Source organism: Mycobacterium sp. E3305, assembly GCF_001666785.1.
In the GTDB taxonomy this organism is placed as follows: Bacteria; Actinomycetota; Actinomycetes; order Mycobacteriales; family Mycobacteriaceae; genus Mycobacterium.
Genome location: NZ_LZJA01000095.1, coordinates 1 through 87720, shown reverse-complemented (window position 1 = coordinate 87720; position 87720 = coordinate 1). Strand labels below are relative to the sequence as shown.

Annotated in this window: 99 protein-coding genes and 4 tRNA genes; 41 read left to right on the top strand and 62 right to left on the bottom strand. The window is 68.2% G+C overall.

Annotation, left to right across the window (positions count from 1 at the left end):
* Both A5701_RS09685 and ruvC read right to left on the bottom strand, forming a co-directional pair.
* Positions 1-124, bottom strand: a 124-nt coding sequence (locus A5701_RS09685; RefSeq protein WP_304528222.1) for an OB-fold domain-containing protein, incomplete at its 3' end; no start/stop codon positions are given.
* Positions 121-675 (bottom strand): crossover junction endodeoxyribonuclease RuvC, encoded by a 555-nt coding sequence (gene ruvC, locus A5701_RS09680; RefSeq protein ID WP_067751772.1) that lies wholly within the window; start codon positions 673-675, stop codon positions 121-123. The genes ruvC and A5701_RS09685, both read right to left, overlap by 4 nt.
* A 180-nt stretch (positions 676-855) precedes the next feature.
* On the opposite strand from ruvC, the gene A5701_RS09675 reads away from it, so the two are divergent.
* From A5701_RS09675 to A5701_RS09655, 5 genes are read left to right on the top strand one after another with little or no spacing between them, the layout of a single operon-like run.
* The gene (locus A5701_RS09675; RefSeq protein WP_067751769.1) at positions 856-1467 is read left to right on the top strand and encodes a DUF4178 domain-containing protein; all 612 of its coding nucleotides are present in this window, start codon (positions 856-858) and stop codon (positions 1465-1467) included.
* 10 nt (positions 1468-1477) lie between these two features.
* A complete protein-coding gene (locus tag A5701_RS09670) occupies positions 1478-1990 on the top strand; it encodes a DUF2617 family protein (protein WP_067751766.1) in 513 nt (170 codons plus the stop codon).
* Entirely contained in the window at positions 1987-2418 is a 432-nt protein-coding gene (locus tag A5701_RS09665; protein WP_067751798.1) for a DUF4247 domain-containing protein, read from the top strand. The genes A5701_RS09670 and A5701_RS09665 overlap by 4 nt, the downstream gene beginning before the upstream one ends.
* 31 nt (positions 2419-2449) lie before the next feature.
* Positions 2450-2905: a DUF350 domain-containing protein gene (locus A5701_RS09660; protein ID WP_067751764.1), complete on the top strand. Its 456-nt coding sequence runs from the start codon at positions 2450-2452 to the stop codon at positions 2903-2905.
* On the top strand, positions 2902-4488 hold the full coding sequence (locus A5701_RS09655) for a polyamine aminopropyltransferase (protein WP_067751761.1): 1587 nt from the start codon (positions 2902-2904) through the stop codon (positions 4486-4488). Before A5701_RS09660 ends, A5701_RS09655 begins: the two co-directional genes overlap by 4 nt.
* 29 nt (positions 4489-4517) lie before the next feature.
* On the opposite strand, the gene A5701_RS09650 is transcribed toward A5701_RS09655, so the two are convergent.
* From A5701_RS09650 to pdxS, 4 genes are all read right to left on the bottom strand, one after another.
* Positions 4518-5273: a YebC/PmpR family DNA-binding transcriptional regulator gene (locus A5701_RS09650; RefSeq protein WP_067751758.1), complete on the bottom strand. Its 756-nt coding sequence runs from the start codon at positions 5271-5273 to the stop codon at positions 4518-4520.
* A gap of 303 nt (positions 5274-5576) precedes the next feature.
* Complete coding sequence (pdxT, locus tag A5701_RS09645; RefSeq protein ID WP_067751755.1) at positions 5577-6173, bottom strand: pyridoxal 5'-phosphate synthase glutaminase subunit PdxT; 597 nt, start codon at positions 6171-6173, stop codon at positions 5577-5579.
* Positions 6170-7015: an acyl-CoA thioesterase II gene (gene tesB / locus A5701_RS09640; RefSeq protein WP_067751795.1), complete on the bottom strand. Its 846-nt coding sequence runs from the start codon at positions 7013-7015 to the stop codon at positions 6170-6172. The genes pdxT and tesB overlap by 4 nt, the downstream gene beginning before the upstream one ends.
* A gap of 14 nt (positions 7016-7029) precedes the next feature.
* Positions 7030-7941, bottom strand: a complete 912-nt coding sequence (gene pdxS, locus A5701_RS09635; RefSeq protein ID WP_156670025.1) for a pyridoxal 5'-phosphate synthase lyase subunit PdxS — start codon at positions 7939-7941, stop codon at positions 7030-7032.
* 220 nt (positions 7942-8161) lie between these two features.
* Here pdxS and A5701_RS09625 point away from each other — a divergent pair, with 220 nt between their 5' ends.
* Both A5701_RS09625 and A5701_RS09620 read left to right on the top strand, forming a co-directional pair.
* Positions 8162-9244, top strand: a complete 1083-nt coding sequence (locus A5701_RS09625) for a PPE family protein (RefSeq protein ID WP_082950104.1) — start codon at positions 8162-8164, stop codon at positions 9242-9244.
* 15 nt (positions 9245-9259) lie between these two features.
* Positions 9260-10459, top strand: coding sequence for a PE-PPE domain-containing protein (locus A5701_RS09620; RefSeq protein ID WP_067751745.1), 1200 nt, complete (start codon positions 9260-9262; stop codon positions 10457-10459).
* A 5-nt stretch (positions 10460-10464) separates the two neighbouring features.
* Here A5701_RS09620 and A5701_RS09615 read toward each other — a convergent pair whose 3' ends face one another.
* The 6 genes from A5701_RS09615 to thrS are packed head-to-tail and all read right to left on the bottom strand — an operon-like array spanning position 10465 to position 16815.
* Positions 10465-11502, bottom strand: coding sequence for an NUDIX domain-containing protein (locus A5701_RS09615; protein ID WP_067751742.1), 1038 nt, complete (start codon positions 11500-11502; stop codon positions 10465-10467).
* Positions 11502-12626, bottom strand: a complete 1125-nt coding sequence (locus A5701_RS09610) for a glycosyltransferase family 4 protein (RefSeq protein WP_067751739.1) — start codon at positions 12624-12626, stop codon at positions 11502-11504. The genes A5701_RS09615 and A5701_RS09610 overlap by 1 nt, the downstream gene beginning before the upstream one ends.
* Entirely contained in the window at positions 12626-13555 is a 930-nt protein-coding gene (locus A5701_RS09605; protein WP_067751792.1) for a phosphatidylinositol mannoside acyltransferase, read from the bottom strand. The genes A5701_RS09610 and A5701_RS09605 overlap by 1 nt, the downstream gene beginning before the upstream one ends.
* An 8-nt stretch (positions 13556-13563) precedes the next feature.
* On the bottom strand, positions 13564-14196 hold the full coding sequence (gene pgsA / locus A5701_RS09600) for a phosphatidylinositol phosphate synthase (RefSeq protein ID WP_067751736.1): 633 nt from the start codon (positions 14194-14196) through the stop codon (positions 13564-13566).
* Positions 14193-14768: an HIT domain-containing protein gene (locus tag A5701_RS09595; RefSeq protein ID WP_067751732.1), complete on the bottom strand. Its 576-nt coding sequence runs from the start codon at positions 14766-14768 to the stop codon at positions 14193-14195. Before A5701_RS09595 ends, pgsA begins: the two co-directional genes overlap by 4 nt.
* A complete protein-coding gene (thrS, locus tag A5701_RS09590; protein WP_067751729.1) occupies positions 14761-16815 on the bottom strand; it encodes a threonine--tRNA ligase in 2055 nt (684 codons plus the stop codon). The genes A5701_RS09595 and thrS overlap by 8 nt, the downstream gene beginning before the upstream one ends.
* A gap of 35 nt (positions 16816-16850) precedes the next feature.
* Here thrS and A5701_RS09585 point away from each other — a divergent pair, with 35 nt between their 5' ends.
* The gene (locus tag A5701_RS09585) at positions 16851-18626 is read left to right on the top strand and encodes a sodium:proton antiporter (protein ID WP_067751726.1); all 1776 of its coding nucleotides are present in this window, start codon (positions 16851-16853) and stop codon (positions 18624-18626) included.
* A gap of 46 nt (positions 18627-18672) precedes the next feature.
* Here the strand turns inward: A5701_RS09585 and A5701_RS09580 are convergent, their stop codons facing one another.
* The 4 genes from A5701_RS09580 to A5701_RS09565 all read right to left on the bottom strand — a co-directional run bounded on the left by A5701_RS09580 (position 18673) and on the right by A5701_RS09565 (position 22314).
* A complete protein-coding gene (locus tag A5701_RS09580; protein WP_197499168.1) occupies positions 18673-19911 on the bottom strand; it encodes an amidohydrolase in 1239 nt (412 codons plus the stop codon).
* Between the two features lie 16 nt (positions 19912-19927).
* Positions 19928-20653, bottom strand: coding sequence for a trimeric intracellular cation channel family protein (locus A5701_RS09575; protein WP_156670024.1), 726 nt, complete (start codon positions 20651-20653; stop codon positions 19928-19930).
* Positions 20654-20776: 123 nt separating this feature from the next.
* Positions 20777-21400, bottom strand: coding sequence for a PaaI family thioesterase (locus A5701_RS09570; protein WP_067751720.1), 624 nt, complete (start codon positions 21398-21400; stop codon positions 20777-20779).
* Positions 21401-21420: 20 nt separating this feature from the next.
* Positions 21421-22314: an aldo/keto reductase gene (locus A5701_RS09565; protein WP_067751717.1), complete on the bottom strand. Its 894-nt coding sequence runs from the start codon at positions 22312-22314 to the stop codon at positions 21421-21423.
* 55 nt (positions 22315-22369) lie between these two features.
* Between A5701_RS09565 and A5701_RS09560 the strand changes: the two genes are divergently transcribed.
* The gene (locus A5701_RS09560; RefSeq protein WP_067751713.1) at positions 22370-22870 is read left to right on the top strand and encodes a DUF1990 family protein; all 501 of its coding nucleotides are present in this window, start codon (positions 22370-22372) and stop codon (positions 22868-22870) included.
* Between the two features lie 137 nt (positions 22871-23007).
* Here the strand turns inward: A5701_RS09560 and A5701_RS09555 are convergent, their stop codons facing one another.
* From A5701_RS09555 to A5701_RS09530, 6 genes are all read right to left on the bottom strand, one after another.
* Complete coding sequence (locus A5701_RS09555; RefSeq protein WP_067751710.1) at positions 23008-23949, bottom strand: nitronate monooxygenase family protein; 942 nt, start codon at positions 23947-23949, stop codon at positions 23008-23010.
* Positions 23950-23953: 4 nt separating this feature from the next.
* On the bottom strand, positions 23954-24298 hold the full coding sequence (locus tag A5701_RS09550) for a cupin domain-containing protein (RefSeq protein WP_067751707.1): 345 nt from the start codon (positions 24296-24298) through the stop codon (positions 23954-23956).
* 31 nt (positions 24299-24329) lie between these two features.
* Entirely contained in the window at positions 24330-24755 is a 426-nt protein-coding gene (locus tag A5701_RS09545; RefSeq protein ID WP_067751704.1) for a hypothetical protein, read from the bottom strand.
* Positions 24752-25432 carry a metalloregulator ArsR/SmtB family transcription factor gene (locus A5701_RS09540; protein ID WP_067751701.1) on the bottom strand — a complete coding sequence of 227 codons (681 nt, stop codon included), beginning with the start codon at positions 25430-25432 and terminating at the stop codon, positions 24752-24754. Before A5701_RS09540 ends, A5701_RS09545 begins: the two co-directional genes overlap by 4 nt.
* A 7-nt stretch (positions 25433-25439) precedes the next feature.
* A complete protein-coding gene (gene fdxA, locus A5701_RS09535) occupies positions 25440-25796 on the bottom strand; it encodes a ferredoxin (protein WP_067751698.1) in 357 nt (118 codons plus the stop codon).
* A 228-nt stretch (positions 25797-26024) separates the two neighbouring features.
* Positions 26025-27185 carry a site-2 protease family protein gene (locus A5701_RS09530; protein WP_067751695.1) on the bottom strand — a complete coding sequence of 387 codons (1161 nt, stop codon included), beginning with the start codon at positions 27183-27185 and terminating at the stop codon, positions 26025-26027.
* 261 nt (positions 27186-27446) lie between these two features.
* Between A5701_RS09530 and A5701_RS09525 the strand changes: the two genes are divergently transcribed.
* Positions 27447-27662 carry a hypothetical protein gene (locus tag A5701_RS09525; protein WP_197499167.1) on the top strand — a complete coding sequence of 72 codons (216 nt, stop codon included), beginning with the start codon at positions 27447-27449 and terminating at the stop codon, positions 27660-27662.
* A gap of 99 nt (positions 27663-27761) precedes the next feature.
* Here the strand turns inward: A5701_RS09525 and A5701_RS09520 are convergent, their stop codons facing one another.
* The gene (locus A5701_RS09520; RefSeq protein ID WP_067751689.1) at positions 27762-29156 is read right to left on the bottom strand and encodes a wax ester/triacylglycerol synthase family O-acyltransferase; all 1395 of its coding nucleotides are present in this window, start codon (positions 29154-29156) and stop codon (positions 27762-27764) included.
* A 15-nt stretch (positions 29157-29171) separates the two neighbouring features.
* Positions 29172-30431, bottom strand: a complete 1260-nt coding sequence (locus tag A5701_RS09515) for a S9 family peptidase (RefSeq protein ID WP_067751686.1) — start codon at positions 30429-30431, stop codon at positions 29172-29174.
* Positions 30432-30643: 212 nt separating this feature from the next.
* On the opposite strand from A5701_RS09515, the gene A5701_RS09510 reads away from it, so the two are divergent.
* On the top strand, positions 30644-30913 hold the full coding sequence (locus A5701_RS09510; RefSeq protein WP_067751683.1) for a hypothetical protein: 270 nt from the start codon (positions 30644-30646) through the stop codon (positions 30911-30913).
* Positions 30914-30936: 23 nt separating this feature from the next.
* Here A5701_RS09510 and A5701_RS09505 read toward each other — a convergent pair whose 3' ends face one another.
* A complete protein-coding gene (locus tag A5701_RS09505) occupies positions 30937-31920 on the bottom strand; it encodes a GNAT family N-acetyltransferase (protein WP_067751680.1) in 984 nt (327 codons plus the stop codon).
* A gap of 329 nt (positions 31921-32249) precedes the next feature.
* Here A5701_RS09505 and A5701_RS09500 point away from each other — a divergent pair, with 329 nt between their 5' ends.
* The gene (locus tag A5701_RS09500; RefSeq protein ID WP_067751785.1) at positions 32250-32513 is read left to right on the top strand and encodes a hypothetical protein; all 264 of its coding nucleotides are present in this window, start codon (positions 32250-32252) and stop codon (positions 32511-32513) included.
* Positions 32514-32663: 150 nt separating this feature from the next.
* Complete coding sequence (locus tag A5701_RS09495; protein ID WP_067751677.1) at positions 32664-34505, top strand: long-chain fatty acid--CoA ligase; 1842 nt, start codon at positions 32664-32666, stop codon at positions 34503-34505.
* Between the two features lie 147 nt (positions 34506-34652).
* Here the strand turns inward: A5701_RS09495 and A5701_RS09490 are convergent, their stop codons facing one another.
* Together A5701_RS09490 and A5701_RS09485 are read right to left on the bottom strand one after the other, a co-directional pair.
* A complete protein-coding gene (locus A5701_RS09490; protein ID WP_067751674.1) occupies positions 34653-35456 on the bottom strand; it encodes an HPF/RaiA family ribosome-associated protein in 804 nt (267 codons plus the stop codon).
* Positions 35457-35468: 12 nt separating this feature from the next.
* Positions 35469-35750 (bottom strand): DUF1876 domain-containing protein, encoded by a 282-nt coding sequence (locus A5701_RS09485; RefSeq protein WP_067751671.1) that lies wholly within the window; start codon positions 35748-35750, stop codon positions 35469-35471.
* A gap of 216 nt (positions 35751-35966) precedes the next feature.
* Between A5701_RS09485 and A5701_RS09480 the strand changes: the two genes are divergently transcribed.
* Positions 35967-36614 carry a TetR/AcrR family transcriptional regulator gene (locus tag A5701_RS09480; RefSeq protein WP_067751668.1) on the top strand — a complete coding sequence of 216 codons (648 nt, stop codon included), beginning with the start codon at positions 35967-35969 and terminating at the stop codon, positions 36612-36614.
* Here A5701_RS09480 and A5701_RS09475 read toward each other — a convergent pair.
* The 5 genes from A5701_RS09475 to A5701_RS09455 are packed head-to-tail and all read right to left on the bottom strand — an operon-like array spanning position 36605 to position 40662.
* Entirely contained in the window at positions 36605-37831 is a 1227-nt protein-coding gene (locus tag A5701_RS09475) for a lyase family protein (RefSeq protein ID WP_067751665.1), read from the bottom strand. The two genes, A5701_RS09480 and A5701_RS09475, sit on opposite strands and share 10 nt — an antisense overlap.
* Positions 37828-38400, bottom strand: a complete 573-nt coding sequence (gene pcaG / locus A5701_RS09470; protein ID WP_067751662.1) for a protocatechuate 3,4-dioxygenase subunit alpha — start codon at positions 38398-38400, stop codon at positions 37828-37830. Before pcaG ends, A5701_RS09475 begins: the two co-directional genes overlap by 4 nt.
* The gene (gene pcaH, locus A5701_RS09465) at positions 38393-39148 is read right to left on the bottom strand and encodes a protocatechuate 3,4-dioxygenase subunit beta (protein WP_067751659.1); all 756 of its coding nucleotides are present in this window, start codon (positions 39146-39148) and stop codon (positions 38393-38395) included. The genes pcaG and pcaH overlap by 8 nt, the downstream gene beginning before the upstream one ends.
* 60 nt (positions 39149-39208) lie before the next feature.
* Positions 39209-39694: a hemerythrin domain-containing protein gene (locus A5701_RS09460; RefSeq protein WP_066950130.1), complete on the bottom strand. Its 486-nt coding sequence runs from the start codon at positions 39692-39694 to the stop codon at positions 39209-39211.
* Entirely contained in the window at positions 39691-40662 is a 972-nt protein-coding gene (locus A5701_RS09455; protein ID WP_067751656.1) for a Rieske 2Fe-2S domain-containing protein, read from the bottom strand. Before A5701_RS09455 ends, A5701_RS09460 begins: the two co-directional genes overlap by 4 nt.
* A gap of 365 nt (positions 40663-41027) precedes the next feature.
* Here A5701_RS09455 and A5701_RS09450 point away from each other — a divergent pair, with 365 nt between their 5' ends.
* Genes A5701_RS09450 through A5701_RS09420 form a run of 7 tightly spaced genes read left to right on the top strand, consistent with a single transcriptional unit; the run spans position 41028 to position 46494 of the window.
* Positions 41028-42326, top strand: a complete 1299-nt coding sequence (locus A5701_RS09450) for a Rieske 2Fe-2S domain-containing protein (protein ID WP_067751781.1) — start codon at positions 41028-41030, stop codon at positions 42324-42326.
* Complete coding sequence (locus tag A5701_RS09445) at positions 42323-42862, top strand: 3-phenylpropionate/cinnamic acid dioxygenase subunit beta (RefSeq protein WP_067751652.1); 540 nt, start codon at positions 42323-42325, stop codon at positions 42860-42862. The genes A5701_RS09450 and A5701_RS09445 overlap by 4 nt, the downstream gene beginning before the upstream one ends.
* Positions 42859-43137 (top strand): dihydrodiol dehydrogenase, encoded by a 279-nt coding sequence (locus tag A5701_RS09440; protein ID WP_067751649.1) that lies wholly within the window; start codon positions 42859-42861, stop codon positions 43135-43137. Before A5701_RS09445 ends, A5701_RS09440 begins: the two co-directional genes overlap by 4 nt.
* Entirely contained in the window at positions 43121-43915 is a 795-nt protein-coding gene (hcaB, locus tag A5701_RS09435) for a 3-(cis-5,6-dihydroxycyclohexa-1,3-dien-1-yl)propanoate dehydrogenase (protein WP_067751646.1), read from the top strand. The genes A5701_RS09440 and hcaB overlap by 17 nt, the downstream gene beginning before the upstream one ends.
* Complete coding sequence (locus A5701_RS09430; RefSeq protein ID WP_082954978.1) at positions 43912-44634, top strand: class II aldolase/adducin family protein; 723 nt, start codon at positions 43912-43914, stop codon at positions 44632-44634. The genes hcaB and A5701_RS09430 overlap by 4 nt, the downstream gene beginning before the upstream one ends.
* Before the next feature lie 47 nt (positions 44635-44681).
* Complete coding sequence (gene macS, locus A5701_RS09425; RefSeq protein ID WP_067751643.1) at positions 44682-45842, top strand: MacS family sensor histidine kinase; 1161 nt, start codon at positions 44682-44684, stop codon at positions 45840-45842.
* Positions 45832-46494: a response regulator transcription factor gene (locus A5701_RS09420; RefSeq protein ID WP_067751640.1), complete on the top strand. Its 663-nt coding sequence runs from the start codon at positions 45832-45834 to the stop codon at positions 46492-46494. Before macS ends, A5701_RS09420 begins: the two co-directional genes overlap by 11 nt.
* Positions 46495-46542: 48 nt before the next feature.
* Here A5701_RS09420 and A5701_RS09415 read toward each other — a convergent pair whose 3' ends face one another.
* Together A5701_RS09415 and A5701_RS09410 are read right to left on the bottom strand one after the other, a co-directional pair.
* Positions 46543-47859, bottom strand: coding sequence for an acyltransferase (locus A5701_RS09415; protein WP_067751638.1), 1317 nt, complete (start codon positions 47857-47859; stop codon positions 46543-46545).
* 158 nt (positions 47860-48017) lie between these two features.
* Positions 48018-48311, bottom strand: coding sequence for a YiaA/YiaB family inner membrane protein (locus A5701_RS09410; RefSeq protein ID WP_067751635.1), 294 nt, complete (start codon positions 48309-48311; stop codon positions 48018-48020).
* Between the two features lie 224 nt (positions 48312-48535).
* On the opposite strand from A5701_RS09410, the gene A5701_RS09405 reads away from it, so the two are divergent.
* Positions 48536-49309 carry a polysaccharide deacetylase family protein gene (locus A5701_RS09405; protein ID WP_082950112.1) on the top strand — a complete coding sequence of 258 codons (774 nt, stop codon included), beginning with the start codon at positions 48536-48538 and terminating at the stop codon, positions 49307-49309.
* A gap of 12 nt (positions 49310-49321) precedes the next feature.
* Here A5701_RS09405 and A5701_RS09400 read toward each other — a convergent pair whose 3' ends face one another.
* Together A5701_RS09400 and A5701_RS09395 are read right to left on the bottom strand one after the other, a co-directional pair.
* Positions 49322-50125, bottom strand: a complete 804-nt coding sequence (locus tag A5701_RS09400; RefSeq protein WP_067751629.1) for an IclR family transcriptional regulator — start codon at positions 50123-50125, stop codon at positions 49322-49324.
* Positions 50126-50155: 30 nt separating this feature from the next.
* Positions 50156-51247, bottom strand: a complete 1092-nt coding sequence (locus A5701_RS09395; protein WP_067751626.1) for a permease — start codon at positions 51245-51247, stop codon at positions 50156-50158.
* 76 nt (positions 51248-51323) lie between these two features.
* Between A5701_RS09395 and A5701_RS09390 the strand changes: the two genes are divergently transcribed.
* Positions 51324-52163: an SGNH/GDSL hydrolase family protein gene (locus A5701_RS09390; protein ID WP_369807403.1), complete on the top strand. Its 840-nt coding sequence runs from the start codon at positions 51324-51326 to the stop codon at positions 52161-52163.
* 36 nt (positions 52164-52199) lie between these two features.
* Complete coding sequence (locus A5701_RS09385) at positions 52200-52856, top strand: DedA family protein (RefSeq protein ID WP_067751620.1); 657 nt, start codon at positions 52200-52202, stop codon at positions 52854-52856.
* Between the two features lie 10 nt (positions 52857-52866).
* On the opposite strand, the gene A5701_RS09380 is transcribed toward A5701_RS09385, so the two are convergent.
* Complete coding sequence (locus A5701_RS09380; RefSeq protein WP_067751617.1) at positions 52867-53487, bottom strand: TetR/AcrR family transcriptional regulator; 621 nt, start codon at positions 53485-53487, stop codon at positions 52867-52869.
* A gap of 155 nt (positions 53488-53642) precedes the next feature.
* On the opposite strand from A5701_RS09380, the gene A5701_RS09375 reads away from it, so the two are divergent.
* Together A5701_RS09375 and A5701_RS09370 are read left to right on the top strand one after the other, a co-directional pair.
* Entirely contained in the window at positions 53643-54080 is a 438-nt protein-coding gene (locus tag A5701_RS09375; RefSeq protein ID WP_067751614.1) for an anti-sigma factor antagonist, read from the top strand.
* Positions 54081-54119: 39 nt separating this feature from the next.
* Entirely contained in the window at positions 54120-55202 is a 1083-nt protein-coding gene (locus A5701_RS09370) for a glutamate--cysteine ligase (RefSeq protein ID WP_067751612.1), read from the top strand.
* Positions 55203-55322: 120 nt separating this feature from the next.
* On the opposite strand, the gene A5701_RS09365 is transcribed toward A5701_RS09370, so the two are convergent.
* The 3 genes from A5701_RS09365 to A5701_RS09355 all read right to left on the bottom strand — a co-directional run bounded on the left by A5701_RS09365 (position 55323) and on the right by A5701_RS09355 (position 57912).
* Positions 55323-56108, bottom strand: a complete 786-nt coding sequence (locus A5701_RS09365) for a sulfite exporter TauE/SafE family protein (RefSeq protein ID WP_082954976.1) — start codon at positions 56106-56108, stop codon at positions 55323-55325.
* 65 nt (positions 56109-56173) lie between these two features.
* On the bottom strand, positions 56174-57106 hold the full coding sequence (locus A5701_RS09360) for a catalase family peroxidase (protein WP_067751606.1): 933 nt from the start codon (positions 57104-57106) through the stop codon (positions 56174-56176).
* Between the two features lie 17 nt (positions 57107-57123).
* Complete coding sequence (locus tag A5701_RS09355; protein WP_067751603.1) at positions 57124-57912, bottom strand: SDR family NAD(P)-dependent oxidoreductase; 789 nt, start codon at positions 57910-57912, stop codon at positions 57124-57126.
* A gap of 196 nt (positions 57913-58108) precedes the next feature.
* Between A5701_RS09355 and A5701_RS09350 the strand changes: the two genes are divergently transcribed.
* Entirely contained in the window at positions 58109-58684 is a 576-nt protein-coding gene (locus A5701_RS09350; RefSeq protein WP_067751599.1) for a hypothetical protein, read from the top strand.
* A 42-nt stretch (positions 58685-58726) separates the two neighbouring features.
* On the opposite strand, the gene A5701_RS09345 is transcribed toward A5701_RS09350, so the two are convergent.
* Entirely contained in the window at positions 58727-59317 is a 591-nt protein-coding gene (locus A5701_RS09345; protein WP_067751596.1) for a carboxymuconolactone decarboxylase family protein, read from the bottom strand.
* A 150-nt stretch (positions 59318-59467) separates the two neighbouring features.
* On the opposite strand from A5701_RS09345, the gene A5701_RS09340 reads away from it, so the two are divergent.
* Both A5701_RS09340 and A5701_RS09335 read left to right on the top strand, forming a co-directional pair.
* Positions 59468-61027: a long-chain-fatty-acid--CoA ligase gene (locus A5701_RS09340; RefSeq protein ID WP_067751593.1), complete on the top strand. Its 1560-nt coding sequence runs from the start codon at positions 59468-59470 to the stop codon at positions 61025-61027.
* The gene (locus A5701_RS09335; protein WP_067751591.1) at positions 61024-61812 is read left to right on the top strand and encodes an MBL fold metallo-hydrolase; all 789 of its coding nucleotides are present in this window, start codon (positions 61024-61026) and stop codon (positions 61810-61812) included. Before A5701_RS09340 ends, A5701_RS09335 begins: the two co-directional genes overlap by 4 nt.
* On the opposite strand, the gene A5701_RS09330 is transcribed toward A5701_RS09335, so the two are convergent.
* The 4 genes from A5701_RS09330 to A5701_RS09315 all read right to left on the bottom strand — a co-directional run bounded on the left by A5701_RS09330 (position 61807) and on the right by A5701_RS09315 (position 66470).
* Positions 61807-62646, bottom strand: coding sequence for an enoyl-CoA hydratase/isomerase family protein (locus A5701_RS09330; RefSeq protein WP_067751587.1), 840 nt, complete (start codon positions 62644-62646; stop codon positions 61807-61809). The two genes, A5701_RS09335 and A5701_RS09330, sit on opposite strands and share 6 nt — an antisense overlap.
* Before the next feature lie 51 nt (positions 62647-62697).
* Entirely contained in the window at positions 62698-62991 is a 294-nt protein-coding gene (locus A5701_RS09325; RefSeq protein WP_067751584.1) for a hypothetical protein, read from the bottom strand.
* 32 nt (positions 62992-63023) lie between these two features.
* Entirely contained in the window at positions 63024-66281 is a 3258-nt protein-coding gene (locus A5701_RS09320) for a serine/threonine-protein kinase (protein ID WP_067751581.1), read from the bottom strand.
* Between the two features lie 114 nt (positions 66282-66395).
* A tRNA-Val gene (locus A5701_RS09315) sits at positions 66396-66470 on the bottom strand.
* A gap of 178 nt (positions 66471-66648) precedes the next feature.
* On the opposite strand from A5701_RS09315, the gene A5701_RS09310 reads away from it, so the two are divergent.
* The 4 genes from A5701_RS09310 (at position 66649) to A5701_RS09295 (ending at position 67307) form a co-directional block, all read left to right on the top strand.
* Positions 66649-66721, top strand: a tRNA-Gly gene (locus tag A5701_RS09310).
* A 28-nt stretch (positions 66722-66749) separates the two neighbouring features.
* Positions 66750-66823, top strand: a tRNA-Cys gene (locus tag A5701_RS09305).
* Positions 66824-66836: 13 nt separating this feature from the next.
* A tRNA-Val gene (locus A5701_RS09300) sits at positions 66837-66911 on the top strand.
* A 108-nt stretch (positions 66912-67019) separates the two neighbouring features.
* On the top strand, positions 67020-67307 hold the full coding sequence (locus A5701_RS09295) for a hypothetical protein (RefSeq protein ID WP_067751578.1): 288 nt from the start codon (positions 67020-67022) through the stop codon (positions 67305-67307).
* 50 nt (positions 67308-67357) lie between these two features.
* On the opposite strand, the gene A5701_RS09290 is transcribed toward A5701_RS09295, so the two are convergent.
* The 3 genes from A5701_RS09290 to A5701_RS28090 form a co-directional block, all read right to left on the bottom strand.
* A complete protein-coding gene (locus A5701_RS09290; RefSeq protein ID WP_156670022.1) occupies positions 67358-67666 on the bottom strand; it encodes a hypothetical protein in 309 nt (102 codons plus the stop codon).
* 486 nt (positions 67667-68152) lie between these two features.
* On the bottom strand, positions 68153-68614 hold the full coding sequence (locus A5701_RS09285) for a hypothetical protein (protein ID WP_156670021.1): 462 nt from the start codon (positions 68612-68614) through the stop codon (positions 68153-68155).
* On the bottom strand, positions 68607-69086 hold the full coding sequence (locus tag A5701_RS28090) for a hypothetical protein (protein ID WP_156670020.1): 480 nt from the start codon (positions 69084-69086) through the stop codon (positions 68607-68609). The genes A5701_RS09285 and A5701_RS28090 overlap by 8 nt, the downstream gene beginning before the upstream one ends.
* Positions 69087-69789: 703 nt before the next feature.
* On the opposite strand from A5701_RS28090, the gene A5701_RS09280 reads away from it, so the two are divergent.
* Both A5701_RS09280 and A5701_RS09275 read left to right on the top strand, forming a co-directional pair.
* Positions 69790-70434: a hypothetical protein gene (locus A5701_RS09280; RefSeq protein ID WP_156670019.1), complete on the top strand. Its 645-nt coding sequence runs from the start codon at positions 69790-69792 to the stop codon at positions 70432-70434.
* Positions 70435-70437: 3 nt separating this feature from the next.
* Positions 70438-71607 carry a hypothetical protein gene (locus A5701_RS09275; protein WP_067751567.1) on the top strand — a complete coding sequence of 390 codons (1170 nt, stop codon included), beginning with the start codon at positions 70438-70440 and terminating at the stop codon, positions 71605-71607.
* Positions 71608-71676: 69 nt separating this feature from the next.
* Here the strand turns inward: A5701_RS09275 and A5701_RS09270 are convergent, their stop codons facing one another.
* Together A5701_RS09270 and A5701_RS27370 are read right to left on the bottom strand one after the other, a co-directional pair.
* Positions 71677-71898 carry a hypothetical protein gene (locus tag A5701_RS09270; protein WP_067751564.1) on the bottom strand — a complete coding sequence of 74 codons (222 nt, stop codon included), beginning with the start codon at positions 71896-71898 and terminating at the stop codon, positions 71677-71679.
* Between the two features lie 149 nt (positions 71899-72047).
* Complete coding sequence (locus A5701_RS27370) at positions 72048-72383, bottom strand: nucleoside 2-deoxyribosyltransferase (RefSeq protein WP_082969709.1); 336 nt, start codon at positions 72381-72383, stop codon at positions 72048-72050.
* A gap of 458 nt (positions 72384-72841) precedes the next feature.
* Here A5701_RS27370 and A5701_RS09260 point away from each other — a divergent pair, with 458 nt between their 5' ends.
* Positions 72842-73546: a hypothetical protein gene (locus A5701_RS09260; protein WP_067751558.1), complete on the top strand. Its 705-nt coding sequence runs from the start codon at positions 72842-72844 to the stop codon at positions 73544-73546.
* 164 nt (positions 73547-73710) lie between these two features.
* Positions 73711-74076, top strand: coding sequence for a hypothetical protein (locus tag A5701_RS09255; RefSeq protein ID WP_369807402.1), 366 nt, complete (start codon positions 73711-73713; stop codon positions 74074-74076).
* Between the two features lie 88 nt (positions 74077-74164).
* Here A5701_RS09255 and A5701_RS09250 read toward each other — a convergent pair whose 3' ends face one another.
* From A5701_RS09250 to A5701_RS09220, 7 genes are all read right to left on the bottom strand, one after another.
* Positions 74165-74449: a hypothetical protein gene (locus A5701_RS09250; RefSeq protein ID WP_156670018.1), complete on the bottom strand. Its 285-nt coding sequence runs from the start codon at positions 74447-74449 to the stop codon at positions 74165-74167.
* Between the two features lie 90 nt (positions 74450-74539).
* The gene (locus tag A5701_RS09245; protein WP_067751552.1) at positions 74540-75211 is read right to left on the bottom strand and encodes a hypothetical protein; all 672 of its coding nucleotides are present in this window, start codon (positions 75209-75211) and stop codon (positions 74540-74542) included.
* A gap of 464 nt (positions 75212-75675) precedes the next feature.
* Positions 75676-76176 carry a hypothetical protein gene (locus A5701_RS09240; RefSeq protein WP_067751549.1) on the bottom strand — a complete coding sequence of 167 codons (501 nt, stop codon included), beginning with the start codon at positions 76174-76176 and terminating at the stop codon, positions 75676-75678.
* Positions 76177-76277: 101 nt separating this feature from the next.
* Complete coding sequence (locus A5701_RS09235; protein ID WP_067751546.1) at positions 76278-77546, bottom strand: amidohydrolase family protein; 1269 nt, start codon at positions 77544-77546, stop codon at positions 76278-76280.
* Between the two features lie 16 nt (positions 77547-77562).
* Positions 77563-78777: an amidohydrolase family protein gene (locus A5701_RS09230; RefSeq protein WP_067751543.1), complete on the bottom strand. Its 1215-nt coding sequence runs from the start codon at positions 78775-78777 to the stop codon at positions 77563-77565.
* A 4-nt stretch (positions 78778-78781) separates the two neighbouring features.
* Positions 78782-79585 (bottom strand): acetoacetate decarboxylase family protein, encoded by an 804-nt coding sequence (locus tag A5701_RS09225; protein ID WP_067751540.1) that lies wholly within the window; start codon positions 79583-79585, stop codon positions 78782-78784.
* Positions 79582-80529: an SDR family NAD(P)-dependent oxidoreductase gene (locus A5701_RS09220; protein ID WP_067751537.1), complete on the bottom strand. Its 948-nt coding sequence runs from the start codon at positions 80527-80529 to the stop codon at positions 79582-79584. The genes A5701_RS09225 and A5701_RS09220 overlap by 4 nt, the downstream gene beginning before the upstream one ends.
* Before the next feature lie 65 nt (positions 80530-80594).
* Between A5701_RS09220 and A5701_RS09215 the strand changes: the two genes are divergently transcribed.
* Complete coding sequence (locus A5701_RS09215) at positions 80595-81494, top strand: helix-turn-helix domain-containing protein (RefSeq protein ID WP_067751534.1); 900 nt, start codon at positions 80595-80597, stop codon at positions 81492-81494.
* A gap of 47 nt (positions 81495-81541) precedes the next feature.
* Here the strand turns inward: A5701_RS09215 and A5701_RS09210 are convergent, their stop codons facing one another.
* The 4 genes from A5701_RS09210 to A5701_RS09195 form a co-directional block, all read right to left on the bottom strand.
* The gene (locus A5701_RS09210) at positions 81542-81967 is read right to left on the bottom strand and encodes a hypothetical protein (protein WP_067751531.1); all 426 of its coding nucleotides are present in this window, start codon (positions 81965-81967) and stop codon (positions 81542-81544) included.
* Between the two features lie 116 nt (positions 81968-82083).
* Positions 82084-82314, bottom strand: a complete 231-nt coding sequence (locus A5701_RS09205; protein ID WP_067751528.1) for a hypothetical protein — start codon at positions 82312-82314, stop codon at positions 82084-82086.
* A gap of 38 nt (positions 82315-82352) precedes the next feature.
* Entirely contained in the window at positions 82353-83096 is a 744-nt protein-coding gene (locus A5701_RS09200) for a hypothetical protein (protein WP_067751525.1), read from the bottom strand.
* 163 nt (positions 83097-83259) lie between these two features.
* Positions 83260-83607, bottom strand: coding sequence for a DUF732 domain-containing protein (locus A5701_RS09195; protein WP_067751522.1), 348 nt, complete (start codon positions 83605-83607; stop codon positions 83260-83262).
* 610 nt (positions 83608-84217) lie between these two features.
* On the opposite strand from A5701_RS09195, the gene A5701_RS09190 reads away from it, so the two are divergent.
* The 3 genes from A5701_RS09190 to A5701_RS09180 all read left to right on the top strand — a co-directional run bounded on the left by A5701_RS09190 (position 84218) and on the right by A5701_RS09180 (position 87019).
* A complete protein-coding gene (locus A5701_RS09190; protein WP_067751519.1) occupies positions 84218-86164 on the top strand; it encodes an alpha/beta hydrolase in 1947 nt (648 codons plus the stop codon).
* Positions 86145-86726 carry a hypothetical protein gene (locus A5701_RS09185; RefSeq protein WP_067751516.1) on the top strand — a complete coding sequence of 194 codons (582 nt, stop codon included), beginning with the start codon at positions 86145-86147 and terminating at the stop codon, positions 86724-86726. Before A5701_RS09190 ends, A5701_RS09185 begins: the two co-directional genes overlap by 20 nt.
* A 62-nt stretch (positions 86727-86788) precedes the next feature.
* Positions 86789-87019 (top strand): hypothetical protein, encoded by a 231-nt coding sequence (locus tag A5701_RS09180; protein WP_067751513.1) that lies wholly within the window; start codon positions 86789-86791, stop codon positions 87017-87019.
* On the opposite strand, the gene A5701_RS09175 is transcribed toward A5701_RS09180, so the two are convergent.
* Complete coding sequence (locus A5701_RS09175) at positions 87016-87351, bottom strand: DUF732 domain-containing protein (protein WP_067751509.1); 336 nt, start codon at positions 87349-87351, stop codon at positions 87016-87018. The two genes, A5701_RS09180 and A5701_RS09175, sit on opposite strands and share 4 nt — an antisense overlap.
* Positions 87352-87720: the final 369 nt, after the last annotated feature.

Below are 87720 nucleotides of genomic sequence, written 5' to 3'. Positions count from 1 at the left end.
TCCCGGAGCGCAGCGTCGCCAGCGTCGACGGCGTCGCGTTGACCCGGTAGCCGACGCCGGCGGCCTCGATCACCGCGTGGTCGAGCGCCACCTCGAGCACCTCACCGCGCACCGAGGCGATCATCGCGCGGCCTTCAGCTTGGCCAGGTACACGTGCCGCTGTTGCGCGGCCAGCGCTTCGGCCGCGGCCATCCGGGCCAGCATCGGCGCCCGCCAGCAGTGGCAGATGGCCAACGCCAGCGCGTCCGCGGCGTCCGCGGGAGTCGGCTTCGCTTGCAGCGCAAGGATTTTCGTGACCATCGCGGTCACCTGGGCCTTGTCCGCGGCACCGTTGCCCGTGACCGCGGCCTTGACCTCGCTCGGCGTGTGGAAGTGCACGTCGATGCCGCGCTTGGCCGCCGCCAGCGCGATCACCCCGCCGGCCTGCGCGGTGCCCATCACCGTCGACACGTTCAGCTGGGAGAACACCCGCTCGATGGCGACGACGTCCGGTTGGTGGGTGGCCAGCCAGTGCTCGACGGCATCGCTGATGGCCAGCAGCCTCTCGGCCAGCGGCGCGTCCGACGGGGTCCGCACCACGTCCACGTCCAGCGCGACCACGTTTCGTCCGCGCCCGCTTTCGACCACCGACAGCCCGCATCGGGTCAGCCCGGGGTCGACGCCCATCACGCGCATTGCCCGCTCCCACCTGTAGAACAGCTGTTCGATACCCTAGCGGCCGGGACCGACGGCTCCGCGGAGGACACGCGGCGGTACCGCCGATTCCGGCGCGCGACGTTACAGCGCCGAACTCGCGGAAAAGCTGTTAGCTTTACCCCACGTTCGCTCAAGACAGGTGGCAACGGAAGGGCTCGCGTGGGATCACTGCTGGTCGTTATCGCGATCGTGCTGTTCATCGCGTCCATCGTCGTACTCGTCATCGCTTTGCGACGCCCCAAGCAACCGAGTCCCCCACGCGGCCGCCAGGATCCGCTCTCGTTCAACGCGATGCCGGAATTCGGTCCGCGGCAACTCGGCCCCGGCGCGATCGTCAGCTACGGCGGCGTCGACTACGTCGTGCGCGGATCGGTGACCTACCGCGAGGGCCCCTTCGTGTGGTGGGAGCACCTGCTGGAGGGCGGCGACCAGCCGATCTGGTTCAGCGTCGAGGAGGACGACGGACGCCTCGAGCTGGCGATGTGGGTCAGCCGCAAGGACCTCACGCTGCAGCCGGGCGGCCAGTACGTCGTCGACGGGGTGACGTTTCACGAATCCGAACGCGGACGCGCCTCGTTCACCACCGAGGGCACCACCGGGCTGCCTGCGGGCGGCGAGATGGAGTTCATCGACTGCGCCAACTCCGATGAGTCCCTACTGCTCTCGTTCGAGCGCTGGGCGCCGGGCATGCCGTGGGAGGTCGCGACCGGCAAACCGGTGCTGACCGGCGAGCTGACCGTGTATCCGGCGCCCCCGCCCCCGTCCTCCTAGGAACGCGCCGGTGCCGCTTCATCAGCTCGCCGTAACTCCTTCGGACGTGTCCGGACAGAAGCTCGGACTCGCGCTCAACGCGCCCGCGCCGCCACCGCTGGCGACCAGCCTGCTGCACCACCCCGACGGCGGTGCGCTGCTGCTCGGGGTCCTCGGCGCGTCGCACGTCGTCACGGTCGAGCACGCCACGGGCCGCTTCTCCGAAGAGGTTTCGTGCACGGCGCGCGGCCTGGGCGTCGACCTGCCGGAACGCACGGCCGCGCCCGGCTACTCCCTGGAGTCGCGCACCGACACCTATGACGAGGGCGCCTTCCGCCGCCTGGCGCGCGACCTTCGTGACCGATGCGCGCGCGAAAAGGGTTGGCTCGGCGGCTCTTTCCCCGGAGACGACGCCGCGCTCACCGCCCTGGCCGCCGAACCCGACGCCGCGGGCTGGCGTTGGCGGACCTGGCACCTGTACCCGCGCAGCCTGGTCGGGTCCGGCGGACAGGTGGTCCACACGACCAGCCGGTGGCACCCGTGAGCCGCAACCGTCTGTTCGTGATAGCCGGCGTGCTCGCCGTCGCCGCCATCGTCTGCCTGGTCTTCGGAATCATCTTGTCGCAGAAGAACATTGCCTCCTACATCGCCGGCCACTATCACGAGTACGCCCACGACGCTAACGGGACGCGCTACGAATGCAGCGGCTCCGCCGACGACGTGGCCGACACGCTCGCCGAGCATCAGGCCCCCGAGGCGCGCGCCGCCAACGGCGACAACGAATACCTGCGCTACAGCAACAACATCGTGACCGTCGGCCCCGACGGCAACCACCCGTGCAGCATCCGCCTGGAAAGCCTGAACGCCGGATACAGCCACGGCGCCTTCATCTTTTTGGGCCCCGGCTTCACGCCCGGCTCCCCCTCGGGCGGCGCCGGCGGCAGCCCGGGTGGCCCGGGCGGAACCAAGTGACCTCTAGCCGGAAACGCAAAGGAGACAAACCATGTACCTCGCGATCGATTTCGGATCCACCAACCTCGGCACGATCACCCAGGGCGTGGTCGCCGTCGTCCTGTACTTCGCGGTCGGCGTCGTCGTCCTGATCGCCGGCTTCCTGATGGTGGACGTCCTCACCCCCGGCAACCTGCGTCAACTGGTGTTCATCGACAAGCGCCCGAACGCCGTCGTCCTCGCCTCGGCCATGTACATCGCGCTGGCCATCGTCATCATCAGCGCCATCGCCAGCAGCTACAGCCAGCTGGGGCAGGGACTCGTCGGCGTGGCGGTGTACGGGTTGGTGGGAGTCGTGCTGCAGGGCGGGGCGCTGCTGATCCTGCAGATCGCGGTGCCCGGTAAGTTTCGCGAGCACGTCGACGAGCCCGAGCTGCATCCGGCCGCTTTCGCCACGGCCACCATGCTGGTGGCCGTGGGAGGAGTGATCGCCGCCGCCATCTCATGACCTCGACGGAGAGCCGGCCACAGCCGTCGGTCGCCTCGACGCCGCTGCCCGGGCGGTGGCGGGCCGTCCTGCTGGCCGCCGTCGCGGCGTGCGCGGCGTCCGGCATCATCTACGAACTCGCTCTGCTGACGCTGGCGGCGAGCCTGAACGGCGGCGGCATCGTTGCCACCTCGTTGATCGTCGCGGGCTACATCGCCGCGCTCGGCGTGGGCGCCCTAGTGGTCAAGCCGCTCCTGGCGCACGCGGCGATCGCGTTCGTCGCGGTCGAGGTGCTGCTGAGCATCGTCGGCGGCCTGTCCGCCGCGGCGCTCTACACGGTGTTCGCGTTCATCGACGACGAGTCGATGTGGATGCTGGCGCTGGGCACGGCCCTGATCGGTGGGCTGGTCGGAGCCGAGGTGCCGCTGTTGATGACCATGCTGCAACGCGGCCGCAGCGGCGAGGCGCCCGACACCGGCCGGACGCTGGCCAACCTCAACGCGGCCGACTATCTCGGTGCGCTGCTCGGCGGCCTGGTGTGGCCGTTCCTGCTGCTGCCGCAGCTGGGCATGATCCGCGGCGCGGCGGCCACCGGCATCGTCAACCTGCTGGCCGCGGCCGTCGTGGCGATTTTCGTTCTGCGCCGGGTGGTTTCGGCCCGGCAGCTGGCGATGGCGCTGTGCGCGCTCGCCGCGGCGCTCGCGCTGCTGGCCACGCTGCTGGCGCGTTCGGCCGACATCGAGACGACGAGCAGACAACGGCTCTACGCCGACCCGATCATCGCCTACCAGCACTCGGCCTACCAGGAGATCGTGGTCACCCAACGCGGCAACGACATGCGGCTCTACCTGGACGGCGGCCTGCAGTTCTCCACCCGGGACGAGTACCGCTACACCGAAAGCCTGGTCTACCCCGCCCTGGGGGGAGGCGCCCGATCAGTCCTCGTGCTCGGCGGCGGCGACGGGTTGGTGGCCCGCGAACTGCTGCGGCAGCCGGGCATCACCAAGATCGTGCAGGTCGAGCTCGACCCCGCGGTGATCCAACTGGCGCGCACCACCATGCGCAGGGCCAACGGCGGCTCGCTGGACAGCCCGCGCGTCAAGGTGGTGATCGACGATGCGATGCGCTGGCTGCGCTCGCCGCACCCGGACGTCGTACCGCCCGGGGGTTTCGACGCGATCATCGTCGACCTTCCCGACCCGGACACCCCGGTTTTGGGCCGGCTCTATTCGACGGAGTTCTACGCGCTGGTCGGCCACGCGCTCGCCGCCGACGGGCTCATGGTCGTGCAGGCCGGCAGCCCGTTCTCGACGCAGACGGCGTTCTGGCGCACCACCTCGTCGATCCGCACGGCCGGCTATGCCCTGACGCCGTACCACGTCTATGTTCCGACGTTCGGCGACTGGGGATTCACGCTGGCGCGCCGCGGGTCCACGCCGCCGGCACCCACCGTGCCGCCCAACGCTCCCCCGCTGCGCTACCTCAATCAGCACGTGCTGGACGCCGCCACAGTGTTCCCCGACGACACCCGCCCACGCGCTTTGGACCCGTCAACGCTGGACAATCCGCGCATCGTCGAGGACATGCGGCACGGATACGACTAGGCCCGAGGGCGACGACCTGTGCCGGCCGGTCAGTCCTCGTCGAGCGCGGCCAGAACCTCGTCGGACAAGTCGACGTTGGTCCAGACGTTCTGCACGTCGTCGCTGTCCTCCAGGGCGTCGACGAGCTTGAACACCTTCCGGGCGCCGTCGACGTCCACCGGCACGCTGACCGAAGGTTGGAAGCTGGCCTCCGCGGACTCGTAGTCGATGCCGGCATCCTGCAGGGCGGTCCGCACGGCGACCAAATCTGTTGGCTCCGAGATGATTTCGAAGCTCTCACCCAGGTCGTTGACGTCCTCGGCGCCCGCGTCCAGCACGGCGGCCAGCAGGTCGTCCTCGGTCAGGCCGTTCTTCTCCAGCGTGACGACGCCCTTGCGGGTGAAGAGATAGGACACCGAGCCGGGGTCGGCCATCGTGCCGCCGTTGCGGGTCACCGCCACCCGGACCTCGCCGGCCGCGCGGTTCCGGTTGTCGGTCAGGCATTCGATCAGCACCGCCACGCCATTGGGCCCATAGCCCTCGTACATGATCGTCTGGTAGTCGGCGCCGCCGGCTTCCTCGCCGGCGCCGCGCTTGCGGGCGCGCTCGATGTTGTCGTTGGGCACCGACGTCTTCTTCGCCTTCTGGATGGCGTCATACAGCGTCGGGTTGCCCGCCGGGTCCCCGCCGCCGGTACGGGCGGCGACCTCAATGTTCTTGATCAGCCGGGCAAACTCCTTGCCCCGGCGCGCGTCCTTGACGGCCTTTTGGTGCTTGGTGGTGGCCCACTTGGAATGGCCGCTCATCGGTGTCTCTTACCTCTTCTGTGTTCGAAAGTTCGCCAGACGAGTCTACGTGCACGCTTGCTCGCGCCCGACCGGCCGCTGCCCTTGCGGCTCAGCCGCCCCAGCAGTCACAGGAACCCGGGCATATCCGCCTCCGCGAATGTGATATCGCCCGCGCTATCGATTTTTGGGGACCACCTCATCCCCGGGGAACCGCATCGGGTGTGCGCTCACGGCGCCAATCCCGCCGATTTCCCACCCTGGACGCACGCTGAGAGCCCTCGGCGCACACCCGACCCGCAATAGCGGCGACGGCCCGGTGCGTCAGGCGTGCCCGTTGACGACGTCCACGAAGAGCTGGTGGACGCGGCGATCGCCGGTCATCTCGGGGTGAAACGCCGTCGCCAGGTTTCTGCCCTGCCGCACCGCGACCGGGTGCCCCGACGCTTCGGCCAGCACCTGCACGCCCTCCCCGGCCCGCTCGACCCATGGGGCGCGGATGAACACCGCGCGCACCGGGCCGTCCAGACCGGCGAACGGTATGTCGCCCTCGAACGAATCGACCTGGCGGCCAAAAGCGTTGCGCCGCACGGTCATATCGATCGCCCGCAGTGGCAGCGCCTCGCGCCCGCCCGCGCCGGCGTCCAGGATCTCGCTGGCCAGCAGGATCATGCCCGCGCACGCGCCGTAAGCGGGCAGCCCGTCGGCCAGCAGCCCGCGCAGCGGTTCGAGCAGGTCCAGGTCGAGCAGCAGGTGGCTCATCGTGGTGGACTCCCCGCCGGGAATGACCAGGCCGTCGACCTTCTCCAGCTCGGCGCGGCGCCGCACCGGCATCGAATCCGCCCCGGCCTCGCCCAGCGCGGCCAGGTGCTCGCGGGTGTCGCCCTGCAGCGCCAGTACGCCGATGCGCGGCGCGTTCACTGCGCGGTCGGCTGAAACCCGCTCTGGAAGCGAGTCAGCCCCTCCTGCATGACCGCCGCCACCATCTCACCGGATTGGGTGAAGATCTTGCCTTGGCACAGCGAGCGCCCCCCGCTGGCCGACGGAGACGACTGGTCGTAGAGCAGCCACTCGTCGGCCCGGAACGCCCGCATGAACCACATCGCGTGGTCCAGGGACGCGACCTGCAGATGCTCGCGGACGTCGAGGTGGTTGACCTGCGCCGATCCCAGCAAGGTGAGGTCGCTCATGTAGGCCAGCGCGCAGATGTGCAGCACCGGGTCGTCGGGCAGCGGGTCGCGGTGGCGGAACCACACCTGCTGCTGGGAGGCCTTGCCGGGCAACAGCTGCAATTGGTCGCGCGGCACGATGCAGACGTCCCACTCCTCGAACTGCTTGAAGCCGGCGTCGTCGAACACCTTGATCGAGTCCAGGCCGGGCAGCCCGTCGGGAGGCGGCGCGGCCGGCATGACGTCCTGGTGGTGGATGCCCTCCTGGTCGGTCTGGAAGGACGCCCCCATGCTGAAGATGATTTCGCCGTGCTGAATGGCGTTGACGCGCCGGGTGGCGAACGAACCGCCGTCGCGGGTGCGTTCCACGATGAAGACCGTGGGCTCGTTGGCGTCCCCGGGCCGCAGGAAATAGCCGTGCAGCGAGTGCACCTGGTAGCGCGGGTCTACGGTGCGCACCGCCGAGACGAGCGACTGCCCGGCGACGTGGCCGCCGAACGTGCGCTGGAAATATCCCGACTCGGGGCTGAACACCCGGCCGCGGTAGATGTTGACCTCGAGTTGCTCCAGATCAAGGATCTCTTCGATCGCCACCAACAGCCCCCGGCTTACCAGCCGCGTTCGGCCAGCCGATGGGGCTGCGCGATCTGCTCGACGTTGATGCCCACCATGGCCTCGCCCAGCCCGCGCGACACCTTGGCCAGCACGTCCGGGTCGTCGTAGAAGGTGGTCGCCTTGACGATGGCGGCCGCGCGCTGCGCGGGATCCCCGGACTTGAAGATCCCAGAGCCGACGAACACCCCCTCGGCCCCGAGTTGCATCATCATCGCCGCGTCGGCCGGCGTGGCGATGCCGCCGGCGGTGAACAGGGTGACCGGCAGCTTGCCGGCCCGGGCCACCTCGACCACCAGCTCGTAGGGCGCCCGCAATTCCTTTGCGGCGACGAACAATTCGTCTTCCGACATCGAGGTCAGCCGGCGGATCTCGCCGCCGATGGCCCGCATGTGTGTGGTGGCGTTGGAGACGTCCCCGGTGCCGGCCTCGCCCTTGGACCGGATCATCGCCGCGCCCTCGCTGATGCGCCGCAGCGCCTCGCCCAGGTTGGTCGCGCCGCACACGAACGGCACGGTGAACTTCCACTTGTCGATGTGGTGGGTGTAGTCCGCGGGGGTGAGCACCTCGGATTCGTCGACGTAATCCACGCCGAGGCTCTGCAGGATCTGCGCCTCGACGAAGTGGCCGATGCGCGCCTTGGCCATCACCGGGATGGTCACAGCGGCGATGATGCCCTCGATCATGTCGGGGTCGCTCATCCGCGACACCCCGCCCTGGGCGCGGATGTCGGCGGGCACCCGTTCGAGCGCCATCACGGCGACGGCGCCGGCGGCCTCCGCGATGCGGGCCTGCTCCGGGGTGACGACGTCCATGATGACGCCGCCCTTGAGCATCTCGGCCATGCCGCGTTTGACCCGCGCCGTTCCCGTCTGATTGGCCTGGCTGGACTGTCCGCCGCTCTCCACTAGTTCCCGCTCTCCTTGAACCATCGGGCTTCCACTCTAGTGGTGGGAACAAACCGGTTTTGCCGCCGCTTCCATCAGTCACGCCAAGCGCCTGCGACGCGCGTCACATTGTGTTAAAAATTGCGTCAGCTATTTGCACAACCGCTGCTGCTGGTGCGAATCCCTGGGCGGGCAACCAAGGTCCCACCGGCCGAGGCGGTTGGCCGAGAAGAGGTCTCGGGTGTTGCCGGATTACGTGCTGTTGCCGCCGGAAATCAATTCGGCGCGGATGTACGCGGGGCCCCGCTCGGGGACGATGTGGGCGGCGGCGGCCGCCTGGGACGCGTTGTCCGCCCAGCTGGCGTCGGCCGCGAGTTCCTTCGAATTGACGGTCTCGACCCTGACCGGCGGCCCATGGCAGGGCCCCGCGTCGATGACGATGGCCACGGCCGCCGCCCCGTACGTGCAGTGGCTGACCGCGACGTCGGGGCAGGCCGAGCTGGTGGCCAACCAGACCCGGTTGTCGGCCGCGGCGTTCGAGGTGGCGTTCACCGCGACGGTGCCGCCGGAGGTCATTGCGGCCAACCGGGCGCTGCTGATGTCGCTGATCGCGACCAACATCCTGGGCCAGAACACCGCGGCGATCGCGGCGACCGAAGCGCAGTACGCCGAGATGTGGGCCCAGGACGTGGCCGCGATGACCGCCTACGACGCCAGCATCAAGTCGGCCGAGGCGACGTGGACGCCGTTCAGCAGCCCGCCCCTCACCCTGACCAGCCTGCCCACCCCGACGTTCACCTCCTTCGGCCAGGAACTCCTCCAGACGCTCAGCCAGTCGCTGACCCAGCAACTGATGAACCCGATGACGCAGCTGCAGATGCTTTCCACACCCGCCCAGTTCGCGATGGAACCGATGAACACGGTGATGGGCCAGCTGATGTCCAGCACCAATCCGCTGCTGGGCGGCGCCGGCAGTCTCCCCGCGATGGATCCGGTCCTGGCGTCCACGGCAAGTCCGGGCGCCGGCGGCCCCAGCCCCATCGCCGCCCAGCTCGCCGGGCGCCTCGTCTCGGTGAACGCGGGCCGGGCCGGCTCGATCGGGGCGCTGTCCGTGCCGTCGAGCTGGGCCGGCGCCGCGGCGCCGGCGACCGTCCCGACTCCGGCCGCCGTGGCTCCCGGCACCCCGATCACCCCCATTTCGGCGAGCCCGGCCACCGCGCCGCACCTGCCCTCCCCCGGCATTCCCGGGCGGGCGACGGCCGCCGTCACCCAGTCGATCGCCGGACCGCGCGAAAGTATCGCCGCGCGCCCGGCGCTGAGTTAGCAAGGCGGAGCGACCATGTCGTTCGTGATCACCGACCCCGACGCGATGGCGACGGCCGCCGACGAGTTGCAAGGGCTCGGCTCGTCCCTGCAGGCGACGAACGCGGCCGTGGCCGGACCGACGACGTCGGTGCTGCCGCCGGCCACGGATTCGGTGTCGGTGCGCGTGGCGACGATGCTCGACGCGCACGCCCAGCAGTACCAGGCGTTCAGCGCCCAGGCGGAGTTGTTCCACAACCAGTTCGTACAGACGCTGATCACCGCGAAGGACGCCTACGCCGAAACGGAAGCCACCAACGCCGCCGCCATGCAGTCGACGACGGGGACGCAGAAAATCGCGCTGATCATGGGCGGCACCGGGAATCCGTCGCCGGACCTGAAGTACATGACGTCCATCCAGCAGGCGTATCTCGCCACCAATTACTCCGACTACACCCTGGTGAGTTTGCGCACCCCCGAACAGTTTTGGCCGATCACCGGGCTCGGCAGCGAGACCTTCGGCAAGTCGGTCTATCAGGGCGTGGCGACGCTGAACTCCGCGATCCTGACTCAAACCGCGGCCGGCAATCACGTTGTGGTCGTTGGGTATTCGCAGAGCGCGACGATCGCCAGCCTGGAGATGCGGTACCTGCAGGCCCTGCCTGCCGCCCTACGTCCGAGTCAGGATCTGCTGAACTTCGTCCTGCTCGCCGACCCGAACAATCCGATGGGTGGCATTCTGACGCACTTCATTCCGGGCTTCGGCGCGTTCCACTTCGCCACCCCGCTCACCACGTCGTATGCGACGTCCATCTTCACGCTGCAATACGACGCGATCGCCAACTTCCCGGCGAACTGGTTGTGGCTTCCGTCGGACCTCAACGCCCTGTTCGGCTTCTTCGACCTGCACCACACGATGCCCTTCGTGTCCGCAGCGCAGGTCGCCGGCGCCATCCAGCAACACGTCGGCAATATGAGCTTCTACTTCATGCAGACCGCGCAGTTGCCGCTGCTGGATCCCATCCGGTGGGTCCCCATCCTCGGCAATCCGGTGGCTGATCTGCTGCAGCCGTTCATCAAACCGATCGTCGATTTCGGCTACTACGCGCCCGGGATTCTGCCCGGCCCGGTGAGCATCGCCGGATCCGTCGGCCAGGGCGTCACGTCCGGAATCGCCAGCCCGCTGGTGCTGGGGTTCCCCCCGCTGGCCTCCAACGGCTTGGCGAGCGGCTTCTAGCCGGGTCAGCGAATCGACACCAGCGGGCCCGGCGCCCGGCCGCCGGCCAGCGCGGCCGCGTCGACGAGCAGCTCGCCCAGCTGCCTCGGATACACCGTCTCCCCGGCGGCGGCCAGCCGGGCGATGTCAGCCGCGTCGCACCAGCGGTGGCCGTGAATGTAGCTGCGTTCCAAGTCGGTTCGGCCCGCACCGGACGGTTCGAACCGTTGGGTGCGGTAGACGAAGTAGAACTCTTCGCTGTCGATCAGCGAGCCGTTGAACTCGAAGACCTCGTCGCGCCGCCAGACCGGGCCCACCAGCTCTCCCGGTGCGGCCCTGAGTCCGGTCTCTTCGGCCAGCTCGCGGGCGGCCGCCTCGGCCAACCGCTCACCCCGCTGCACCTCCCCGCCGACGGTGATCCACCACTTCGGCGCGCTGCCGCGGCCGATCGCCGGATCGGAGCCGCGCAGCAGCAGCACCGCACCCGTCTCGTCGAGCAGCACCACGCGCGCCGACGTGCGGTGGCTGACCACCCCGTTGAAGGAGCCGACGTCGCCGTGGGCCAGCGCGTGGGGACGCTCGACGATCTCGAAATAGCTTGGCAGCGCGGCTGTCCCGCCGAGACGAAGGGTCCGCACCAGGAATCGCTCGCGCAGGGCAAGGGTGTCCCGGACCGCGTCGTTGTGGAAGCGGCGGGCCAGTAGCACCCGGGCCTCGGCATCGGCCAACTCGGCGATCAGCCCGGCCGGCAGCGAGGCCGGGTCGACGATCGCCAGCGCGGCCGAGAGCTCGTTCTCGCGCGACTCGCGCTCCTGCCGCGGCGCGGCCTCGGCGGCGTCGGCCAGCGCGGCCAACCGCCTGCCCTCCGAGGCACCGCCGTAGGCGTCGATGGCAACCGCACGGGCCACGACCGCGCGGCGCGCCAGAGCCCCGTCGAGCGCCTGCCATGACAGGTCGTAGCGGACGTGCAACCGGTCCAGGCGGTTGGCCGTCTGGTAGGCCCAGGCGCCCAGGACCGCCAGCAGCCCGACCAATACCGCGACGGCGACGGCGAGGCACGTCATCAGCTCGCCACCTGAACTTTGGCGCCGGTCGCCGCGACCGTCTCGTAGACGCGCATGATCTGGCTGGCCACCACCGACCAGTCGTAGCGCTTTACGGCGGCCGAACCGGCCGCCACATAGCGTTCGCGCAGCACATCGTTTTCTAGCACCGAGATGAGGGCGTCCGCCAGCGCAGCGCCGTCGCCGACCGGCACCAGGCACCCGACTTCGCCGTCGCGCAGCACCCGGCGGAAGGCGTCCAGGTCGCTGGCCACCACCGCGGTGCCCGCGGCCATGGCCTCGACCAGGACGATGCCGAAGCTCTCACCCCCCACGTGGGGCGCGCAGTACACATCGGCGCTGCGCATCGCCGACGCCTTCCCGGCGTCGTCGACCTGGCCGAGAAACCTTATGTGTTTCACCAATTCGCCCGCCTGCCCGCGCAATTCGGCCTCGTCGCCGCGGCCGACGATGAGCAGCTGGACGTCCGGAAAGTGCTGCACCACGCCGGGCAGCGCGTCGAGCAGGACCGACATGCCCTTGCGGGACTCGTCGTAGCGCCCCAGGAACAGCACCGTCTTGCCCGGCCGCGGGTAGCCGTCCAGCGGACGCGCCGAGGCGAAGGAGTCGACGTCGACGCCGTTGGGGATCTCGACCGCGTCGGTGCCCAGCGCCTCCATCTGCCAGCGACGGGCCAAGTCCGACACCGCGATCCGGCCGACGATCTTTTCGTGCATCGGTCGCAGGATGCCCTGAAAGACCGTCAGGGTCAGCGATTTGGTGGTCGAGGTGTGGAACGTCGCGACGATCGGCCCCTCGGCGATGTTCAGGGCCAGCATCGACAGGCTCGGCGCGTTGGGCTCGTGCAGGTGCAGCACGTCGAAATCGCCTTCGGCGAGCCATTTTTTGACCTTGCGATGGGTTGCCGGGCCGAACCGCAGCCGGGCCACCGAGCCGTTGTAGGGAATCGGGACGGCCTTGCCGGCGGAGACGACGTAGTCCGGCAGGGCCGCGTGCGGCGAGGCCGGCGCGAGGACGCTCACCTGTTGCCCGCGCTGACGCATCACCTCCGCCAGCTGCAAGACGTGCGACTGGACCCCGCCCGGGACGTCGAACGAGTAGGGGCAGACCATCCCGATGCGCATCAGGTCTCCCTGAGCCGCGCCTGCTTGGCTTCGGACAGGTCGGCCAGCCACTGCGGTTGCAGCATGTGCCAGTCCTCGGGGTGCGCGGCGATGTTCGCTGCGAAACGGTCGGCCAGCGCCTGGGTGATGGCGCCGACGTCGCCGCTGCTGCAGTCCAGTGGCGGGAACACGTGAAACCCCCACCCGTCGCCGTCGAACCAGCAGTGCACCGGAAGCAAGGCCGCCCCGGTCGCGACCGCCAGCTTCGCCGGTCCGGCCGGCATCCGGGTGGCCTCGCCGAAGAAGTCGACCTGCACACCGGTGCGGGTGAGGTCGCGATCGGCCATCAGGCAGACCAGTTGGTTCTCTCGCAGCCGATCGCACAGTACATCGAACGGCGGCCGCTCGCCTCCGGACAGCGGCAGCACCTCGAAGCCGAGGCTCTCGCGATAGCGGAGGAAACGCCGGTACAACGACTCCGGTTCCAGTCTCTCCGCGACGGTGATGAAGGTGCCGCGGGTCTGGGTGAACCACACCCCGGCCATGTCCCAGTTCCCGCTGTGCGGCAACGCGCAGATCGCGCCGCGGCCCGCCGCCAGCGCCGCGTCCAGGTTGCCGGCCCCCCGGAACGCGGCATCGAGTTCGCCGGACAGGGCGCGCAGGTCCATCGACGGCAGGCGAAACGCCTCCCTCCAGTAGCGGGCGTAGGAGGCCAGCGACGCCCGCATCAGGTCGTCGGGCACCTCTGCCGGCGCGACGCCGGTGACGCGGGCCAGGTTCTTGCGCAGCTGCGCCGGGCCGCCACGGCGCGCCGCGTAACGCGCCCCGGTCTCGAACACGGAGCGCGCCGCGAATTCCGGCATCGCCCGCACGGCCATCCAGCCGGCCGCGTACGTCCAATCGCTCGCGGTGCCGGACACCAGCCGCCGCGGCGCGGTGATCAAACCCATCCCCGGGATCACGGCATGCGCTCCGTCGCTCCGGGCGAGGTCCACACCGTGCGCAGCCGCTGCACGCAGGTCACCACGCTCGCCACCGCCAGCAGCCACATGGCCACCGGCAGGGCGGGCGGCCAGGCCACGAACGGGAAGTCCGCCACGCCGGCGCCGACCAGGACGATGATCAACCGTTCCGGGCGTTCGATGATGCCGCCGTCTCCGCGCAACCCGCTGGCCTCGGCCCGCGCCTTGATGTACGAGATGACCTGCGAGGTGACCAGGCAGATCATGGTCGCCACCGCGAGCGGCTTGTCGTGCATGCCGAAGGCCACCCACCACAGCAGGCCGCAGAACACCGCGCCGTCGCTGACGCGGTCGCAGGTGGCGTCCAGCACGGCGCCGAACCGGGTGCCGCCACCGCGCTCGCGGGCCATGGCGCCGTCGAGCATGTCGAACAGCACGAAGAACCACACCACGCAGGCACCGGCGAACAACTTGCCCATCGGGAACAGCGCGAGCGCCCCGGCCACGGACCCCGCGGTGCCCAGCACCGTCACCACGTCCGGGGTCAATCCCATCCGCAGGCACGCTTTGGCGGTCGGCGTGGTGAGCCGCGCGAACGCCGCCCGCGAGAGGAACGGCACCTTGCTCATGACTGGTTAGCCCACTCCGCGGCCAGCAGCCGGCGGGTTTCGCGCAGCAGCTGAGGGATCACCTTCGAGCCGCCGATGATGGTGATGAAGTTCGCGTCGCCGCCCCAACGCGGCACGACGTGCACATGCAGGTGCTCGGCCAGCGACCCACCCGCCGACGTGCCGAGGTTGAGGCCGACGTTGAAGCCGTGCGGCCGCGACACGTTCTTGATCACGCGAATGGCCTTCTGCATGAAGGCCATCAACTCCGCGCTCTCCTCGTCGGTGAGGTCCTCGAGCTCGGACACCCGTCGATACGGCACCACCATCAGGTGCCCCGGGTTGTACGGATAGAGGTTGAGGACCGCGTAGACGAGTTCACCGCGCGCGACCACCAGGCCTTCCTCGTCGGAGAGTTGCGGGATGTCGGTGAACGGCTGCTCGGTCTTGCCCGAAGAGTCGGGGTCGCGCTTCATCGGCGCTTCGGCCAGATAGGTCATCCGGTAGGGCGTCCACAGCCGCTGCAGGTGGTCACTCTCGCCGACGCCGGTGTCCAGGATGGTGTCCTCGGCGCGTTCCTTGGGCTCACTCACCGCCGGTCACCTTCACCAGTTCGGCTGTGGGGGCGGCATTCTCGCGTTCGGCGATCCAGGCCACGATGGCGTCGACGGCACTCTCGCGGGGCACACCGTTGATCTGCGTGCGGTCGCCGAAGCGGAAGCTCACCGCCTTCGCCTGGACGTCGCGGTCACCCGCCAGCAACATGAACGGCACCTTCTGGCCCGTGTGGTGCACGATCTTCTTGGCCATCCGGTCGTCGCTGCTGTCAACCTCCACCCGCACGCCGTGCGACTTCAGCTGCGCCGCAATGCTTTCCAGGTAGGCCACGTGTTCGTCTGCGACGGGAATCCCGACCACCTGAACCGGCGCGAGCCACGCCGGGAACGCCCCCGCGTAGTGCTCGGTGAGGATGCCGAAGAACCGCTCGATCGACCCGAACAGGGCGCGGTGGATCATCACCGGCCGCTGACGGGTCCCGTCCGGGGCCGTGTACTCCAGCTCGAAGCGCTCCGGGAAGTTGAAATCCACCTGGATGGTCGACATCTGCCAGCTGCGGCCCAGCGCGTCGCGGGCCTGCACGGAAATCTTCGGGCCGTAGAACGCCGCGCCGCCCGGGTCGGGAACCAGTTCCAGGCCCGACTCGGCCGCCACCTCCGCCAGTGAGTTGGTGGCCTGCTCCCACATCTCGTCGGAGCCGACGAACTTCTCCGGGTCCTTGGTGGACAGTTCCAGATAGAAGTCCTCCAGGCCGTAGTCGCCGAGCAGCTCGAGCACGAACCGCAGCAGCGACGCCAGTTCACCGTGCAACTGGTCGCGCGTGCAGAAGATGTGCGAGTCGTCCATGGTGAATCCGCGCGCCCGGGTCAGCCCGTGCACCACGCCGGACTTCTCATAGCGGTAGACGGTGCCGAACTCGAAGAGCCGCAACGGCAGTTCGCGATACGACCGGCCCCGGGACCGGAAGATCAGCGTGTGCATGGGGCAGTTCATCGGCTTGAGGTAGTAGTCCTGCCCGGGCTTGCGCACCGTTCCGTCGTCGTTCAATTCGGCGTCGAGGTGCATGGGCGGGAACATCCCGTCGGCGTACCAGTCCAGGTGGCCCGAGGTGTGGAACAGCTGCGCCTTGGTGATGTGCGGGGTGTTGACGAATTCGTACCCGGCCTCGATGTGCTTGCGTCGCGAGTACTCCTCCAGCTCCCTGCGCACCACCCCGCCTTTGGGGTGGAAAACCGCCAGCCCCGAACCGATTTCGTCGGGGAAGCTGAACAGATCCAGCTCGGTCCCCAGCTTGCGGTGGTCGCGCCGCTGGGCTTCGGCGAGCAGCTCGAGGTGGCGGTCCAGCGCCTCCTGCGACTCCCACGCGGTGCCGTAGATGCGCTGCAGGCTCGCGTTCTTCTGGTCCCCGCGCCAATACGCGGCGGAGCTGCGGGTCAGCTTGAACGCCGGGATGTGCTTGGTGGTCGGGATGTGCGGCCCCCGGCACAGGTCGCCCCAAACCCGTTCCCGGCTGCGGGGATTGAGGTTGTCATAGGCGGTGAGCTCGTCGCCGCCGACCTCCATGATGTCGGGATCGCCGGACTTGTCGTCGACCAGTTCCAGCTTGTAGGGCTCGTTGGCCAACTCGGAGCGTGCCTGGTCCTTGGACTCGTAGACGCGCCGCTCGAACAGCTGCCCCTCCTTGACGATCTGGCGCATCCGCTTTTCCAGCGCCGCCAGATCCTCCGGCGTGAACGGCTCGGCCACGTCGAAGTCGTAGTAGAAGCCGTCGGTGATGGGCGGCCCGATTCCGAGCTTCGCGTGCGGGAACATGCCCTGAACCGCCTGGGCGAGCACGTGCGCGGCCGAATGCCGGATGACGCTGCGCCCCTCGTCGGTGTCGGCCGCCACCGGCACCACCTCGGTATCGGAGTCGGGCACCCAGCTCAGGTCGCGCAGCTTTCCGTCCGCGTCGCGGACCACGACGATCGCGTCGGGCGCCCCGCGGCCCGGCAGCCCCGCCTCCCGCACCGCGGCCGCGGCGGTGGTCCCGGCGGGCACCCGGATCGGGGCTGCTGGGGACGGGTTTGCGGGGGCGCTCATCGCGTGGGTTCTCCTAGGTCGGTGGGTCGACGACCATGCTATCGGGGCGCCCCGCGGCCAAGCAGGGCCGTCGAGCAGTGCGGCAACGTCGCGCGGCGACGACGCCCGCAGCAAATTGTCGGCAGAATGGGACCGTGGGGGCGCAGACGGCTTTGGCATTGCTGCTCGCCGCCGTCGGCGCCATCGTGGTGATGAACTGGGTCAGCGACCGCACCGGACTCCCCAGCGCGGGCCTGCTCACCCTCGTCGGCATCGGTTACGGGTTGCTGCCCGGGCCGAATGTCGGCCTGCGGCCCGACATCGTGATGACCTGCATATTGCCGCCTTTGCTCTACAACGCGGCGCTGGAGTCGTCGCTGGTCGGGATACGCCGCAACTTGCGCACGGTCATCAGCCTGTCGGTCATCCTCGTTCTGCTGACCGCGGCATCGGTCGGCGCCGCCTTCGCCCTGCTGGTCACCGGTGCGACGCTCGCGGCGGGTGCGGTGCTGGGCGCGGCGGTGGCACCCACCGACCCCGTGGCCGCGCTCGCGGTCGCCCGCAAGGTCGGCCTGCCGCTCAACATCGTCACCCTCATCGAAGGTGAGGGGCTGCTCAACGACGCGACGGCCCTCACCACCTTGTCGGTGGCCATCACCGTGGCCAGGGGTGCGGACTTCTCGTTCCCGTTCGCGATCCGGGAGTTCGCCCTGGCCGCCGTGGGAGGCCTGGCGATCGGGCTGGTGTTCGCTTGGTGCCGCCGCCTGTTGCGGCGGGTGCCGCACGATGTGATGACGGCCAACGCGATCTCGCTGGCCACACCGTTCCTGGCCTATCTGGCGGCCGAGAAGGTGCACGCGTCGGGTGTGCTGGCGGTTGTGGTGTGCGGGTTGGTCGTCGGGCACGACTCGCCGCGGTCGGAGTCCGGGGCGAGCCGGTTGCAGACCCGGGCCGTGTGGCGGTTGGCCAACTTCCTCCTCGAGGGCCTCGTTTTCCTGCTGATCGGTCAGCAGTTCCCGGCCATCCTCGACGGCCTGCGCGGCTACCCGGTGTCGACCATCGTCGTGGCGACCACCGTGACCACCGCGGCGGTGCTGCTGGTGCGGCCGCTGTGGCTGATGCTCACGCAGTCACTGCCCCGGTCACTGCACACCAGGCTCGGGAACGTCACGGGGACCGCCGACGATGACGACGACCATGACGAGCCGGCCCAAGCCCCTCCCCGGCGCGACCGCAACGCCGAGAGACTCAGTGGCCGTGAGATTTTCGTACTGAGCTGGGCCGGCACCCGAGGCGTCGTCAGCCTCGCCGCGATCTTCGCCGTGCCCTTCGCCACCGACAGCGGCGCACGGTTTCCCGTCCGGGATCTGTTGCTGTTCTGCACGTTGGTGGTCGTGCTGGTGACGCTGATCGGGCAGGGCAGCACTTTCGGGCCGGTCGTGTGTGCCCTCGGCGTTCACGCGAAGGCCGTGGACGAAGTGCGCCTGCGTAATCGGGCGCGCACGGCCGCCGTGCGCGCCGCCCTCGAGACCCTCGACGAGCTGGGTCACAAAAGCGAAGCGGACGCCAGGGCGATCGACGTTGTGCGAAGGCAGTTGCGCGCCCGGCTCGAGCGGTATCAACGTCGGCTCGATCTGCTGTCGGATTCCGACGACGTACCGAACTATCCCGAATACGAGGCGGCCGTCGCGATCCGGCGGGTGGCCATCGATGCCGAGCGCGACGAACTCGTGCGCTGGCGTGACGCGGGCATGCTGCCCGATCGGAGCCTTCGGGTGCTCGAACGCGAACTCGATCACGAAGAGGTGACGTTGCCGACCACCCGGCTCTGAGACCGGCGCGGCCGGTGAAGATCCCAATGCGGTTGCCGCCCAACGGTTATGACGGCGCAAGCCAAACCAGCGCGGCGACCGTCAGCGCCTGGGTCCCGGTGTCGAGGGTGGGCTGGATAACCGGCGCGAACGCGGGCGAATGGTTGACCGGGATGTCCTCGCTGGCGCGACCCGCGCTCACCGCCTGGTGATAGGTGTCGGGATCGGCGCCGCCGATACCCCAATAGCAGTAGGGCGTCCCCAGCGCCGTCGGAATGTCGCTGAAGTCCTCGCTCGCGGCCTGAAGCGGCAGCTCGCATGATCGCTCGCGGAAGAAATCGTCGAACGCGGCCCGCACCCGCTCGGTGACCGTGGAATCGTTGACCGTCGCCGGATAGTGATCGAAAAGCTCGAAGTCGGGATCCATCGGGGATCCGGACGCCTGGCATTCGGCGGTCACGATGCGCCGGATCGCATCCAGGACCCTGCCGCGGGTCTGCTCGCTGAAGGCGCGCAGGTTCAGCTCCAGCACGGCGTGGTCGCCGATGATGTTGCTCTTGGTTCCCGCCTCGATCCGGCCGATGGTCAGCACGGCCGAATCGGTCGGCGCGACCTCGCGGGAGACTACGGTCTGCAGCCGGATCACGATCATGGCGGCGAGCACCACCGGATCGACGGTGGCCTGGGGCATCGAGCCGTGGCCGCCGCGGCCATACACGGTGATCCGCATGCTGTCCGCGGTGGAGAGGACGGGCCCGGGTCGTGTGCCCACCCGACCGGCCGGAAAAGGCAGGACGTGCTGGGCGAGGGCGACGTCGACACGGCCGACCAGCGTTGCGAGATCGTCGTCGAGCATGGCGCGGGCGCCGTCACCGACCTCCTCGGCGGGCTGGAACAAGGCGATCACGGTGCCCTTCCACTCACCGCGGGCACCGGCCAGCAGCGCGGCCGCCCCGAGCAGGCAGGTCACGTGCACGTCGTGGCCGCAGGCGTGCATCACCGATACCCGGTTGCCGTCCGCATCGGTGGCGGTGGCGGTGCTGGCATACGGGAGGCCGGTGTCTTCCTTGACGGGCAGCGCATCCATGTCGGCCCGCAACAACACGGCCGGGCCGTCGCCATTGCGCAGAATCCCGACGACGCCGGTGCCGCCGATGCCGTCGTGCACGTCGTAGCCGAAGCCACCCAGCCGCCGGGCCACGGCCGCAGCGGTCTCGCGCTCCTGGTGTGACAGCTCCGGGTGTTGGTGCAGATTGCGGTAGAACTCCTCCTGCCAGGCACGGGCGTCACGCAGCCCCGCGAGCACCCGCGTGAACACCGAGTTAGCGGCTGTCCCCATCGTTGAGGCCCTCCTCCGTCTGGTGGTCCCGGGGCGCCGGCGGGCGGGAGCGCCGCCGCGAGAAAAGCGTCGGCGGCGACCAGGCACCCACGGCGGGCAACATCCAGCCACGCCACTGAGCAAGCCAGCACAGCACCGTCCCGGTCAGTGTGCCCACCAACAGCCCGGGGGTTGGGTGGTCGCGGTAGTTGAAGAGCACGAGCACGCCGCTCGCCGCGAGGGCGCAGGTGGCGTACAGGGTGTTTCCGCCGAAGATCCCCGGGACGCGACGCATCACGATGTCCCGCGTCGCTCCGCCGCCGACCGCGGAGATCGTGCCCAGCAGCAGCGCCGCCAGCCAGCCGAGCCCCACGGCCAGCGTCTTGTGCGCACCGGTTGCCGCCCAACATCCCAATGCCAGCGCGTCCACGATCGGCCATACCCAGTTCCACACCCGGCCCTCGACCCGGAAGGCGAACGCGAACGCCGCCCCGGCGAGGGCGGTCAGCAGATAGGCGTAGTCGGTGAGCGCGACCGGGGTGCCACGCTGCAGCAGAGTGTCGCGGAGCATGCCACCCCCCAGACCCGACAACACGGCGAGGGCCGCGAACCCGACGGGGTCCAGCTTCTCCTTCCGCGCGATCACGCCGGCCAGCAGGGCGTTGCCGAACACCCCGGTCAGGTCGACCGCACGGAACAGGTCCGCCATTGTCAGGCCGGCGGGCGTCACACCGAAACCCCTTTCCCCGGCCGGGCCGGGTATCCGCGCAGACCGGACCGACGCACCTGGGCGCACGACCACCGGGTCTCACCGAAATTGCTGCGGTGCAACGGTGTTCGATGCAACATCGCGCTAGGGTTGGCCGGGTTTGAGCCGCACGAACAGGGCGTCGGCTTCGGTCAGCAGCGTGTCGCCGTCGGTCAGCCGGCCGGAGACGAAGATCTTGCGCCCGTCCACCCGGTCGACGCCGGCGTCAAACTGCAGCTCCTTTTCGATGGGCACGATGTTGCGGTAGTCGATCTTGAGGTAGGCCGTGCGCTGGCGCCGGCTCCCGGTGAGCAGAACCGCCGTCAGGCCGAGGACGGTGTCGAACAGCATGCCGAGCGAACCGCCGTGCACCGCGCCGTTGCGCCCCAGATGGAACCGGGCGAAACGCGCCCAGCCGTGCACGCGGCCGTCGTCACCCCTGCGGGCGGACATGGGAACCGTCAGGACGTTGCCGCGCATCGGCAGGTCCATGCGGCGGCCCGAGGGCGCCGCCCACTCGTCGGCGTCGTACGGGGCGAGCAACTCCGAGAGCTTCTCCAGCTGGTTCGCCGCCTCGGTGATCACCTGGTCGGGGGCGTCGACGGCGCGAGCGTGGTCCTGCAGCTTGCGCACGGCCTCGATGAACCGGCCGTAGTCGGGACCGCCCTTGGTCGTCGGTTCGGGCGGGTTGAACCCGCCGCCAGAGTGCCTGGCCTGTCCGCTACTCACCCGGACACCGTATCCGGTGGTCAGACGGTGTTCTGACCTCCCGCGGTCGACAGCGCCTCGAACTCGTCGTCGCTCAGCTCGATCTGGGCGGCGGCGACGTTCTCCTCCAGGTGCGCCACCTTGGACGTGCCCGGGATCGGCAGCATCACCGGCGACCGTTTCAGCAGCCAGGCCAGCGCCAGTTGGGACGCGCTCGCGTGGTGCTCGCCGGCGATGCGTTGCAGCGGGCCGTCGGGGGCGGCCAGCGGCCCGGCCGCCAGCGGGAACCACGGGATGAAGCCGATGCCCTGGCTGGTCGCGGCGTCCAGCAGCGGTTCGGCCCCGCGGGCGGACAGGTTGTACATGTTCTGCACCGAGACGATCTCGGTGATCCGCTGGGCCTCGGTGAGCTGATCGACGTTGACCTCGGACAGGCCGATGTGGCGGATCTTGCCCTCGTTCTTCAGCGCCAGCAGCTCGCCCACCTGGTCGGCCAGCGGAAAGTCACGGTCGATGCGGTGCAGCTGGAACAGGTCGATCGTGTCGACGCCCAGGCGGCGCAGGCTCATCTCGCATTCCTGGCGCAGATAGCTCGGGTTGCCCAGTGGGATCCAGACGTCGGGGCCGGTGCGCAGCAGACCCGCCTTGGTCGCGATGACCAAGCCGTCGTAGGGATGCAGCGCCTCGCGAATGATCTCCTCGGCGATGTACGGGCCATACGAGTCGGCGGTGTCGATGAAGTTCACGCCGAGTTCGACGGCGCGCCGCAGCACGCGGACCGCTTCGTCGCGGTCGGCGGGCGGGCCCCAGACGCCCTTGCCGGTCAGGCGCATGGCACCGAAGCCGAGCCGGTTGATGGTCAGGTCGCCGCCGAGTGTGAACGTTCCGGACGCTTGGCTTTTTGGTGCAACGGTTTCGGAGTTTTGTGCAGTCACTTTTACGACCGTACGCCGTAAATGTGGCCCCATCTCGGCGTGGCAAGCTGGACGGGTGGACTTGGGAGCGCTCGAGGAACTGCCGTTGACCTACCCCGAGGTGGGGGCGACCGCATCCGGCAATTTGCCCGCCGGATACGGCCACCTGCACACGGAGAAGCAGATCGGCACCGGGCAGCAGCGCTTCGAACGCGCCGCCGACGCCGTCATGCGCTGGGGCATGCAGCACGGCGCCGGCCTGCGGGTGCGGGCCAGCTCTGAGGTTGCCGAGGTCGGCACGGTCGTGGTGGTGCGCATGGGTTTTCTGCCCGCGCCATGCCGGGTGGTGTACGTCATCGACGAGCCCGACATCCGCGGATTCGCCTACGGCACACTGCCCGGACATCCGGAGTCAGGCGAGGAACGGTTCGTCGTCCGGCGGGACCCCGCGACCTCCGCGGTGTTCGCGGAGGTAACGGCGTTCTCGCGGCCGGCGACCTGGTGGAGCAAGGCCGCCAGGCCCGTGGTGTCGGTGGCTCAGCGCCTCATCGCCAAGCGCTATCTGCGTGGGGTCTGAGCCGGCAGCGCCGGCGTCCGCCGCCGAGTGTCACGCGAGCGTGTCTCCCGCCGCCGAGCGTCAGGCCAGCGTGGCTCCCGCCGTCGAGCCGGGGCTCCGCCCGCTTGCGGGGGACACGCCAGCGTCGCGGGTGGACGCTAGGAACCCCAGCGAGCCAGCAAACACTCTGCGCCCGAACACATTTCGTCGATCACCTCGGCCACCGACGCGTCGTCGCGGATCATCCCGACGCCCTGACCGGCGTCCACCGGGGCGACCCGGCGGTCGTCGGCGGCGATCGAGGCCTCGAGTTCGTCGCAGGCCTGCGGGTTGAGCGCGTCCTCCTTGCCGGTCCAGCGCTCGACGAAGTCGTTGGTCAACACCCGCGACGGGAACCGCGCGGGCCACGGCCGCGCCTGGGCGACGTCGAAGGCCCGGGTGACCGCGGTGTCGGTGGCCCGGGCCGCGATCAGCGCACGGCGGCTGCCGTCACCGGAGAGCGCCTCCGGACACGCGGCCAGGCGGGTGCCCACCCACGCCCCGCTCGCCCCGGCGGCCAGCACGGCGGCCAGGCTGCGCGCCGACGCCACGCCGCCCCCCGCGAGGACAGGCACCGAGACGGCGTCCAACACGGTGTCCAGCAACGGCAGCGTCGCCAGCGTCGTCTCACCGTGCCCGCCGCCCTCCGATCCGCGGGCCACCAGGATGTCGACGCCCGCGTCGGCCGCCTGGAGAGCGCCGAGGCCGTCGTAAACCTGTGTGGCGGTGGGGATTCCGGCGTCGTGCGCCTTCGCGACCCACGACCAGTCGGTCCCGAAACTGACCGACAGCAGGGCCGGACGCGCCGCCAGGGCATCCTCGAACAGGCCCGCCTCGGTACGCATCACCCAATCGACCAGGCCGATGCCGAACGTCCCACGCACGTGCTGCAGCTGGGTTTTCAGCAGTTCCCTCGTCGCCACGCTGCCCATGCCGACCATGCCCAGGCCGCCGGCCGCCGTGACCGCCGCGGCCAGCCGGCCCCCGGCGACCCCGCCCATCGGCGCGTTGACGATCGGTACCCGCAGCCCGAATTCCCTTGACCAGGGCGTCGAAAGCATGCGGCTAGTGAGCCGACGGCAGGGTCTTGAGCACCGTCAGCATGACCACCGAATCCTCGACCGCGCGCAGGGCGTGCCGCTCCGCCGGGATCGCGACGTAGTCGCCGGTTTTGCCTTCCCAAGCGTCATCACCGGCTGTCAGGCGCACGTGGCCCTGCAGCACCTGCAGCGTCGCCTCGCCGGGGCTGTCGTGTTCGGAAAGTTCATGCCCGCCAAGCAAAGCCAGCACAGTCTGCCGGAGCTCGTGGGTGTGGCCCCCATGGATGGTGTGGGCGGCCCGGCCGCTGTGGGTTTCCTTGGCCTCGGCCAGCTTTTCGGACGCGAGGCTGGTCAACGAAATCGATTCCATAGCTGAGTCCTTTGTGGTTGAGCGGACGCGATCACCCCGTCAGTAGCAGTATCCCCGCCGCGACAAGCGCGGCCACCTTGACCACCTCGAAGCCGACGTAGCCGTAGTGGGCCCGCGAGCGCGGCCCTTCGGACCCGGCGAGCACGCTGTCGGAGCGGCGCGTCAAACGGGGGCGCACGGCGATCAGCTGCAGGGCAAGCGCTCCCACCGCGACGAAAGCCGCCGCGGCGACACCCGCCGGCGTCGGGCCCGCGACCACGATCGCCGACAGCACAAGCGCGAAACAGACCTCGACGGTATTGAGGGCACGAAACACCAGCCGCCCGATGCCGAGCCCGACCTGCAACGTCACATTCGGTGCGCGGAACTTCAGCGGGGCCTCCAGGAACGAGATCGCCAGCACCATGCCGAGCCACACGAAGGTCACCGCGACGGCCACCGCGTGGCCGGTGCTCACTTGGCGGCCTTCTGCGGCTTCAGGTGCGCCAGGCAGAGATCGGGCTCGACGAACGCCTCGAGCCGGTCGACCGAGACGGGCGCGCCCCAGGTCTCCATGGCGCCCTGCATGAGGCCGAGGTGCACCGGACAGACGACGGTCGTCCGGTTCTCGGCCAGTTCCAGGAACGGGCAGTGCCGCAGCCCGACCTGTTGCTCCCCGTCGGCCGCCCGGCGCTCGGGCGCGAAGCCGAGTTCGTCGAGCATGTTGACCAGGTGGTCGATCGCGTCGTCGGCGCTGGGGGGATTCATCGGAACCGACTGCAGGCTGGCATCGAGCTTTCTCCCCCAGGCCCGCCCCGCGGCCACCGCCTTGGCGCCGGCGTCGGGCTCACCGGCGAACGCCGTGGCAAGCACCTCGGCGAGCAGGCGATAGTGCCGCGTCCCGCCGCGGTCCATCTGGCGGACCGCACGGAACATCAACGGTGGGCGGCCCGGCCCCTTGCGGTCCAGCTCGACGTGCTCGACCTGCCCGTCGCCGACCAGGCTGTCCAGGTGGAATCGGACGGTATTGGGGTGCACGCCCAGCACGTCGGCGATCGCGGCGATGCTCATGGGGTCGGGCGACGTCCGCAGCACCCGCAGCACCTCGCGGCGGCGGCTGGCGGACTCCCCGACCGACGTGCGCGGCACATTCACGGGTCCCTCACGCTCCTTCCGCTTGGTCGGCCCTCGGGTGAGCGGCCACCAAAGGCGTGTCTACACCGAGCGGACCCAACTTGGCCGCCCCACCCGGTGACCCGAGGGGGGCGTCTCGCCCCGGCAGCGTTTCGGTGAAGAACGCTTCATTGTCGGCCAGGTGCGGTTTGAGCTCGCCAGGCAGGTCGTCTTCGTAGTAAATGGCGTCTACGGGGCACACCGGCTCGCACGCTCCGCAATCCACGCATTCGTCGGGATGAATGTAGAGCGCCCGGCCACCTTCGTAGATACAGTCAACGGGGCACTCGTCCACACAGGCGCGGTCCAACACATCGATGCACGGGTTTCCGATCACGTACGTCATGCCCGACAGTTTACACAATAGTACTTGTAAAAACGAGGCAATTGGGAGCACCGGCCGGGGTTCATTTGGAAGACCCTGTGCGACAGGCTTTCTGATGGTCAAGCCGCCGACCGTCGCTCGGCTTCCCGCGGCGGACCGCGGCGGCGACCCGGTGGCGCGCATCTGGCCGCGGGCCCGGCCCGGCGAAGGCCACCGGCGCCCATAAACCCCGATGTCGAGCGCCTTCGTTTAAATGCTCTGAGCCGAAGCGGGTTTCGCGCCTTCCGGGTGGGCGAGCCGGTAGACCTCGATGAGCCGGGCCACATCGGTCGGTGTCACGATGCCGACGACCTGGCCGGCGTCGAAAACCAGGGCGCGGCTGCGCGGGCCGGCGGGGGCCATCCGCTCCAGCAGGGTGGTCAGCGGCTCCTGCGGTGCGCCGGAGGGCACCTCCTGCAGCGGCTGCGCGATCTCCGCCACGGTGGCGGTGGCGCGCCGCTCGGGTGCGACATCACGCAACTGCCGCAAGGTGATCAGACCCGAAATGGTCCCGCTCTGGTCGACGACGGGGTATGCGGAGTGCCGGTCGCCGAGCACATAGCGCTGGACGAAATCGTCGACGGTGATCCACCCGGGAGCGGTGTGCGGGCGGGCGGTCATCGCGTCGGCGACGCGCACTCCGGCAAACATCTGCTGGGTCGCAATCCGCGTCTCCTCTTCGCGGCTGGCGGCGAAGATGAACCAGCCGATGAACGCGAGCCAGACCCCACCCACCACACCGCCGAGCAGAAATTCGGCCAGCCCCAGCCCGATCAGGATGAAGGCGACCACCCGCCCGGCGTGGGCGGCGCCGATGCTTGCGCGGACGCTGTCGCCGTGGCGGCGCCAGAGGACGGCCCGCAAAACCCGGCCACCGTCCAACGGTGCGCCGGGCAGCAGATTGAACAGGCCCAGCAGCAGGTTGATGCCGGCCAACCAGGAGGCGACGCCGACCGCGATCGGCGCGGCGCCCACCTCCGGCAGGACAGCGACCAGGCCGCCGAAGACGGCGGCCAGCGCGAGGCTGGTGGCCGGCCCGGCGATCGCGATCCGGAACGCCGCCGTCGGCGTCTTCGCCTCACCGCCAAGGGTGGTGACTCCGCCGAACAGCCAGAGCGTCACGCTGCCCACGGGGACCCCCGCGCGGCGGGCGACGACGGCATGCGCGAGCTCGTGCGCCACCAGCGACGCCAACAGCACCAGCGCGCCGCACGCCCCGGCGACCCAGTAGGCGACGGGCGAATACCCTTTGACGCTGCCGGGCAGCATGCTGGCCAGGCTCCAGGTGAACAACCACAGGATCACCAGCACGCTCCAGTGGACCTTCACCGGGAAGCCGGCGATCCGCCCGATTGGGATCGCGTCGCGCACCTCGAACCTCCAAAGTCGTTGAGGGAAGCGGCCCGACTGCCGCCTCGTGTCCGAAAGTAGTGCGACGCGACTGTTACCACTAGGGCCGTTGGACCCCGGCGAACGCCGATCAAGCCGCCGGACGGCGGGGGCGGTGATGACTTTGGGCCCGATCCGCAATCTCCGCGTGACGGACTACCGGCGCCGTGTCACGTAATTTGGCATGCGGTTCCGGCTGAACAAAGGAGCATCGCGGGTATGGGTGGTATCCCACCGTTGTTGTTGACGGACTCTGACGTGGACGCCCTGGCTTGCGAGTTCCTTCAGTCGCGGTATCTCGGCCCGATCTACGCCGACTGGTCCCCCGATCGACGCCTCGACACGTTCCTGCGCCGCCGCGGCCTGTCTCGCGTAGCCGATGACGGCGACCTGTCCAACACCGTCTTGGAGCGCATCCTGGGCCAGGTCGGTCGGGCCCCCCGGCTGGCGCGCCATTAAACTTGCGGCGCAAGCAAATCGGGACGATTCGGACCACATCGACGCTCCGCCGATTCCCGCCACGACGGTCACACCGTTGCTCCCGCTCACGCCCCGCGGTCAGCCCACAGCGAGAGCGTCCTCCAGCTCGGCCAGGCACTCCTCGGTCAGCGGGATGAAGTTCTCGATGTCGGGTACCACGTCACGACCCGCGGCGTAGCCGAATCCGACCCGGTCGGCGTACAAGCACGTCGTGATGTTGAGTGCGTGACCGTCGTAGACCGTCGACACCGGATACATCTCCTCGATTCGCGCGCCGTTCCAATACATTTCGGCCGCCGGTCCGCGGACATGTGAGATCGGCAGATTGTATCCGGTGCGGATTTTCGGCGTGAACGGGAGCAGCGGACCGATCGCCGTCGCGGCGATGCTCCCCGCGTTGGTGAGAAGTGACGCCGCCGCGCCGCGCTTGCCCACCCAGCGCTTGCCCTCGGACATCGATCGATGGATCGCATCCAGCCGGGCCAGCGGGTCGTCCAGGTTGGTGCCCAACGGGCACATCCAAAGACCAAACTTGTTGCCATGCTGGTCATCTGCCGAATCGTGCTCGTGATCGCGCACCGTGATCGGGCAGGCAGCCACCAGTGGCCGATCGGGCAGTTCCCCGTGATCGCCCAACCACCGCCGCACCACCCCGGCCGCCATCGCGGTCAGCACGTCGTTGCCGGTCACGCCGGCCGCCTGACGCACGGCGTGGATGCGCTCCTTGGCCCAACTGCCCGCGGCGACCGCGCGTTCGGGGCCGGGTCGCCCGTTGAACCGCGTGTAGGGCGCCCCGAGCGGCAACGCGGTGGTGTGCCCCACCAGCGCGTCGAGCACGGTGGCGATCTCGCCGGTGGCCACCTTGCCGATCAGCCCCGCACCCGACGCCGCGGCGCCCGTCAGCGACCGCAGCGGCGCGACCAGGCGGGACACCAGCCCGCCGGACGACGGGGGCGCGGGCTCGGGACGGCAGTCGGCGTAAAACGGTGGCATCGAGCGGCGGCTGGGATCAGCGCTCAGCGCGTCGGTGATCATCTGGAAACCCGCCACCCCGTCGGTCACGGTGTGGTGCACCTTGATGTAGAAGGCGAAGCGGCCGTCGTCGAGGCCGTCGATCAGATAGGACATCCACATCGGCCGGGTCCAGTCCAGCCGCAGGGCGTCCAGTTCCCCGATCAGCCGCCAGAATCCGTCACCGGACACCGTGCGACGCTGGCAATGTTGGCTCACGTCAACGGGATCCATGTGTCGCCACACCCACATGCCGCCGGTGTCCACACCGCGGTGCGGGTACTTGCGCAGCCTGGGATCGATCGGATCGTTGCCCGCGAGCGTCCTCCGATGCAGGTCGTCGACGTAGTCGGGCCCGGCGTCGTCGGGCGGCGACAGGATCAGCACGGCACCGACGTGCATCGGGCTGGACACCCACTCCGCGGTCATCATCGCCGCGTCCAGCGGATCCAGCGGATTCATCTCGGCCTCCGCGACTTAAGCGGGGCGGTCGCGCTCGGTCATGGGCCCATTCAGCAGGCCCGACTGTTGCAGCGCCGCCTCGACGAACCGCTGTACCGGTCGCGCGCGGAAGAATCCGGTGTGACCGCCGCGGTACCAGACGATTTCGGGTTTGCCCCAGTGCTCCCAGAGGCGGACCACCTGCTCGCGCGGGTGCACCACCTGGTCGGCGACACCGGCGTAGATGAAACGCCCCGGCTTTCCGACCAGCGGTGCGAGCGACAGCGGCGACGTCATCCGCCCGATGGGCTCCGCGAGTTCGAAGGTCTGACGCCGGGGATCGTCGGGGCCCAGCCCGGAGTGCCGGCTCAGCAAGCCGACCAGGTCGGCGACCGGGACACCGAGGATCGCGCAGGTCAGACCCGCCTCGAGGCTGGCTACCAACGCGGTGATGTAGCCGCCGAGCGACAGCCCGTTCAAGCCGATCTGGGATTCCGGCTCTTGCCGGCGTATCCAGGACAGCAACCGCCGGATGTCCCACACCGCCTGCGCCGTCGCGTGCACGTCGTCGAAGATGTCCTCCCCCGGAAACACCGCCCCCTTCGGCAGGCCCCGGGCCCGAGGCCCGTGCATCGGCAGGACCGGCATGACGACGTTCAGCCCGAGTTCGGCGTGTAACCGCCAGGCCCGGAACAGCGCGAGATCCAATGCGGCCCTGCCCATTTCCGTGCCGTGTATACAGACCAGCCACGGCCGCGGTTGCGGATGGCGGAGCAACAGGGCGTACTCGCGGTTGTTCGCGGTGTAGCTCATCCACCGATCCGCGCCGGGCTCCCCCGGCCGCGGCCGGTACCCGCTGTCGAAAGACATGCGGTAGAAGGATCGCCTGCCCTTCTTGACCTCGCGCACCGTGAGGTCCGAAAGCGGCGGGGGTGCACCGAAGAATCTCTTCGGATGGTCGAGCCATCCGCGCTCGCCGTAGAACGTCAGCCCGGCGACGACCTCGTCCGTGATGCGCGCGAACTCCTCGGGGCGGCTGACCGGGCGTCGCGCCTTGAGGCCCATCAGGACGACTTCGTCGCGAAACGCCTGCGCCGCCAGGGCCAGGGTGGGCCGCGCGATCGGAAGCTCGTCGGGCGCTTGGCCGAGGTAGTCGCGCCACGACTCGGCCAGGTAGCGACCGGTGCTCGTGAACGGCTTGACGGCGCTGCTCAAGCCGACGCCGGCGGGTGGGCTCAACGGCAACGCGCCCCCCGAGCGTCGGGAAACGCCGTCGTCGTCGGTCGGTACGGCCATGGTGGCAAACTAGCAGGCGCTGAAATCGGCGGGTTAGGGACTTACGGCCCGGTCGCCCCCGCGAAAGTCCTTGCCCGACAGGCCGACGTTGCGGAACCGGCCCGGGCCCTATGACCAGGCGCGAAGGGTCTTTCGTCACTCGCGCCGCTCGCCGGGCGGTCGTAACGTCGGAGCCGCCACAAGCACCTCAGACGCTCCCTAGGAGTCCGATCATGACCGAGGCACCGCAAAAGACCGAACCGCGCTGGGCCGAACTGTCCGATGACGTGCTGGAATCCGTCGAAACCGGGCGCAAGCAAGCCATCGATGCGGTCCGCAAATTCGTCGACCAGATCAGCCCCGTGCTCCCCGAGCAGTCGCGCCGCAAGACCGTCGTCGACGCCGCCCTGGACCTTGCCGACGAGTTGGTCACCGCCCGCATGGAGTTCTTCCGCAGCGTGGTCCGCAGCGCCGGCCACGCCGTGAGCAAGCACGGCGAGTAGACAACCCGCCCAGGCAGGCCGCCCTAGTCGAACGCGTGGATCACCTGGCGGGCCACTTGCCGGATCTGTTGATACACAACGCGATCGAGGGGTAGATCCCGATATCGCGGGATCTCCCCCGTCGTGGTGACCACGCCCGGCTCCTCGTGCGCCCAATGCGCGTTCACCTTGTCCCCCAACGCGCGCGCGGGCGGATTGTCGGACAGCACGCGGGCGTGGAAGCGCTTGATGCCGTCGACGCGCGCCGCGACCGCGAGTGCGCCGAGGAGCAGCGTGCCTATCCCCCGACCCTGGTAGCCGTCCGCCACGGTGAGCGCGACCTCCGCCGAGGCGGGGTCGTCCTGATCCCGGACGAAGCGGGCGTCCGCCACGACCGGGCCTGCGGCGCCGTCGGTGACCACCCAAACGAAGTGGTCGACGTAGTCGACCTCGAAGAGATAGGTCAGGCGCGCATCGGTGGGAGCGCCGCCCTGGTACCGCCGGTACAGCGTCTCCCGGGAGAACGAGCCGCTGCTCTTGAACCGCTCGGCGTCGCCGGGCAGCACCGGACGCAGCGAGAGCACCGCGCCGTCCTTGATCGTCACCGGGATCGGGACGACGTATGCGGCCAGCCGCTGCCGCGCGGTGCGCAGCATGCGGTCGGCGATGACCGGCATCGCCAGCATGCGGTCGAAGGCGGCGCCGTATCCGATGTACCCGCGCACGTCCTGGACCGCCGTCACCGTTGCGGTCCTGGTGGCGTGCCGCAGCAACGCGATCTCCCCGACGATCGTCGCGGACGACAGCTCGGTGAGCGTGACACGGCCCTTTGATCCGACGTGCCGCACCCCGATGCGGCCGGACGCGATGATCGCGAAAGACTCCGCCCGTTCCCCCTGCCGCATCAGGACCTCGCCGGCTACCGCGTGCAGGGGCTCGAGAAGGTGGGCCAACGCCTTGAGGTCCTCGGCCGGGATATCGGCGAACACGGGCAGCGCCGCGAGTTCTTCGGCGCGGACAGCCCTCACATCGGTCCACCTGTCAGCTCGGATCTCCCGCCCGAATCACACCCCGATTGCGAATCCATTGCTAAAGTGGTCATCTCGCCAATTTCGTAATTTTGCGGTCCCGGAACGGGTAACGTGGCGATGCGTCCTCCCCGATGTACGGTACGCGAGCCGCACCGCCATCGCCGGAGAAGGAAGTAGGTGACCGCTGTGACAAAAGACCCTGTCGGACTGGGACTTCGGCAGATCGGAACCGAGACCAAAGCCTTTCGGTGAACGTGCTCTTGGCCTCTACGGCCGGGCCCTCGAGGCTGGTCGGATGGATCGAGAAGGCGAACGGGGAGGGGAACATGAATACAGCGAAGTGGCGGCAGCATTGGCCACAGCGCCGGCCGGCGGCCCGTATCTATCAGCTGACCGATCGCCTCCACGAGGGACATGTTGCCCGAGTGCCCGCCCACCAGATACCCGCCACCGTGTCCGCTTGGTTGGAGGAGCTCGGTGCGCACAGCCCGCTGGTTGACGACCTCGAGCGCGCGGTTCGAGGGGAAGACTGGTCCGCGGCGCACGCCCTCGGTGAGTGCCTGTCCATCGAGATCGCCCTGGCCGACTGACCGGTCGGATCGGATGTAGCGCGGCGGGGACGTTTGCCGCCCCCCACGTGACTTTCGTCACTACCGCATAGCCGCCACGCTCCGCAGGATCGACGTTATACCGGTGCACCACGTCATCGGTATCCGTTCCGGCAGCAATGGATTCGCGCTATGAATGCACCACTGGCCTCGATGGAGAGGCCCGACTTCCGCAAGATCGAGAACCGCGCACCGTCGGTGGCACAGATGTTTGTCAACCGCGTCGCGGCGACCCCCGACGCGGAGGCCTTCCGCTATCCGCAGGACCACACCTGGGCCAGCGTGACCTGGCAGCAGGTCGGCGAGCGGGTCAACAACCTGGCCGCCGGCCTGATCGCGTTGGGAATCGCACCGGAGGACCGGGTCGCGCTCGCCTCCGCGACGCGCTACGAGTGGGTCCTCGCCGACTTCGCGATCATGTGTGCGGGCGCCGCGACCACCACCGTCTACCCCACGACGAACGCCACAGATGTCGCCTACATCGTCGCCAATTCCGGGAGCCGGGTGGTGGTCGCCGAGAACCAGAGCCAGCTCGACAAGCTGATCGAGCATCGGGCCGAACTGCCCGACGTCCGCAAGGTCGTCATGATCGACGGCAACGGCGACGGCGACTGGGTGATCTCCCTCGCCGACCTCGACCTGTTGGGCAAGCAACTGCTCGCGGACACGCCCGATGCCGTCAACGACAGGATCGCGGCCGTCGGTCCCGACCACCTGGCGAGCCTCATCTACACCTCCGGCACCACAGGTCGGCCCAAGGGCGTGCGACTGACGCACGGGGCATGGACGTACACCGCCGCGGCCATCGATTCGCTGGGCATCCTCGGCCCCGACGACCTGAACTTCCTGTGGCTGCCGCTGGCGCACGCGTTCGGCAAGGTGATGCTGGCGTTGCCTCTGCAGATCGGCTTCCCGACGGCCATCGACGGCCGCGTGGAGCGAATCATCGACAACCTCGCGGCCCTGCGGCCGACCATCATGGGCGCGGCGCCGCGCATCTTCGAGAAGGCGCACGCCCGCATCCAGGACATGGCAGCCGAGCGCGGCAGGCTCCGGAAGATGATCTTCGACTGGGCGATCGGGGTCGGCAAAAGGGTGTCGGAGGCGCGACAGTCCGGGAAGAAGCCGTCGCTGGCGTCGTCGCTGGCGTACAGGCTCGCCGACCGGCTGGTGTTCACCACCATCCGCGAACGGTTCGGTGGGCGCTTGCGGTTCTTCGTTTCCGCGGCCGCCGCGCTGGACCGCGACGTCGCGCAGTGGTTCGACGCCGTCGGCATCATCGTGCTGGAGGGCTACGGGCTGACCGAGACCGCTGCCGCATCATTCATCAACCGCCCCAACGCGTATCGGTTCGGGACGGTCGGCTGGCCGTTCCCCGCCACCGATGTGAAGATCGCCGACGACGGCGAGATCCTGCTCAGGGGTCCGGGTCTGATGACCGCCTACCACGACCTACCGGACGCCACCGCCGAGGCGCTCGACGGGGACGGGTGGTTCCACACCGGCGACATCGGCGAATTGGATGACGACGGATTCCTGCGGATCACCGACCGCAAGAAGGACATGTTCAAGACCTCGCAAGGCAAATACGTCGCGCCGTCCGCGATCGACGCGCGCTTCAAGGGCTGCTGCCCGTACGTGAGCGAGATCGTGGTCTACGGCGAGGGCAAGCCGTACTGTGTCGCGCTGGTCAGTCTCGACAGCGAGGCGATCACCGACTGGGCCAACAAGAACGGCCTGGCGGGCAAGTCTTTCGCCGACATCGCGCGCGACGACAAGACGCAGCAGCTGATCGCCGGCTACATCGACGCGTTGAACACCGAACTCAATCGCTGGGAACAGATCAAGAAGTTCACGATCGCCGATCGCGAATTCACCGTCGAATCCGGCGATCTGACGCCGAGCATGAAGCTGAAGCGCAAAGTGGTCATCGACAAATTCGCCGACCGTCTGCAGGCTCTCTACGAATCCTGACGCCCCAATACCGGCCTGTTCGCCTTAATACCGGCCTGTTCGCCTTAATACCGGCCTGTTCGCCTTGCGGTAGAGCGAAGTTTGGGGCGGCGGTCCCGGACGGGGGGATGCCGGGACCGCCGCGGATTCAGTTGGTCTCTTGGTGTTTCACGTCGCCGGTGTGATGAGCCCGTAGTGTCCGTCGTAGCGGTGATACAGCACGTTGCCACGGTCGCGGGCGGTGTCAACGAAGAACAGGAACGGCAGGCCGAGCAACCCCATCCGCTCGATGGCCTGATCGATATCCAGGCGCGGGGCCGGCTGGGGGCTGATGGTCAGCGGCAACCGGAACGGCGCCAAATCGTCCACGGTCACCGGATTGATCTGTGCCAGGCGGTATTCGGCCGGACCCTCGCGGTATAGCACGCTGTCCTGCCGCGTGGCCTTCTCCGTGAACAGGTGGAAGTCGTAGTCGAGCTGCTCCATCTCCAGCGCGGCCTCCTCCACCGTGCAGGCGGGCAGGCTGTAGGACTTGTGCCGCATGATTCGGCGTTCGCTGTCCGGCCGCGGGAAGTACTTCGGTCGGTGCGTCGGCTCGGTCTCGTGCCGCCATTCGTGCGAGCCGCCCCGTGGCATGCCACCGCGCTTGGCTTCCCAGTGTTCGGCGGCGCGCTCGAGCTGGCGGCGCAGCCGCGCCTCGAGTCGGTCGATCGCTTCCCGCGCGGTGACGCCTTCGACCTGCGCGCGCACCGGCCGGCCGTTGACATCGAGGTTGGCCTGCGCGATCACCCGGCGGGCCACCGCGGGGTCACCGTGCTCGCTCAACTTGACGTGGGCGTACAGCACCGGTTCGTGGGTCAGGTGGCCGAGCTCGCCGATCTTCGTCCGCGCGTACTCGTCGGCCCCGGGCAGCTGGCCGCGCGTCGTCACCTGGACGTCGAGGGCAGCCGGGAGATCGGGTCGTTGTCTCATGGTGTCTCCCGGTCAGTGATGCAGGCCCGTGACGGGCTCGTGCGTGCTGGCTTGGATGTCGGTCGATGTCGCGGCGAACAGCTGGTTCGCCAGGTCGGAGAGCGCGCGGGCGATCGCGAGCTCGTCGCCGATCGTGGCCACGGGCTCGTCGGCCGGGTCGAGTCGCGCCAGGCCGACGCCGACCAGCGTTTTGCCTTGCCAGGACAGTCGCGCCTTGGCCCGGGTCTTCTCGTCGCGCTCTTCGACCAGCACGTCGATGCGGCACGCCTTGGTGGCGTCGTCGTTCTTCGTCATCACCCGATGCGACCATTGCGCGCCGGGGCGGCAGTAGGGGCGGAAGTCCCGAATCGCGGGGCAGTTCGTCGGCCCGGCCTTGGGCCCCCCACGGCGATGAAAGGGCCAGCAAATGCGCGGACGCCCGCGAAGAAAACGTCGAACTTAATCGACATTATTGCTGGGCTTAATCAACAGTTTCGTTCGCGTATATCGGGGTGCCCAACAGTAGCGGGCGTGTCCAACCTCCCGACACAGACCAAGTACCTGCATGCCTCGCGGGGCCGCCGGTCGTCGCCGCACTCAGGTGACGACCGCGAACAGGCGATACTGGCCACCGCGGAGCGGCTGCTACAGGAACGTCCGCTCGCCGATTTCTCCGTGGACGACCTAGCAAAAGGCGCCGGGATTTCGCGTCCCACCTTCTACTTCTATTTCCGATCGAAGAACGCGGTGTTGCTGTCGCTGCTGGACCAGATGAACGGCAAGGCGCAGGCGGCCCTCCGGTCGCTCGGGGGAATCTCGTCCGGCGATCCCGCGGAGCTGTGGCGGGCGCGCATCGAGGCGTTCTTCGAGGTATCGGGCTCTCACCCGGCGGTCGCCGTGGCGGGCGCCTCGGCGAAGGCCACCAACCCCGAGGTCCGGCAGTTGTGGTCCACGCTCATGCAGAGGTGGATCTCGCTGACCACGGCCGCCATCAAGGCCGAGCGCGGCCGGGGCGCCGCCCCCGACACCGTCCCGGCCGAGCAGCTCTCGCTCGCCCTCAACATGTTGAGTGAGCGGGTGATGGCCGCGACGTTCACCGCCGAGGACGAGGCGATGCCCGAGGACCGGGCGGTCGACACGCTGCTGCACATCTGGCTGGCCAGCATCTATCAGCGCTGACCGAGCGCCCGCCGGGCCCGGTCCAGGCTCTCGTCGATCAGCCGGTCCACGGCGCCGAAATAAGCGGGCGACGGTGGTTTCCCCGCCAGTTCGGCGATCGCCTCTTGCTCCCCGAAAACGTCTGCGTGGTCGAGGTTTTCGGACATCCGGTCGGCGTGCACGGCCAGTCCGGCCAGCAACTCGCCGCATTGGGAGCCGGCGGCGACGGCCCGCCGGGCCAACGTGCGCAGCGTGTCCCATTCGGCGTGCCAGGCGCCGTCCGGTCGCTCGTCGTTGGCCAGCGCCGCCGCGGTGTGCAGGGTCGACGCCAGCGGCGGTGCGGACAGGGCGGTCCGTCGGATCAGGATGGACAGCACGGGATTTCGCTTGTGCGGCATCGACGAGGAGCCCCCGCGGTTCTCGCCGCCGGATTCGGTCAGTTCGCCGATTTCTGGGCGGGCCAGGGTGACGACGTCCGAGGCGATCCGCCCCCAGGAGTCGGTGCAGCCGACGAAGGCATCGGCGGCCGCGGTGACCGGCGCCCGCGCCGTGTGCCACGGCATTCGGATGGCCAATCCCAAAGCCGTTGCGGTGCTGCGCGCCAGGCTTGCGGACACCGCGGCGGGGTCGGCGGAGCCGGTGAGCAGCGCTGCCAGCTCGGTGCTGGCGGCCAATGTGCCTGCGGCCCCGCCGATCTGGATGGGGATGACCAATGTGGACAGCGCCTCGAAGGCATCGACGACGCCGTTCAGCCAGCCGGCCGCCTTCGCCCCGAACGTGGTGGGCGCCGCGTGCTGGGTCAGGGTGCGCGCGACCATGGGCGTCAAGCGGTGCAGGGTGGCGAGTTCGGACAGCGTCGAGACCTGACCTCTGAGCTGTGCGGCGAGCTCCCCCACGGCCTCGCGCACGCCGAGCATCAGGGCGGTGTCCAGGACGTCCTGGCTGGTGAGACCGCGATGGATCCACGGCGCGACTTTCGGCGCGGCACGCTGCCGCAGCAGGCCGACGAGCCCGATGACGGGGTTGCCGCCGTCCTCGGCGGCAACCGCCACGGATTCGCAATCGTTGGCGGTCAACAGCATTGGCAGGTCCGCCCCCGCGCACTCGGGCGGGGCCAGGCGTTCGGCGACGAGGGCGTCCAGCCAGGCGGCTTCCACCGCGGCCATCGATTCCAGCAGGGCCCGATCCGTCATGTGGTCTCGGGCGCGGTGGTCGCCGGGCCACAACAGGTTGGTCATCGCCCACCGTCTCGGTACGCCAGGAAGACGGTCTCGAGCGGACCCTGCAGGTGGATGTCGAAACGGTAATCCCGGCAATCGCTTTCGGGGACGCACAGCAGGGTGGCGCGACGATCGGCACCCAGACCCGCCAGCAGCGGGTCGGCGCAGAGGTCGCCGTCGGGCAGGTAGGCGCGGGTGAACAATCGGTCCAGCAGTCCGCGCGCGAACACGGTGAGGGCGAAGAACGGCGGCCGCCCGGGGGCGGTGGGACCGGGCGCCACCGTGGTGAAGGCATACCGGCCGCCGGCGTCGGTCGCGCACCGGCCCCAGCCCGTGAACGCGCCATGGTCGTCATGCCGGCGGCGCAGCGAACCGGCCTGCCGCGGGACGCGCCCGGCGCCGTCGGGCTGCCACAGCTCGACCAGGGCGTCGGGCACGCCGTCGCCTGCGCCGTCGTACACCGCGCCGTGCAGCCGGACAGCGTGCGCGTGCCGGTCGCCGACCAGCGCGCCGCCACCGGGATAGGGCAACCCGAGGTCCAGGAAGGGGCCCACCGTCTGCCCTGGGGTGCAAGCACATTCAGTCATGGCGGCCCTCGACGGGCGTGCGGCCGCCGCCCGTCAGCACGATGTCCCACCGATATCCGGTGGCATATTCCGGCTCGGTGAGGTCGTGGTCGTAGCGGGCGATCAGCCGTCGGCGCGCGGCGGGGTCGAGGACCGACTGGAAGATCGGGTCCAGGTCGAACAGCGGGTCGCCCGGGAAGTACATCTGGGTGACCAGGCGCTGGCCGAACGCGGTCCCGAACACCGAGAAGTGGATGTGTGCGGGGCGCCAGGCGTTGTGGTGATTGCGCCACGGATACGGGCCCGGCTTGACGGTCAGGAAGCGGTAGGAGCCGTCCGGGCCGGTCAGGCACCGGCCCGCGCCGGTGAAGTTGGGGTCGAGCGGGGCCGGATGCTGGTCGCGCTGATGACGGTAGCGGCCGCCGGCGTTGGCCTGCCAGATCTCGATCAGCTGGCCGGCCGCCGGTCTGCCGGACCCGTCGACCACACGCCCGGCCACGATGACGCGTTCGCCCAGGGGCTCGCCAGGATGCCCGGCCGTCAGGTCGGCGTCGACCGCGTCGACGTCCTGGTGGCCGAAGCATGGCGCCCATAGTTCGACCCCATCGGGATCGACCGGCACCAGGGCTTGTTTGGGATGCCGCAGTGCGGTGCCGCGGTACGGCGGGTAGTCGAGGCGGGGCTGAGCTTCCGGCCCGCGGTATTCGGCTGCGATGGCGGCGATCTCGGCCGTAATGTCAGCCTGAGACGCGAGACACTCGGGCTTCATGAGCCGTGACGCTACTCTCCATGGCCCCGCACACCGCGGAAATCGGCGGCGGCGCCGGAGTCAGAGTGAGCGCACCAGCGCCGCCCGCCCCTTGGTGCGCATCTTGTAGAGCGCGGACCCGCGGTATTGCTCCATTTTCGCGGCCATCTTGTTGCCCAACTCCTCGAGCTCGGCGTCGGTGATCTTGACCTCGGGAGGTGCCGGGATCATGTCGCGCTCCTCCTCGTCGGCGTGGGCCTCCAGCACCGTCTTGAAAGAGTTCCATTCGTCCTCGTAGCCCGGCGCGCTCTGCGGCGTTCTCAGCAGCACCGAGAGCTGGTCGACCACTTGACGGTGCTCGGCGTGGGCGACGGCGATCAGCTTGGTGGCGTCCTTGAGGGCCGGGTAGTACAGGTCGTCCTCGATGCGGAAGTGGATGTCGAGCTCGATCAGCATGTCGTCGAAAAGGGCATGCCGCTCTTCGCTGTTCACCGGGGCCTCGCTGACCTTGCGGCCGAGGCCCTTGATGACGATGTGGTGTTCTTTCAGCACGTCGTAGGCGTTCACTGCGGTCTCCCTTCTCCGCTTCCCACCGCGGCACCGAGCCCGGGCCCGGGTTCGCCGCGAACTTCGACCATTCCGTTGACCAACCTCGCCTCATAGCACGGCAGCGGGGCCGCCGCCGGTCCACGCAGAACGTCGCCCGATTCGGCCGCGAACCATGAACCGTGCCAAGGACATACGAGCCGGCCACGGTCGATCCAGCCGTCGGCCATGGGGGCCGCCAGGTGCGGACACAACTCGCCGAACGCCGCAACCTCCCCGGGCCTGGTCTGGCACACCACCAGGCCCACCCCATCGACCTCGACCCGCACCGGCTTTCCGTTCAGCGAGCTCGCCGGCAGCACCGGCGTCCATTCCGCTTTGCGCAGCCGCGCGCCCGACTGGTCGATCCCGATGCCGGACTCGAACACCAGCGCCCCGCCGAGGTAGCTGCCGGCGACGGTGATGCCGTAACCCAATGCGGTGAGGGCGATCCCGCGGCCGTGCCGACCCCGCCGGCGATCCCACCACGACCGCGCATACAGCCCGGTGGCCACCAAGTTCACCACGCCGTGCACGGCACCGACCCGGCGATCGGATTCGTGGGTGTGCTGCCAATCGGTGACACCGGTGACGGCCGACCCGATGCTGGCCAGGATCCCCAACCCGAGCGCGCGGGACGCGAACCTCGACGCGTCGCGGACTTCCGTGGCGGGCCGGCCCGGAAGCAGGCTCAGGGCGTCCAGCGCGACGGTGGTACCCAGCGCGCCGCTCGTCAGCGACGCCAGCGGCGGGTGAACCGGGTGGCCGAGCCATACCCCGTGGAGCGCATTGGTGACGCTGTCGCGGGCGCCGCCCAGGCCGTTGAAGGCGAAGCTCAGCAGGTGTTCGAACCGATAGCTCGGGCGATCCAGCCACTCTTGACGCCCGATGGCCGCCACCACGCGCGATCCGAGTTTCTGCAATCGACCGTCCAGTGACCGATCAGCCATTGCACCAGCCCTTCCTCAGATGCGTCGCCAAATTAAGGCAACGCACGCAAAATCCAACCGTTTACCCGTTGATTACCGCACGCTCACATGCGCGGTGGAGCTGACGTGACCACGGTAGCCCGGGCGTCCGGCGACGTGATTGTTCGCCGCCTGTGAGTTACCAGAAAGCATTCTGGTAAACGCCTGGCCGCGGATCGCGCCCGCTAATCGGGCGATTGACCGACGGCGGGTCGATGCGGGATTCTTGAGAGCGGAACATTTCTCTGTCTATCAGATAATCGAAGCGTCGGCCGGGGGTTACCGTGACAGTCCATCGCGACGCCTGCGCCGGCCTCGAGACCGTGTTCGCCGGCGTCCGCAAGGGGATGATTCCGGCCCACATCTACAACGACGCCGATCTGTTCGCGCTGGAGAAGGAGGGGCTGTTTTCACGGGCGTGGACGTTCGTGGCGCACGAGTCCGAGATCCCGCAGGACGGCGACTACGTGGTGCGCCGGGTCCTCGACGATTCCTTCATCATCACCCGCGACTCCTCCGGCGATGTGCGCGCCCTATTCAATATGTGCCTGCATCGCGGCATGCAGGTGTGTCGCGCGGAGATGGGCAACGCCTCCAACTTCCGCTGCCCGTACCACGGCTGGACCTACCGCAACGACGGCAAGCTCACCGGTCTGCCGTTCCACCGGGAGGCGTACGGCGGCGAGGACGGGTTCGCCCGAAGCTCCCAGACCCTGCTCCCCGCACCGAACTTCGCGAGTTACAACGGCCTGCTGTTCATCAACTTGGACCCAGGGGCCGAACCGCTCGAGGACTTCCTCGGCGACTTCAAGTTCTATCTGGACTTCTACACCAAGCAGAGCGCCGGCGGCGTGGAAGTGCGGGGGCCGCAGCGCTGGCGCATCAAGGCGAACTGGAAGATCGGCGCCGAGAATTTCGCCGGCGACATGTACCACACGCCGCACACCCACGCCTCGATCGTGGACATCGGCCTGTTCCGCGAGCCGAAAGCGCAGAAGCGCAAGGACGGCGCGACCTACTGGGCGCACCGGGGCGGCGGCACCACCTACAAACTTCCGCCGGGCGGCTTCGAGGAGCGGATGCGCTACGTCGGCTATCCCGACGACATGATCGGCCGAATCAAAGGCGTGTGGACGCCGCGACAGCAGCGACTGGTCGGCGAGGACGGGTTCATGATCTCGGCCGCCACCTGTTTCCCGAACCTGAGCTTCGTGCACAACTGGCCCAAGGTGCGCGACGGCCACGACGACGAAACGCTGCCGTTCATTTCGATCCGGCTGTGGCAGCCGGTCAGCGAGCACGAAACCGAGGTGTGTTCGTGGTTCGCGGTGGACTCGGCGGCTCCCCCTCAGTACAAACAGGATTCGTACAAGGCCTATCTGATGTGCTTCGGTTCGACCGGCATGTTCGAGCAGGACGACGTGGAAAATTGGGTGTCGCTGACCACCACGGCCGGCGGTTCGATGGCCCGTCGGCTGTTGCTGAACAGCCGGATGGGCCTTTTGTCCGACGGCAGCCCCGTCGTCGAACCGCTGGCCGCCGACGCGTTCCACGGGCCGGGCCGCGCGCAGGTCGGCTACAACGAATACAACCAGCGCGCGCTGCTCAACATGTGGGCCGACTACCTGCAGGGAAACGGCTCGTGAGAAAGCCATTGCCGTTCAACGATGTTCGGCACTTGCAGGCGCACCAGTTCCTGGTGGAGGAGGCCTACCTGCTGGACGCCCAGCAGTACGAGGCGTGGCTCGAGACGCTGACCGACGACGTCCGCTACGTGATGCCCGTGCGGGTGACCACCGCGCGCGGCGCGGGGTTCGACGCAGCACCGGCACGGGGGCCCGGCATGGCGCATTTCGACGAGGACAAATACTCGCTGAGTCAGCGGGTCGCGCGGATGGGCACCGAGCATGCCTGGGCCGAGGATCCGCCGTCGCGGCTACGTCATTTCATCACCAACGTGCGCACGTTCGAGGCCGACGACCCGGCGCATCTGGTGGTCGAATCGGCCGAGCTGCTGTTCCGCAGCCGGGGCGACGTGAACGAAAGCGCCTTGTTGTCGTGCGGCCGCCAGGACCTGCTGCGCTGGTGCGGCGGTCCCGAAAGGACACTGAAGCTGGCCCGGCGCAATATCATCGCCGACGAGTCGGTGTTACGGATGCAGAATCTGGCGGTGTTCCTGTGAATGACGAACTGCAGCGGCTGCTGGACGGGGCGGTCGGCGAACCCCTTGTCGTGGCAAACGAATTCACCGAGGTGGTGGTGCGCCGGGTCGACACCCGAAACGGCTCGCGGTTGCTGATCAGCGCGCCGCGGTCCGGGCAATGGATCACCCTGGACGCCCTCGAGGTCGAGGCCCTGACTTGGCAGAACGGCCGCACCCTGGCCGCGATGGTGGGCAATTCCCACGCGCCGCTGCTGCCCGATGAGGCCGGGGAGGGCGATGACCGGCTGGCTTGAGGGTAAGCGCGCCCTGGTCGTCGGCGCCGGATCGGGCATCGGCCGGGCGGTGATCGACGCATTTCTCGCCGAGGGCGCGAAAGTTGCCGCGCTGGAACGTGATCAGCGCAAGTGCGCGGCCCTGAGCCGGCAGTTGCCCGGCGTTCCGGTCGTCGAGGGCGACGCGATCACTCGCGACGCCAACGAACGAGCGGTCGACGCCGCCGTGGACGCCTACGGCGGTCTGGACACGCTGGTCAACTGCGTCGGAATCTTCGACTTTTACCGGGGCATCGCCGACATCGACGCCGATGCCCTTCCCGACGCGTTCGACGAGACGTTCCACACCAACGTGCTGAGCCACCTGCAGTCCGTCAAGGCCGCCCTCCCCCGGTTGCGGGCCGGGGCGGGACCCTCGATCGTCCTGACCGAGTCCGCGTCGTCGTTCTACCCCGGGCGCGGCGGTGCCCTGTACGTGTCGTCGAAGTTCGCCGTCCGCGGCTTGGTGGCCGCCCTGGCTCATGAGCTGGCGCCGCGGATCCGGGTCAACGGGGTGGCGCCGGGCGGCACGCTCGGCACCGATCTGCGCGGGCTCGCCAGCCTGGGACTGGACGGCGTCCGCCTCGACGACACCCCGGACCGGGCGCAGGAGTTGGCCGCGCGCACGCCGCTGAACGTCGCCCTGTCCGGCGAGGACCACGCGTGGAGCTTCGTGTTCCTGGCCTCCGACCGCGCCCGCGGCATCACCGGCGAAACCGTCCGCCCCGACGGCGGATTCGGGCTGGGCGCACCGCATTGACCCCCCTCGACGAGCAACGCGCGCTGGTGGCACAGGGCTGCCGGGTGGCCGCCGCCCGCGGCCTGGTCGACGGCATCCTCGGCCACCTGAGCCTGCGAGTGGACGACGAGCGGCTGCTCATCCGCTGTCGAAGCGACGCCGACACCGGGGTGGCGTTCACCCGGCCCAGCGACATTCGGCTGATCACCTTCGACGGCGGCGCCGGCGCCGAAGGTGAACTCGGCGGCTATCGCGTGCCCAACGAGCTGCCGATCCACGTGGAGACCATGCTGGCCGATCCGGGGCACCGCGCCGTCGCGCATCTGCACCCACCCGCAGTCGTCGCCGCCGACCTGGCCGGCATCGCGATCCGCCCGATCTACGGGGCATTCGACATTCCCGGCGCGTGGCTCGCGCGCGGCGGCGTGCCCGTCTACGAGCGCGCCGTGCTGATCCGCACCCCGGCGCTGGGCAAGGAGATGGTGGCCGCCATGCGCGGCCGGCCGGTCGTGATCTGCCGCGGACACGGGATCACCAGCGCCGCCGCCACGGTGCAGGAGGCGGTGCTGCAGGCGATCAGCCTCGACGCGCTGGCCCGAATGTCGTTGCGGGTGAGAGCCGCCGGCGGCGCCCTGCGCGATATCGACGACGCGGACTGGGACGACCTGCCGGACCTGGGGTCGTCTTTCACCGCGGAGGCCGCCTGGCGTCATGAAGTGGCTCGATTACCGGCCTGCTGAGGTTAACGACGCGCCGATCTTCCCGACCGTCATCGGGCCCCACATTTATGCTGGCCACGATGGCGAAAAACAGCCTTGATCCCACCACGCCGTTATGGCGTGCGGCGCAGGTGTTCCGGCTGCTGAGCTGCGTCTACGCGACCGGGTTCCAAATCGCCATCAACCCGGATCTGCGCCGCCCCGCGCTGGGCTGGGTGCTGTTCGCGGTGCTCATCGGCTGGAGCGCGGCCTGCGCGGTGGCTTACCTGCGCGGCTTCGGCCGCCGACCGGCATGGGTGCTCGCCGAGATCGTGATCGTCGTGCTGCTCATGTCGTCGAATCCCCTCGTGACCGACCCACACTGGGCGGCTGACAATCAGACCTGGCCGACGACGCTGTGGGCCAGCAACCCCACCATCTCGGCGGCCATCCAGTTCGGCCCCGCCGGCGGCATGCTCACGGGCCTGGTGGTGATGGCCACCAATTTCACGGTCAAGAATTATTTCGCCCTCAACCTGGGGCATAACGCGACCGCCATCATCGAGCTTGCGATCGGCATGGCGATCGGCATGGCCGCCCAAACCGCGCGCCGCGCCCACGATGAGCTTCAACGGGCGGCCCGGTTGACGGCCGCGGTGCAAGAACGGGAACGCCTGTCCCGCCAGGTCCATGACGGAGCCATCCAGGTGCTGGCGCTGGTGGCCAAGAGGGGCCACGAAATCGGTGGCGCCACAGCAGAACTCGCCGACCTGGCCAGCGAGCAGGAACGCGCACTGCGGCGATGGCTGGCCAGCACGGACGCCGACCACGACACCGACGGGGCCACCGTCGACCTGCGCACCCTGCTGCGGTGCAGGGAATCCGACCGAGTGTCCCTCAGCCTGCCCCCGGCACCGGTGCCCCTGGGCCGCCGGGTGGGCACCGAGCTCGACGCCGCGGTGGGCAACGCTTTGGACAACGTGGGCGCGCACGCCGGACCCGGCGCCCACGCCTTCGTGCTCGTCGAAGACCTCGGCGATTCCGTCCTCGTGAGCATCCGCGACGACGGCGTCGGAATCGCCGCCGGCCGGCTCGAGGAGGCGGTCAGGCAGGGCCGCCTGGGCATCTCCCAGTCGATCGTCGGGCGGCTGGCTTCGCTGGGCGGCAGCGCCCACCTGCGCAGCGAACCCGGCGAAGGCGCCGAGTGGGAATTGTGCGTGCCGCGCGGAGAGGCGTTCCATGACCGATGAGACCCCCACGACGGTGATGGTCGTTGACGACCATCCCATCTGGCGCGACGCGGTCGCCCGCGACCTGGCCGACGACGGGTTCACCGTGGTCGCCACCGCCGACAGCGTCGCCGCGGCGCGGCGCCGCGCGGCCGTGGTCAAGCCCGACGTGGTGGTGATGGATATGCAACTGCCCGACGGCGACGGGGCGCAGGCGACCGCGGCAGTGCTCGCGGTCTCCCCCTCGTCTCGGGTACTGGTGCTCTCGGCGTCCGACGAGCGCGACGACGTGTTGGAAGCCGTCAAAGCCGGCGCGATCGGCTATCTGGTCAAGAGCGCATCCAAATCCGAACTGGCGCAAGCCGTGACGGCCACGGCCGAGGGCCGCGCCGTGTTCACCCCGAGCCTGGCCGGGTTGGTGCTGGGCGAATACCGGCGCATGGCACAGAGCAAGGACGACGGTCCCGCCCGGCCGAGCCTCACCGAACGCGAAACCGAGGTGCTGCGCTACGTGGCAAAGGGCTTGTCCGCCAAACAGATCGCTCAGAAGCTGTCACTGAGCCACCGCACCGTGGAGAATCACGTGCAGGCGACCTTTCGCAAACTTCAGGTCGCCAATCGGGTGGAGTTGGCGCGCTACGCCATCGAGCACGGCCTCGACGAGGAGCCGTGACCCGCGGCGCAGCCGACCGACCGCGCCGCGGGTCGTGGAATCATCGAGCTACCTGCGCGCCGCGGTGAGGCGCTTCGCCGGTGCGGTGGCCAGCACGCGGGCGCCGACCAACGCGGTGACCATCACCGCCATGCACACCAGGCCGTCGTCCTTGAGTCCCCACCTGATGGCGGCCAGGATCGCCACGCCCGCAACACACAACAGGCTGCCGACGGCCGCTCCCCGACCGGGCCCCGTCACCGTCGGGGCGCCGTCCCAGCCCGGCAGCGGGTTGTTCTCCAGCGGGCGCAACGCGACGAAAAGCACGGCCATGGCGCCGATCACGATGAGCAGTTGCGCGAGGCTGACGGCGAGGAAGTCCCGCGCGCCCGGGTACCGGGGGCAGCCGAGGTAGTCGAAGACCAGGTGCGCGCCCAGCAGCACGGGCATGTGCCACAAGTACAGGGTCATGGCCCCGGAGTTACCGATCGCCGTCCACCACCACACCCGAGGCCGCCAGGCCCAGCGCGCGATCGCCGGCGCGGCGGCGATCGCCAACGCGCTCAGGACGATTGCGTGGCCGGCCAGCAGCAGCGAGGGCGGGCTGGTGTTGGACAGGCGGTGATCACCGGTGCCGACCATGCTGATCTGATACGGACCCCAGGCCACCAGTGCGACGTCGACGGCGAACGCGGTCGCCGCGACGGCCAGTGCGGCACGCCCGGTGAGCAGCCGGCGACGGTAGGCGATGCCGAACATGGCGGGGATGAGCCAGACGGCCAGGTTGAGGTAACCCAGGGGCATCATGGCCGGCCAGTGCAGCCTGATGGCGTCGATCACCGCGATGGTCCCATAGACGCAGGCCACAGCGGCGGCGAGACGCCCCGCGGTGGTGATGCGGTACAGCACCGGCATGGCGGCCAGCACCAGCACGTAGGCCCCCAAGAACCACAGCAGCTGCGTGCTGACACCGGCCACCGGCTCGTAAATGTGTTGCGGCAGAGCTCGATACAGCACCGTCAGCACCACAACCCAAAACGCCAGGTAGTAGAACACCGGCCGGAACAGTCTGGTGCAGCGTTTCATCAGCCAGTCACCCCAGTTCGTGCCGGCGGACCACGACGACAGGCAGGCCGCGGCGCCGGCGAAGAAGAACAGCGGCATGATCTGCAGGAGCCAGGTCGCAGCCTGGAACACCGCCGAGGTGGTCAGCAGGTTGTCCCAGATCAACACGTGGTTTTTGATGATGCTGATGGCCATCACGGTGTGGCCGAGCACCACACCGATCAGCGACGTGATGCGGATGACGTCCAGGACGCGGTCGCGGTCGGCGGGAGTGGCCGCCGCCACCTCGGCGACGCCGGGGAATCTCGTGAGAGTTGCCATGGGATGTTATCGGACCTTTCGGGAAAGCTGTTGCGGGATAACGTGATTAGGCGATACGACTTAGGTGAAGTGCTGTCTCGGATGCCATGGACCAAGCATTGCCGGTCGGGCGGGCCCGCGCCCGCGCAGTTCTACGCGTCGGGCCTGAGTAGTACTACTCAGTTCGCGGCGGCGTTGAGCGGGTCGTAGTCGGCCAGCAGTCTCTCGATGCGCGCTTCGTCAAGGCGCACCCGCACCGTCGCGGCCTCCTGCTGGTCGCGAATCACCTTGGCCAGGGTGAACGCGCTCGACACCAAGAACAGGAAGGTGATGCCGAGGAAGCCTCGCTGCCACGCGTCGAGCGGAAGCAGGTAGATCCCGCCCAGCGCGGTCACGAAGCTGATCGCGAACGCGGCGGCGGCCTGAACGAAAAACGCGGCGGTGGTCTTGGACATGCTGTTGGGAACGGTCATGCCAAACAGCCTGCGGCAGAGCGCTGCCCGCCGGATCCGTAAGACTACTCAAGTTTGTGGTTGCCGGTTGACTGAGCTTGCGTCACAGGTTCGTATCGGTCGGCGGACACTCGCCTTACCTGGCCGGACCCAACTACCTGTGCACCTAGTCTGTCCCGCGAGCTGACCCGAATTTCGCGGTGCCCGAAAGGCGCCGACGGCCGAGGAGTATGGACGTGGCCGAACTGGACCGGCGCCGGTTCCTGGCCGCGCTGGCCGCGACGGTGGCCGTCGCCGCCGGCGGGCCTGACGAGTGCGTGGCGCTGGGTGATGTTGCCGGACCCGCGCCGTTGTCGCCCCCGCCGGACCCTCGATCGCGCGTCGCGCTACCCGGTGGCGGTGTGCTGAACAGGCTTCCGGGCAACGGCAACCTCCTGGCCTGGACGGTCGACGACGGCGCCGACACCGACGTGGTGCGGCTGTACACGCAATTCGCCCGGGACACCGGGGTGCGGCTCACGTATTTCGTTACCGGCGCCTACCACTCGTGGACCGACAACGCGGGCCTGCTTCGACCCCTGGTCGACTCCGGGCAGATCCAGCTGGCCAATCACACGTGGACACATCCCGACCTGACTCGGCTCTCGAAGGCCCAAATCGCCGACGAACTCGCTCGCACCGACGCGTTCCTGCGGAACACGTACGGCGTTGACGCCACCCCGTACTTCCGGCCCCCGTACGGCCATCACGACGCCGCGGTCGCCGCCGTGGCCGCCGGGCTGGGCTATGAGGTGACCACCTTGTGGTCCGGCGACTTACGGGATTCCGCGCTGGTTTCCGAGGACCAGATCGTCCGGATGGCCTACCAGTCGTTCCTCCCGCAGAACATCGTGATCGGCCACCTCAACCATCCACCGGCCACCCATGTGTACGGGCAGCTCGTCGATATCATCCGAGCCCGCGGGCTGCGCACGGTGACGCTCGACGATGTGTTCCTGCGACCGGGGCACCGGCGGTAACCGGAGGCGGACTCAGCCGAGCTGGTCGCCAATCTCCTTGGCCGCCTTGACAAGTGCGGCGGCGACCGTGGCATAGCGGGCGGCGTCGAGCCGGTTCTGGGGTGCGGCGGCATTGAGCGCCAGCCGCAGGCCCGGCGCCCGGGTGGGTATCGGCACCGCGACCGAAGCGACGCCTTCCTCGCTCTCCTCCCGGTTGATGGCGTAGCCGCGCTCGCGGATGGCGGCGAGCTCGGCCTCCAGTTCGGTCCGGCTGCCGATCGACGACGAGGTGATGCGCTGCAACCGTTCTCGCGGCAGCAGCTGACGCAACTCCGCCTCGGGCAGCTGCGCCAGCATGACCTTGCCCGTCGAGGTGCAATGCGCCGGCATGCTGCGGCCCAGCCGGGACGCCACCCGGACCGCGGCCGGGCCCTCGACAGCGGCGACGAACCGGACGTTGGCCCCGTCCAACATCCCGACGTGAATCGTCTCGCGCAGCTGTTCGCCGAGGCTGCGCATGACCGGGGTGGCCGCTCGCTGGATGTCGATGCGGCCGAAGATGGCGAACGCGACGCCGGTCAGCGACGGGCCGGGCAGGTAGGCCCTGGACACCGGGTCCTGCCGGACGAACCCGCGATAGGCCAGCATCGCCAGCAACCGATGCGCGGTGGACGACGCCACGCCCAGGTAGCGGGTGGCTTCGCTCAACCGGATCTGGGGTTGCTCGCCCAGCAGCAGAAGCAGCTTGAGCGCGTTGTCGACCGACTCGATCGGATACTGCGGCGCAAGCGAATCGGCGGCCGGGGCTTCGGCGGCCCGCTCGCCCTTTCTCGCCATGACAGTGAAGGTACTCGCGCCGGTTGCGAGTCACAGCAAGCTGAGCACCACAGCGCCGAGGATTCCCGCAGCGACAACGATGCCGGTCGCGGTCGCGGTGGCCTTCCACCCGAAGCTGCGGGCGACCATCGCCGCGCCCGGAACGCTCACCGCCGGCAGGGTGATCAGCAGCGCACCGATCGTCCCCGACGACGCGCCCAGCAGGGCCAGCCCTTGCAGGATCGGGATCTCCCCCGCCGTCGGGATGACCATGAGCGTGCCGGCGATCGCGACGACCACGACGAGCAGCAGGCCCAGCAGCAGCCCGCGGTGCGCCGGTTGCCCCAACGTGAGCAGGAGACCGCGGAACGCCCCGACCACGAGCACCAGGACCGCGTACTCGGGCAGCAAAAACAGCACCAACCACAGCAGCGCCCGCACGAACAGGCGCGGCCTGCCCCCGCTCTCGTCGTCGGCCGAAGGCGCGGCCGCGCGCGCCGGCGCCGGGACTCCGCCGTCCGGCCGGGACAGCAATCCCACCGCGGCCCCGACCCCGAGCACCGTCGCGATGCCGACGACCACGCGCGTCAGGCTCCATTGCCAGGGAGCGACGAAGAGCAGGAAAACGAGCACCGCCGGGTTGAGCAGCGGGTTCCCCAGCCAGTAGGCGATGGCCGCCGCCGGTGTGACGCCGTTGCGCCGCAGGGTGACGGCGACCGGGGCGGCGCAACACGTGCACATCATCGACGGCATGCCGGCGACCCCGCCGGCCAGCGCACTGGACAGCGGAGCGCGACGGTTCAGCACGCGCGGCAGCCACGGGCGCGGGAGCAACGCCTGCACCGAGGCGCTGATCAGCAGCGCGGCCACCAACGCCGGCCAGATCGACGCCACGTAGGCGTGGAAGAAGGTCGCCGCGGCGTGCCAGGCCGGTCGATCGCCGGGGTGGACGCCGCCCACCGTGAGAACGCTCGATCCCGACCAGTGGTGGGTGCGACGGGCCGTGGCGGCCTTACCGGCGTAAGGCAGCCACTTCGCCCACAGCAGCCCCGCCACGAACAGGGCCACGGCGACGAGAACACCGATCGCGACGTTTCCCCGCCGGCCCGCGTGAATTGCATTGCCCTTCAAAGGCATCGCCATGCCCACCGACGCTAGTCGACGGGCGGTGACCCGCGTCGGGCGCGTGGGTGGCCGCGCTTCCCGCACCGGGGATGCGATGGCTATTATTCTCGGCTTCGTGTACGGGGCTATGCCTTGCGGATATCGCCGTTACGTCGCCATCGGGGACAGCCAGACCGAGGGTTTATGGGACGGCGACGACGTCGTGGGTCTCCTCGGCTTTGCCGACCGGCTCGCCGCCATGGTGGATGCGCACTACCCCGGCCTGCATTACGCCAACCTGGCGATCCGCGGCAAGCGGATCGCCGACGTCTTGGACGAGCAGGTTCCGCAGGCCCTGGCGATGCAGCCGGACCTGATCACGGTGTGCGCCGGGATGAACGACGTCATCCAGCCGGGCCGGTCGTTCGGCCCGGCCCTGGCCGACCTCGAACACGTCTACGCCGCGCTGGCCGGGTCCGGGGCCACGGTGGTGACGACGACCTTCCCGAACGTCGCGCAATTCCTCCCACTCGGACGGCTGGTGTCGGGCCGTCTCGCCCGCATCAACGCGGCGATCACGGCGGCCGCCGACCGCTACGGGTTCGGGCTCGTCGACCTCTACAACGCGCCGTCGATGCGCGAGCTGGACACCTGGGCCATCGACCGGGTGCACGCCTCCAGCAAAGGACACATGCTGTTCGCCGCGGCGGCCGCCGAAGCACTGAATCTGCCTGGCAGCAACCATGATTGGGCCCACGCAACTCCCGACGCCCGGCGCCGCTCGCGCACCACCGGCGCGTACGAGCAGCTGCGCTGGACGCAGGACAGCTTCTTCCCGTGGATCTGGCGCCGGCTGCGCGGCCTGTCGTCGGCCGACGGTCGGGAGCCCAAGCGCCCACAGCTGGAGAGCCTCGGCACGCCGAGCAGGCCGGCCGACGCGAACCGGAGGGTTTAGGGCGCGTATCGCCGGACGGTCAGGCATCCTGGACGCATGGACGTCGAGGCTTTGCTGCACGCGATCCCACCGCTCGCGATCTACCTGGTGGTCGGCGGTGTGGTCGGGCTCGAAAGCCTGGGCATCCCCCTTCCCGGCGAGATCATCCTGGTCAGCGCGGCCCTGATGTCCTCGCACGACGACCTGCCCGTCAACCCGATCGGCGTGGGCGTCGCCGCGGTGATCGGCGCCGTGGTCGGCGACTCGATCGGTTACACGATCGGACGCAAGTTCGGCATGCCGCTCTTCGACCGCCTGGGCCGGCGGTTCCCCAAACATTTCGGTCCCGGACACGTCGCGTTGGCCGAAAAGTTGTTCAACCGCTGGGGAGTTCGGGCGGTTTTCTTCGGCCGCTTCATCGCCCTGTTGCGGATTTTCGCCGGGCCACTCGCCGGGGCGCTGAAGATGCACTACCCGCGCTTCCTGGCGGCCAACGTCTCGGGCGCCATCTGCTGGGCCGGCGGCACCACCGCGGTGGTGTACTTCGCCGGGATGGCCGCCGAGCGCTGGCTGGAGCGGTTCTCCTGGATCGCACTCGTCATCGCCATCGTCTGCGGCTTGATCGCCGCCTTCGCGCTGCGGGAACGCACCTCGCGGGCCATCGCGGAACTCGAGGAAGAGCACTACCGCAAGGCCGAGAACACCGCGGCCTGACCCCAGCGGCTCAGCTGGCCGCCTCGCCGAGATCCCCGGGCACCACCGGCCGGTGCTCTTCGATCAGACCGACCGCCATCCGGCGGGCGCGCAGAGCCGCGTCGGTGTCGCCGACGGCCGCCAACACGATGGCGCCCTTCATCAGGATGTGCCAGGACGAGGCGAAGTCCTCGACGTCGATCAGCCCCGCCGCGACGGCGCGCTGGCGCACGATGTCGCGGACGTGGTCGATGTGGACGATGCAGGCCTGCCCGGCCGGGGAGTCGGGACCGAGCTCCAGCAGCACGTTGATGAACGAGCAGCCCTCGTAGCCGTCGCGCAGCTGGATCCAGTCGTGCATGACGTCGAAGATCGCGAGCAACTGCTCCTCGGGCGTGTCGGCGCGCTGGCGGGACTGCTCCTCGATCAGGCCGTGGGTCCACACCTCCTCGCGCCGCTGCAGCACGGCCAGCACGAGGTCGTTTTTGGTGGCGAAATGGCGGTACAGCGTGGCCTTGGCGACGCCGGCCCTCTCGATCACCTCCTCCGTGCCGACAGCACGGATTCCACGTCGGCTGAACAGGTCATATGCGGCGGTCAAGATGCGTTGACGAGCCGACGCGGGAGGCGTTCCGACATCGGAAGTTGTCATAACAACGCACAACATACTCTTAGCCAGGACATGTAGACAGACCGACCTGTCTTGTTATAGAAATGAGATTCGCACTCCGCGAAGAGTCTGTCTTCAGACGGCAGGACGGGCATCCATCGCAGCGTCGTGAGACGCGAGTCGATTAGGAGGCCACGATGAGCTCGGCCATTGCAGAACCTATGACAACTACCCACCTCATGCTGAGCACCAAGCTGGTCTATGAGTTGGGCGATCCGAACAGCACGCTGCGCGCGACAGCCGATCGCAGCGGACCGGCGGTGCTGATCTACGCGGGCGGGGAGGTCGACGCCTGCAACGAGCACACCTGGCGCCAGCTGATCAGCGAGGTCGCCGGCATCGTCGCCGCGCCGGGGCCCTTGGTCATTGACGTCACGGGCCTCGAATTCATGGGCTGCTGCGCCTTCGCGGTGCTGGCCGACGAGGCGAAGCGCTGCAAGAACCGCGGCGTCGAGCTGCGCCTGGTCAGCCGCGAGCCGATCGTCGCCCGCATCGTCGACGCGTGCGGCCTGTCCGCGCTGCTGCCCATCTACCCGACCGCTGACTCCGCGCTGGCGTCCGCGGCCCGTTGGTGACGGGGCAGCGCCGCCACTGATCGGCCCGCCCCCGACGGGATGAGCGCCCCTCCCACCTTCGGAGCGGAAGAGGAATTTCTCCTCGTCGACCCGCGAACGGGCGAACCGGCTCCGCGAAACGGCGATGTGGCCGCCGCGGCCCAACGCCGGGGCGTCGAGTTGCAGCTGGAACTGAGCAGCTGCCAGGTGGAGACCACCTCCAGTGTCGTGGCGACCAGCTCGGAACTCGGCGAGGAATTGTCCCGGTTGCGGCGCACGGCCGCCGAGGCGGCCGAGTCGGTGGGGCTGCGGCTGCTCGCGGCCGGGCTTCCGCCCGCCACGCCCCACGAGTTTCCCGTCACCGACACCCCGCGTTATCGGCGTATCGGCGCCGAGTACGGGATGGTCGCCCACGAGCAAGGCATCTGCGGCTGCCATGTGCACGTGCAGGTTCCCGACCGTGCGGCCGCCATTCACGTCAGTAACTGGCTGCGGCCGTGGCTGCCGTCATTGCTTGCGCTGTCGGCGAATTCGGCGATCTACCGCAGCGCCGACAGCGGCTACGCCAGCTGGCGCAGCGTACTGTGGCGACGCTGGCCGGTGGCCGGGCCCCCGCCCTTCTTCCCCTCCCCCGACGACTACGACCGCACGGTGCGGATGCTGATCGACAGCGAGGTCATCCTGGACCGCAAGATGGTCTATTGGGACGTGCGCCCGTCGGAGAATTTCCCGACGATCGAGGTGCGGGTCGCCGACGTGCCGGCGACGGTTGCCGAGACGGTGTTGCTCGCGACGCTGGTCCGGGCCGCGGTGATGACGGCACTCGAGGACGACCAGCCCGGGCGGCTTCCCCCGGCGGCCCTGCGCGCGGCCTACTGGAAGGCCGCCCACGACGGCCTCGCCGGACGCACGCTCGACCTGGTCCACGGCCGCGGAGCCGTGTCCGCGCGCGATCAGTTGGGCGCCCTCGTGCAACGCGTGCGGCCGGCGTTGGAGACGCTCGGCGAATATGGCCGCGTCGTAAGCGAACTCGACCGCGTCGCAGCCCAGGGCAACGGGGCGATGCGCCAGCGGCGGGCGTGGCGCAAGCGCGGCGAGGTGAGGGACGTCATCGACGAGGTGGCCGCCGCCACGCTGGACTGAACCGGTTGCCGCGCCTCTGTTCACTTGCGCGTGCGCCCAGGGCGGCGACACGCCGGGCGGGCCCTCCCTGGGCGCACACTCAAAGCCGTGAACGCACAGCCGATGCGGCCCGCGCCTCGGTCACGCCACGGCGACCAGTCGGTACAGCCCGATCAGGCCCACCACCACGATCGTCGCCCGCAGCGCGTTGCCCGACAGCCGCCGCCCGTACCGCGCCCCGATCAGTCCGCCGACCAGCGAGCCCGCCGCGATCAGCCCGGCGGCCGGCCAGCTGATCCGGTCGAACGCCACCAACGTATAGGCCACGGCGGCAACCACATTCACCACCAGCGTGAGCAGGTTCTTGGCGGCGTTCATGCGCTGCACCGACTCCGGCAGCAGCGCGCCCATCACCCCGACCAGCAGGATGCCCTGGGCGGCGGTGAAATAGCCGCCGTAGACGCCGACGGCGAACGTGCCGAGCACCAGGACCGCCATGCGGCCGGGGGTGATGTGTTCGGGTGAGCGGCCGGCTACCTCGGCGCGCCGGCCGGTCCACGCCTGGATCCGTGGGCCCACGACCACCAGCACCAAAGCCAGCACCAGCAGCACCGGCACCACCTCGGCGAAGACTTTCTCCGGCAGGTGCAGCAACAGGAAGGCGCCCAGCACCGCGCCGGCCAACGAGGCGGGCAGCTGCCAGCGCAGGCGATTCCATTGACCGCGCAACTCGGCGCGGTAGCCCCAGGTGCCCGACACGCTGCCGGCGACCAGGCCGATGGCGTTCGACATCGTGGCGGTGACCGGCGGGAAGCCGAGGGCGACCAAAGTCGGGAACGTGATCAAGGTGCCGGACCCGACGAGCGCGTTGATGGCGCCCGCGCCGAGCCCGGCCAAACAGATCAAGAGCATGTGGGAAGGCGACACTGAAGAAAAACCTTAGCCTGCCGCCGGTTTCGGCCCGCGGGCGAGTGCGGGCGGGGGTTTCCCGGTCAGGCGGGCGGCGCCTCGGCCCCGCGGTCGACGCCGGTGCGCAGCTTGACCGACGCCGAATACGCGAGCGTCCGGAAGTGCAGGACCGGGTCGTCGGAGGGTTCGATGCCGTCGGTCACCCGCATCGGGTCGAACACGACGATGTCGCCGCCGTGCTCGCGTTGGGTCTCCAGGCCGGTGATCTCGATGGTGCCGACGGTCGCGATCTGAGTGCTCTGCCATGCCGCGGACGGGTCGACCGTGGAGTCGGCGGGACCGGCGATCTGCACGCGATATTCGAACCGCACCGGCCCGCTGTCCAGGCGCGCATTCAGCTCGTCGGTGAGGAAGTCCGCACCCTCGCCGTGGGCGGCCGACGCGGACAGGTAGTTCTGCGCGGCAGCCGGAACCAGATGGTAGCGAACGAATCTGGCGCTGCCGTCGGCGGCGACCCAGCGGAATGCGTGCAAGCCGTGGTATTCGGTGGTCGCGTAGCTGGCCGGGATCTTGTTGGCGTCGCGCACCACCGGCAGCGCGCCGAGCAGCCGCGGATGGGTGAGGAAGTATTTGGCCATGCGCAGCGGCGTGGTCAGGCCGGGCCGCATCGCCTTGAGCAGATCGACGAATCCGTCGGGCGTGCTCGAGACGAACAGCCGGGCGGTCTGCGTCGACACGTCGGTGGTGGAGCCGTCGGGCAGCGTGAACTTCACCGCCATGCCGCGGATCCCCGGCACATTGTCGCGCTGCTTGGGATTGCCCGCGCCATTGGAGAATCGGATCAGCGCCGGGACCGTCGAGCCGTCGAGATGCTTTGCGCGCGAAAGCATGACCGCGTCCGGGGTCGCGGTGAACGTGCCGCGGTAGAGCGTGCCTTTGGCGTGCAGCGCGCGACAACCCGGCTGGGCACCGCCGGTGCCTCGGATCGCCTCGATCGCCTCGTCGGGAGTGACCATGCGCGAATCTTAAAGCGCTATTCGGGAAAGCCGAAGAGTTTCACGACACCGTGATCGCGGCCTGCGGTGTAGCCGCCGTCGACGGCGATTGCCTGGCCGCTGACGAAGGAGGCGTCGGGCGACAGCAGGAACGCCGCCACGGCCGCGACCTCCCCCGGCTGCCCCAGCCGTTGCAGGGCGTGTTCTTCGGTGATGGAGTGCAGCGGGCCCTCCATGCCCGGCAGGCCGAACACGCTTTGCGCCATCGGCGTTTCGATGAAGCCGGGGCAGATGGCGTTGGCACGGATGCCGCTCGGTCCGTAGTCGAGCGCGATGTTCTTGGTGAGCAGGACGACGCCGCCCTTCGCCGCGTTGTACGAGCTGCCACCCGCCGTGCCTTCCAGGCCCTCGACGCTGGCGACGGTCACCAGCGAACCCCGTTCGCCGTCGACCCGGGGTTGCTCGATCATCCGGGCCAGCGCCGCCTTGGCGACCAGGAACGTGCCGGTCAGGTTGATCCCGATGACCCGGTCCCACTCGGCCCTGTCGAGCAGGTGGACCGGGCCGCCGCCGGCGACCCCGGCGGCGTGCAGCACGCCGTCCAGGCGGTCGGGCACGGCGGCGAGCACCGCAGCGATCGCCGCCTCGTCGGTGACGTCGGCGGTGACGAACGTGAACCCCGGCCCCAGGTCGGGCGCGGCGGTCAGGTCGGCGCCGATCACCGTGCCCCCTTCGGCCAGTAGGCGCCGCGCGGTCGCCAGGCCGATTCCGGACGCGGCGCCCGTCACGACGAAGGTTCGGGAGCGGGCACGGTCAGGGTTCGCCACGTCTGGTCCCCTCGGTCGAAGGTCGGTTGGGCCGCAGACATGTTGACACACCGGTCCGCCACCGAAGCCGGTTTCGATAGAGGAGAGCTATCACCAAATAGTGCCGCGGTCTTGGACACCGGCCCGCTTGCGGGGAGATCGTTAGAACCGGCGGGCGAATCCCCCCGTTCGCCCAGAGCCTGAGCAGGAGCCACACATGTCGACCCCCCAGCCAATACGCCCGCGGCGGGCAGCCGCCGGCCTGGCCGTCGCCACCGCCGTGACGGCGGCGGTCGTCCTCTTCCCCACCACCCATGCGGCGCCGGTGCGGCTCGTTTCGGCCGATCCGGTCGATGTTGCCGACGGCGTCTCGATCGTCCCCGCGCCCGGCTGGACGCTCGGGCACCGCGGGCCGAATTGGGTGGCGCTCAGCAACGCCGACGGCAGCGCGCAGCTGCGGGTCGCGGTCAAGCCCGCCGGCGCGACGGATGTCGGTGCGGTGTTGCAGGCCGACATGAGCGAGTACGCGTCATCTTCCGGCCTGGGCGACATGAAGACTTTGACCGCGCCGGACACCCGGCCGCTGCAGAGCGCGAACTTTCAACAGCAGGCGTCCATCGACTACACGGCCGACGTGCCGGCCCCGGAGGGCCCGATTCCCGTCCTGGGCACGTTCACCGAGCTGCTGAACACGTCCAACCGGCGGTCAGCGTTCATCGACTTCCGGCAGAACAACAACGCGACCCCGCAGGCCGTGGACGACGGCGGGATGATGATCCGCTCGATGGAATGAGGGATGCGAACTGGTTCAGGCGAATCAGCAAGGCGTGCAGTACTATTCGCCGTCCCCCTCGCGTCCCGGAACCGACGCATCGAACGCGTTGAGGGTGACGGCCACCATCGAGAAGCAGCCGACAAGAAAAACGATTTCGGCGAGGCCTTGCTCACCGAACGTACGTCGCGCCGCCTGGTACGTCGTCTCGGCCAGCGCCCCGCCACGGTTCAGCGCCGCCGCCATGTCGTAGGCGACCGCCTGGTCACTGCTGAGGTCGCTGGGCCGCTCGCCGGCGGCGATGGTCGCGATCGTCCGGTCGGGCAGCCCCGCGCGTCGGGCGAAGTACTCGTGGCCATAGATCTCGTAGCGAGCACCGAACTTGGCGGCGGTCACCAGGATCACCAGCTGGTGGACCGTGGCGGGCAGCACGCTGTGCTCCCATAGCGCCTTGTTGAAGGCCCAGGCCGGCTTCCCGAAATTCGGGAAATGCAGCCAGCCGTTGAAGGGGCCGATAAGGGCACCGTCCTCGCGGCGGGCGATGAGTTCCCCGAAGTGGTCTCCGATCATCGCCGCCATGTCGTCATAGAGCTCCCGTTGATCAGCACTCAACGTGGCCGGTGGCAGTGGTGGCAGACGCGTCCTTGCTGGCATGGCTCGATCGTGCGACGGCGGCGACCGTTGCGCCAGGACTTGTTGGTGACCAGTGGTAGGCGGAACCTCCCAGCGGACCGGGCAGGCCGACCGCACGTCCTGGCATGATCGCTATCGCAGAATGGAGCAAACCGACCTCGGAGGGGCCTCATGCCACCAGCCGACACCACGGCGAACACCACGGAGACGCTGGCGGGATTCGTCGATCGGCACGCACAGCAGCGGCCCGACGCCGTCGCGATCCGCTACGGCGAATTGGAGTGGTCCTGGGCCGACTGGGCCGCGCGAATCCGCCGTGCGGCCGGCGCGCTGCGCGCCGCCGGTGTGCGGCGCGGTCAGAGCGTCGCGTTCCTGGACAAGAACCACCCCGCCTGCCTCGAGGTGCTGTTCGCCGCGGCGTCGATCGGGGCCGTGACCACCGTCGTCAACTGGCGCGCGATGGGCGACGAACTCGTGCACGTGCTCGACGACAGCGGGGCGCGGCTGCTCTTCGTCGGCGCCGAGCTGCGGGCCGCGGCCGAGGCGGCCGCCGCACGCGCGCCGGGGGTGGAGCGCATCGTCGTGGTGGGTGACGAGTACGAATCCCTGCTGGCGGCCGCGTCTCCCACGGAGCGCGACATCGACGTGCACGAGAGCGAAACCGCGCTGGTGATCTACAGCTCGGGCACCACGGGGCGCCCGAAGGGCGTGTTGCTGAGCCAGCGTGCGCTGGTCAACCACGCGGCAAACCTGGCGCCGGCCTTCCCCTTCGACGACGGGGACGCGAACCTCGTCGCCATGCCGCTGTTCCATGTCGGCGGAATCGGCTACGCACTGTTCGGGATTCGGGCCGGTGTGCCCACCATCATGACCCGCGAACCCGACGCCGCCGCCCTCACGGGCGCCGTGCGGGCCGGTGCCACCCACGCCTTCTTCGTCCCGCCGGTGATCGCCCGGTTCCTCGACGCCGGCGAGGCGGCGCACGCCACGATCGCCGGCCTGCGCTACATCGTCTACGGGGCCGCGCCGATGCCGCTGCCGCTGCTGCACCGGGCGCTGTCGACCTGGCCCGACACCCGTTTCGTGCAGGTGTACGGCCAGACGGAGCTGTGCGGGGCGGTCACCGCGCTAAGCGACGACGACCACCGCGATTCCGCGCGCCCACACCTGCAGCTGGCGGCCGGAAAGGCGGTGCTGGGCACCGAGATTCGGGTGGTGGATCCCGAGACGGGCGCCGCGGTGGCGGCCGGCGAGGCGGGCGAGATCTGGGTGCGGAGCAACCAGAACATGACCGGCTACCTGAACCGGCCGGAGGCGACCGCCGAGACGATCACCGACGAGGACTGGGTGCGCACCGGCGACGTGGGGCGCCTGGACGCGGACGGCTACGTCTACATCGAAGACCGCCTGAAGGACATGATCATCACCGGCGGCGAGAACGTGTACGGGCCCGAGGTGGAAAGCGTGCTCATCGAGCACCCCGCGATCACCGACGCCGCGGTGATCGGTGTCCCCGACGACTTCTGGGGTGAATCGGTCAAGGCGATCGTCGTGGCCGACGGCGAGACCGACGCGCAAGACGTCATCGGCTTCTGCCGTCAGCACCTCGCCGGCTACAAGTGCCCGAGGACGGTGGACTTCGTGGAATCGCTGCCCCGCAACGCGAGCGGGAAGATCCTGAAAGCCGCTCTGCGCGAACCGTTTTGGCGTGACCGGGGGCGGGGCGTATGAGCGCCGCGGTCGACGCGCAACGGCGCGATCGTGCGATCAGTGTGCTGGGCGGGCCGACCACGGTGGTCGACATCGCCGGCCGGCGGATCGTGATGGACCCGACGTTCGACCCGCCCGGTGTGCACGCATACCTGACCAAGCTCGCCGGGCCGGCGGTGAACGCCGACGCGCTCGGCCCGGTGGATGCGGTGCTGATCAGCCACGACCAGCACCCGGACAACCTCGACGACGACGGTCGCCGCATGGCCCTGGCCGCGCCGCTGGTGCTCACCCACCCCGGTGGCGCCGCCCGGCTGGGACCACCCGCGGTGGGGGTCGCGCCCTGGCAGACCTACGAGCTGTCCGGATCGCTTGCGGTGCAAGCGGTTCCGGCGGTTCACGGGCCGGCCGACGGGCAGCGCGACGCCAGCGGGCACGTCAACTGCGAGGTGACCGGCTTCGTGCTGTCCGGGCCCGGCCTGCCCACCGTGTACCTCAGCGGCGACAACGCCTCGATGGCGGCGGTCAAGGACGTGGCCGACCGGGTGGGCGTCATCGACGTCGCGGTGCTGTTCGCGGGCGCGGCGAGCGTGCCGGCCAAGGAGCGCGGCCGGCCGCTGACGCTGACCTCGGCGCGCGCGGCCGCCGCCGCCGAGATCCTGGGGGCCCGCGTCGTCATACCGGCCCACGTCGACGGCTGGGCCCACTTCAGCGAGGGCGCCGGCGAATTCGCGGCGGCCTTCGACCAGGCCGGGATCGGCGACCGGCTGCGGGTCGCCCCGCACGGAGAGTGGATCGACCTATAGCCGTCCCTCGACCCGCAGATCGGGGTGCACCCAGTCGGGTGAACGGCGCTCCTTGAACGCGCGGAAACCCTCGCGGGCCTCGGCGTCGCTGAGGCTGCTGGTCATGCCGATGCGGTCATAGAGACCCAGGTAGCTGTCGATGCTCGACTTGATCACGCCGCGGGCCCGCGGCGCGGTCCGACAACACTGCGCGAGCAGCTCTTTCGCGGTGTCCAGCAGGTCACCGTGCGGCACGACGCGGGTGACCAGGCCCCAGTCCAGGGCCTCCGCGGCGGTCAGCACCCGCCCGGTGAACATCAGGTCGCGGGTGCGCACCGGCCCGATGACGCGGGTGAGCATCTGGCTGTAGTAGGTGTCGGCGTAGCCGCGGAACAGCTCGGGGACGCGGAAGGTGGCCCGTTCGCTGACGATCGACAGGTCGCTGCACAGCGCGATCTGGAACCCGCCGCCCTGGCACAGGCCGTTGACCGCGGAGACGACGGGTTTGGCCGAGGTGCGCACCGTGTCAAACGGCGTGACGTCCATGCCCAGCGCGCCGCCGAAGGTGATCCAGTTGTCGGTGGCTCCCCCGCCGCCCATGTCACCGCCGGGCGCGAAGACATCCCCGGTCCCGGTGATCAGCAGCCCGGCCAGGTCCGGGTCCTCCGCGACACGTCCGACGGCGTAACGGATCCCGAAGTACATCGCGGGGGTCAGGGCGTTGCGCGCTTCGGGGCGGTCGATGGTGCACACCGCGATCGACCCGTGCCGCTCGAGGGTGAGATACGGCGTGCCGAGCCAGTCCCCCTCCGGCGGGCGGGGGGTGTCGTGCTGGGCCGGGGGAACCTGGGCCACGGGATTCCTCTCATCGGTCGCTACTGTCGCTCTTACAGTAGCCGCCACGACCTACAGGTACGGCAGCGTGGCCGTCGCGCTGGCCGCGGACGCGTCGTCGATCAGGGTGGCTAGTTGGTTCTGCAGCGCGGTCGTGGCCTCGCCCACCGGCTTGTCGCAGAACCGGCATCGAGCGGTGAACCTGGGCTGGTCGTCTTCGTCCGGCCAGAAGCGGCGCGGCCCCACTTGGGCGCCCGGGTCGAAGGCGACCGCCTGATGGGGGGCCTCCTTGAGCAGCCTCCCGACGGGATGGCCCTGTGGGCACTCGAGTTTCAGGATTGCGATGCCTTCGTGGTTGCCTACCATGCTCCACCGTCCTTTGTGTGTGTTGTCTGCCGTCAGCCGAGGCCGGCGTCGATGAGCAGCCGCGGCAATCCGTGTTGGGCGCACTGGGCACGCACCAGCGCGAGGTCGTCGTCGGCGGGACGTCCGGCGGCGGTGAGGGTTTCGACCAGCAGCAGGCGGGCCTGCAGGTTCGCCAGCGGCCGGGCGGCCGCGTCGATGCCGGCCAGCAGCGCGACGGCGTTCCGGCATGCCCGGTCGCGGTCGTCTCGGGCGCGGCTTCGGGCGAGCAGCCGGATGCCGGAGGCCGCGTCGAGCTCGGCGGTGACGGTGGCGATCCCGTTCCCGTCCCGGGGCACGTCGCCGGCGGCCCGCAGCCGGTCGGCCTCCGAGGGTTCGAGTTTCAGCCCCAGCCTGACCCGCTCGTGGTTGATGGCGGCCGCCAGGCGCGGCAGCCGCAGCTTCTCGGCCACCGCCATCCCGGCGTCGAGGCGGCCGATCGCCTCGTCGCGATCGCCCTGTGCGGCTTTGACTTTGGCGCCGACGACGTAGCGAGCAGCCAGGTAGTCCACCCCGCCGCCTTCCGGACCGAGGTGGTAGCTCTCCTCCAGCAGCGCGGCCGAATCGTCCAATTCTCCTGTCTCGTAGAGCAATTCGCCGAGCACGGCGCCGGCGATGCGGGCCGCGTAGGAGTGCGAGCCCACGGCCGAACCGATCTCGAACCCCTCGCGAAACTTGCGCAGCGCTAGCGGGATGTCGAGCCGCTGGCGGGCGGCGATGCCGGCCCAGCTACACGAGTAGACGGCGCCCACCGCGCCGACCTGCTCGTTGAAGGGCTCCGCCCACGCCAGGAGTCGTTGCGCGGCCGGCAGATCGAAGCGGTAGATCGCCGCGAACGCCAACGCGGTGGCGGCGGCCTGCGGCAGCACGGGACGCAGCTCGTCCGCGCGGGACACGACGTCGGCCAACAGTTCCTCCAGCCCGTCGGTCCGGTCGGCATAGATCTCGGCCACCGCGCGCACCACGCTGGCTTCCAGGGCCAGGTCCGCGCGCCTCGCCTCGGGCAGGTCCGCCCTGGCCAGCGCGACGGTGAAGCGCTCCAGCGCGGCCTCGGTGGCCTCGCTGCGGTGCAGCAGGATGTTGGCCCACGCCGACGCGAGCTGCAACAGCGGCCGGGAGACCACGAGCTGCGGGGGTAGCTTCTCGACGAGGCCCAGAAAGGTCGTCATGCGGGACTGGTTGATCAGCGCCCTGGTTTCCAGGCGCTCGACCAGGTCGACCGCGTGCGCGGTCTCCTCCGCGGCCAGCGCGTGGTCGACGGCCTCGCTGATGTGGTCGTGCTCGGCGAACCACTCCGAGGCCGTGTGGTGCAACTCGGCAAGACGATCGGGATCGTCGCGCTCGAGCCGGCGCCGCAAGAACCCCGCGAACATCTGGTGGTAGCGAAACCATTGGGGGGCATGATCAATGCGGCGCAGGAACAGGCCGCGCCGCTCGATGTCCTCGAGAATGGCGTGCCCGCCGCCGACTTCGGCCAGCACCGATGCCAGCTCACCGCAGATTCGTTCGGTGATCGAGGTCGCCATCATGAACTCGACCAGCTCGGGCTCCAGGGTGTCCAGGACGTTCTCGGCGAGGAATTCTTCGACCGCCTCGTCGTCGCCGGCCATGCGGCTGACCAGGTCGCCTGCGTCGCCGCCGCCCCGCAGGGACAGCGTCGCCAGTTGCAGGGCGGCGACCCAGCCGTCCGTCGAAGCGGTCAGCGCCGCCACGTCCTCTCCGGCCAGCTGCAGCCCCGCGACGTCATTGAGCAGGGACCGCGCCTCGTCATTGTCGAAACGCAGCTTCTCGCAATCGATTTCGACCAGCTCGTCGCGGACTCGCAGCTTGCTCAACGTCACGGCGGGGCGCGACCAGCTGGTCACGACGATCTGCAGGTGATCACCCCCGTGCTCGATCAGGAAGCGCAGGGCGTCGATCGCTTGGGGGTCGGACACCCGCTGCCAGTCGTCGACGACCAGGGTGATCGGTTCGCCGAGGTCGTCGATCGCGTCGATCAGCGAGGTCAACACGAAGCGGGTCGCCTCGTCGCCGCGCTGTTCGAGCATCTGCTCGAGCGGTTCGGCGAGGGCGGGACGCACCCGCCGGATCGCGGCGAGCAGGTGGGCGAGGAACCACACCACGTTGTTGTCGTCGTCGTCCACCGTCAGCCAGGCCACCGTCACGCCGGCGGCGGTCAGTTCGGCGCGCCACTGGGCCACCAGGGTGGTCTTGCCGTATCCCGACGGCGCGTGCAGGAGGATCAGCCGCCGGCGCCCGGCCTCGCGGAGCAGCGCCATCAAGCGGTCGCGCGGGACGAGCGATCGAGTCGAGGCGGGGGGACGGAATTTCGTCGCCGGCGCCGGCGGCGTCGACGCGGTTTCGCGAGCGCGGTACGCGGCCGCCGGGACTGTCGATCCCGCCAGGTCGACCGGCACGACCATGGTGTCGACGGGGATCCGGTGACGGCGTTGCGCCTCGCGCAGTTGCTCGCCGTATTCGAGCGCGGTGACCGGCCGGCGCGTGGGGTCGCGCGTCATGCCGGTCTCGATCACGGCGACGACGTCGCCGGGCACGCCCCGTTCGGTGAGCATTTCGGTAACCGACCGGCCCATCGGCGGGTGGCCGGTGAGCGCGCAGAACAGCGTCGCGGCCAGCGAGTAGACGTCGGAACCGGTTGTCGGCGTGGCGCCTTCGAGTAGCTCGGGCGCGATGAACGCGGGGGAACCGATGACCACCCCGGCGCGGGTCTCGAACCCGCCGGCGATCCGCGCGAGGCCGAAGTCGGTCAGCTGCGGCTCGCCGTAGTCGGTCAGCAGGACGTTTCCCGGCTTCACGTCGCGGTGCAGAATGCCGGAGCGGTGCGCGGCCTCCAGCGCCCCGGCGAGCTTGACACCGATGCTGAGCACCTCGGGCCAGGGCAGGGGACCCTGGCCGCTGACCAGGCCCCACAGCGACCCCTTGTCGTGGTAGGGCATGACGATGAACGGCCGGCCGCTGCGGGTGGTGCCGGCCTGCAGGACCGTGACGATGTGCGGGTGACCGGAGAGCCGGCCCATAGCGCGCTGCTCGCGCAGGAAGCGGTCGAGGTTGTCGGGGTCAAGGTCGTTGGTGAGTACCTTGACCGCCACCCGGCGGTCGAGCTCAGGCTGGGCGCAACGGTAGACGACCCCGAATCCCCCGCGCCCGATCTCCTCGACACCCTCGAAGTCGAGTTCCGCGGCGACCCCGGCGATCAGATCCTGCTGGATCGCCTCTGCGTCCACGTCGGCCATCGACGATCTCTGTCCTCGCGAGTAAGGCCGGTGCGCCTTGCACTGGTCGTGTCACCATATCGCGGAATGACCTGGGGCGATGGCGGGAAAATTTGCGCTGGAACAGCCAACTTGTGGTGGTCCCGGCTGGGATCGAACCAGCGACCTTCCGCGTGTGAAGCGGACGCTCTCCCACTGAGCCACGGGACCGGCGCCGAGAGGCGAACGACGTCGAAGACTAGCACGGACCGGCTCCCCAGTATGGGCCGCGTGCGCCTGTCGGGGTCTGCGCTAGCCTGGACGCGGCTCGTACCGAGAAATTTGTATGTGCCCGCTCACGTCGACTATCGTCGTGCTTCGCAACGGGCGACGATCTCGTCCGAGGCGCGCGGATGTAGCGCAGTTGGTAGCGCATCACCTTGCCAAGGTGAGGGTCGCGGGTTCGAATCCCGTCATCCGCTCGAAGGTGCAAGTGGCATCAATCCCAGCGGTGGAGTGGCCGAGTGGTGAGGCAACGGCCTGCAAAGCCGTGCACACGGGTTCGATTCCCGTCTCCACCTCCAGCTTTTGATCCCGGCGCGATTAGCTCAGCGGGAGAGCGCTTCCCTGACACGGAAGAGGTCACTGGTTCAATCCCAGTATCGCGCACCAGCTTCGGCAATGCTCAGAGCCATAATCTGAGCCGCAGAGCAGGCCAAGTGAACTACATGTGAACTGGTCTATCGGGGCGCTAGCAACCGAACTGATAGGTAGCTGGCCATGACCACTCGCACCCCAAGGGACCCAGCCTTCGATGAGATCGTCGACACGTGGGATGAACCGCCCCGCTGCCAGACCGGCCAAAGCCCGCGACCGTGCCAGCGGCCGGCCACATGGCTGGCGATCCAGCACGCCCCGTGCGGCCACAAGCTGTTGTGCACGTACCACCGCAATCGGTGGATTCGGCGGCGTCTGGCCGACATGGAAGAAGGCTGGGCACCCACATGTGCGACGTGCCATCAGTACTTCCAGACCATCGACGGGTTCGCCCGTTTCGTACGGCTGTGACCCGGCGTATCTGACCCGGCGAGGGCCCGGTTTCGTTCGGCTCCGGTTATTTAACCGCCCGCGGTTATGTCAGTCCCTCGGATGATGAAGTGCACAACTACCTCGTCGTCGGGGTCGAACATCCGGCCAGGAGTTCCATCCTCGAACGCGACTGTCAGCTGAGCCCGGTTTTCGATGTAGCCGAAGTAATCGTTGACAGTCTTGATTTTTCGGGAGAAGTAGACAGGCGCTCCATCGAGTCCGTACTGCGGCACGTTGTCATCGATAAACAGTGGCCAGTACCGGCGCTGGTGGTCCGCCAAACCCGAGGCTTTGATGGTTTGGGTCATGATGACGGTGCAGCGTGGATCGGGTTGCATAGATACAACCGTAGGCAGAGCAAGTCAGCCGGTTCGTGAGGCTGTGAGGTGACACGACGACCGGGCCGCTTCTGCGCGCGCTCCACATGAGCGCGAGGGGGAATCGGTGAGCCACTACACGTACCGTGCGGAGTAGTCGCCCGAAGACGGCGAGTACGTCGGCCTGTGCGCCGAGTTCGCATCAGTGTCCTGGCTGGCAGCTACCGACGGCGAAGCTCTCGCTGCATCGAACGGCTCGTCGGCGAGGTTGTCGCTGATATTTGTCTCGAATCGGAGAAGCGGCACAGATGAAGACAATTGAAGTCATGACACAACGAATGACACGCATCTGCCGCAACTGCGGGGACCTGGCCGAACCTGTCGAGGGATCGGAAATCATCCTGGTGGGGACTCCCGACCAACCGATCTACATCATTGCGACCTTCAAGTGCCCGAGTGGGCACCAACGGTACGGACGACTTCCAACCTAAACGGGGCCAGGGAGTCCTAGGCGAGTGCGAGTTTCTTTTCAGCCTCGATAGTCGAGGCTTCACCAACTAACACGCTCCCCGGTTGGCTAGGCTTCCCGGCCTGCCACCGCCCAAAGACTGGCAGATCACTGTAGTTGCCGCCCCGATGGCGATAGATCGAGTCGACGAGCATTCCAATGGTGAGCTGACCAGCCGAGTTGTCGGCCGTAATGGCGTCAGGGTCCCGCGACTTGTCATCCGCCTTGTATGGGCCTTCGACCCGAATGAACATCATTCGGTGGTCGCGAGGGTAGTAACAGGCGATTGTGGCTTGAACCCCCGGGAAGTAGTGCGCCACTTGGCCGTCAAGCACGTCGGCGGCCAAATCCGATTCGACGCAAACGACGGTGTTGCGGACCCATGGAAACCGCACGGCAAACCCAGGGTCTCTCCGCATCTGAGCGAAGGCGAATGTCGCGATGGTGTGCACATCAACCATCAATCCACCTCCTCACTCGTTCTGGCCACTCACGACTTAGCAGCGACATCTGTTCGTCGTATGCCCTACTAACTCTAACCGCCTGACCTTCAGTAAGCGGCATGATGGTGGTGCGTTCGCCGAGCGTATCGGCGGGGTCACTGCTATTGCTGAACTTGTGACAGTGAACTTCGGAGTGGCAAATATCGGTGCGCTCCACCCGTCTACGCTCGGCCCTGGGCCCGTCTGCCGCCGCACGTGCGTTGATCATGATGGCCCAATCCACGTTGAGTCCGCGGTAGATGCCGTAGCGGAACACCAGCTCGAAGACCCACCCGTCGATCGGCGCATCATTAAGAACGCTGACGACGTGATCACGGTAGATTTCTGCGTCGGGATAAACCTTAGGACTGTAATCGTTTCGCTGGGTGGGTGGCAGTCCAACGTTTACCGAGTAGACCTCGCGCCGGCGAGGCTTCCGCCCTCGAACCATCTATGTCCTTCGGCTGACCTGTCAGCTGCTGTTCCCGCAATTACCAATGCCACAACGTACAAGCGTGATGGGGAACGCGGCACCGCTGCGTGCGACCGCTCATAAGCCACAGGTGAGGATCTCGCCCCCGGCGGCGCCGACAACAGTGCTCGTGCAGCCGCACCCCGACATCACCGGGGCGCTACAGGCAATCATCAAGGCAACGAGGATTTTGCTGACACGGGCCATGACTAAACTCCGCTTTCCCGCCGAAGGAACATTTCGCCCGAGGCCCCAAATTTTATCCTGCGGCGGGCGTCCGATCTAGCAGTTTCGTGGAACCGAACCGCACCTGGTCTACGTCCAAAATGTTGATCGGGTCGCCCCTCGCTCCTGGGGGCGGACCGGGTTTTTCCCCTCGGTGTTCGCGGAAAAGAGCACCGACGCCGCGGGGCCGGGCGTACGCTTTCAGTCCATGACCAGGGGAAAGAAGCTCATACGCGCGCTGACCCTGATGGTCGGCGTCTTAATGCCGGTAACAGGGTGCGCCCCCGCCATAGCGCCGTTGTGCACGCCGAACCCACCAGCGGTCCTCTGCACCTATCCCTAGATGTGTTCAGGCTGGTGTGACCAGTCCATCTAGCCAGGGTGTCGATCTCACCGACACCCTTCTCATTGTCGCGATCCTTGAACGCCCGCGCAGGCGCGAGATAGGTTCCGCAGCATGCATGTCGTCCACCCGAAGTACAACGCCGCTTGGATGCCATTCGAGGCGCGGCCGGACAGGGCCGCCAGCGAACGGCTAGCTAAGTGGCTTGACAAGAACGAGCGGCGCGGGCGATCGAAGCGAATCATTATGACACCGCAAAAGTCAGGCAGTGCGATCGACAATCCGCCCGTGCTGGCGGCCTTGGCGCAGACATCGACGTGGGTCTCGGCTCGATCGGACCGTGAGCCGTGGGGTGGTCCCGTGGTGGCTGCGTGGCCCACCGAGGAATTACTAATTAAGTGCGTGTCGCGTGTGGGCGAGTCAACTTTGACCGTCTTCGAATGGGGCAAAGCACCAGGGATTCTCGGCTGGGCCACAGCCACGGGCGCCTACAACGCGCAGACCGACGAGCCGACACCTCGGCTCGACTCAGAGCTGCACGAGGAGTTCATCAGCATGCTCTTTCGCGACGATCGCCTCTCGTCACCACCGAGGAGTGGCCGCGAAAGAGAGGCGGTGCAAGAGTACATGCGCACCTTCTATGCCGCCGGCCTCAACGACGACTTCGTGGTTACTTATTGCATCGCACTAGGGTGCACTCGCGACCCCCGTCGAATCAGAGAACACTACCGCGTCGCCAACGCGCGAAACTTGAGCTAACCCATGAGGCTGTTCAGCGATGCCGAACGCAGCGACCGCGGCCCGGCCCGGTTCTCGGAAAGCAACTTTGGGTTCCTAGACCGAGTCGCCGGCCCACACTGGGACCGCGTGCGTTCCTTGCTTGAAGGATGGTTCAACCACCACCCCAAGGACGCGAAACGTGAGCTGCATAAACGATTCACAGACAAAGACGACGGCCAACATGTCGGTGCGTGGTGGGAGTTGTACATCGCCAGCCTATTTCGGCATCTCGGCTACGAGGTGGTCCCTCATCCCCCCATTGAGGGCTCGGAACGCAAACCCGACTTCCTCATAACGCGAGGATCATCTGCCTTCTATGTGGAATGCACGGTGGCGGCAGCCGGAGGGACACGAGGCACCCTCGACTGGATCTATGACTGCATCAGCGATGTCGAGACACGAGACTTCCTCATCGGAATCGACGACATCGAACGAGGCACAGAACATCCGAAACGGATTGAGGTGACAAGACCGATCGCACAGTGGCTAGCCGAGCTAGACCCTGACGAACTCATCGCTGCGCCGGAAGAACGCCTGCCACGTAAGGTGATCCCGATTCGCGATTGGTCAATCACCTGTGTCGCGGTGCCGAACCGTCCTGATGCTCGGTACAAGGGCGGCCGCCTAATTGGATTCCTCCCAGCGGTTTCCATCAATTTCGATGACGATATAGCTCGCATCTACGAGGCGGTGAGCAGGAAGGGACGCCGTTACGGTCGCGAGCCACTCCCCCTACCGCTCGTTGTAGCCGTGCTCGAAAACACAAGTTTGGTCAAAGCGGACGACATCGGCCAGGCCTTGTTTGGCCGCGAAGAATGGCAGTGGACTCCTGGCGACCCAGACTCGATCCAGGTTGTGCGCAGACGCAACGGATACTGGCGCGGCGACTGGTCATCCAACGACGAGCAGCGCGGAACCCGCGTGTCTGCAGTCCTAATCGGATCGGGCCTCCGGTACCAGCGCATTGCCCTAGACCTACCCGAACTCTGGATCAACCCATGGGCTGCCGTACCGTTGAGCCACTACGACGGCTTCACCACTTTCGAAGGAGAGACCGGCGAGATAGTCCGCACTGAGGGGAACCTCAACGCTCCCAATGTCTTCGGCATTGATTCCGACTGGCCGTCATTCCCGGAGAAGCGATTCAGCTAGCGATCAGCACCGCGCAACGGCACTACGGTGTCGTCGGGGTGAACCAGCCACGCAGTGATAGAGCGGTCCTCACGCTTCAACCGACGAACCCGCGCAAACCCGCACCGTATGCCCGCCTAACATCCACCACGGAAACAGAGTCGGCTCGTCAGCCTCCATCGCCTTCAGACGAAGATCCGAGCGGCGAAACACCTTCGGCTCGACGAGAGTCCCCGGCATCACCAACCGCGGATCCAGCTTCGAGCACTTTTCCCGCTCGTACTTAAGCAGCCGCCGATAAATGCCAGCCACCCTCAGCGCACCATCGCCACTGCTATCACTGACTCGAGGCATCCCGATCCCACCGCCGCTTCGCAGCACGCCGAGCCTTCACCGTCGCCAGCGACTCCGGACCCGCCAAGTCCGTCTTGATCTGCCGCACCAACCGAGCCGCCAAACCCTCAAGCAGCCGAACCTCCGCGCTGATCTTCAACCGCATCTTCAGCTCGGTCTCTGGATCGATCCGGTCCGTTTGTGTAACAGCGAGTGACTCGATCTGCTTGTCGCAGCTCATTGTCTGCGGAACGCCGGCTGTCAGTGCGAAGACCGACGATCAGCAGACCCTGCGCAAACCCGTAGCCGATCTCTACAGCGGTGCCGGAGTCCACGTCGGGCCCGTCGAGCGATGCCAAGATCGCCTCGGATTCCATGATCAGGCGCCGGTCGTAGCGGCCTTGGACAAGGTTTGCCGTCTGTAGGGCTGCGCGCCGCTCGGGGCCGAACTCCATTGCGTCCATGACTCTGGTTACAGCCGACTGGTCGACCCATGGATCCTTTGGCGTCAGGCCAGCGGCGCCGTGACCCTGGGCACTACGACCGTTTTATGCCAAAGCAATCCCGCTTCGAAGAATCCTGATGGGCCCGCAAGGTAAACGGCCCCCCGGGTGGCGCCAGGACGAATCACACTGCTTCTCCGAAGCCAGCAGTTTTAATAGCGGTGAGGGTGGCCATGGGTGTAACCATAGACAGGTGATGGCGTGGCCGATGAGACATCTGGATTCAATGGGGGTAGTGCTTCGACGTGCGCGCCGCAAGGTGGACGCAACCGCGGAATCGGGAAGCGCAGTCGGGTGACCACCCGCTGGCACCGACTACCAACGGAACGGCAATAGTCGTGGCGGTCTTCGATTGGAAGGGGTGGAAGGAATGCCGACCCGCAAGCCCGTGGAAGGATCACATTGTCACCCCCTTGTGCATGTTCAGCGGGTACGTGTCAGCCGCGACCTGGCTAGACCTAAACGAGAGTAAGAAGGGATCCGGCCGGCTCGAAGGCTATGTGATCTTCTGGCTGGTATTCCTTTTGGCCTTGCTGGTGTTCGGCCCCGCCTCAGGCTGCGTCGCCCTTGTGTTCGCTTGGCTAGGCATGTACCGACTCCAGGACCTCGTCCTTGCGTCATTGGACAACGTGTTCGGGCTGACCCAGCGGGGCATCAAATGGCAGAGACGCCAGGGTGTTGGGCCTGTGGTGATCGCTGTTTGGAACATCCTGCAGGTGATCGTGATCTTTGCGCTTGGGTACCAGAACCTGGTTGGCGGTCGGCCAGGTGCATTCGAGGGTCCATCTCACGGGCCGTCAGGACACTTCGGCTTCCTGTACCTGAGTTGGACGACACTGTTTCCCCCAGGCAGTGGGTACACGCCCATTTCCACGACAGCGCGGGTGCTGGTCATGGCCGAGAGCACCAGCGGCTTATTGATCATAGTGCTCACTCTCGCGGCATTGCTGTCAAGCAGAGACGACCCACCCAAACAGGACTCAGCTCCGCCACCTCCTCCACCAGACCGCCCCCACCAAGGCACTGGGATCCTGGATATTGCGAGCATCCTCGTCTGTACGCTCGCCGCCGGCGTCCTGTCCGGGTTTGTCGGCGGGATCTTGGCCGCAGTGGTGACTCAATAAGTAGCGTCGGATGGCTAAGGTGCGAAAGTTTTCGATCAGCGACGTTGGCACCCGTCTCGCGCGCGCGGAGCCCCGTCGGGAAGGCCCGGCCTAGCGGTTCGGGCGCTCCATCTCCCTGCTGAAGGGAAAGTGTCCCCTTCGGTGCTCCTGGTAGCTCCCAGTCGATGAACGCAGCCCGAACGACGGGCCGCGACGACTTACAGGAGATCACCATGAAGAGCACCACCCGCAAACCGATTCGTTTCCGCTATGCCGCAACCCTGTTCGGCGCGCTGGCCATCGTCGCGTTGGCGCCAGCCACCGCCTACGCCGAGCCCAACGGGCCCACCGGCGGGGGCGGCGGATGCCACTACACCGACCCGGACGGCTACGACATCCCGATCGACGAGGGCCAGGGCGTCATCGTCGCCGGAAAGCTCGTCACGTGCACCAACGGTAAGACGGTCGTCACCGACGCACCGGCGCGCACGCACCCCCATCCGCCGGCCTCACCGCCCAACCACCTGCCGGTGCTGACCCGGAAGGCGTAGGCCGCGCGATCACACTGACACCACCGGGCCGCCACCGTGAAACGCGGTGGTGGCCCACGTGTGGTTCACCCCAATGAGTCGTGCCGGCCTACGGGCGTTCCTGAACCACGCACTCCACAATCCGATTGGCCAGGCGCGGGTCGAACCCCATGTGCGACACCCGCTGCGCTTCGGCAGCCGGAGAAACACCGGAGTTGAGATCCTGCTCAATGACCCCGAGGAGCTGCTGGTTCTGGTAATCGTGTTCCGACAGCGGGATTTGCGTAATGCTTCCCACGCAATTTCCGTAACCGCTCAAATCGGCACGAGCGGGCGCCGCCGCCATTATCGCGACGGTTACTCCGACTGCAGCGGCAACGGGAACGAAGCGCACGGGGATAAGGGTACCCAGCCGCAACGCCGAAAAACCAGCAGACGGTTTACGCCCGGTCGGCAGGGGGGAGCATCCCGGCGCCGACAGCAGTCAGAAGTCGAGCCCGTATCCGCCGCGCAAGTCCCTGTGCGCCGCCTCGAGGGTGCGGTCGCACAACTCCACGAGTGCCTCGAGGTCGAGATCCGAGTCCCGGCCCAACCGGTCCAGCCACCCCATCTCCACCCTCCTCAGCTCCGACCATTTGAGTTCGCCCTCGTAGTACACGGTGACGTCCTCCTGCGGGGCGGGGCAGGCCGTCGTCTGCGCCAATTGTCGCTTGCACGAATCCAATTGGGTCAGCGAATACCCATGCTCCCGGAACTGACGGTCCCACTCGTCGAGCAGAAGACTTACCGCGTCGCGCACCGGTGGCGCGGCGTAGACCATCAGCTCGGCCACCCCGTCGTCGAGGCCGAGACGCATGCGGAAGTCGTAGAGCTCTCGGATGGCCTCGGCGCGGCGCTGGCTGGCGACCTCCTCGGCGGTGCCGGACCCCTCGTATTGAGCCGCCCGTTTGACGTAGATGGTCGCCGAAATCAGCGACTTCAACACGGCCTTCTTGTCGTCGGCCGCCCGCTTCTCGAAGTCGAGGACGCGTTCGTGGCGGCGGTCTTCCTCCTTGTTCCTGGCGTCGATGCGCTTCGTCCAGATCGCGACGGTGGCGCTCGAAATCACCGACGCGAGAGGTACGAGCGCGTTGGTCAGCAGCGTCGCCCAGTTCATTGGTCGACCCTTACCCGCAGTACCCCGGGGGCGGCGCCGGGGCGCCGCGCGGGACCACGGTTTGGTTGCAGAGCCCCGATTCCGAATGCGGATTTTGAGCAGCGGTGGGGTTTGGGCTGGGGGTGTTTGGCGGCGCGGGATCGGCGTTGGCCGTGGCCGCGGTCAGCCCCATAACGGCCATCGCCAATCCGCCGGCGAGAGCCGCGCCGGCGGCCACTCTTGTCAGTCTTAGGTGGGTGGGGCGGTCGGGTGTGGTCATGATCTTCCTTTGCGGTCGCATTCCCCGGTGGGTGCGCCCTGCAGGTGGACCATCCCCGCCGATTGGACAGTTTTCGATATCTCTTCCGGAGACCGTTACAAGAGAGCCGGAGTGGGTTGCGCCCAAACCTAGATCGAGGCTATTCGGGCGGCCAAAGGGTGTCTCGGGTTTGCGGAATTTGAGCCGTCGCGGTGCCGGGGTGAATTCAAACGCGTTCAGCCTTCATGTCCATGTCGATCGTGCCTTGGCAGGCGCCGCTCAAAATGTCGGTGTGCATCAGACCGTCGAGCGATCCGTCGGGTTGGGGCGTATAGGTGACCGTGGCTCGCGCCGGATTCCATTGGATCGACGTGTCGGGCATCATGCAGTCCCACTGGAAATCGTTGGTTTGCGACCACGACTTTCCGTCCCAGGTGAACTGGACGGGCTGCGGAACCGTCGGGTTGGTCGGTGGAGGGCCGCTGACGATCGTGGCGACGCACTTCCCGTTCGTACAGCTCGAGCGCAAACCGTAGATCTCGGTGTGCTGAACCTCGGGATTGCCCACCGCCATGCTGGTGCCCGCCTTGGGACCCACCATGAACGTGATGGCGTACTGGCCGTTCCACGACGGATTGTCGGCGAGGGCGGTAGCGGGAAATGACAGCGTGATCGGCAGCAACGCGGCGCATACACCGACGCAATTTCTCCAGCGGTGCGATGCCATTGTTTCTCCTCTGCGGCCGTACCTCTTCAATAGTCATCCGCCGATACATCGCGGGCAAGGTTCTGGCCGATTGTCGGCATCCGCGAGAAGATTCGCTCCCCTCAGCTCTCCACCAAATCGGGAATCGGCTCCGCGTCCGTCAGCCAGTGGCGTCCGGTCCGGCGGGCCGCCTCCCACTTCGGGATGCTGACGGCGTCGTCCTGACCCAGGTCCTCCGGCGACGGGCCGATGCGCCGGGCCAGCCCGGAGAGGGCACCCAGATCGAAGTTGTAGAGCTCCGCCGCCGCCAGACCGAGCATCTGCCGGGTCTCCTCGATCGGGATGTCCCAGAAGGAGCGACGCAGCCAGTCGAGGGTGTGCGGCCACGTCCCCTCCGGATGAGGGAAGTCGTTGCCCCACAATAGGTTCGAAACGCCGATTTCGTAGCGCCGCGCCAGCTCCCGGCGCTCGGTGGTGGTGGCGCCGATGAAGCAGTTCCGGTCGAAGTAGGCCGAGGGCGGCATCGTCAGGTCGCCCTCCATCTGATGGCTCATCTTCTTGGCCGAATGCTCACGCAGGTACCGCGTGTCCATCAGCCAGAGCAGATCGTTGGCCCAGAACGCGCCGCACTCCGTGACGCCCCAGCGCAGCCGGGGGAATCGCTCGAACACTCCCGACCACAACGCGAACCACATCGGGCGGGCCCCCCACCAGCGCACCTCGGTGACATAGATCCCCAGGTGCCCGCCGTACTCCTCCTGGGGGGCCGGACCGGAGTGGGTGTGCACCGGCATCTGCAGGTCCTGGCAGGCGGCCCAGACCTTGTCGTAGCGGCGGTCGTGATACGGCGGATAGCCGACCCAGCGCGCGGGGATCAGGATCCCGCCCCGCAGCCCGGACTCGGCCGCGCGAGTGATCTCGGCGACGGCCGCGTCGACGTCCGCCAGAATCGGCACCACCGCGACCCCGGCCCGACGTTCGGGGCTGTGGCTGCACAGCTCGGCCAACCAGCGATTGTGGGCCCGCGCCCCGGCCATGGCGCGCCCGGGGTCCAGGTCGCCCGACTGGCCCAGGCCGGCCCCGAACGGCGCGCCGGCGACCCCGGTCACGGCGTCGGCGTCGGGGAAGATGACCTCGCCGACCACCCCGTCGCCGTCGAGCTCCTTGTCGCGCAGCGCCACATCCCATCCGCCCGCGATGCCCTCCCCGTTCTCGGAGAACCACTCCTGCGCGAACTGCTCGTCGATGAATCCACCGGCCTGCGCCGCGGCGGTCTTCTCGGCCAGGTAGGTCTCGAAGTCGTCCCGGTATTCGGGGTCGACGTATTCGCGGTATCGCTCGGTCGGGAGCTCGGCGTGGGTGTCGGCGGAGATGATGACGTACGGGTCCACGGTGGGCGTCCTTTCGCTACCAGGTTCGGATCGGGTCGGGCTCGAAGGCGGTGCTGCTCGCGCCGGCGGGCACGGCGGTCAGAGGCTCGGCGACCTCGGCCACGGTCGGGCCGATTCGGTCGGCCAGCGGCGCGAGCGCCTCGAGGTCGAAGCCGTAGACTGCCGCCGCGGTGCCGCCCACGATGGCCGCCACCTCGTCGGCCGGGACGCAGGAGAAGGTGTGCCGCAGCGCTTCTCGGCTGTGGGGGAAGGTCCCCTCGTAATGCGGGTAGTCACTCCCCCACATGATTCGGTCGACGCCGATTGCCTGGCGCTCGGCACATTCGACTGGACGCATGAAACTGGCGCCCACGTAACACTGGCGGGCCCAGTACTCGCTGGGCTTGAGACGCAGCGAACCGGCGGTGGGCCCGGCGAACCGGGCGATCGCCGAGCTCGCACGCCCGTAGCGCGCCGCCGCGACGTCGAGCGAAGCGAGGGTTGCCGGTATCCAGCCGGCGCCCTGCTCGGTGAAGACCACGGTGAGGTCCGGGTGGCGATCCAGTGCGCCGCTGAGGATCAGGTGCCACAGCGCCCGGTGCGCCCACCAGTGCGTCTCGTACACCCACACCGCGAACGAGCTGCCCCACCCGTCCGTGGGGCTGGGGCCGGCGTTGCCGCCGTGGTGGTTGAGCACCAGGCCCGCCTCCGCGCACGCCGCCCACAGCGGTTCCCAATGCTCGGCGTAGAGCGGGGGAAGGCCGGTGCCCGGGGCGATTCCGGGCAGCAACACCCCGCCGCGCAGGCCGAGCTTGGCGATGTGCGCCAGCTCGGCGATGGCTTCGTCGAGATCCCCGAGCAGGATCTGACCGACGCCGGCCCGCCGCTCGGGTGACAACGAGCAGAAGTCGGACAGCCAGCGATTGTGCGCGCGCAGGCCCGCCCAGCGCAGCTCGAGCTCCCGCGCGGTCTCCGGCGGAGGGGCGGCCAGGCTCGCGTGCGGGAAGAACGGCGGCACGGTGTTGGGGAAGATGACCTCCCCCGCGATGCCGTCGGAGTCCAGCTCCGAGTTCCGCCGGTCGCTGTTCCAGTTGTGCTCGGCGTCGGGCTCGCTGAGGTCGCCGAACGGGTTGACGTATGTCCTTGCCCAGCTGTCGAATTCATCCCGATAGTGCGGATCGAGGTAGTCGCGGTAGTCGAGCAGGTCAGCGCCGGCGTGGCAATCGGCCGAGATGACCGTGTACCGGTCCATGCGCCTACACCCGTGCCGGCTCGGGCCCGGGGGCGGCGAGCAGGGCCACGTCGTCGTAGCGCTGGTGCACGTACGGCAGCAGCCATTCCTGCGGCACGCGGGCCGCGATCCGGCCCACCTGGATGGTGCGCCGACGGCACCAGGTGATCGACCGGATTTCGCGAATCACGATGTCGGCCACCGGGTCAAGAGGCGACTCCCCCAACTCGAGGGTGCCGTCGATGTTCTCCAACAGCTCGTAGTGCCGATGGTATTCGCCGTAGACCAGGTGGGGGTCGGTGATACCGCCGCCGTCGGGGGCGCGCAGGAACTTGAAGTAGAACTCGGTGTTCACCTGGTCGGGCGGCAGCTCCGCCGGGCCGGCGACCTGCCCGACCACCCTGATGAGCTGATAGCCCAAGCGGTCAACGGCAGCGGTGACGCGATCACCGTCGCGCTCCACCTCGATGTGGGCCAGTTTCTTTGGTTCGCCGAATGTTTCGCGCCCGCCCGTGACCGACTGTTCGGTGGACTGGGGCATGAAGAGGGGATAGTCGCCCTCGCGTTCGCCGTGCCGGGCGGCCACCGAGAACACCGCCGACCCGAACGGCGGCCTGCCCTCGATGCGCACGCGCTGAAGCTGAACCCGCACCAGCGGTTCGGCCCCCGGCTGCAGCGGCTTGGGCAGCACGGCCGCGACGATGTCCGGATCGGTGAGGTAGGTGACCGTCACCGCCTCGGTGGCGATGGGCGCCTTGGTGGCATCGATCTCATGGTCGACCTGCGCCTCCGGTGCGCGAGGACCGTAGCGGATTTCCTTGTTGCTCAACGCTTTTCTCCTTCCGTCTCTTCAGTCTCTTCAGCCTTCCCGGCGCTTCGGCCGAGGACGTCGACCAGGTAATCGGGTGTGCCGCGATTCAGGATCGAGGCCGCCTTTCGGCTCACGACCTGATCGGCCGGTGTGGGTGGCCCCATCATCCAAAAGCGCTCCGCGCGAATGCCTTCCACCACCAGGTCGGCGACCGTCTCGAGCGGAGTGAACTCGACATGCGCACCGGCGGCCTCGAAGCGGGCCACCACCTTGGCCAAGGTCTGATCGGGTGCGTGACGCTGCTGCGTCGCGGCGTAGCGCCGCGGTCGGTGTCGCCACGATTCCCAGATGCCGGTGTTCAAGAAGCCGCCGGGGAACAGGACGTGCGCCCGCACCCCCGTCCCCGTCATCTCCAGGTGGGTGTAGAGGCTCTCCGTCAGACAGAGCACCGCGGCCTTGGTCATCGGGTAGACCGCCGTGGCCGGTCCGCCCATGGCCCCGCGAGCGATCGGCGCGAACCCGCCATTGCCCGAGCAGGTGTTGACCACGTGCCCTTCGCCCCGTTCGAGCAGGAGGGGCACGAAGGCCTTGATGCCATGGATGACGCCCAACACGTTGACATCGATCCCCCAGCGCCAATCGGCCAGATCGTGCTCCCACATGTAACCCTCGGAGACCCCGCCGGTGCCGGCGTTGTTGCACACCACGTGCACGCCGCCAAAGTGAGAAATCGTCTCCTTGGCGAGCGACTCGACCGAGGAATAGTCGGTGACGTCGGTGACCACGCCGGCCACCTCGATGCCCTCGTCCGCGAGCGCCCGGGTCGCCTGGTCCAGCGGCTCGGCGAGGACGTCGGCCAGCACCACCTTCATGCCCTCTTGGCCGAACCGCCTGCCCATGGCCCGGCCGATGCCCCCGGCTCCGCCGGTTATCACCGCCACCTTGCCCGGTAGGTCATTCATTGTGGCGATCGTCACATAGTCGCTTATCACATCGCAAGCAGTCGCACTATGCGACCATTGCACCCGTGGCGCCGCGTCCCTCCCCGCAAACCGAGCGGGTAGTGGCCCTATTCGAGCAGCTCGCGGGCGACGCGAGCCGGGGCATGACGCTGGCCGAGGTGTCGCGCCGGTTGAGCGTCCATAAGGCCAGTTGCCATTCGATGCTGTCCGAGTTGCTGCGAGCCGGCTGGCTGCTGCGCGACCCGGTTCGCAAGACCTATCACCTGGGTCCCGCCCTGGTTCGCCTCGGCCGGGAGGCGGCGGGGCGCTATCCGGCGCTGGTGCTGGCCCGCTCCGCGATGGCCGAACTGTCGGCCGCGACGGGCGCGCACTGCGTGGCGTTCTCGGTGAGCGAGGACCACTCGACGGTGGTCGATCAGGTTCGTAGCCGCCGCGGCGGCGGGCATCCGATGCCCACCGGCACCCAGTTCCCCCATCGCCCGCCCTACGGCGCCTCGACCGTTGCCTTTGCCGGGGCCGAGGCGCGGGAGCGCTGGCTGGCCGCGCTGCCCGAGGACGTGCGGGACCGCTACGGGCGGGCCATCGCGGCAGCACAACAGCGCGGCTACGCGGTCGGTCTTCACCTCCTGCCCGACCTGCGCCTGCAGGAGCTCGCGCTGATCGTGCGCAGCGCCGAGGTCCGTTCCTCGCGGCTCAGCCAGCTGGCGCAGCAACTGACCGACGAGCTGATCCACCAGGAGGACTGGTTCCCGGTCAGCCTGGAGCCGGACCGCACCTACGAGGTGAGCCACATCGACTCCCCGATCCTGGGACCCGATTCCCGCATCGCCCTGATGCTCAGCCTGGTCCCCAGCGCGGAGCCGATGAGCGGCGCGGCGGTAACCCGCATGGGGGCGCAGCTCGCTTCCGCGACCCGCAACCTGAGCGCGACCCTGGCCGAAGAGTCGGTGGCCGAAACTCGTTGAGAGACAACGGCTGCCGGGCGACGAAGTGGCCCGCGGCTTGAGTGGACTCAGTCCGACGACTTCTTGGAGTCTTTGGAATCCTCGTCGTCGTCCTCGTCGTCGTCCTCGTCGTCGTCCTCGTCGTCCTTTGAGTCCTCGTCGTCCTCGTCGTCCTCGTCGTCCTTTGAGTCCTCGTCGTCCTCGTCCTTGGAGTCCTTGTCGTCCTTGGACTCGTCCTTCGAGTCCTTGTCGTCCTTCTTGCCCTTGCCCTCGTCCTTCTTGTCTTTGTCCTTGTCCTTGGACTTTTCGGAGTCCGATTTGTCGGAGTTGTCGAGCTTGTCCGCGAATTTCGTCAACAGCTCGGCTAGTTTGCGGGCCTCATCGGAGTCCAGCGAATCGAGAAACAATTGCTCGTCGGCGTCCGAGACACGCTGAACGAAAACTGCGTCGTCCTTGATGCCGACGTCCCACCGGCCCCCCTCGTCACGAGCCATCTGATGCCGCCTTTCAACTAGTGAGCTGTTTGCACAACCGACGCGCCCGGCGCGTTACTGCGTTGTTTACCCACTTGTGCCGGCGACGCCTCACTGATGTGTCCCGCGCCCCGGGTTCAGGGCGCAATCGGCCGCTTGAAGAAACATGCGACGGAAAAGGCTCCGCGGTGGTCGGCGTCCAGCCCGACCATCTCCCACCCCAGCCGACCGAGCTCATCGGCCCTCAGCTTCATCTCGTCCATCGCGGTGTCCCCCTCCCGGTAATCCCAGGTGTACTCCCATTGCTGCGGGTACCACTTGCCGTCTGACGCCAGCCACCATCCCGGGCCCGGTGAAGGATTGTCCATGTCGTCGTGAGTACCACAGCCGGTGCCGGCCGTCGCAGCTACGGCGCGTACGCCCAACCGAGAAAGATGTTTTGCGTGTCGTTCGGGCTCGGTCTTATTTCCCGGATGTGCGGCGGGGTGAAGTAATTGGCGGTCAGGTACTGCCCGTTGCCCTCGCTGAGCATCACGTGTCCGGTGCCGTGGTCGAACCCGGGATTGCTCGTAAAAACGAGCGCCCCCTCCGGGATGCCGTCGGGGCTGGTATGGATCTGCCCGTTGCGATTGAGGTCGTTGAACGCATCCATCGCCGAGGGGTAGCGGAACGCGTGGTTGTAGGCCTGTTCGACGAACGCCTCGCACTGCACGGTGTTGTTCGGGTCGCTGGCCATCTGGTCGCGCGCCCACGCGAGGGCGTGCGCCGCCTTGTCCTCGCCGGCGTTGGAGGTGGGCGCCGCCGCGCCGCCGGCGCAGTCCGGCCCGAGCGCGTCGAGAGTGCGCGTGTCGATGTCGACATCGGCGACGTAATGACCGTCAGTTGTCTTGTACCAGAGGCTGTCCCAACCGCCGTTGGAGATCTGGTAGCTGAAGAAGCCCTTCACGGGCTCGCCCGCGGTATGGCAAACGAGGGTCAGGACCTGGCCGGCGTTGTATACGCCCTCCTGGCCTGCCTTCGAGGTGGGGCCGGTCATGCGATTGGTGGTCGGCGCTTTGACGGTGCCGGTCGTTTCAGCCTGAGCGGGCGCGGCGGTGCTCAGACCGAAGGCAAAAACGGCTGCCGTCGCGGCCGCGATTGCTGATCTCATCGCCTGGTCTTTCTGCCACGCCCATATGAAATTGATCGGGACGCTACACCGGGACCAAAGGCCACGTCCTTGAAATGGACGCAAGAACTCGATGGGCAATTCGTAAAGGATTCCGCGGCTTCCTTATCGACCCATTACCGAAACCCGCCGGGGCTCGCCAATTTCAGCAGTGGTCTGTCCAACACCGCTGTAAGGGGCAGTACGTCGAATGCGCGAGGGCCACCATGGAATGCACGTCTCCGAACGTCACGTTCCGTTGATCCAGGTTGGCGTGGATGCTCTGAGCGATCTGGTCATACGTCCAACCCCAGCCCAGGTCGTCACAGATGAGGCGCCCCATTCCCGTGAGGGCGGCGTCGTGTTCCGGCGGCCAATTGAAGCCCTGGGCCCGCAGCTGGGCCAGGTAGGCGTCGTCGAGGGGATCGGCGGCCGCGATGCCGGCGCTGGCGAGAAGGGCGGCGCCAGCCGTGACGGGAACGGCCAACCGGGTTAGCCAGCGACGTAAGGGCATTCGATGCGTTTCCTTTCCTCGCGCCGGTGGCGACGCCGCCGTCAGTCGACGGTCGCAAACGCGGCAAGAAAACGAAGAATAGGAAAGGCAGGGAAATTGCAGCTTATGAAAAGCTGAATAGTCGGCATCGCTCAAGGCTTCAGTGTCAGCCCGCGGGCGGCGGTGGCGGCGGCGGAGTCCATCTCCGCCCGTCCGTGGTCCACCCGCACGGCAGCCAGTTCAGCTGGGGGCCGTCGAACGTCAGGCATTTCGGCGTGCCCGGCGGCGGCGTCGGGCCGGGAGACGGCGAGTCAGCGTGAGCGGTCGCTCCGCTGAGCATCACAGTCCCAACGGCGACAAATATCGCTGCCGACTTCCTCATCGCGATTCCGGTGCTTGGGGAACCACCAGAGCGAGTCGCTAGCCTTCGGCCCGCGCGTTCACGATTCGAATGCTAATTGTCCGAACTGCTGAAGGCCTGGAGAATTCCTGACAATCGGCCGTGCGGCCGGCCTGCGGACAACATGCGGCGCCCCCAGACCGCGCTCGGGGTGAAGCGTGTAAGAGGGCGTTCGATAGTAAAGTTCACCGACATGGGAGGCGGTGACGCCGCAAAACAGCAGGCGGTGCGATGCAGCTCCGGTACATAAGCGTCCCGGCGCTGATCGCCGAAGCGGGGGGCGATCCCTGGGCGATCAACCAGAGCCTGCAAGCCGGTAGCCCGTTTCAGATTTCGAATCTCGCCGAGGCTTTCCACCAGGCGGGCCGCTGCACCCAGGAAGCGAACGAGAGTTTCGAACAAGCCCGCAAGCGCTTCGACGCCGCCTGGAACCACCAGAACGGCGACCATCCGATCAACGGCTCGGCCGAAGTGCAGCGCGTGATCAAAGCGCTGGGCGCCCAGTCCCTCCAGCTGCCCAAGATCGGCGCCGACTTGGAGAACATCGCGGCCGCCCTGGCCGAGGCGCAAAAGGCCGGGGCCGGCGAGATCGCCACGCTGGAAGGCGAGCTGCAGAGGCTCGACGACCTGATCGGGCAGGCGGTCGACATGGAAAAGGACAGCCACCTCAGCGCGGCCGACCGGCAGGCGCTCGACGCCCTCATCCACGCGTGCGAAGACGACGCCATCAGCGACACCAAGGCCGCGCTGGCGCAGCTGCAGGCGCTGCGCAACGGCTACTCGGCCACGTTGCAGAAGTCGCTGGGCAATCTGCGTGCCGACGGATACGACCCCGAGTCGCTGCGCCAAGTCGACGCCGACACGCAGATTCCGGCGCCGGACACCAACCCCGAGGACGTGCATCGCTGGTGGACGTCACTGACACCCGAGCAGCGGCAGCGCTTCATCGCCGAAAACCCGGACCAGATCGGCAATCTCAACGGCGTCCCGGTCCTGGCCCGAAGCGACGCCAACATCGCCGTGATGACCCGTGACCTCAACCGGGTGCGCGACATCGCCTCCCGCAGCGGCGTATCCGTCGACGACGTGCTGCACGACCCCGCCAAATACGGCCTCTCGCCGACCGACATCACCCGCTACCAGAACGCCAACGAGACCAAGCAAGGGCTGGACCACGACGCGGGCAACGATCCGCGGCACCCCAATCCGACCTACCTGTTCGCCTACGACCCGTTGGCGTTCGGCGGCAAGGGCCGCGCGGCGATCGCCATAGGCAACCCGGACACCGCGAAGAACACGGCGGTGATCGTGCCGGGCACCAGCAGCAGCGTGAAGGGCGGATGGCTGCACGACGGTCACAACGACGCCATCAACCTCTTCGCTCAAGCCAACGCGGCCGACCCCACCAACCCGACGGCCGTGATCGCCTGGATGGGGTACGACGCCCCCAACGACTTCTCCGACGTGCAGCGCATCTCCACACCCGAACTCGCACGGACCGGCAGCGCGGCGCTGGCGCAGGACGTCAACGGACTGTGGGCGACACATCTCGGCGGCGGACAACACGTCACGGTGCTGGGCCACTCCTACGGTTCGACGACCGTGGCCGACGCCTTCGCCATGCACGGCATGCACGCCAATGACGCTGTGCTGCTCGGCTGTCCGGGCACCGACGCCGCCAAAAGCGCCGCCGATTTCCACCTGGACGGCGGTCATGTGTTCGTCGGGGACGCCTCCACCGACCCGGTCGGAATGCTCGGCCAGCTGAATGGCTTGAGCAAGCACTTCTTCGGCGACGACATCGTCGGGCAGGTGATGGGCAGCGACCCCGGCCTGGGCGCCGATCCCGCCGTCGACGGCTTCGGATCGACGCGGTTCCGCGCCGAGGTGCCCGGCTCGAACGGCATTAACCCCCACGACCATTCGCACTACTACTATCCCGGAAGCGAGGCGCTGCACAGCATGGCCGACATCGTCTCGGGCCACGGAGACGCGTTGGAAGCCGACGGCCTGACGGCCGGACATCGTCACCAGATAGGCGGCGTCCAAATCAGGATTCCCGGGCTCCCCCCGGTCACCGTCGGACCACATACCCCGGCGGTCGTCGACCCGGAGTGGAACCGCCCGCCGGGTTCTGTCACCGACAATCACTTCTTCGATGGCCAGCACCACCATTGAGCGCCGGCGCAAGCGGTCGCGGCAGGCAGCGCTTGCCGCGCTGGCGGCCGTCGTCACGCTGTTGATAGGAGGATGCGGTTCCATGTCGCCCAAACAACATTCCCCCGGTTCCTCTCATCCGGTGGATGATTCCGCGCATCCCCTGACCGACGACCAGGCCATGGCTCAGGTTGTCGATCCGGCGAAACAGATTGCGGCCGTGGCGAATTTGCGGGGACTCAGCGGGGGTTTCTCGTTCGCCTCCTGCAACGACCAGGGAGATCCGCCCTACATGGGCACCGTCACCATGAGTTTCCTGTTGCAGGGCGACCCCGACGCGTACTTCCAGCAGGTGCACGCCGCGATGGTGGCTCATGGCTGGAACGACGGCGCCCCTCCCGGACAGCATTACTTCGGCACCACGCTGAACAAGGATGGGGTGACGGCGAATATGAGCTACTCCCCCTCCGACCACAGTTACGGGCAGATCATGCTGTACGGACAATGCCGCAACACCACCGATCACCACCACGACGGCAAGACGAACACCACGGACATCACCAGCCAGCTGAACGCCCGCTGACGTGATCCAGGGAAATCATTCGGCCCCGCAATGACTTTCGTCAGAAGGGTAGAGTCGCGGGCATGAATTTGGTCGAGTGGCTGAAAAGCCCGCATCACCTGCGCACGCGTTTGATGATGGAGCGACAACCGATCCGGAACATCGAGATAGAGACCGTGTTCCTCGAACTCTCCCACCGCGACGCGCGACTACGGTTCCCGGTGATGTTCATGCTGCTGCCGAGGCGTTTTGGCTCGTCGCCCGACGGCAGCACTCGCCCAGACCAGAAGAAGTTACCGCGGAACCCCGATTAGCTCTGCGTGGCTTTGCTGACGTACTGCGGGCAGTACGACTGCGTTGCCGCGCCGATGAAGTAACCCGAATTGTTGTCAGATAACTGCAGCGCACTCTTTACGTCGGCCAATGTCTGTGCCAGCGTCGCGCCATTGGTCCAGTCCTGGCAAACGCCATGTCCGGCATTGACGACCGTCTGATTCGACAGGTTGGGGAATGTGATTCCCTGCTGTCCGAGCGCCTGCAGGAAAACGTCATCCGTCGCGTCCGCATTCGCCAAGGGCGCGGCGATGACAGCCATGCTCGCCAAACCCACGGCAACTGGGCCGGTCAAGCGTGCGATGTTCTTCATGGTGGCTCCTCAGGGTGGGATCAACTTCTAGCCGTCGGTATTTGTGTACGCGCCGATCGGTTAATGGTTCGGCCACTCGATACTTTTACACACGCGCCGGTTCGGCGCTCGGCAATCGGCAAACTTCCTGTCCGGTGACGACCGCGCGAAACTCCGCCATAATTAACGGAAACGGCATTTATGCCGAGTTATCGCCCGATCGCAGCAACGGGTGCCGAAACACGCGACGGCGCCCGCCGCGCCCCGAGGCCCACCCCCGAGCGGGTCGCGGAAACGCCGGCCCAGCTGGGGTGGGGCGCCGGCGCGCGTTCGGGCATGCTTGCCGTATGCACCTCGTCAACGGCGTCCGCGACCCCGCGGCAAGTTTTC

Coding starts and splice junctions, on each gene's coding strand:
- thrS (WP_067751729.1), bottom strand. CDS start 16,815: ATGAGCGCCCCCGCAAACCCGTCCCCAGCAGCCCCGATCCGGGTGCCC.
- A5701_RS09205 (WP_067751528.1), bottom strand. CDS start 82,314: ATGGACAATCCTTCACCGGGCCCGGGATGGTGGCTGGCGTCAGACGGC.
- A5701_RS09275 (WP_067751567.1), top strand. CDS start 70,438: ATGAGGCTGTTCAGCGATGCCGAACGCAGCGACCGCGGCCCGGCCCGG.
- A5701_RS09660 (WP_067751764.1), top strand. CDS start 2,450: ATGTACCTCGCGATCGATTTCGGATCCACCAACCTCGGCACGATCACC.
- A5701_RS09295 (WP_067751578.1), top strand. CDS start 67,020: ATGACCACTCGCACCCCAAGGGACCCAGCCTTCGATGAGATCGTCGAC.
- A5701_RS09190 (WP_067751519.1), top strand. CDS start 84,218: ATGCAGCTCCGGTACATAAGCGTCCCGGCGCTGATCGCCGAAGCGGGG.
- A5701_RS09345 (WP_067751596.1), bottom strand. CDS start 59,317: ATGCCAGCAAGGACGCGTCTGCCACCACTGCCACCGGCCACGTTGAGT.
- A5701_RS09395 (WP_067751626.1), bottom strand. CDS start 51,247: ATGGCGATGCCTTTGAAGGGCAATGCAATTCACGCGGGCCGGCGGGGA.
- A5701_RS09495 (WP_067751677.1), top strand. CDS start 32,664: ATGAATGCACCACTGGCCTCGATGGAGAGGCCCGACTTCCGCAAGATC.
- A5701_RS09290 (WP_156670022.1), bottom strand. CDS start 67,666: ATGCAACCCGATCCACGCTGCACCGTCATCATGACCCAAACCATCAAA.
- A5701_RS28090 (WP_156670020.1), bottom strand. CDS start 69,086: ATGGTTCGAGGGCGGAAGCCTCGCCGGCGCGAGGTCTACTCGGTAAAC.
- A5701_RS09210 (WP_067751531.1), bottom strand. CDS start 81,967: ATGGCTCGTGACGAGGGGGGCCGGTGGGACGTCGGCATCAAGGACGAC.
- A5701_RS09500 (WP_067751785.1), top strand. CDS start 32,250: ATGAATACAGCGAAGTGGCGGCAGCATTGGCCACAGCGCCGGCCGGCG.
- pcaH (WP_067751659.1), bottom strand. CDS start 39,148: ATGAAGCCCGAGTGTCTCGCGTCTCAGGCTGACATTACGGCCGAGATC.
- A5701_RS09385 (WP_067751620.1), top strand. CDS start 52,200: ATGGACGTCGAGGCTTTGCTGCACGCGATCCCACCGCTCGCGATCTAC.
- A5701_RS09325 (WP_067751584.1), bottom strand. CDS start 62,991: ATGGTAGGCAACCACGAAGGCATCGCAATCCTGAAACTCGAGTGCCCA.
- A5701_RS09335 (WP_067751591.1), top strand. CDS start 61,024: ATGAGCGCCGCGGTCGACGCGCAACGGCGCGATCGTGCGATCAGTGTG.
- ruvC (WP_067751772.1), bottom strand. CDS start 675: ATGCGCGTGATGGGCGTCGACCCCGGGCTGACCCGATGCGGGCTGTCG.
- A5701_RS09450 (WP_067751781.1), top strand. CDS start 41,028: ATGATTCCGGCCCACATCTACAACGACGCCGATCTGTTCGCGCTGGAG.
- A5701_RS09510 (WP_067751683.1), top strand. CDS start 30,644: ATGACCGAGGCACCGCAAAAGACCGAACCGCGCTGGGCCGAACTGTCC.
- A5701_RS09280 (WP_156670019.1), top strand. CDS start 69,790: ATGCATGTCGTCCACCCGAAGTACAACGCCGCTTGGATGCCATTCGAG.
- A5701_RS09515 (WP_067751686.1), bottom strand. CDS start 30,431: ATGGCCGTACCGACCGACGACGACGGCGTTTCCCGACGCTCGGGGGGC.
- A5701_RS09195 (WP_067751522.1), bottom strand. CDS start 83,607: ATGCCCTTACGTCGCTGGCTAACCCGGTTGGCCGTTCCCGTCACGGCT.
- A5701_RS09390 (WP_369807403.1), top strand. CDS start 51,324: ATGGCTATTATTCTCGGCTTCGTGTACGGGGCTATGCCTTGCGGATAT.
- A5701_RS09375 (WP_067751614.1), top strand. CDS start 53,643: ATGAGCTCGGCCATTGCAGAACCTATGACAACTACCCACCTCATGCTG.
- A5701_RS09455 (WP_067751656.1), bottom strand. CDS start 40,662: ATGGCTGATCGGTCACTGGACGGTCGATTGCAGAAACTCGGATCGCGC.
- A5701_RS09220 (WP_067751537.1), bottom strand. CDS start 80,529: ATGAATGACCTACCGGGCAAGGTGGCGGTGATAACCGGCGGAGCCGGG.
- A5701_RS09550 (WP_067751707.1), bottom strand. CDS start 24,298: ATGGAATCGATTTCGTTGACCAGCCTCGCGTCCGAAAAGCTGGCCGAG.
- pcaG (WP_067751662.1), bottom strand. CDS start 38,400: ATGACTGAATGTGCTTGCACCCCAGGGCAGACGGTGGGCCCCTTCCTG.
- fdxA (WP_067751698.1), bottom strand. CDS start 25,796: ATGACGTACGTGATCGGAAACCCGTGCATCGATGTGTTGGACCGCGCC.
- A5701_RS09410 (WP_067751635.1), bottom strand. CDS start 48,311: ATGACCGTTCCCAACAGCATGTCCAAGACCACCGCCGCGTTTTTCGTT.
- pgsA (WP_067751736.1), bottom strand. CDS start 14,196: ATGAGCAAGGTGCCGTTCCTCTCGCGGGCGGCGTTCGCGCGGCTCACC.
- A5701_RS09650 (WP_067751758.1), bottom strand. CDS start 5,273: ATGAGCGGCCATTCCAAGTGGGCCACCACCAAGCACCAAAAGGCCGTC.
- A5701_RS09370 (WP_067751612.1), top strand. CDS start 54,120: ATGAGCGCCCCTCCCACCTTCGGAGCGGAAGAGGAATTTCTCCTCGTC.
- A5701_RS09605 (WP_067751792.1), bottom strand. CDS start 13,555: ATGGGTTTGATCACCGCGCCGCGGCGGCTGGTGTCCGGCACCGCGAGC.
- A5701_RS09185 (WP_067751516.1), top strand. CDS start 86,145: ATGGCCAGCACCACCATTGAGCGCCGGCGCAAGCGGTCGCGGCAGGCA.
- A5701_RS09415 (WP_067751638.1), bottom strand. CDS start 47,859: ATGGCAACTCTCACGAGATTCCCCGGCGTCGCCGAGGTGGCGGCGGCC.
- A5701_RS09255 (WP_369807402.1), top strand. CDS start 73,711: ATGAACGCAGCCCGAACGACGGGCCGCGACGACTTACAGGAGATCACC.
- A5701_RS09180 (WP_067751513.1), top strand. CDS start 86,789: ATGAATTTGGTCGAGTGGCTGAAAAGCCCGCATCACCTGCGCACGCGT.
- A5701_RS09400 (WP_067751629.1), bottom strand. CDS start 50,125: ATGGCGAGAAAGGGCGAGCGGGCCGCCGAAGCCCCGGCCGCCGATTCG.
- A5701_RS09230 (WP_067751543.1), bottom strand. CDS start 78,777: ATGGACCGGTACACGGTCATCTCGGCCGATTGCCACGCCGGCGCTGAC.
- A5701_RS09520 (WP_067751689.1), bottom strand. CDS start 29,156: ATGAATCCGCTGGATCCGCTGGACGCGGCGATGATGACCGCGGAGTGG.
- A5701_RS09320 (WP_067751581.1), bottom strand. CDS start 66,281: ATGGCCGACGTGGACGCAGAGGCGATCCAGCAGGATCTGATCGCCGGG.
- macS (WP_067751643.1), top strand. CDS start 44,682: ATGCTGGCCACGATGGCGAAAAACAGCCTTGATCCCACCACGCCGTTA.
- hcaB (WP_067751646.1), top strand. CDS start 43,121: ATGACCGGCTGGCTTGAGGGTAAGCGCGCCCTGGTCGTCGGCGCCGGA.
- A5701_RS09260 (WP_067751558.1), top strand. CDS start 72,842: ATGTTCAGCGGGTACGTGTCAGCCGCGACCTGGCTAGACCTAAACGAG.
- A5701_RS09175 (WP_067751509.1), bottom strand. CDS start 87,351: ATGAAGAACATCGCACGCTTGACCGGCCCAGTTGCCGTGGGTTTGGCG.
- A5701_RS09420 (WP_067751640.1), top strand. CDS start 45,832: ATGACCGATGAGACCCCCACGACGGTGATGGTCGTTGACGACCATCCC.
- A5701_RS09610 (WP_067751739.1), bottom strand. CDS start 12,626: ATGCGCATCGGGATGGTCTGCCCCTACTCGTTCGACGTCCCGGGCGGG.
- A5701_RS09350 (WP_067751599.1), top strand. CDS start 58,109: ATGTCGACCCCCCAGCCAATACGCCCGCGGCGGGCAGCCGCCGGCCTG.
- A5701_RS09620 (WP_067751745.1), top strand. CDS start 9,260: ATGTCGTTCGTGATCACCGACCCCGACGCGATGGCGACGGCCGCCGAC.
- A5701_RS09245 (WP_067751552.1), bottom strand. CDS start 75,211: ATGAACTGGGCGACGCTGCTGACCAACGCGCTCGTACCTCTCGCGTCG.
- A5701_RS09615 (WP_067751742.1), bottom strand. CDS start 11,502: ATGACGTGCCTCGCCGTCGCCGTCGCGGTATTGGTCGGGCTGCTGGCG.
- A5701_RS09240 (WP_067751549.1), bottom strand. CDS start 76,176: ATGGCATCGCACCGCTGGAGAAATTGCGTCGGTGTATGCGCCGCGTTG.
- A5701_RS09585 (WP_067751726.1), top strand. CDS start 16,851: ATGCTATCGGGGCGCCCCGCGGCCAAGCAGGGCCGTCGAGCAGTGCGG.
- A5701_RS09380 (WP_067751617.1), bottom strand. CDS start 53,487: ATGACAACTTCCGATGTCGGAACGCCTCCCGCGTCGGCTCGTCAACGC.
- A5701_RS09490 (WP_067751674.1), bottom strand. CDS start 35,456: ATGAGACAACGACCCGATCTCCCGGCTGCCCTCGACGTCCAGGTGACG.
- A5701_RS09340 (WP_067751593.1), top strand. CDS start 59,468: ATGCCACCAGCCGACACCACGGCGAACACCACGGAGACGCTGGCGGGA.
- A5701_RS09200 (WP_067751525.1), bottom strand. CDS start 83,096: ATGAGATCAGCAATCGCGGCCGCGACGGCAGCCGTTTTTGCCTTCGGT.
- A5701_RS09485 (WP_067751671.1), bottom strand. CDS start 35,750: ATGACGAAGAACGACGACGCCACCAAGGCGTGCCGCATCGACGTGCTG.
- A5701_RS09475 (WP_067751665.1), bottom strand. CDS start 37,831: ATGACCAACCTGTTGTGGCCCGGCGACCACCGCGCCCGAGACCACATG.
- A5701_RS09285 (WP_156670021.1), bottom strand. CDS start 68,614: ATGGTTGATGTGCACACCATCGCGACATTCGCCTTCGCTCAGATGCGG.
- A5701_RS09360 (WP_067751606.1), bottom strand. CDS start 57,106: ATGGTCACTCCCGACGAGGCGATCGAGGCGATCCGAGGCACCGGCGGT.
- A5701_RS09655 (WP_067751761.1), top strand. CDS start 2,902: ATGACCTCGACGGAGAGCCGGCCACAGCCGTCGGTCGCCTCGACGCCG.
- A5701_RS09555 (WP_067751710.1), bottom strand. CDS start 23,949: ATGCTTTCGACGCCCTGGTCAAGGGAATTCGGGCTGCGGGTACCGATC.
- A5701_RS27370 (WP_082969709.1), bottom strand. CDS start 72,383: ATGGACGCAATGGAGTTCGGCCCCGAGCGGCGCGCAGCCCTACAGACG.